Annotated in this window: 123 protein-coding genes, 4 tRNA genes, 1 other RNA gene and 1 pseudogene (1 of these 129 running past the window's edge); 103 read left to right on the forward strand and 26 right to left on the reverse strand. The window is 35.8% G+C overall.

Annotated features, from left to right (window positions below; genetic code table 11):
* Positions 1 to 786: 786 nt before the first annotated feature.
* The 36 genes and pseudogenes from KKC17_03010 to KKC17_03185 all read left to right on the forward strand — a co-directional run bounded on the left by KKC17_03010 (position 787) and on the right by KKC17_03185 (position 36,714).
* Positions 787 to 945, forward strand: a pseudogene (locus tag KKC17_03010) (calcium-binding protein).
* Between the two features lie 419 nt (positions 946 to 1,364).
* A complete protein-coding gene (locus tag KKC17_03015) occupies positions 1,365 to 2,180 on the forward strand; it encodes a sortase (GenBank protein MBU1039164.1) in 816 nt (271 codons plus the stop codon).
* Positions 2,181 to 2,377: 197 nt separating this feature from the next.
* Positions 2,378 to 3,589 (forward strand): T9SS type A sorting domain-containing protein, encoded by a 1,212-nt coding sequence (locus tag KKC17_03020; protein MBU1039165.1) that lies wholly within the window; start codon positions 2,378 to 2,380, stop codon positions 3,587 to 3,589.
* Between the two features lie 250 nt (positions 3,590 to 3,839).
* A complete protein-coding gene (gene mnmA / locus KKC17_03025) occupies positions 3,840 to 4,964 on the forward strand; it encodes a tRNA 2-thiouridine(34) synthase MnmA (protein ID MBU1039166.1) in 1,125 nt (374 codons plus the stop codon).
* A 23-nt stretch (positions 4,965 to 4,987) separates the two neighbouring features.
* Entirely contained in the window at positions 4,988 to 5,698 is a 711-nt protein-coding gene (locus tag KKC17_03030) for a hypothetical protein (protein ID MBU1039167.1), read from the forward strand.
* Between the two features lie 108 nt (positions 5,699 to 5,806).
* Positions 5,807 to 6,055 (forward strand): translation initiation factor IF-1, encoded by a 249-nt coding sequence (infA, locus tag KKC17_03035; GenBank protein ID MBU1039168.1) that lies wholly within the window; start codon positions 5,807 to 5,809, stop codon positions 6,053 to 6,055.
* 3 nt (positions 6,056 to 6,058) lie between these two features.
* Positions 6,059 to 6,172 (forward strand): 50S ribosomal protein L36, encoded by a 114-nt coding sequence (rpmJ, locus tag KKC17_03040; protein ID MBU1039169.1) that lies wholly within the window; start codon positions 6,059 to 6,061, stop codon positions 6,170 to 6,172.
* 12 nt (positions 6,173 to 6,184) lie between these two features.
* Positions 6,185 to 6,574, forward strand: a complete 390-nt coding sequence (gene rpsM, locus KKC17_03045) for a 30S ribosomal protein S13 (GenBank protein ID MBU1039170.1) — start codon at positions 6,185 to 6,187, stop codon at positions 6,572 to 6,574.
* Between the two features lie 9 nt (positions 6,575 to 6,583).
* Positions 6,584 to 7,042 carry a 30S ribosomal protein S11 gene (rpsK, locus tag KKC17_03050; protein ID MBU1039171.1) on the forward strand — a complete coding sequence of 153 codons (459 nt, stop codon included), beginning with the start codon at positions 6,584 to 6,586 and terminating at the stop codon, positions 7,040 to 7,042.
* An 11-nt stretch (positions 7,043 to 7,053) separates the two neighbouring features.
* Positions 7,054 to 7,668 carry a 30S ribosomal protein S4 gene (gene rpsD, locus KKC17_03055; protein ID MBU1039172.1) on the forward strand — a complete coding sequence of 205 codons (615 nt, stop codon included), beginning with the start codon at positions 7,054 to 7,056 and terminating at the stop codon, positions 7,666 to 7,668.
* Positions 7,669 to 7,685: 17 nt separating this feature from the next.
* Entirely contained in the window at positions 7,686 to 8,483 is a 798-nt protein-coding gene (gene rpoA / locus KKC17_03060; protein MBU1039173.1) for a DNA-directed RNA polymerase subunit alpha, read from the forward strand.
* Positions 8,484 to 8,489: 6 nt separating this feature from the next.
* Positions 8,490 to 8,843, forward strand: a complete 354-nt coding sequence (gene rplQ / locus KKC17_03065) for a 50S ribosomal protein L17 (protein MBU1039174.1) — start codon at positions 8,490 to 8,492, stop codon at positions 8,841 to 8,843.
* Positions 8,844 to 8,850: 7 nt separating this feature from the next.
* On the forward strand, positions 8,851 to 9,231 hold the full coding sequence (gene rplM / locus KKC17_03070; protein ID MBU1039175.1) for a 50S ribosomal protein L13: 381 nt from the start codon (positions 8,851 to 8,853) through the stop codon (positions 9,229 to 9,231).
* Positions 9,232 to 9,235: 4 nt separating this feature from the next.
* Positions 9,236 to 9,781: a 30S ribosomal protein S9 gene (gene rpsI / locus KKC17_03075; GenBank protein ID MBU1039176.1), complete on the forward strand. Its 546-nt coding sequence runs from the start codon at positions 9,236 to 9,238 to the stop codon at positions 9,779 to 9,781.
* Positions 9,782 to 9,968: 187 nt separating this feature from the next.
* Positions 9,969 to 11,420, forward strand: coding sequence for an oligosaccharide flippase family protein (locus KKC17_03080; protein MBU1039177.1), 1,452 nt, complete (start codon positions 9,969 to 9,971; stop codon positions 11,418 to 11,420).
* 5 nt (positions 11,421 to 11,425) lie between these two features.
* Positions 11,426 to 12,514, forward strand: coding sequence for a glycosyltransferase family 4 protein (locus tag KKC17_03085; GenBank protein MBU1039178.1), 1,089 nt, complete (start codon positions 11,426 to 11,428; stop codon positions 12,512 to 12,514).
* Positions 12,511 to 13,755, forward strand: a complete 1,245-nt coding sequence (locus KKC17_03090; GenBank protein MBU1039179.1) for a glycosyltransferase — start codon at positions 12,511 to 12,513, stop codon at positions 13,753 to 13,755. Before KKC17_03085 ends, KKC17_03090 begins: the two co-directional genes overlap by 4 nt.
* A 10-nt stretch (positions 13,756 to 13,765) precedes the next feature.
* Entirely contained in the window at positions 13,766 to 14,614 is an 849-nt protein-coding gene (locus KKC17_03095; GenBank protein MBU1039180.1) for a glycosyltransferase family 2 protein, read from the forward strand.
* Positions 14,583 to 16,094, forward strand: coding sequence for a hypothetical protein (locus KKC17_03100; protein MBU1039181.1), 1,512 nt, complete (start codon positions 14,583 to 14,585; stop codon positions 16,092 to 16,094). The genes KKC17_03095 and KKC17_03100 overlap by 32 nt, the downstream gene beginning before the upstream one ends.
* Complete coding sequence (locus tag KKC17_03105; GenBank protein MBU1039182.1) at positions 16,087 to 17,148, forward strand: glycosyltransferase family 2 protein; 1,062 nt, start codon at positions 16,087 to 16,089, stop codon at positions 17,146 to 17,148. The genes KKC17_03100 and KKC17_03105 overlap by 8 nt, the downstream gene beginning before the upstream one ends.
* 4 nt (positions 17,149 to 17,152) lie before the next feature.
* Positions 17,153 to 17,962: a glycosyltransferase family 2 protein gene (locus KKC17_03110; GenBank protein MBU1039183.1), complete on the forward strand. Its 810-nt coding sequence runs from the start codon at positions 17,153 to 17,155 to the stop codon at positions 17,960 to 17,962.
* A 63-nt stretch (positions 17,963 to 18,025) separates the two neighbouring features.
* Positions 18,026 to 19,033 carry a rod shape-determining protein gene (locus KKC17_03115; GenBank protein ID MBU1039184.1) on the forward strand — a complete coding sequence of 336 codons (1,008 nt, stop codon included), beginning with the start codon at positions 18,026 to 18,028 and terminating at the stop codon, positions 19,031 to 19,033.
* A 74-nt stretch (positions 19,034 to 19,107) separates the two neighbouring features.
* Entirely contained in the window at positions 19,108 to 20,391 is a 1,284-nt protein-coding gene (locus KKC17_03120) for an O-antigen ligase family protein (GenBank protein MBU1039185.1), read from the forward strand.
* Positions 20,392 to 20,394: 3 nt separating this feature from the next.
* Positions 20,395 to 21,390 (forward strand): hypothetical protein, encoded by a 996-nt coding sequence (locus tag KKC17_03125; protein MBU1039186.1) that lies wholly within the window; start codon positions 20,395 to 20,397, stop codon positions 21,388 to 21,390.
* 6 nt (positions 21,391 to 21,396) lie between these two features.
* Positions 21,397 to 22,443, forward strand: coding sequence for a hypothetical protein (locus tag KKC17_03130; protein ID MBU1039187.1), 1,047 nt, complete (start codon positions 21,397 to 21,399; stop codon positions 22,441 to 22,443).
* Positions 22,444 to 22,453: 10 nt separating this feature from the next.
* Positions 22,454 to 23,008, forward strand: coding sequence for a ribosome recycling factor (gene frr / locus KKC17_03135; protein MBU1039188.1), 555 nt, complete (start codon positions 22,454 to 22,456; stop codon positions 23,006 to 23,008).
* A 40-nt stretch (positions 23,009 to 23,048) separates the two neighbouring features.
* Entirely contained in the window at positions 23,049 to 24,167 is a 1,119-nt protein-coding gene (rseP, locus tag KKC17_03140; protein MBU1039189.1) for an RIP metalloprotease RseP, read from the forward strand.
* Positions 24,168 to 24,179: 12 nt separating this feature from the next.
* The gene (locus KKC17_03145; GenBank protein MBU1039190.1) at positions 24,180 to 25,697 is read left to right on the forward strand and encodes a hypothetical protein; all 1,518 of its coding nucleotides are present in this window, start codon (positions 24,180 to 24,182) and stop codon (positions 25,695 to 25,697) included.
* A gap of 2 nt (positions 25,698 to 25,699) precedes the next feature.
* Positions 25,700 to 27,247, forward strand: a complete 1,548-nt coding sequence (locus KKC17_03150) for a hypothetical protein (GenBank protein MBU1039191.1) — start codon at positions 25,700 to 25,702, stop codon at positions 27,245 to 27,247.
* A 250-nt stretch (positions 27,248 to 27,497) separates the two neighbouring features.
* On the forward strand, positions 27,498 to 28,778 hold the full coding sequence (locus tag KKC17_03155) for a hypothetical protein (GenBank protein ID MBU1039192.1): 1,281 nt from the start codon (positions 27,498 to 27,500) through the stop codon (positions 28,776 to 28,778).
* A complete protein-coding gene (locus KKC17_03160; GenBank protein MBU1039193.1) occupies positions 28,729 to 29,994 on the forward strand; it encodes a hypothetical protein in 1,266 nt (421 codons plus the stop codon). Before KKC17_03155 ends, KKC17_03160 begins: the two co-directional genes overlap by 50 nt.
* A 433-nt stretch (positions 29,995 to 30,427) precedes the next feature.
* Positions 30,428 to 31,525 (forward strand): hypothetical protein, encoded by a 1,098-nt coding sequence (locus tag KKC17_03165; protein ID MBU1039194.1) that lies wholly within the window; start codon positions 30,428 to 30,430, stop codon positions 31,523 to 31,525.
* A 532-nt stretch (positions 31,526 to 32,057) separates the two neighbouring features.
* The gene (locus KKC17_03170) at positions 32,058 to 33,083 is read left to right on the forward strand and encodes a hypothetical protein (GenBank protein MBU1039195.1); all 1,026 of its coding nucleotides are present in this window, start codon (positions 32,058 to 32,060) and stop codon (positions 33,081 to 33,083) included.
* Positions 33,084 to 34,113: 1,030 nt separating this feature from the next.
* Positions 34,114 to 34,620, forward strand: a complete 507-nt coding sequence (locus tag KKC17_03175) for a hypothetical protein (protein MBU1039196.1) — start codon at positions 34,114 to 34,116, stop codon at positions 34,618 to 34,620.
* A gap of 2 nt (positions 34,621 to 34,622) precedes the next feature.
* Positions 34,623 to 35,228: an HAD hydrolase-like protein gene (locus KKC17_03180; protein ID MBU1039197.1), complete on the forward strand. Its 606-nt coding sequence runs from the start codon at positions 34,623 to 34,625 to the stop codon at positions 35,226 to 35,228.
* On the forward strand, positions 35,218 to 36,714 hold the full coding sequence (locus tag KKC17_03185; protein ID MBU1039198.1) for a hypothetical protein: 1,497 nt from the start codon (positions 35,218 to 35,220) through the stop codon (positions 36,712 to 36,714). The genes KKC17_03180 and KKC17_03185 overlap by 11 nt, the downstream gene beginning before the upstream one ends.
* A gap of 42 nt (positions 36,715 to 36,756) precedes the next feature.
* Here the strand turns inward: KKC17_03185 and KKC17_03190 are convergent, their stop codons facing one another.
* Both KKC17_03190 and KKC17_03195 read right to left on the reverse strand, forming a co-directional pair.
* The gene (locus tag KKC17_03190; protein ID MBU1039199.1) at positions 36,757 to 37,620 is read right to left on the reverse strand and encodes a hypothetical protein; all 864 of its coding nucleotides are present in this window, start codon (positions 37,618 to 37,620) and stop codon (positions 36,757 to 36,759) included.
* Between the two features lie 110 nt (positions 37,621 to 37,730).
* Entirely contained in the window at positions 37,731 to 38,444 is a 714-nt protein-coding gene (locus tag KKC17_03195) for a histidine phosphatase family protein (protein ID MBU1039200.1), read from the reverse strand.
* A 215-nt stretch (positions 38,445 to 38,659) separates the two neighbouring features.
* On the opposite strand from KKC17_03195, the gene KKC17_03200 reads away from it, so the two are divergent.
* The 8 genes from KKC17_03200 (at position 38,660) to KKC17_03235 (ending at position 45,167) form a co-directional block, all read left to right on the forward strand.
* The gene (locus KKC17_03200) at positions 38,660 to 39,607 is read left to right on the forward strand and encodes a hypothetical protein (GenBank protein MBU1039201.1); all 948 of its coding nucleotides are present in this window, start codon (positions 38,660 to 38,662) and stop codon (positions 39,605 to 39,607) included.
* Positions 39,608 to 39,702: 95 nt separating this feature from the next.
* Positions 39,703 to 40,107: an Rrf2 family transcriptional regulator gene (locus tag KKC17_03205; protein MBU1039202.1), complete on the forward strand. Its 405-nt coding sequence runs from the start codon at positions 39,703 to 39,705 to the stop codon at positions 40,105 to 40,107.
* Positions 40,108 to 40,118: 11 nt separating this feature from the next.
* Positions 40,119 to 40,718: a superoxide dismutase gene (locus KKC17_03210; protein MBU1039203.1), complete on the forward strand. Its 600-nt coding sequence runs from the start codon at positions 40,119 to 40,121 to the stop codon at positions 40,716 to 40,718.
* Between the two features lie 7 nt (positions 40,719 to 40,725).
* Entirely contained in the window at positions 40,726 to 41,469 is a 744-nt protein-coding gene (gene sufC / locus KKC17_03215) for a Fe-S cluster assembly ATPase SufC (GenBank protein ID MBU1039204.1), read from the forward strand.
* 5 nt (positions 41,470 to 41,474) lie between these two features.
* Positions 41,475 to 42,872, forward strand: coding sequence for a Fe-S cluster assembly protein SufB (gene sufB, locus KKC17_03220; protein ID MBU1039205.1), 1,398 nt, complete (start codon positions 41,475 to 41,477; stop codon positions 42,870 to 42,872).
* Between the two features lie 21 nt (positions 42,873 to 42,893).
* Entirely contained in the window at positions 42,894 to 43,550 is a 657-nt protein-coding gene (locus KKC17_03225; GenBank protein MBU1039206.1) for a SufD family Fe-S cluster assembly protein, read from the forward strand.
* A gap of 42 nt (positions 43,551 to 43,592) precedes the next feature.
* Positions 43,593 to 44,807 carry a SufS family cysteine desulfurase gene (locus KKC17_03230; protein MBU1039207.1) on the forward strand — a complete coding sequence of 405 codons (1,215 nt, stop codon included), beginning with the start codon at positions 43,593 to 43,595 and terminating at the stop codon, positions 44,805 to 44,807.
* A gap of 3 nt (positions 44,808 to 44,810) precedes the next feature.
* Positions 44,811 to 45,167 (forward strand): iron-sulfur cluster assembly scaffold protein, encoded by a 357-nt coding sequence (locus tag KKC17_03235; protein MBU1039208.1) that lies wholly within the window; start codon positions 44,811 to 44,813, stop codon positions 45,165 to 45,167.
* On the opposite strand, the gene KKC17_03240 is transcribed toward KKC17_03235, so the two are convergent.
* Positions 45,151 to 45,504, reverse strand: coding sequence for a hypothetical protein (locus tag KKC17_03240; protein MBU1039209.1), 354 nt, complete (start codon positions 45,502 to 45,504; stop codon positions 45,151 to 45,153). The genes KKC17_03235 and KKC17_03240 overlap by 17 nt on opposite strands.
* A gap of 61 nt (positions 45,505 to 45,565) precedes the next feature.
* Between KKC17_03240 and KKC17_03245 the strand changes: the two genes are divergently transcribed.
* The 3 genes from KKC17_03245 to KKC17_03255 are packed head-to-tail and all read left to right on the forward strand — an operon-like array spanning position 45,566 to position 48,144.
* Positions 45,566 to 46,510: a carbohydrate kinase family protein gene (locus KKC17_03245; GenBank protein MBU1039210.1), complete on the forward strand. Its 945-nt coding sequence runs from the start codon at positions 45,566 to 45,568 to the stop codon at positions 46,508 to 46,510.
* Positions 46,511 to 46,520: 10 nt separating this feature from the next.
* Positions 46,521 to 47,351, forward strand: coding sequence for a phosphotransferase (locus KKC17_03250; GenBank protein ID MBU1039211.1), 831 nt, complete (start codon positions 46,521 to 46,523; stop codon positions 47,349 to 47,351).
* Between the two features lie 4 nt (positions 47,352 to 47,355).
* The gene (locus KKC17_03255; protein MBU1039212.1) at positions 47,356 to 48,144 is read left to right on the forward strand and encodes a hypothetical protein; all 789 of its coding nucleotides are present in this window, start codon (positions 47,356 to 47,358) and stop codon (positions 48,142 to 48,144) included.
* A 64-nt stretch (positions 48,145 to 48,208) separates the two neighbouring features.
* Here KKC17_03255 and KKC17_03260 read toward each other — a convergent pair whose 3' ends face one another.
* On the reverse strand, positions 48,209 to 48,715 hold the full coding sequence (locus tag KKC17_03260; GenBank protein MBU1039213.1) for a hypothetical protein: 507 nt from the start codon (positions 48,713 to 48,715) through the stop codon (positions 48,209 to 48,211).
* A 160-nt stretch (positions 48,716 to 48,875) separates the two neighbouring features.
* Here KKC17_03260 and KKC17_03265 point away from each other — a divergent pair, with 160 nt between their 5' ends.
* The 5 genes from KKC17_03265 to KKC17_03285 are packed head-to-tail and all read left to right on the forward strand — an operon-like array spanning position 48,876 to position 52,636.
* Complete coding sequence (locus tag KKC17_03265) at positions 48,876 to 49,556, forward strand: hypothetical protein (protein MBU1039214.1); 681 nt, start codon at positions 48,876 to 48,878, stop codon at positions 49,554 to 49,556.
* A 3-nt stretch (positions 49,557 to 49,559) separates the two neighbouring features.
* The gene (locus tag KKC17_03270; GenBank protein ID MBU1039215.1) at positions 49,560 to 50,183 is read left to right on the forward strand and encodes an LOG family protein; all 624 of its coding nucleotides are present in this window, start codon (positions 49,560 to 49,562) and stop codon (positions 50,181 to 50,183) included.
* 24 nt (positions 50,184 to 50,207) lie between these two features.
* Positions 50,208 to 50,480, forward strand: coding sequence for a hypothetical protein (locus tag KKC17_03275; protein MBU1039216.1), 273 nt, complete (start codon positions 50,208 to 50,210; stop codon positions 50,478 to 50,480).
* A 19-nt stretch (positions 50,481 to 50,499) separates the two neighbouring features.
* Positions 50,500 to 52,227 (forward strand): single-stranded-DNA-specific exonuclease RecJ, encoded by a 1,728-nt coding sequence (recJ, locus tag KKC17_03280; protein ID MBU1039217.1) that lies wholly within the window; start codon positions 50,500 to 50,502, stop codon positions 52,225 to 52,227.
* Entirely contained in the window at positions 52,214 to 52,636 is a 423-nt protein-coding gene (locus tag KKC17_03285) for a ribonuclease HI family protein (protein ID MBU1039218.1), read from the forward strand. Before recJ ends, KKC17_03285 begins: the two co-directional genes overlap by 14 nt.
* A 50-nt stretch (positions 52,637 to 52,686) precedes the next feature.
* Here the strand turns inward: KKC17_03285 and rnpB are convergent.
* Positions 52,687 to 53,078, reverse strand: an RNA gene (rnpB, locus tag KKC17_03290) — RNase P RNA component class A.
* Positions 53,079 to 53,180: 102 nt separating this feature from the next.
* On the opposite strand from rnpB, the gene KKC17_03295 reads away from it, so the two are divergent.
* The 7 genes from KKC17_03295 to lepA all read left to right on the forward strand — a co-directional run bounded on the left by KKC17_03295 (position 53,181) and on the right by lepA (position 64,125).
* A complete protein-coding gene (locus tag KKC17_03295; protein ID MBU1039219.1) occupies positions 53,181 to 54,557 on the forward strand; it encodes a sugar transferase in 1,377 nt (458 codons plus the stop codon).
* Between the two features lie 54 nt (positions 54,558 to 54,611).
* The gene (locus KKC17_03300) at positions 54,612 to 55,709 is read left to right on the forward strand and encodes a glycosyltransferase (GenBank protein ID MBU1039220.1); all 1,098 of its coding nucleotides are present in this window, start codon (positions 54,612 to 54,614) and stop codon (positions 55,707 to 55,709) included.
* On the forward strand, positions 55,706 to 56,857 hold the full coding sequence (locus KKC17_03305; GenBank protein ID MBU1039221.1) for a glycosyltransferase family 4 protein: 1,152 nt from the start codon (positions 55,706 to 55,708) through the stop codon (positions 56,855 to 56,857). The genes KKC17_03300 and KKC17_03305 overlap by 4 nt, the downstream gene beginning before the upstream one ends.
* 3 nt (positions 56,858 to 56,860) lie before the next feature.
* A complete protein-coding gene (locus KKC17_03310; protein MBU1039222.1) occupies positions 56,861 to 57,967 on the forward strand; it encodes a glycosyltransferase family 4 protein in 1,107 nt (368 codons plus the stop codon).
* Between the two features lie 30 nt (positions 57,968 to 57,997).
* Positions 57,998 to 60,553, forward strand: coding sequence for a DUF4012 domain-containing protein (locus KKC17_03315; protein ID MBU1039223.1), 2,556 nt, complete (start codon positions 57,998 to 58,000; stop codon positions 60,551 to 60,553).
* A gap of 207 nt (positions 60,554 to 60,760) precedes the next feature.
* Entirely contained in the window at positions 60,761 to 62,350 is a 1,590-nt protein-coding gene (murJ, locus tag KKC17_03320) for a murein biosynthesis integral membrane protein MurJ (GenBank protein MBU1039224.1), read from the forward strand.
* On the forward strand, positions 62,335 to 64,125 hold the full coding sequence (gene lepA, locus KKC17_03325; protein ID MBU1039225.1) for a translation elongation factor 4: 1,791 nt from the start codon (positions 62,335 to 62,337) through the stop codon (positions 64,123 to 64,125). Before murJ ends, lepA begins: the two co-directional genes overlap by 16 nt.
* A gap of 224 nt (positions 64,126 to 64,349) precedes the next feature.
* Here lepA and KKC17_03330 read toward each other — a convergent pair whose 3' ends face one another.
* Positions 64,350 to 64,787: an NUDIX domain-containing protein gene (locus tag KKC17_03330; GenBank protein ID MBU1039226.1), complete on the reverse strand. Its 438-nt coding sequence runs from the start codon at positions 64,785 to 64,787 to the stop codon at positions 64,350 to 64,352.
* A 43-nt stretch (positions 64,788 to 64,830) separates the two neighbouring features.
* On the opposite strand from KKC17_03330, the gene KKC17_03335 reads away from it, so the two are divergent.
* The gene (locus KKC17_03335; GenBank protein MBU1039227.1) at positions 64,831 to 65,316 is read left to right on the forward strand and encodes a hypothetical protein; all 486 of its coding nucleotides are present in this window, start codon (positions 64,831 to 64,833) and stop codon (positions 65,314 to 65,316) included.
* Between the two features lie 37 nt (positions 65,317 to 65,353).
* Positions 65,354 to 65,743: a septum formation initiator family protein gene (locus tag KKC17_03340; GenBank protein ID MBU1039228.1), complete on the forward strand. Its 390-nt coding sequence runs from the start codon at positions 65,354 to 65,356 to the stop codon at positions 65,741 to 65,743.
* A gap of 32 nt (positions 65,744 to 65,775) precedes the next feature.
* On the opposite strand, the gene KKC17_03345 is transcribed toward KKC17_03340, so the two are convergent.
* From KKC17_03345 to KKC17_03355, 3 genes are all read right to left on the reverse strand, one after another.
* Positions 65,776 to 66,294, reverse strand: coding sequence for a GrpB family protein (locus KKC17_03345; GenBank protein MBU1039229.1), 519 nt, complete (start codon positions 66,292 to 66,294; stop codon positions 65,776 to 65,778).
* 31 nt (positions 66,295 to 66,325) lie between these two features.
* A tRNA-Thr gene (locus KKC17_03350) sits at positions 66,326 to 66,399 on the reverse strand.
* A gap of 80 nt (positions 66,400 to 66,479) precedes the next feature.
* Positions 66,480 to 66,553 (reverse strand) — tRNA-Gly (locus KKC17_03355).
* Between the two features lie 225 nt (positions 66,554 to 66,778).
* Between KKC17_03355 and ftsE the strand changes: the two genes are divergently transcribed.
* The 39 genes from ftsE to KKC17_03550 all read left to right on the forward strand — a co-directional run bounded on the left by ftsE (position 66,779) and on the right by KKC17_03550 (position 94,677).
* Positions 66,779 to 67,468 carry a cell division ATP-binding protein FtsE gene (ftsE, locus tag KKC17_03360; protein MBU1039230.1) on the forward strand — a complete coding sequence of 230 codons (690 nt, stop codon included), beginning with the start codon at positions 66,779 to 66,781 and terminating at the stop codon, positions 67,466 to 67,468.
* Positions 67,469 to 67,530: 62 nt separating this feature from the next.
* Positions 67,531 to 68,445 (forward strand): ABC transporter permease, encoded by a 915-nt coding sequence (locus KKC17_03365; protein MBU1039231.1) that lies wholly within the window; start codon positions 67,531 to 67,533, stop codon positions 68,443 to 68,445.
* 114 nt (positions 68,446 to 68,559) lie between these two features.
* The gene (locus KKC17_03370; protein ID MBU1039232.1) at positions 68,560 to 68,895 is read left to right on the forward strand and encodes a 4a-hydroxytetrahydrobiopterin dehydratase; all 336 of its coding nucleotides are present in this window, start codon (positions 68,560 to 68,562) and stop codon (positions 68,893 to 68,895) included.
* A 166-nt stretch (positions 68,896 to 69,061) separates the two neighbouring features.
* The gene (locus KKC17_03375) at positions 69,062 to 69,331 is read left to right on the forward strand and encodes a phosphatidylglycerophosphatase A (protein MBU1039233.1); all 270 of its coding nucleotides are present in this window, start codon (positions 69,062 to 69,064) and stop codon (positions 69,329 to 69,331) included.
* The gene (locus tag KKC17_03380; protein MBU1039234.1) at positions 69,301 to 69,570 is read left to right on the forward strand and encodes a phosphatidylglycerophosphatase A; all 270 of its coding nucleotides are present in this window, start codon (positions 69,301 to 69,303) and stop codon (positions 69,568 to 69,570) included. Before KKC17_03375 ends, KKC17_03380 begins: the two co-directional genes overlap by 31 nt.
* Before the next feature lie 152 nt (positions 69,571 to 69,722).
* A tRNA-Gln gene (locus KKC17_03385) sits at positions 69,723 to 69,793 on the forward strand.
* A gap of 313 nt (positions 69,794 to 70,106) precedes the next feature.
* On the forward strand, positions 70,107 to 71,564 hold the full coding sequence (locus tag KKC17_03390) for a hypothetical protein (GenBank protein MBU1039235.1): 1,458 nt from the start codon (positions 70,107 to 70,109) through the stop codon (positions 71,562 to 71,564).
* Between the two features lie 195 nt (positions 71,565 to 71,759).
* Positions 71,760 to 73,007 carry an AAA family ATPase gene (locus tag KKC17_03395; GenBank protein MBU1039236.1) on the forward strand — a complete coding sequence of 416 codons (1,248 nt, stop codon included), beginning with the start codon at positions 71,760 to 71,762 and terminating at the stop codon, positions 73,005 to 73,007.
* Positions 73,008 to 73,024: 17 nt separating this feature from the next.
* Positions 73,025 to 73,417, forward strand: a complete 393-nt coding sequence (locus tag KKC17_03400) for a hypothetical protein (protein MBU1039237.1) — start codon at positions 73,025 to 73,027, stop codon at positions 73,415 to 73,417.
* 4 nt (positions 73,418 to 73,421) lie between these two features.
* A complete protein-coding gene (locus KKC17_03405) occupies positions 73,422 to 74,195 on the forward strand; it encodes an endonuclease/exonuclease/phosphatase family protein (protein MBU1039238.1) in 774 nt (257 codons plus the stop codon).
* A gap of 5 nt (positions 74,196 to 74,200) precedes the next feature.
* Positions 74,201 to 74,683, forward strand: a complete 483-nt coding sequence (locus KKC17_03410; protein MBU1039239.1) for an NUDIX hydrolase — start codon at positions 74,201 to 74,203, stop codon at positions 74,681 to 74,683.
* Between the two features lie 2 nt (positions 74,684 to 74,685).
* On the forward strand, positions 74,686 to 75,195 hold the full coding sequence (locus KKC17_03415) for an NUDIX domain-containing protein (GenBank protein MBU1039240.1): 510 nt from the start codon (positions 74,686 to 74,688) through the stop codon (positions 75,193 to 75,195).
* Positions 75,188 to 75,874 (forward strand): hypothetical protein, encoded by a 687-nt coding sequence (locus KKC17_03420; protein ID MBU1039241.1) that lies wholly within the window; start codon positions 75,188 to 75,190, stop codon positions 75,872 to 75,874. Before KKC17_03415 ends, KKC17_03420 begins: the two co-directional genes overlap by 8 nt.
* A 5-nt stretch (positions 75,875 to 75,879) precedes the next feature.
* Entirely contained in the window at positions 75,880 to 76,428 is a 549-nt protein-coding gene (locus KKC17_03425; GenBank protein ID MBU1039242.1) for a 3'-5' exonuclease, read from the forward strand.
* A gap of 4 nt (positions 76,429 to 76,432) precedes the next feature.
* The gene (locus KKC17_03430; protein ID MBU1039243.1) at positions 76,433 to 76,693 is read left to right on the forward strand and encodes a hypothetical protein; all 261 of its coding nucleotides are present in this window, start codon (positions 76,433 to 76,435) and stop codon (positions 76,691 to 76,693) included.
* Positions 76,686 to 77,087 carry an NUDIX hydrolase gene (locus tag KKC17_03435; GenBank protein MBU1039244.1) on the forward strand — a complete coding sequence of 134 codons (402 nt, stop codon included), beginning with the start codon at positions 76,686 to 76,688 and terminating at the stop codon, positions 77,085 to 77,087. The genes KKC17_03430 and KKC17_03435 overlap by 8 nt, the downstream gene beginning before the upstream one ends.
* Entirely contained in the window at positions 77,088 to 77,678 is a 591-nt protein-coding gene (locus KKC17_03440; protein MBU1039245.1) for an HAD-IA family hydrolase, read from the forward strand.
* 45 nt (positions 77,679 to 77,723) lie between these two features.
* Positions 77,724 to 78,314, forward strand: coding sequence for a hypothetical protein (locus tag KKC17_03445; GenBank protein ID MBU1039246.1), 591 nt, complete (start codon positions 77,724 to 77,726; stop codon positions 78,312 to 78,314).
* A 112-nt stretch (positions 78,315 to 78,426) separates the two neighbouring features.
* Positions 78,427 to 79,185: a PD-(D/E)XK nuclease family protein gene (locus KKC17_03450; protein ID MBU1039247.1), complete on the forward strand. Its 759-nt coding sequence runs from the start codon at positions 78,427 to 78,429 to the stop codon at positions 79,183 to 79,185.
* A 2-nt stretch (positions 79,186 to 79,187) separates the two neighbouring features.
* The gene (locus KKC17_03455) at positions 79,188 to 79,739 is read left to right on the forward strand and encodes a hypothetical protein (protein MBU1039248.1); all 552 of its coding nucleotides are present in this window, start codon (positions 79,188 to 79,190) and stop codon (positions 79,737 to 79,739) included.
* Positions 79,740 to 79,911: 172 nt separating this feature from the next.
* Positions 79,912 to 80,442, forward strand: coding sequence for an NUDIX hydrolase (locus KKC17_03460; GenBank protein ID MBU1039249.1), 531 nt, complete (start codon positions 79,912 to 79,914; stop codon positions 80,440 to 80,442).
* Positions 80,443 to 80,570: 128 nt separating this feature from the next.
* A complete protein-coding gene (locus KKC17_03465; protein ID MBU1039250.1) occupies positions 80,571 to 80,972 on the forward strand; it encodes a cupin domain-containing protein in 402 nt (133 codons plus the stop codon).
* Positions 80,972 to 81,379 carry a hypothetical protein gene (locus KKC17_03470; protein MBU1039251.1) on the forward strand — a complete coding sequence of 136 codons (408 nt, stop codon included), beginning with the start codon at positions 80,972 to 80,974 and terminating at the stop codon, positions 81,377 to 81,379. Before KKC17_03465 ends, KKC17_03470 begins: the two co-directional genes overlap by 1 nt.
* Before the next feature lie 73 nt (positions 81,380 to 81,452).
* The gene (locus tag KKC17_03475; GenBank protein ID MBU1039252.1) at positions 81,453 to 82,229 is read left to right on the forward strand and encodes a DsbA family protein; all 777 of its coding nucleotides are present in this window, start codon (positions 81,453 to 81,455) and stop codon (positions 82,227 to 82,229) included.
* Entirely contained in the window at positions 82,230 to 82,742 is a 513-nt protein-coding gene (locus KKC17_03480; protein ID MBU1039253.1) for a hypothetical protein, read from the forward strand. It abuts the gene before it with no gap.
* Positions 82,743 to 82,770: 28 nt separating this feature from the next.
* On the forward strand, positions 82,771 to 83,007 hold the full coding sequence (locus KKC17_03485) for an SHOCT domain-containing protein (protein ID MBU1039254.1): 237 nt from the start codon (positions 82,771 to 82,773) through the stop codon (positions 83,005 to 83,007).
* Between the two features lie 20 nt (positions 83,008 to 83,027).
* A complete protein-coding gene (locus tag KKC17_03490) occupies positions 83,028 to 83,279 on the forward strand; it encodes a hypothetical protein (GenBank protein ID MBU1039255.1) in 252 nt (83 codons plus the stop codon).
* A 180-nt stretch (positions 83,280 to 83,459) separates the two neighbouring features.
* Positions 83,460 to 83,534: transfer RNA gene (locus tag KKC17_03495), tRNA-Asn, on the forward strand.
* Between the two features lie 108 nt (positions 83,535 to 83,642).
* Positions 83,643 to 83,912 (forward strand): GIY-YIG nuclease family protein, encoded by a 270-nt coding sequence (locus KKC17_03500; GenBank protein ID MBU1039256.1) that lies wholly within the window; start codon positions 83,643 to 83,645, stop codon positions 83,910 to 83,912.
* 304 nt (positions 83,913 to 84,216) lie between these two features.
* Positions 84,217 to 84,438 carry a hypothetical protein gene (locus tag KKC17_03505; GenBank protein MBU1039257.1) on the forward strand — a complete coding sequence of 74 codons (222 nt, stop codon included), beginning with the start codon at positions 84,217 to 84,219 and terminating at the stop codon, positions 84,436 to 84,438.
* A gap of 179 nt (positions 84,439 to 84,617) precedes the next feature.
* A complete protein-coding gene (locus KKC17_03510) occupies positions 84,618 to 85,868 on the forward strand; it encodes a hypothetical protein (protein MBU1039258.1) in 1,251 nt (416 codons plus the stop codon).
* A 62-nt stretch (positions 85,869 to 85,930) separates the two neighbouring features.
* Entirely contained in the window at positions 85,931 to 86,782 is an 852-nt protein-coding gene (locus tag KKC17_03515; GenBank protein ID MBU1039259.1) for a mechanosensitive ion channel family protein, read from the forward strand.
* Between the two features lie 40 nt (positions 86,783 to 86,822).
* Positions 86,823 to 87,518, forward strand: coding sequence for a DUF389 domain-containing protein (locus KKC17_03520; protein MBU1039260.1), 696 nt, complete (start codon positions 86,823 to 86,825; stop codon positions 87,516 to 87,518).
* 70 nt (positions 87,519 to 87,588) lie between these two features.
* Complete coding sequence (locus KKC17_03525; protein MBU1039261.1) at positions 87,589 to 89,004, forward strand: MBL fold metallo-hydrolase; 1,416 nt, start codon at positions 87,589 to 87,591, stop codon at positions 89,002 to 89,004.
* A 47-nt stretch (positions 89,005 to 89,051) separates the two neighbouring features.
* A complete protein-coding gene (locus KKC17_03530; protein ID MBU1039262.1) occupies positions 89,052 to 90,308 on the forward strand; it encodes a transglycosylase SLT domain-containing protein in 1,257 nt (418 codons plus the stop codon).
* 127 nt (positions 90,309 to 90,435) lie between these two features.
* Positions 90,436 to 92,037 carry a hypothetical protein gene (locus KKC17_03535; GenBank protein MBU1039263.1) on the forward strand — a complete coding sequence of 534 codons (1,602 nt, stop codon included), beginning with the start codon at positions 90,436 to 90,438 and terminating at the stop codon, positions 92,035 to 92,037.
* A gap of 160 nt (positions 92,038 to 92,197) precedes the next feature.
* Positions 92,198 to 92,704, forward strand: coding sequence for a peptidylprolyl isomerase (locus KKC17_03540; protein MBU1039264.1), 507 nt, complete (start codon positions 92,198 to 92,200; stop codon positions 92,702 to 92,704).
* 20 nt (positions 92,705 to 92,724) lie between these two features.
* Positions 92,725 to 93,165: a hypothetical protein gene (locus KKC17_03545; protein MBU1039265.1), complete on the forward strand. Its 441-nt coding sequence runs from the start codon at positions 92,725 to 92,727 to the stop codon at positions 93,163 to 93,165.
* A gap of 3 nt (positions 93,166 to 93,168) precedes the next feature.
* The gene (locus KKC17_03550; GenBank protein ID MBU1039266.1) at positions 93,169 to 94,677 is read left to right on the forward strand and encodes a glycosyltransferase family 2 protein; all 1,509 of its coding nucleotides are present in this window, start codon (positions 93,169 to 93,171) and stop codon (positions 94,675 to 94,677) included.
* A 10-nt stretch (positions 94,678 to 94,687) separates the two neighbouring features.
* Here the strand turns inward: KKC17_03550 and KKC17_03555 are convergent, their stop codons facing one another.
* Genes KKC17_03555 through KKC17_03580 form a run of 6 tightly spaced genes read right to left on the reverse strand, consistent with a single transcriptional unit; the run spans position 94,688 to position 101,244 of the window.
* Positions 94,688 to 95,779 carry a CapA family protein gene (locus KKC17_03555; GenBank protein ID MBU1039267.1) on the reverse strand — a complete coding sequence of 364 codons (1,092 nt, stop codon included), beginning with the start codon at positions 95,777 to 95,779 and terminating at the stop codon, positions 94,688 to 94,690.
* Positions 95,780 to 95,781: 2 nt separating this feature from the next.
* On the reverse strand, positions 95,782 to 96,714 hold the full coding sequence (gene fmt / locus KKC17_03560; protein MBU1039268.1) for a methionyl-tRNA formyltransferase: 933 nt from the start codon (positions 96,712 to 96,714) through the stop codon (positions 95,782 to 95,784).
* Positions 96,707 to 97,189 (reverse strand): peptide deformylase, encoded by a 483-nt coding sequence (gene def, locus KKC17_03565; protein MBU1039269.1) that lies wholly within the window; start codon positions 97,187 to 97,189, stop codon positions 96,707 to 96,709. The genes fmt and def overlap by 8 nt, the downstream gene beginning before the upstream one ends.
* Positions 97,190 to 97,203: 14 nt before the next feature.
* Positions 97,204 to 99,054, reverse strand: coding sequence for a primosomal protein N' (gene priA / locus KKC17_03570; protein ID MBU1039270.1), 1,851 nt, complete (start codon positions 99,052 to 99,054; stop codon positions 97,204 to 97,206).
* 6 nt (positions 99,055 to 99,060) lie between these two features.
* Entirely contained in the window at positions 99,061 to 99,846 is a 786-nt protein-coding gene (locus tag KKC17_03575) for a hypothetical protein (protein ID MBU1039271.1), read from the reverse strand.
* 24 nt (positions 99,847 to 99,870) lie between these two features.
* On the reverse strand, positions 99,871 to 101,244 hold the full coding sequence (locus KKC17_03580; GenBank protein ID MBU1039272.1) for a hypothetical protein: 1,374 nt from the start codon (positions 101,242 to 101,244) through the stop codon (positions 99,871 to 99,873).
* Between the two features lie 100 nt (positions 101,245 to 101,344).
* Here KKC17_03580 and KKC17_03585 point away from each other — a divergent pair, with 100 nt between their 5' ends.
* From KKC17_03585 to KKC17_03595, 3 genes are read left to right on the forward strand one after another with little or no spacing between them, the layout of a single operon-like run.
* Positions 101,345 to 102,349: an NUDIX domain-containing protein gene (locus tag KKC17_03585; GenBank protein MBU1039273.1), complete on the forward strand. Its 1,005-nt coding sequence runs from the start codon at positions 101,345 to 101,347 to the stop codon at positions 102,347 to 102,349.
* Positions 102,350 to 102,382: 33 nt separating this feature from the next.
* The gene (locus KKC17_03590; protein MBU1039274.1) at positions 102,383 to 103,828 is read left to right on the forward strand and encodes a glutamate--tRNA ligase; all 1,446 of its coding nucleotides are present in this window, start codon (positions 102,383 to 102,385) and stop codon (positions 103,826 to 103,828) included.
* 5 nt (positions 103,829 to 103,833) lie between these two features.
* Positions 103,834 to 105,042 carry a peptidoglycan DD-metalloendopeptidase family protein gene (locus KKC17_03595; protein MBU1039275.1) on the forward strand — a complete coding sequence of 403 codons (1,209 nt, stop codon included), beginning with the start codon at positions 103,834 to 103,836 and terminating at the stop codon, positions 105,040 to 105,042.
* A gap of 52 nt (positions 105,043 to 105,094) precedes the next feature.
* On the opposite strand, the gene KKC17_03600 is transcribed toward KKC17_03595, so the two are convergent.
* The 11 genes from KKC17_03600 to lysS form a co-directional block, all read right to left on the reverse strand.
* Complete coding sequence (locus tag KKC17_03600; protein MBU1039276.1) at positions 105,095 to 105,628, reverse strand: hypothetical protein; 534 nt, start codon at positions 105,626 to 105,628, stop codon at positions 105,095 to 105,097.
* Positions 105,629 to 105,689: 61 nt separating this feature from the next.
* Positions 105,690 to 106,673, reverse strand: coding sequence for a tyrosine-type recombinase/integrase (locus KKC17_03605; protein MBU1039277.1), 984 nt, complete (start codon positions 106,671 to 106,673; stop codon positions 105,690 to 105,692).
* A gap of 402 nt (positions 106,674 to 107,075) precedes the next feature.
* Positions 107,076 to 107,744 (reverse strand): HAD family phosphatase, encoded by a 669-nt coding sequence (locus tag KKC17_03610; GenBank protein ID MBU1039278.1) that lies wholly within the window; start codon positions 107,742 to 107,744, stop codon positions 107,076 to 107,078.
* Positions 107,745 to 107,747: 3 nt separating this feature from the next.
* The gene (locus tag KKC17_03615) at positions 107,748 to 108,638 is read right to left on the reverse strand and encodes a hypothetical protein (GenBank protein MBU1039279.1); all 891 of its coding nucleotides are present in this window, start codon (positions 108,636 to 108,638) and stop codon (positions 107,748 to 107,750) included.
* Positions 108,626 to 109,750, reverse strand: coding sequence for a D-alanine--D-alanine ligase (locus KKC17_03620; protein ID MBU1039280.1), 1,125 nt, complete (start codon positions 109,748 to 109,750; stop codon positions 108,626 to 108,628). Before KKC17_03620 ends, KKC17_03615 begins: the two co-directional genes overlap by 13 nt.
* A gap of 5 nt (positions 109,751 to 109,755) precedes the next feature.
* A complete protein-coding gene (gene alr, locus KKC17_03625) occupies positions 109,756 to 110,913 on the reverse strand; it encodes an alanine racemase (protein MBU1039281.1) in 1,158 nt (385 codons plus the stop codon).
* 12 nt (positions 110,914 to 110,925) lie between these two features.
* Positions 110,926 to 112,161, reverse strand: a complete 1,236-nt coding sequence (gene serS / locus KKC17_03630; GenBank protein ID MBU1039282.1) for a serine--tRNA ligase — start codon at positions 112,159 to 112,161, stop codon at positions 110,926 to 110,928.
* The gene (locus KKC17_03635; GenBank protein MBU1039283.1) at positions 112,158 to 112,772 is read right to left on the reverse strand and encodes a non-canonical purine NTP pyrophosphatase; all 615 of its coding nucleotides are present in this window, start codon (positions 112,770 to 112,772) and stop codon (positions 112,158 to 112,160) included. Before KKC17_03635 ends, serS begins: the two co-directional genes overlap by 4 nt.
* A 2-nt stretch (positions 112,773 to 112,774) precedes the next feature.
* The gene (locus KKC17_03640) at positions 112,775 to 113,260 is read right to left on the reverse strand and encodes an NUDIX hydrolase (GenBank protein MBU1039284.1); all 486 of its coding nucleotides are present in this window, start codon (positions 113,258 to 113,260) and stop codon (positions 112,775 to 112,777) included.
* Between the two features lie 6 nt (positions 113,261 to 113,266).
* Positions 113,267 to 113,959: a hypothetical protein gene (locus KKC17_03645; GenBank protein ID MBU1039285.1), complete on the reverse strand. Its 693-nt coding sequence runs from the start codon at positions 113,957 to 113,959 to the stop codon at positions 113,267 to 113,269.
* 14 nt (positions 113,960 to 113,973) lie between these two features.
* Positions 113,974 to 115,343, reverse strand: partial view of a lysine--tRNA ligase gene (gene lysS, locus KKC17_03650; GenBank protein MBU1039286.1) — the 3' portion only. Its footprint extends 115 nt past the window's final position; 1,370 of the gene's 1,485 nt are visible here — the last part of the coding sequence; its start codon lies beyond the right edge, outside the window — the gene reads right to left on this strand; it ends in the stop codon at positions 113,974 to 113,976.

Raw genomic sequence — 115,343 nt, forward strand, 5'->3', positions numbered from 1 at the left:
AATTTAACTTATTCTATTAATTGGGGCGACGGTACAGCCAACAGTACTTTTACTGCCACTGGCACTTTAGGTAATATTATATCTAATGATTTTTCTCATACCTATTCTGCTAACAACACTTACACCATCACTGCCAGCGTATCCGATGGTACTAATCCAGCAGTTACCACCACAGCCACTACTACTATGTCGGGGTGTGGCGGAGGCGGAGGCGGAGGTGGAGGCGGTGGAGGCGGTGGAGGTGGTGGAGTAACTTGTAATTCCACCAATACACCAGATTCTGGCCAAGTTAGTTTGGCCATAGCCGAGGGCAATGTAGTTTATTCTCCTTTAGTAACATTGAATTTTACTAGCGACGCTTTAACTAAGTCTATTGTTTTGAGCGAAGAAGCTTCTTTTGCTAATCAAATTTCTGTACCAATTACTAATGGACATTCTTTTCAGTTAAGTTCTGGTAATGGTAATAAAACAGTTTATGCCAGATTCCATGGTTCGAGCAGTTCTTGTTATGTAACTAAATCAGTCAGCACTGTTTTGCAATCAACTGGCCAGGTGTTGGGTGAGCAATGTATTAATTTAACCAACGAGGCTAAGTTAGTAACCAAACCCAATCAGGCTTTAATGTCTAGGCTTAAGGGTCGGTTAATGGTTCAAGTTCAATCAGCCAACGAACTTTGGTATATGGATTATAAAACTGGTCAGCGGTACTTTTTACCAGCTGGTGCTAGTACCTATAACATAGTTAAATTTATGGCTACGGGTATAAGCAATAAGGATTTAAATAAAATGTCGGTTGGTTTAGTAGATTATTATGGTTTGGATCAGGATAGCGATGGCTTGCCCGATGTTATGGAAGATTCTTTAGCTTTAGACAGACTTAATATCGATACAGATAAGGACGGTTATACTGACAAAGAAGAATTAGTTTCTGGTTATAATCCTTTAAAATATCGCGAAACCGCTATTTATGATTCGTCTTTTACTACTAAACAGGCTGGTCGGTTTTTTACTCAAGTAGAATCAGTTGGTGAGGTTTGGTATGTGAATCCAGTAGATAATAAACGTTATTTTGTTCCCCAAGGTGACGGCGCTTATTTAACTTTAGCTCAATTAGCTACTGGTATTAGTCAAACGGATATTAACCAGATTACCGTAGCTACACGTTTTAATGGTAAAAGTTTGTTTGAGGCTTCTGTTTGTTATCCTAAGGGAGAAGTATTAGGTGTAACTAAAGAAAAGTTACCTCGTACCGGTATGCTGGCTAATGGCCTGTTGGCTTTACCAGCTTTAGTGGGTTACCCTTGGCTTAGGCGTCGGTATAATTCATCTTTAAAGAAGTTTTATAGCAAATTAAGTTAATAGTTATGACAGTTTCTAGGAATTTAAAAATAATCATATCTTTAAGTATTTGGATTGTCGCTGTGGTGTCGGTACAGCGTGGTTTGGCTTGGTCAGCAGTTAAGGAAACTAAAAATAGATTAAATACAGTTAATAAAGTGATAGGGCAGCCTGTTAATAATATTATTCCAGAAATAGCAGACAATTATATTAATGATGATGATAAAGACGGTTTAACGAATGATTTGGAAAGAGTTTATGGTACCGACCCTAAAAATCCCGATACGGACAGCGATGGTTATCCCGACGGTTTAGAAATAAAAAATCATTATAATCCTTTGGGCCCCGGCCGGTTAGCTACTTTTAAAATAGCTGTTCAAGATGAAATTAAGCCAGTTCAACAGGAATTGGCGTCTAATATGTTATTTATACCTAGTTTAAATATTAAAGTACCAATAAATTTTCCTGAATCGGCTAATGAAAAAGCTTATCAGCAAGCCTTGTTAAATGGTGTGGCTTTACATCCTAATACAGCCAAGATAGGGGAATTAGGTAATCCGTTTATTTTTGGCCATTCATCGGACTATTCTTGGTCCAAAGGCAAATACAAAACTATTTTTGTTAAATTATCTAATATTAAAGATGGTACGGATATTTTTGCTAGCAATAGTGGTGGCCAGGTATATAATTATCGGGTGGTTAACCAATTTATAGCTGAGTCTACCGATATTCATTTATTGGATCAGTATGGTTATAGTAAAAAATTATTAACCTTACAAACCTCTTATCCAGTTGGCACAGCTAAACAGCGCTATATAGTAATAGCGGAAATGGTTGAGTAAATTATTTTTAATAAATGTCATTCTGAACTTGTTTCAGAATATAAAACAAAAATAGGACTTACCGGTTTGGTTTAAAGGAATGTCATTGCGAGCGAAGCGTGGCAATCGAGTTTTAACCCAGTCTGGTGAGTCTTAAATAAAAAAGTTACTTAAAAAGTAAATAATAAATAATCAATCACAAACAATAGGAGTCAATCATGAAAAAGTTATACAGCTTTTTCGTAGTTATTTTGGTATTAACAATACCGGCGGCTGTATACAGCCAGACAATCCATTCTGTAACTGTGTCGAAAGATACCGTTAATATGAATGAGAAGCTAGAAACCAATGTAATTTGGAGTTCTACCAATTCAAATCCAGTTATCACAAAAGTTAGTTATCGTGATGGAAAAATTGATTCTGTCTTAACTAATCCAACAGCGGGTACGCAATATCTTTCCAAGTTTTTTCATTATTATAGTACCCCTGGCACCTTTAACATACTGGTAAATGTTGGAACGACTAGTACAACTAAAATTGTGGTAGTAAGGGGATTACCAAACCAACCACCAACAGCAAGTTCTGTACATATAGAGGGTTCGGTGATAGTAGGACAAACATTAGTCGGTTATTATGCGTATGCTGATGGGGATGGTGATTTGGAAGGCGCTAGTATATTTAAATGGTACCGTAATGGGATGTTTGTAGCAGGTGGTAGTCATTATATTTTACAAGCTGCTGATCTCGGTGCCATGATTAGTTATGAAGTCACACCAGTGGCTCAAACAGGCGCTTTAACGGGTTTACCAGTTCAATCATCAGCAGTCGGTCCAGTTCTTAATCCTAATTTACCACCGAGATTTGTGTTAGTTGAATATAAAGCTAATGCAAGAGTAGGTGAGGATGTTGGTATTAAAATTAAAATTGTTGATCCGGATGATAATATTGTTAATTTTGATGCGACTTATGGCGATGGTACGAGTTATAATGCTGATTTATCAATTTATCCTAATTTGGAAGTAGGATATAATCCGTCGCATGTATATTCAACAAAAGGTGTATATACTGTAAATTTGAAATTATATGATTATCATAATTTACCAGTTAATACCAATTTTACGGTTACAATAGAAGATAATGTTACGAGTATTGAAACATCTTTACCAACTGAATTTCAGCTATACCAAAATTATCCAAATCCGTTTAATCCAACAACGAATATTCAATATAGTTTACCTGAGCCAGCTGAAGTTAGCTTAATAATTTATGACATGCTTGGGCGAGAAGTAGTAACTATGGTAAATGAATACAAAAATGCCGGGGTTCACAATGTTAAATTTGACGCCAGCAGCTTATCTACCGGCGTTTATATATACAGAATTGTTGCCGGTAAATTTGTGGAAACAAAAAAAATGACACTTATGAAATAATCTGCACGGTGTCATCCTGATGACCCAAAGGGTGGGAAGGATATTAAAATAATTTAATTTGAGGTGTTGCTTTTTACAAGTAACACCTCTATTTATTTACAGAGTATCTATAGCAATTTTATAGTTTCCTACTTGCGGGGAAAAGTGTCCACGTGGACACTTTTCCCCGCAACATAAAGTTTAGTTATTTTTTCGTAAAGCCAGTAAATATATTGATTAAAGCTTTAAAATGAATTATATTGGTTGGGTTATGAATAAAAAAATCGGTCAAGGAAAAAAAGTTTTTGTTGGTTTGTCTGGTGGTGTAGATTCAGCTGTATCAGCTTATTTGTTGCTGGAACAAGGTTATGATGTGCACGGTGTGTTTATGAAGAATTGGACAGGGACGACGGAGAATTTAGCCGGGGAATGCAATTGGACTAAAGAGCGTGATGATGCCAAAGCTGTAGCTAAAAAATTAGGCATACCTTTTACCATTTGGGATTTTGAAAGGCAATATCGTCAATTAGTGGTAGATTATTTTTTTAAGGAGTACCAAAGAGGTCGAACACCCAACCCCGATATTAGGTGTAATCAATTTGTTAAAATACCTTTATTTTTAAAACAAGCTCTTAAAGCCGGCGCTGATTATATTGCCACAGGTCATTATGCTAGGGTTGGTCAGCAATTAACGGCTAATGGTCGGTTACAATATTATTTAATGAACGGAGTAGATAAAGATAAAGATCAATCTTATTTTTTGTATACCCTTAATCAACAACAATTAAAGCATTTGCTTTTTCCAATTGGGGAATTAAGTAAGAAAGAAGTTAGATTAATTGCTAAAAAAATTGGCTTGTCTGTAGCTAGTAAACCCGATAGTGTGGGTATCTGTTTTATTGGCCAGGTAAAAATAGATGAATTTTTAAAAACCAGATTGAAGGAGAAGTCGGGTTTAATTATGGATGTTAAGGGTAAAATTTTAGGGCAACATATAGGCTTGTCTTTTTATACGGTTGGTCAACGGCACGGGTTAGGCCTGTCGGGTGGGCCGTGGTACGTGGTTGGTCGCAGATGGTTAAAAAATATTTTGATAGTTGGTAACTTAAAGGAACAGAAATATTTATTGGCCGACACTTGTAGTTTGGAACAAGTTAAATTAGCCAGCCAGTTTAAAGTTCCGGCCACTTATTGGATTAGACATCGTTATAGGCACCCGGTAGTTAAGGCTAATCTTTTTAAAAGTGCTGGTAAATTTAAAATTAAATTTTTAAAAAAACAACGAGCTATTACTCCTGGTCAGTCAGCTGTTTTTTATACCATTAATCGGCAAGGTTTAAGGGTAGTTGGCGGTGGAGTTATAAAAAACGTTGAAAATCGCTTGTTGCAATGGTAAGATAGGGAAGTTATTAGCAATTTATGGTTAAAAATGAACCTATTATTGGTTGGTCACCGCAGATAAATCGTTGGTCAAAAAGATTATTGATTTTTTTTTGGTTGGGTTTTTTGTTGTTGGCTAGTGGTTTATTTTTTATTCTTTTACCAATTGTAACTATTTCTATTGAACCGCAGATTGATCAGTTGGAATTGCCAGTTACGGTGCAAGTGGATTTAAAATTACCATCGGTATTGGAAAAAGTTGGTGTAGTTCCGGGTTATGAAATTTTTTCTAATGAGGAAGAGCAGATTTGGTTAACTAAAAATTATAAAATTTTTACAGTTGATAATAAAAAAATTGCTGTTTCTCAGAATCATTTAATAAATAGTGTAAAAACTTTATCAGCCAGGTCTTTAGCGCCAGATTTAGCCCTGGTACCAGAAGAACCGGAAGTAGTTTGGGGGCAATTAAAAAGTGGTTTTGCAGAAAATATTTATAATTTACCAACTACAGTAAAAGTTAATACTTATCATGATTTTCCTTTGGCTGATTGGGCTCAATATATTACTGGTCTGCCGCTTGAAAAAACCCAAGATTGGCTATCTAAACAACTGTGGGTAAAATCAATTTCTATAGATGTTTACCCTAGATTTTTGGCTAAGATTAGGCAAAATATGCCCATGAATAAATCTTTAATTAGGTTTAGACTTGACAACAACGGAAAAACTTCTATACTACAGTGGCGTTCTTGATAATCTGAATTAAGCTAACATTTAAATATTTTATCAGTCTTAGGCTTATAAAAGTAGCTTAAGGCTAGGATCAATTTTGTAGTTTTTAGATTTTAAATAATGAATTTAATGGATTCTACAGCCGGTTCCGCTAATGTTGGCGCTAATGCAAAAGGTTTTTTAGAAGTTGAAGGAGAGGTAGAAGAACTTTTACCAGCCGCGACTTTTAAAGTAAGGCTTGATAATGGACATGAGATTTTAGCCCATTTATCAGGTAAGATGCGCATGTTTAAGATAAGATTATTACCCGGCGATAAGGTTAAGGTCGAAATGACTCCTTATGATTTAACCAAGGGTCGGATTGTTTATCGATATTAATTTATGAAGGTTAGAGCATCAGTTAAACCAATTTGTAAAAAATGTCAGGTAATCCGCCGTCATAAAAGATTGGTGTGTATTTGTGACAACCCTAAGCATAAACAGCGTCAAGGTTAATTTTATTTATTTATGGCTCGTATTGCAGGTATAAATTTACCCAATAACAAAAGAATAGAAATAGCTTTAACTTATGTTTTTGGTATCGGTTTGCCACTAGCTCAAAAGATACTGTCTTTAACTCAAGTGGATTCTAATACCAGAACTAAGGATTTAACAGAAGAACAAGGGGCTCGTTTGAGAGAGGTTATCGAAAAGACTTATCGAGTGGAGGGTGATTTAAGGCGGGTAACCATGATGAATATTAAAAGACTTAAAGAAATTGGTGCTTACCGAGGTACTAGGCATAGTCGTCATTTACCGGTTCGCGGACAAAGATCTAAAACAAATTCACGCACCGTACGGGGTAATGTTCGTAGGACTATGGGTAGTGGCCGAAAACCAACAGCTCAGAAGACTTAATCTTTTTATATGACTGAAGAAATTAAAAAAAATATTTCCGAAAATAAAGAAACTGCTACTGGAGACGTTACAGTTGCTAAAGAAGTTGTTGTAAAAAAGCGTCGTTCCAAAAAGAAGCGCTTGGTATCTCGTGGCCAGGCGCATATTTTGGCTACTTATAATAATACGATTGTCACTTTAACCGATCCAACTGGTGGCGTTTTGGTTATTTGTTCAGCTGGTCAGGTAGGTTTTAAGGGTGCTAAAAAAGCTACCCCTTATGCCGCTGGTATTATAGTTAAAACCGCTGTGGAAAAAGTTAAGGATTATGGCCTTAAAGATGTGGATGTTTTTGTAAAAGGTGTTGGTATGGGCCGAGATTCTTCCATTAGGGCTTTATATGCTAATGGTTTAAATGTTTCTTCAATTAAAGATGTTACGCCGGTGCCGCATAACGGTTGTCGCCCGCGTCGCCCGCGTCGGGTGTAATTATTTTATATATGGCAAGATATTTAGGACCAAAACATCATATGTGTCGCCGAGTCGGCGAACGATTGTGTACTTCAGATAAGTGCCCAATAACCAAAAGGAATTATCCGCCGGGAGTTCATGGCGTGAAGGGTCGTTCCAAATTGACTGGTTATGGTTTGCAATTAAGAGAAAAACAAAAAGCCAGATGGATTTATGGTATTTTGGAAAGGCAGTTTAGCCGTTATTATCGAGAAGCTATTAGACAAAAGGGTGCTACGGACTTGGTTTTATTGCAGTTGTTGGAAGGCCGGTTAGATAATATAGTTTATCGCATGGGTTTATCTAAAACTAGACAAGGGGCTCGGCAGTTGATAAACCATGGCCATATTGAAGTTAATGCCAAAAAAGTTGATATCGCTTCTTACAATCTTAAACCTAATGATGTTATTACGGTCAAAAAAATCAGCTTAGATAAACTTTATTTTAAAAATTTGCAAAAAAGTTGGGGACAAAATCCCATAGCCCATGAATGGTTGGTGGTGGATGATAAAGAATTTACGGCTAAGCTTTTGGCTTTGCCAATGCCCGAACAAGCTGCTCAACCTTTTGATATTAAATTAATTGTCGAATACTATTCACGTTAAATTTTAACTAATTGCTTATGGAGCCTCTTTTATTACCACAATCAATTACCAGCCAGGTTATTTCCACTAATCGAGCCAATGTAATTATTGAGCCTTGTTACCCTGGTTATGGTACCACCTTAGGTAACGCCTTGAGGCGAGTTTTATTGTCTTCTTTGCCCGGCGCGGCTGTGGTAGCTGTAAAAATAACCGGAGTGGATCATGAATTTTCCACTTTAGCCGGAGTAAAAGAAGATGTGGTGGATATATTATTAAATATTAAACAACTTAGATTAAAACTTCATGGCAATGCCGAAGTTACTTTTAAGTTGAATGTTACTGGGGAAAAAATCGTTACGGCTGCTGATATAGAAGAAAATAGTGATGTGGAGGTTTTAAATAAGGATTTAGTAATAGCTAGTTTAACTGACAAAAAGGCTAATTTGGAAATTGAATTTATTGCTAAACAAGGCCGAGGTTATGATCCAGTTGAAAATCGAGACGGAGAAAAGTATGATATTGGGGTAATTGCTATTGATGCCAATTACACCTCAGTTCAACGAGTGGGTTATACTGTGGAAAATGTTCGTGTTGGCCAAATGACTAACTTTGATAAATTAACTTTAGATATTCAAACAGATGGTGGCCTGTTACCCGAGCAGGCTGTTCAGGAAGCTAGCAAGATTTTAATTAATCATTTTGAAGTAATTGCTGGCAATAAACCTACGGAAGTTGAAACAGAAGAAGAGGTAGCAGTTAATAAGGTGGAAGAAGAAGTTGTAGCTGAGGTAGAAAAAACCACTAAAAAAAGAGGGCGACCTAAGAAAGAGGCATAGTTATTTATGAGACATCGAAAAAATAAGAAAATATTAGATCGTAAACCAGACGCTCGAAAGGCTTTAATTAAAAATTTAGCCGCCAGTTTGATTCTTTACGAAAAAATTAAGACAACCGACGCTAAGGCTAAAGTAGTCCGTTCTTATGTGGAACGTTTAGTTACCTTGGCTAAAGTAGCTTCTTTGGCTAATCGTCGTTTATTATTACGTCGTTTACCGACCGAGGGCAGTGTTAAAAAATTATTAGAAGTTTTAGGACCGCGTTATCAAACCCGGCCGGGTGGTTATTTGCGAATAACGAAATTGGGTAAAAGGCAGGGGGACGCTGCGGCGATTGTTCAAATTGAGTTTGTAAATTAAATTTATTATGGCCAAGATTAAATTAACTGATAAATCAATAGTGATGGATGCTACTAATATGACTTTAGGTAGGCTATGCAGCCAAGTAGCCTCCAAGTTAAGAGGTAAGCATTTGGTTGATTGGCAACCTAATAAATTACCTAATGTTCAGGTAGCTATTATCAATATAGATAAATTGCGTTTTACTGGGCGTAAATTGACTGGTAAATTGTATCATAAATTTAGTGGTTATCCAGGCGGTTTAAAAACTACTACTTTAGAGCAGGAATTAAAAAAAGATTCGGTTCGTGTAGTCAGGCAGGCGGTGGCTCATATGTTGCCTAAAAATAGATTAAATAGTCGTTTTTTGAAAAATCTTAAAATTTATAAACAAGATATAACTAAGTAAAGTTATGACGACAGATAGTAAAGTTAAAAAAACCATTAAAAAAACTACCGCTAAAACATTAGTTAAAAAAACGGTTGTTAAAGATAAGGTGAAAAAAGTTTCAGTTACCTCGGCCAAGCCGGTTGTTAAAGTAGTGGCCAAAAAGACTAAACAAACTAGTGCTTATTTAAGTTCAGTTGGCCGTCGAAAAGCGGCTATTGCTCGAGTTAGATTGTATCGCCAGGGTACTGGGCAGATAACTATTAACGGCCTGTCTTTGGCTAAATATTTTCCAGCTGTTTATGAGCAGGAATATGTTTTAAGCCCGTTAGTTTTAGTTGGTTTAGCGGATAAGGTAGATATAACTGTTAAAGTTGTAGGTGGTGGAAAAAAAGGTCAAAGAGAAGCTGTTCGGCACGGTGTAGCTCGGTCTTTGATTATTTTAAGTGATGAAGACTATCGTAAGCCTTTACGGACGGCTGGTTTTTTGACTCGTGATTCCAGGGTTAAAGAAAGAAAAAAATACGGTTTAAAGAAAGCTCGTCGAGCGCCCCAGTGGCAAAAACGCTAAGGGAGTTTACTATAATCAGGAAATTAACGGCTCAATGGTATTTACTGTTGAGCCGTTTGACTGTTTAGGTATAATAAATGGGCTCTTTAAGGGTTTAGGCTATTTAATCATTTGGAGTTGATTAGGTAGTAAATTTCAATAAAGTCATCAGGTTCAGTTTTAAGCTAGCTTGCGTTATAATGTTGATATGATAGAAAAGGGCCATTCTGGAGCATTAGCCAGAAATACCAGTATTTTTATAACAGCTTTAGTGGGACAAAAGATAGTCTCTTTTTTATATTTTACTTTTTTAGCTCGTTTATTAGGACCGTCGGATATAGGTAAATATGTTTTAGCCTTGTCTTTGACTACTATTTTTTCTGTTTTATTGGATTTAGGTTTAGCTCAATTATTGACTCGCCAAGTGGCTCGTGATCAGGCCTGCGCTGGCGATTATTTAAAATCAATTATTGGTTTTAAATTAAGTATCAGTTTGGTGGTTATTGCTTTAGTCGTGGGTACAGCTCATTTACTTGGTTATCCGGTAGTTACTTTGCAACTGGTTTATTTAGCCAGTTTATTGATGGTTTTAGATTCTTTTACCTTAACGGCTTATTCTTTATTAAGAGGGCTTCATGTTTTAACCTGGGAAAGTATAGGTACCGTGGCTATGCAGTTACTGGTGGCTATTTTAGGTTTGGCCGTATCTTTGGTTAGTCAGGATTTAAGGTTGTTTATGGTCGCTTTATTAGCGGCTTCGTTGTTTAATATGGTTTTTGCCTTATATCAAATTAGAAAGCGATTTAATTTAAGTCTTAAGCCTAACTTTGCCAAAAAAGATTGGTGGCAGTTGGCCAATTTGGTTTGGCCTTTTACCTTAGCCGCCGTTTTAACTAGATTGTATGGTTCAATTGACACTGTTTTATTGTCGGTGTTGTCAGATGATCGGGCTGTTGGGCTTTACAGCGTACCTTATAAAGTAACTTATGCCTTTCAATTTATACCCAGTGCTTTTGCGGCCACTCTTTTTCCAGGCTTTAGTACTTTTTTTAAAACAGCTAAGGATAAATTAGGCGATATATTCGTTCGAGGAGTGGTTTATTTAACAGCCTTGGGTTGGCCTATTTCTTTAGGCATTGCCGTTTTGGCACCTAAAATAATTGACAGTCTTTATCCTGATTATCATGAGTCAATTTTACCTTTACAGATTTTAATAATGAGTTTAGCTTTTTTGTTTGTGACTTTTCCGGTTGGTTCGCTTTTACCGGCTTGTGACCGGCAGAAAAGACATACTTTTAATATTGCTTTAGCTACCGTTTTTAATATTATTTTGAATTTATTTTTAATACCTCTTTATGGAGCGGTCGGAGCCGCTGTAGCCGCTTGGTTATCTACTTTGTTGTTATTAGTGGCTGGCTGGTTAGTAGTTGGGCAAGTGATAGATTATGATAAGAAATTTTTATATAGTCGATTAATTAAAATAGGCCTGGCTGGTTTATTAATGGCTGCTGTAGTTTTATTATTAATAAACAGTTTTAATTTTGTAGTGGTTATTTTAATTGGGGCTATTTGTTATGGTATATTACTTGTGCTTTGGGGTGGTATAACTTTAGCGGAAATTCGGCAGCTCTGGTCTCTTATTAAGCGTAAAGCGGTTTAAGTATTATGGCGGATATTATTTTATTTACTACAGACTTTTATCCTAATTTAGGTGGGGTAGCTCGTTATTATGAGGGATTACGGAAATATTGTGATAATTTTCAGGTAGTCAGTCATTTAGTGGGCGCGGAAAAAATAAATAAAGTTAGGCGGTTAAAGTTTTTTTGGCCGTGGTGGCCGCATTGGTTGCCTTTGGTTTGGCAAATTTTTAAAGTCGGTCGTCAGAATCCGTTAGCGATTTTAGCGGCTGGTCAGATTTTACCCGTGGGCACAGCTTTATGGTTATGGCATTTTTTTACTAGGCGCCGTTATTTTGTTTTTCTGCATGGCTTAGATGTTAATTTACTTTTAGTTAATCCCTATAAAAAATGGTTGGGTAGGAAAATTTTAAAAGCAGCTTCTTTTGCGGTAGTTAATAGCCAGTATACCTCTAGTTTGCTTAAAAATTTAATCAGTGATCAATCGAAAATTTTAATTATTTATCCTTGTCCGGATTTGCCATTAGATGTTCCTTCTGGGGCGGCTGCGCAAAGATTGGTTAAATATAATTTAACAGACAAAAAAGTTATTTTAACTGTTGGGCGCTTGGTTAAACGTAAAGGTATTGCCGAGACTTTGGATAGTTTAGCTCCTTGGCTTAAGTCAGATGAAAGTTTGGTTTATGTAATTGTGGGCGATGGACCAGAAAAATCATCTTTGCTTAAAAGGATTGCTGTTGACAATTTGCCGGTTATTTTAACAGGCGCGGTTGATTCTTTGACTAAAATTGCTTGGTATAACCGGGCGGATATTTTTGTTATGCTACCTTTGGCTGATAGTTTAGATGTGGAGGGGTTTGGTATTGTTTATTTGGAAGCTCAGGCGGCTGGTTGTTTAGTTATTGGTAATAAACAAGGTGGTGTACCCGAAGCTGTTGGTCAAGCTGGTTTAATCTTAGATAAGCAGACTGAATTAGTGGGGCTATGCCAAAGGTTATTAGCCGATGAATTTTTGGCTGAAAAATTAAGACAGGCTGGCCGGCAAAGATTAGTCCAGTGTTTTAATTGGCCTGAGCAAGTTTCTAAGTTAAAAATTTTTTTGAAAAATAATTTATGAAAAATGACAGAATAGATGTAGTCATGTTTAATATGTCCAGATATGCTGATTGGCAGACTGGTGTGGAGAATCGAAATTTTCATGTTTTGCATACCTTATTGACTGATGCTCGGGTAAGAAAAATAGTGGCTATTGATTATTTACCTTTTACTTTTAAAAGGGCCGTGAAACAGTGGTGGCAGGATATTATGTTTGGGTCTTTAGGGGGTAAAGTTTTGTCTCGAGGTTTGTGGCACAAATTAACAGCTCTTGATAATAAATCAATCACCACTACTGGCTATGGTTCAGCGGAGGCCGAACAATCAGAAGTGTCTTATAAGTTATTTGTTTACAGCGATGTTAGTTCTTTTTGGTCAGAGAAATTTTTTTTAAAAAGGTTACATAAACAATTAGAACGTTTAGATTTAAAAAATGTTGTTTTGTGGTCTTATTTGCCGACTATGGTGGGTATGTATGGTACCAGTTCAGAAATTTGTTCGGTTTTTGACGCTGTAGATAATTGGTTGGAGCATTCTGCTTATCAAGGTTATTTGGACAGACTCAAGATAAATTATCAGATTATTAGATATAAAGCGGACTTAATTTTTACTACCTCTCCCTTATTAGTAGATTTTTTTGACCGAGCTAAGGGTTGTTTATTTGTACCTAATGGAGTTAATGTCGACAGAATAAACAAACCACTTAAATTAGTCGGTCGTGATATATTGGATTTACCTAGGCCGATAATTGGTTATGTCGGTGTTATTCAACAAGATAGGATAGATATTGATTTGATAGAATATGTGGCTAAACAACATCCTAGCAAGTCTTTGGTTTTTATTGGTCCGGTTTGGGCTAGTCTGAAATCAATTATTAAAGCCAGGTTATTACCTCTGCCTAATGTATATTTTTTTGGTTATAAATCAAGTTTAGAAATGCCGGCTTATTTGCGGGAATTTGATGTGGCTATTATGCCTCATTTGGTTAATGATTTTATTCGTTCGACTAATCCGATGAAAATTTACGAATATTTGGCAGCTGGTAAACCTATCGTGGCTACGCCGGCTGAAGGTTTGAATAATTTTAAGGAATATATTTATTCAGCCCCCACGCCTTTAGAATTCAGTCAGGCTATTAATCAAGCTATTAAAGAAAATAATCCTGAGTTAGTTGAAAAAAGGCGGGCGGTGGCGGCAATGAATACTTGGCAGAATCGTGTGGATAGCATGATGGAAAAAATAATTAATTGTTTGCCTGAGTAATTTGGTATTTATGAACAATTCTTATACCGTAATTATAATCTCTTGGAATGTTCGGGAGTTACTGAGGCGCTGTTTAGTTTCTTTACAACCTTGGTCTAAACAAGTGCAGGTAATAGTGGTTGATAATAATTCCCAAGATAATAGTGTTTCTATGGTTAGCCGGGAGTTTTCTTGGGTGGAATTAATATCCTTACAAGAGAATAAAGGCTTTGCGGTAGCTAATAATTTAGCGGTTCTAAAGGCTCGGGGAGATTATTTGGTTTTGCTTAATCCTGATACTTATATTGCTCAGGATTTTTTTAATCGTTTAGATGATTTTTGGCAAGTTTACCCACTAGCAGCTGTAGTTGGTGGACAAATAAGGAACGAAGATGGTTCTATACAGCCTTCGGTTAGAAAATTTCCCACTGTTTGGTCCCAGTTAGTTGTTTTATTAAAATTAAGTCGTTGGTTGCCTGGTTTATTGTCGGATTATTTATGTGCCAATTTTGATTATAATAAGCCGTCGGTGGTCGACCAGGTTATGGGTGCTTGTTTTATTTGTTCTAAACAAACTTGGCAAGTTACCGGTGGTTTCGATGTTAATTTTTTTGTTTGGTTTGAAGAAGTGGATTTTTGTCGACGTTTAAAAGAAGTAAACCATCTTACACGTTACGAGCCAACCATTAAGGTTTGGCATAGTCAAAAAGCCAGTTTCAGTCAGCTTGATTTTTTAACTAGACATAAAATGTTTAGTCGTAGTTTGCTTTATTATTCACGTAAGTATTTTAATTTTTGGTCTAACTGGTTACTTGTGGTAGCTTCTTTTTTGGGTTATCTTTTAGCTTATGCTGGAAAATTTTTTTACCGACAAAAATAAACCTGATTTTTTATTCAAATATCGTTATTGGTTAGTCGGTTTGGTGGTTTTTTTTGCTTTGGATATTGTCTCCTGGCTGGGGTGGCAATATAAAGGTTGGGGAAGCTTATTGGCCATAGGATTAGCCTTAGGGTGGTTATGGTTAGCTAGTCGAAAAATATCTTGGGGATTAATTTGGTTAGTAGCTGAACTTATTGTGGGTTCTTTTGGGCGTTTATTCATCGTGGAATGGGCCGGTTGGTGGTTACCTTGGCGCTATTTAATTTTTATATTTGCTAGCGGTTTGTTAATAGTTAAAATTTGGTCCCATAAAGAATATTTTTTAAAACAGCCAAAGGAAATTGGTTGGTGGTTAGTTAGTTTGTTTGTTTTGTTGAGTTCTCTGGTGGTGGCCATAGTTAAAGGTAATAGTTTTTATAATATTTTTTTGGATATGAACGGATATTTGTATCTTTTGCTTTGGCCCATGTTTTTGTTGGCTAAAAAAGAATCAGCTGATTTATGGTTACAAGCTAAGGAGATTTTATCAGCGGCTGTGATATGGTTAGGTTTAAAAACTTTATTCATGTTTTTTCTTTTTGGTCACTATCCGGCCTATGAGTTATCTTTGGTTTATAGTTGGTGGCGCGATACTGGTTTGGGAGAAATAACCAGTTTAGGTACTGGTTATTATCGTATTTTTTCCCAGAGTCATCTTTGGTCAACTTTGGCAGCTATTAGTGGTTTAGCTTATTTAGCTGTAACAAAAGTAAAAAATAATAAAAATTTTGTAGTAGAACCTATTTTAGGATTATTTATTTGGTTTAATTTAATGGTGGTGCTGGTTAGTATGTCGCGTAGTTTGTGGTTGGGTTTACTGGTTGGTTGGTTTATTTTGTTGGTAGTCATAATGATTAAAGCTGGCAGTAGATCGTTTTTTGTTTATGGTTTGGTTAGTTTTATTTTGTTGTTGTCCGCTTGGGGTGGTCTTAAGGTCTTGTCTAATTTGACTACTTTGGGTCAGCCCACCATTAGTTCGATTGATTTAAGTGGGCGTTTTAGTAGCAACGAAGCCGCCGGGCAAAGCCGTTTGCAATTATTAGGGCCTTTAGTTAAGGCGACGGTTGATAATTTATGGTTAGGAGCTGGTTTTGGGGCAACGGTTGAGTATCAGACCAGTGATCCCAGAGTCGTTAAAGCCACAGCCGGCGGTACTGGCTGGGTAACAACTTATGCTTTTGAGTGGGGTTATTTAGATTTATTGTATAAATTGGGTTTAATTGGTGCTATTATTTATTTGTGGTTTTTTTTACGTTGGTTAGATTATACTATTTTAAAATCTGGCCAGCTAATTACTTTTTATAAATTAGCGGCTGTGGGTACTTGGGGGGTTTTGTTGGTAACTAATTTGACCACACCTTATTTAAATCATCCTTTGGGTATTGGAGCGGCTATGGCTATAATGATATTTTTGGTGAATAAAAAAACAATTTATGTTTAATAAACAAGCAGCACCTGCTTTAACAATTAGTTTAGTAACTCATAATGGGCAGCGTTGGTTACCTTATTGCTTAGCGGCCGTAGCTAATCAGATTTATCAAGATTTCTTTTTTTTAATTATTGATAATGGCTCTTTGGATAATACTGTAGCTATAATTAAAGATTTTTTAATAAAGAATCCCGAATTTAAAAACCGATCTCGTTTGATACAACACAAAAATAATATTGGTTTTGCTCGAGCTCATAACCAAGCCATTGCTTGGACCGACAGTAAATATATTTTGCTTTTGAATCAGGATGTTAAATTATCTAAATTTTATTTAGCCACTCTTATTAAACAAATGGCTAAACAGCCGACTGTGGCGGCGGCCAGTGGCAAGTTGATTCGTTGGGTTTTATCAGCCGCTGAAGGTGGTTTGGAAGCTTCAACCACTTTAGGGGCTGAATATTTGGATTCAGCTGGTTTGGTAATTAAAAAAACCAGGCGGGTTATGGAGCGGGGCGGTGGCCAGCCAGACACAGGTCAGTATGATAAGGCTAGTTTAGTTTTTGGTATTAGCGGGGCAGCGCCTATTTATAAACGGTCGGCTTTATTGGCGGTGGCCAGTGATTGGGAAATTTTGGATGAAGATTTTTTTTCTTATAAAGAAGATGTTGATTTGGCTTGGCGTTTACAACGAGCTGGTTATGAGGCTTTTTATTTGCCCGAGGCCGTGGCTTACCATGATCGTTCTTTGGTGTTAAGTGATTCTTGGCGTAATTATCGTTTAACTAGGCGACAGCGCGCTCCGGTTTGGCGTATTTATTCTTGGTCTAATCATTTGTTTGTTTTGTTAAAGAATGATGGTTGGTTTAATCTTTTAAGAGATTTACCTTGGTGGTTGGGCTATGAATTAGCTAAATTTTTTTATATGTTGCTGTTTGAGCCTATTTTATTAAAAAAAGCTGTCAGTAGATTTTTTTATTTATTGCCAACCATACTTAGAAAAAGAAAAATTTTACGCCAGAGTTGGCAAAGACCTTCTGGCCAGTTGAGACGTTGGTGGTTAAAATAATATTATGGATCTTTCAATAATTATTTTAAATTACAAAACTGGTGGCTTGGTTCGTCAGTGTTTAAGGGGTGTAATTGAGGCGGAGCTAAAATTAGATTATGAAATTTTATTAGTGGATAATCACTCTCAAGATGATAGTTTGTCTTGGGTACAGGATAATTATCCAACGGTTAGAACAATAAGTTTACCTGTTAATCGGGGATATTCAGCTGGTAATAATGAGGGTATTAGGCGAGCCAAAGGAAAATATTTGCTCATTTTAAATCCAGATGTCACTATTTTTGCCGGCAGTTTAGAAAGGTTGGTAGCTTTTATGGAAAATAATCCAACAGTCGGTTTAGCTGGGCCAAGATTAAACAATCCCGATGGTAGTTTGCAGTATTCCGCTTATAGTTTTCCTAATTTTTGGTTACCTTTAATCAGACGAACCTGGTTGCGGCATTTGGGTTGGTTTAAACCCTTATTAAGGAAATATCAGTTAATGGATTGGTCTCATCAGGATAATCAGCCGGTTGATTGGTTATTAGGGGCTTGTTTAATTGCTCGAGCAGCCGCTGTGGAGCAAGTGGGTCTGCTTGATGAAAGATTTTTTCTTTATGTGGAAGACACGGATTGGTGCCGACGTTTTTGGCAAAAAGGTTGGCAGGTTTATTATGCAGCTGATGTGGAGTTAGTTCATTTTCATGAACGTTTATCAGCGCAGGCTAATTTTGGCGCTCTTTTTAAAAAAATAACTTGGATTCATATAGCTTCCTGGTTTAAGTATTTTTTTAAATGGAGGATGAGATATCAAGACAAATTAGACAGATTTTAAGGTTCCAATTTTTAAGCTTTTTTGAATTGACAAATAAGCTTTTTTTTGTTAGATTTTGTTCATATGTTTGTTAAAAAAATTGGTATAGATTTGGGTACAGCTTATTGTTTGGTGCACGTGCCAGCCAGAGGCATAGTTATTAATGAACCATCGGTGGTGGCTATTGCTACGGCCGATCGGAGTGTTTTGGCAGTTGGCGAAGAAGCTAAAGAAATGCTTGGTCGAACACCAGATACTATTGTGGCTTTACGTCCTTTAAAAGATGGGGTGATTGCCGATTATCATACAACCGAAGCCATGTTAAGGTATTTTATAAATAAAGCTTTAGGTGGTATACGGTTTTTTAAACCCGAAGTTATGATTGCGGTACCAGCCGGTATAACTTCAACTGAACGTCGGGCGGTTATCGACGCTACTATGGCCGCTGGAGCTAAGGCTGCTTATATTATAAAAGAACCGATTGCGGCGGCTATTGGAGCTAATATTCCCATTGGCTCGGCTTCTGGGCACATGATAGTGGATATGGGTGGAGGAACCAGTGAAGTGGCGGTAATTTCTTTGGGTGGTATTGTGGCTAATACTTCGGTTAGGATTGGCGGTAATAAATTGGATTCGGCTATAGCTGATTTTATTCGTAAAAAATATGGTTTAGCTGTAGGTGAACAAACAGCAGAAGATGTTAAAATTCGTATTGGTTCGGCTTTATATTTGGAAGATAAATTAACTATGGACGTACGTGGTCGGGATATGGTTTCTGGGTTGCCACGAACTGTGGCTATAACTTCGGATGATGTTACTGAGGCTATTCAGAATGAATTAGAAGGTATAATTCACGCTCTTAAATCAGTTTTGCAAATAACGCCACCGGAGTTGTCGGCTGACGTTATAGATAAAGGTATGGTTTTGTCTGGTGGTACAGCCTTATTAAGGAATATTGATAAACTTTTTGCCCAAGCCACTGGCGTTTCAGCCTATGTGGCAGATGAGCCTTTGTTATGCGTAGCTAAGGGTACAGGTGTAGCTTTGGATAATTTGGAATCTTATAAGAGGAGTATCTTGTCGACTAAATAAAGTTTAGCTACTTATTTAATTAGGCAATTAAATCATTAAGGTCAGTGGGTGTTTGGGATTTATAAACTTACTTAATGTCTTTAGAAATTTTATCATTTTTATTATTAATTCCTCTAGCCGGTCTAACTTGGTTTAACTGGCCAAAGGCGGTGGCCGGATTGTTATTTTTTTTGCCAGCCTATCTTATTAAGGTTGAAATATTTTCTTTGCCAATTAACTGGTTAGAGGCGGCTGTGATAATACTTTTTGCTATAGCCTTGTTTAAGGGGTATGGTTTATCTTTGGTAAAATTTTTAATAGATAAAAAATATCGTTCCTGGTTAGTAATTATTTTGCTGTGGTTGCTGGCGGCGGTTTTAGGAGTTTGGTTGGCTAAGGATTCAAGGCTAGCTTTGGGTATTCTTAAGGGTTGGTTTATAGTGCCTTTTATGTGGCTGTGGTTGGCTGGTTTTACTGTTAAGTCGGGCCAAAAATTAGGTTGGGGGCGTTTAGCAGCTAAAGCCTTGGTAGCCAACGGTTTTATTACGGCTTTGATTAGTTTATTGTTGTGTTTGTGGTTAGGCGGCCGGTCTGGTGGCTGGTATAATTCACCCAATGTTTTGGCTATGTATCTTTTGCCGATTTTTTGGTTGAGTGTTTGGCAATTATTTTATGGTAAAGATTTTTACTGGTCGGGTCGGTGGAATAATTTGGTGGGGGCTATGGTTGGAGTAGTAATTTTGGTAGCTATAATATTAACCGGTTCATACAGTGCTTTAGCTAGTTTAGTTATAACAGCTGCCTTGTGGGGTATTGTTAAAAAATATTCTCAGAGTAGAATTAAAGTAATACTGGTAGCTTTAGTTTTTTTATTGGGTTTAGTTGTGCCGGTTTTTGTAACAGTTAATAATAATTGGCCTTGGTTTAGTCATTCTAATAATCTTTATGGTTTAACTTCCGGTCAAATTAGACAAGTTTTTTGGCGCGAAGCCTTAGTGGTAATAAAACAGCGGCCTTTATGGGGAATTGGTTTGGGCGGCTGGCAACCATTATTCAAACAAGACATTCAACCTGGTTTACCCGAGAATAAACAACCTGGTTATAGTATAGAGTTTCATTATGCCAGTTTATTTCCTCATAATTTATATTTAACGGTTTGGTTGTTTCAGGGAATTTTTGGTTTAGGGTTGTTACTGTGGTTGTTTTTAAAAATTGCTGACAGTCAATCCAATTTAGCTTGGCTGATGTTGTTTCCTTGGCTTTTGTATTCAATAGTAGATACACCTCTTTATAAAAATGATTATGCTTTTTTATTTGTTTTTATATTATTAATTGCTTGGGCTTGGGAGGCTGATGAATTAACAGCAACTTATTCATAATTTATGGCTACTTTAATTGGGCATTTAGAAATATATGATTATTTAATTAAAGCTATTAACCAAGCGGCTGGGCATGCTTTTTGTTTGGTGGGTCCCAAGCATGTTGGTAAAACCACTTTAGTTGAACTAATGATTAATAAAATTTTTTGTGAGAGGCTACAGCAAAAATGGCCGGATAATTCTTGTTTTAGTTGTCGCCAGAATATTAATCGTCAGCATAGTGAAGTGTTGTGGCTGACTAAATCGGCTGATAAAAAAAATATAGGTATTGATGAAATTAGAGCTTTAAAGAATTTTGCTCAGTTGTCTAGCGGTTCGTCCATTCGTCGAGTAGCTGTTATTGAAGGGGTAGAGGATTTAAATGATCAGTCGGCTAATGCTTTAATTAAAATATTAGAAGAACCGCCTAAAGGATTTTTATTTTTTTTATTAGCCGACAGCACCTTAGACACTCCGGCGACTATTTTATCACGTTGTCAGTTGGTTAAGGTTGGTTTAGTTAAGCCCGCTTTGATTAGCCAGGCTTTACAGGACCGAGGATATAATACAGAACAAAGCGAGCAGTTAGCGGATTTTTCTAAAGGCCGACCCGGTTGGGCTTTATTATACGGTCAGGATGAAGTCGCTTGGCAGGAGGTTTATCAAAAAGCTGATAGTTTATTAACCATTTTAAATAGTTCAAATATTTGGCAAGCAGCTCAGGATTTTTATGAGCAGGAATTTAAAAAGACAGCTACTAAAGGATTAGATGTAACTAAGGCAGAAGAATTGCTTAGTATTTGGGGTGAAGTAGTTAGGGATTTATTATTGTTTAAATTAGGCTTAATTACTTATTTGCGTTATCAAAACTTAAAAAATAAGCTAGAATTAATAGCAGGGAAGTATCCGCTTAGTAAAATGTTGGGTTGGCTTTATGCTATTTTATTGGCTGGTCGTCAATTGCGCCAAAATGTTCAAGTTAAATTGGTTTTAGATGCTTTAATCAGTCGATTAATTTAAAGAAGTATGTTTAATTATCCAAGAAATTTTTTTTATCTGTTTTTATTTATATGTTTGTTGTTAGGTGGCGCTTCCTGCGGTTTAAAGGTTACTAGTAAGGTGTCGGGGGGTGTTTATGTTTCTGATAATCAAGGGACTAGTTGGCAGGTAAAATCTTATATTGGTAAACAAAAAAATAAGGATATAACTTTACAAAATAATAGTATTAAACAAATAATTTTTAACCAGTCGGATACTAAAATTATTTATGCTATTAGTGAGGGCAAATTAGCTGGTTTGTTTAAAACTTCTGACCAGGGAGTTAATTGGCAGGTGGTAGTAACTGGTCAATTGAACGGTTTGGCCCTGCAACCTAAAAATGACCAAGTTATTTATGCTATTTCGGATAGTAAGGTGGCTCGCAGTAAGGATGGGGGGGAGGCTTGGGTGGAGGTTTATTTAGAAACAACTAAAGACGTTAAACTTAATCAAATAGCCGTTGATAGTTTTAATCCAGAGGTAGTTTATGTAGGAAACGACAAAGGAGTAATTTTGCTTAGCCAAGATCAAGGGACTAGTTGGCAGCAGGTTCATTATTTAACTGGTGGTTTAGCCCACTTGATTGTAAAAAATAATATTATTTATGCTTCTCAGCCATCGGGCAAGTTGTGGCGTTCTTATGACCGGGGAAAGAATTGGGAAGATTTAACAACTAATCTGCGCCGAGAAATAAAAGGTAATTTAGGTTCAGCTCGGGCTTTAGTTTTTTTACCCGAGTCTGATAAAGCTTTACTTTATGCTACTAACTATGGTTTAAGTCGTAGTTTAGATGGTGGGCAAAATTGGGACAACCTTAAATTGGTTACTTCGTCTGGTAGTATTGCTATAACTGCTTTGGCCGTTGGGCCTTTGAACGGCCGACAGATATATTACACCAGTGATCAGGCTTTTTATCGCTCCAGTGATGCTGGTGTAACTTGGGAAACTTTAGCTTTGCCCATTAGCGCCCGACCTTTGAATTTAGCAGTTTCGCCCCAGAATAATAATTTAATATTTATGGGTTTTAATCGTTAATTATTTATTTATGTCGTTATCAGTTAGTAATTATTTGATAGATTTTGATAAGGTAGTAGAACATTTTAAACAGGAATTAAAATTAATAAGATCGGGCCGAGCTATGCCGACTTTGGTAGAAAATATTAAAGTGGAAGCTTATGGAACTTTGACCCCTTTAATAGAATTAGCTTCTATTTCCGCGCCGGAACCTAAATTAATAGTTATACAACCTTGGGATAAAAGTATTATAAAAGAAGTTGAGAGAAGTTTGCAGTCGGCTAATTTGGGAGCCTCGCCGGTAATTGATGGAGCAATAATTAGACTTAATTTTCCACCACTTAATGAAGAAAGGCGCCGGGAAATTGTTAAGTTATTAAATGGTAAATTAGAAGAGGCTAAGGTTGGTGTACGCAATACTCGGGAACAGGTTTTAAAAGATTTTAAAGCAGCCAAGACTGAAGGTACAGCCACGGAGGATGATTGGTTCCTCGCCCAAAAAGAATTACAAAAAACTGTTGATGATTATAATGATAAATTAAAAAATTTATCAGCCGACAAAGAAAAGGAAGTAATGACTATTTAAAAAATATTAAAAATTTTAATCGTTAATTATTGTTTATTTCATGTTGATTACAATTATCGCCGTTATTGGTTTGTTTGCTTTATTGGTTTTGGCACATGAGTGGGGGCATTATATAGCGGCTCGGCGCTTAGGTGTTAAAGTTACCGAGTTTGGTTTTGGTTTTCCGCCTCGTCTGTGGGCTTACCGGGACAAGGCTCGGCAAATGGACTGGTCTATAAATTTATTGCCTTTGGGTGGTTTTGTACGCATCAAAGGGGAAGGTGGTGATTTTCGCGAAGAAGTTGATAGTTTTTCTAATCAACCAGCTTGGCGGAGGATAATTATTTTGGTGGCTGGTGTGGCAATGAATATAATTTTAGCTTATGGGTTGTTAACAGCCGGTTTGATGATTGGCTTACCAACTGCTTTAGAACAAACAGATTTAACCAGTGCTCGGGATATTAAAGTACAAATTGTTTCCGTAGAGCCCAATTCAGCGGCTGCTCAAGCTGGTTTACGGCCTGGTGACGCCATTTTACGTGTAGGAGATACTTTGGTAACCCAAACAGCCCAGGTGACGGATTACGTGGCTTCTCATAGCAATAGTTCTTTTGAGATTTTTTATCAAAGAGGCGATCAGGAAAAATTAGTATCCATCCAGCCCCAGGTTTTGGATCAAGCGGTTGGTCGGCCGGTTTTGGGCGTTAGCTTGCTGACGACTGGTACGGTGGCTTATCCGTGGTACCAGGCTTTGTGGCGGGGCGGACAGGCTACTTATTATTTAACTAGGGAAATAGTTTTTGGTTTTGGGCGATTATTACACGATTTGTTTTTGGGTGGTCGGGTGCCAGCCGATATTGCTGGACCAGTCGGCATAGCGGTTTTAACCGGTCAGGTAGTGGATTTGGGTTGGATTTATTTACTACAATTTGCTGCTTTGTTATCTATCAACCTGGCTATTATTAATATATTTCCTTTTCCAGCTTTGGATGGCGGTCGTTTGTTGTTTGTTTTAATAGAAAAAATTCGTCGTAAAGCTAATGACCAAAAAATAGAAATGATCGTACATAACTTAGGTTTTATGTTACTAATGTTGTTGGTGATAGTTATTACTTATCGTGATGTAATGAAATTTGGCGGTGGTATTTTAAAATCTTTAGGTAGTTTTTGGGGGGCTTAGCAGGTATAAATTATGAAAAATGATAAGTTTATTATCGCTCGGGAATACGTAGTAAGCTTATTCCCGATTTTTCAGTTAGCGGATAGTTTTGGTGATTCTATTAAAAAAATAATTGGTACTTCTATTGGTGAATTTGCTGGTCGTCTAGAAGGGCATTCTATATGGTGGATAGCCAGGGAAAAGGGTTGGTTTCTTGGTCATCAGGCAGTTGTTAGTAGAATAAAAAACAATCCCCAATGGTTTAATAACATTTTGCAGCAAATAGAACAACAAGGTGGAGCTTTAGGTAGGTTATCTAAGAATTTAGCTAAGGGTCGCCTGGATAAAATTTCTAATCGGGAATTAGCTAATCGTTACTTGAATTTTTCTCAAAAGAATACTCATTTATACGACTTAGGTTTGGTTTGTTCTTTGTTGGATTATCAGAATAATACTTATTTAAGTGATTCGGTTAATGGTATTTTATCTAAGAAATTATTAATTAAAAATATAAGCGAAGTTTTTACTCTGCTGACCACTTCTAGCCGGTTATGGCCCGATAAAGAACAGGAATTAAAATTGGTTGGAATCTATAAAAAAATTATAACTCGTAAAATTTTAAAAGAACTTTTATTAGCCAAGAGTAGTTCAGATTTTTTATTAGATCTTTGGAAGATTGATAAGGATATTTATCATCTTTTGGTTAAACATGGTGATCGCTATGCTTATTTGACCTATGTTTATGAGGGGCCAGCTGTTGGTTTGGATTTTTATATTGATATTATGAAGAACTGGTTACTTAATAAATTAAAACCAGTTGATCTAAAGAAAAAGCAAACTAAGGATAAAAATAAATTAATTAAGGAACAAAAAAAATTATTAAGTAAGTTAAAATTATCAGCCGAAGAATTAGTTTTGATTAAATTTGCTCAGAAGGTTTCTTTTGTTAAGCCTTATCGTCGATTATTACAAAGCCAAGCTTATTATTATTTTGAACCTGTTTTGGCAGAAGTAGCTCGTCGATTGAATTTAACTTTAAGGCAAGTTCGTTATTTATTACCTCAGGAGGTCCAGAAAGGTTTATTAGTAGGTCGAGTATCGGTTGATTTAGTTAATACTAGAATTAAATCATGTGTCTATATTAACTTTAATGGTCAGAAGAGATTATTAATTGGTCGGTCAGCAATTAATTTTTGGAAAACTGTTAAAAAAGAGCAAGAATTTATTAATCTTAAAAAAATTAAAGGTTCAACCGCTTATCCAGGAAAAATAAGCGGCCGGGTAGTTTTAGTTAATATGCCGGCTGATATGGTTAATATGAAATTAGGTGATATTTTAGTATCTTCAGCCACTAGCCCTAATCTTATGCCAGCTATTAGAAAGGCTGGTGCCATAGTGACTGATGAAGGTGGTATAACCTGTCATGCAGCGATAGTCAGCCGAGAATTAAAAATACCTTGTTTGATTGGCACTAAAATAGCCACCAAAGTTTTAAAAACAGGTGACAAGGTTTTAGTTAATGCTACTGCAGGCGTGGTTTATAAAAAATAATTATGGCTATTATTTGGTGTAAAAATTTTGAAATACCTAGAGTGGATTTAAATATCTGTAGTGAATCGGCTATAGGTTTTCATACCTTACAATCCAAAACAGTCGGCCGGAATATAATTAACGAATCAATTTGGGTTTTTAAAAATTTGGACAATATTGGAACATATTTTTTCAAAAGACAATTAAGAAAAATAATAGAAAAAACCTTAAGTATTATTATAAATCAACCTGGCAAAATTGATATTCTTCACCAAAAAACTATTCTTTATAATAAAAAATATTATATTTTTGCGGAAAAAATAAGAAAATTATCCTTAAAAAAGTTAACTACTAAACAACTTTTGTCTTGGCATAAAAAGCTTTTCTATTGGCAATATTTAAGCCATGGTTATAGTTTACCTACTACCTGGTTTGTGGATTCTGATGGTGAGGATCTTACCAAACATCTTACAAGATTAATAAAAATGCGGATTGAGGAATTAGGTTTAACTTTATCATCGGCCGTAGTTTTTAGTAAATTAACAACTCCCACCAAACAGTCTTTGGCTCAGAAGGAGGAGTTAGAATCTTTAGCTATTTTAAAGTTAATAAAGAAACATAAATCTTTGGCTAAGAAATTATCTTATTTAAAAAAAACTACGAGCCTGTTAAGTTGGCTGGAGAGCTGCCCGAAAGCGTTAAATAAAGTTATTATAAAACATTATAAAAAATGGTGTTGGTTTCCTTATACTTATTTAGGGCCCGCTTACTCCTTAGATTATTATTTGCAGGTTTGGCAGGGATTATTAAGAGAAAGGGTAAATTCAGATAGAGAGATTGCTAAAATAATAAGCCAATCAAAAAAGGCTCAAACAAAAAGAAGCCAGTTATTAAAAATTTTGAAGCCAGGTAACCACTTAAAACACCTGTTAATCATAGCTTCTGATATTGTTTGGCTTAAGGGTTATCGTAAGGATTGTTATTATCATGGTTTTTATGTTTTGGATATCTTATTAGCGGAGATTGCCCGGCGAACTAATTTATCTTTGTTACAAGTAAAATATTTATTACCAGAAGAGTTGCCACTTTTATTGTTAGATAATAATAAAGATTGGGCGGATCTAGCCAATCAGCGGATGAAATTTTCTGTTTTATATCATAAAGATAGCCAGGTTAAAATTTTAGTAGGTAAAAAGGCTAAACAGTTTTTAAGTAAACGAAAATTTGAAAAAATATCAATTAAAAAAACTAAAGAAATATTGGGTACCTGCGCTTGTCCGGGTCAAGTTAGTGGTCGAGTTTGCTTAGTTAATATTCCAGCTGATATGGTAAAAATGAAAAAAGGGGACATTATGGTGTCTCACACTACTTACCCTGCTTTGATACCAGCCATGAAACTAGCGGCTGGTTTAATTACAGAAGATGGTGGGGTAACTTGCCATGCGGCTATAGTAGCCAGAGAGCTACAAATTCCTTGTGTAGTTGGTACCAAAATAGCAGCTCAAGTTTTAAAAGATGGTGATAGAGTTGAAGTTCAAGCGGAGCAGGGGATAATTAAAGTCATTAAATAAAGATATGGCTAAATCTAAAATAAATTGGTTTTTGATAAATGAAAATTATGGGGCTAATTTATGTCCTTATATTTTTCATTTTGATGCTGATTATCACTTATTCAAAAAAATATTGGGTCGGGGTATGAATTATCAAGGAGTAGGCACGGCCAAAGGTTTTTTGCGTCAAACTTATGATTTAACAGATTATAATAATTTTGCTGCTTTTGTATTTTTAAAATTAAAAAATGACAAAAAGTTTGCCCGAAAAATGCTTAAGAATATTTTTAAGGTCACTGGAAGTTTTCTTAAATTTAACAGGGAACTTTTGTCTCAAGATTTAAAAGATCTTACCGCCAGACAGTTAGTTGGTTTATTTAGAAAATTTTATGATAAGTTTGGCTTAATGAGTGCTTGGAGCGTGCCATTTGCTTTTACTGAGTACGGTACACCTTTATGGTCTAACAGTTTGTTAGAATATATTAACAGTAAAAAATTGTCGGTTGGAATGAGCGTTCAAGAAGTTTATCAATTATTAGTAGATACCAATAAAAAAACCTTTACAGCTTTAGAAAAAGAAAGTCTGTTAAGGTTAGCGACTATGGTAGTTAAGTCAAAAGGACTTAAAAAAGTTTTTAATCAGCCCATAAGCCAGATGAAGAAAATTTTGCAATCTGATTATCCATTATTTTATAAATACTTACACACCCATTATGTTAGTTTTAAATGGATAAATTTTGGCTTCGAAGGGCCAGTTTTAGATGAATTTTATTTTTTATCAGTTATTAAGGACTGGGTTTTTAATAAGAAGCCAGTTGAAGAGACAGTCAAGCGCAAAAAATACTTAGCTAGCTTAAAAAGTCGGCAGAATCAATTAATCAAAAAATTAAATATAGACAAAGAACATCAGTGGATGCTTTGGGTGGTTAGGGAATTTAGTTATCAGAAGGCTTATCGTAAAGATGTAGAATATCACAGCTATTATACTTATGATTTTTTATTAGCCGAATTAGCCAGACGTTTTGGTATGGCGGTTGATCAGGCACATTATTTATTAATGCCAGAAATAAAGGATATCTTATTGGGTAAGAAAAAAGTTAACATTAATGAACTTAATAAAAGGATGGAAAATAATTTTTATGTAGTTGTAAAAGGTAAGCCTAAATTGTTAGTTGGTCAGTCGGCGGCTAGGTTTGTTAAATTAATAAAAAAAAGAGATAAATCTAATAATACTAACAATTTATCTGGGCAATGTGCTTGTCCGGGTAAATATAAGGGAAGAATAAAAGTTATAAAAAATAAATCGGATTATACTAAGTTTAAAAAAGGTGATATTTTGGTAAGTTATGCCACTAATCCTAACATGGTGTCTTTAATGAAAATGGCTGGAGCTATAATAACGGACGAAGGTGGTGTCACCTGCCACGCCGCCATTGTTTCCAGAGAGTTGGGAGTTCCTTGTGTAATAGGCACCAGATTTGCCACCCAGGTTTTTAAGGATAATGATTTGGTGGAGGTGGATGCCGTTAAGGGTACTGTTAAGAAAATTTAATATGCCTAAATACATAAAGCAATTAACCAGAGAGAATACTTTATTGGATAGGGCTTTTAGGACTATAGCTTATGCCAAAAGCCTTCCGGAAATAGGTCGGGCTAAAATAAAAAAAAGCCCCATAGTTGGTTTTGGTCGGGTGACTTCTTTGTATTATGATCCAGTGGATTACAAAAAACAACAATCTATAATAATGAAAGAATTTTCTGGACAGAATATTAAGGTAATGTCCTATGAAATCATTAAGTATTTAGAGAAGGGTTATATTTGGGCCAAAAAAGTAAGTAACAACAGATTAACTAAAGCTGATTTGATTGATTTGATAAAAGATTTTAATTATTGCCACGCTCATGCCAGGGGAGCTATTGTTTATGGTTATTGGGGAGAACCAGTTATAACAAAATTATTAAAAAACAGTCTTAAAGTTAAAAAAGATAAATTAGATGAGATAGTGTCTGTTTTATCAACTCCCCATAAAATAGCCGGCCCTTTAAACAAACTACATAAAACTTCTTCGTTTTTGTATCAAAAAAGAAACGAATTGATTAAATCTTTAAAGTTGACAGGTAGACAAAATGAATTAGTTGAGATTTTATCTTGGTTTACTTTATTTTATGAAATGGGCGAGAGGGTGTCTGGTTCTATATATAGTTTGCTTTTGAAAAAAATTAACCAAATTTTAAAAAAAGATAAAATATATAAGGATATTGATTGGTACGATCCTCAATCTTTAATTACATATTTATCTAAAGGGAAAGCATTATCAAAGAAGGAATTAAGTAGCAGAAAAGTTTGTTATATATTATTTGTTAAAAAGGATGGGCTAAGAGTTATCAGCGGGCAGTCCGCTTTAAGACAATATAATAAAATTTTCAAAGAAAAATTTAATACTAACGTTAGTTTGTTAAAAGGCACAGTGGCTTGCGCTGGCAATGCTAAAGGAAAAATTAAAATAGTGATAACCAAACAAGATCAAGCGAAATTTAAACCAGGTGATATTTTAATTTCTACTATGACCACACCTAATTTAATGGGTGCCGTTAAAAAGGCTGCGGCTATAGTAACCGATGAGGGTGGTATGACTGCTCACGCTGCCATAATTAGCCGAGAATTAAATATTCCTTGTTTGGTAGGTACTAAAGTAGCTACCAAAGTGTTTAAAGATGGAGATTTGGTGGAAGTAGATGCTAATAATGGTATAATTAAGAAAATTTAGTCTTATGTCTAAAAAATCATTAAACAATAAAGATGTTTGGATGTTGGCCGAAGATATTCCGGATATAGATTTATTTTTTGCTCAAATTTGGTTGTCGGCTTTTGTTAATGATATGTCTAAGTCAGTCGGGACTAATTATCAAGAAGTGATGTGTGTGTTTAAGGGTACCAACATCAAGTTTTATTATAAACAAAAAGACTCAGAAAGGTTTTCTAATCATGTTTTTAATTTAATTAAAAAAAGTCCGGCCTTTGGAGAAAAAATTAACAAACAAATCAAATTACATACGGATGGGTTGGTGGCTTTGGCGGAAGAAGTCAGGAAAATTAATCTTAAAAAATTAACTAATAAAGAATTGTGGCAGATTTGGCAAAAACATGATGATATCCATACAGAACTTTATATTTGGGGTTGGTTACCTAATGTTACAGATATGTTTCATAGTAACTTCACTCATTATCTGCAATCTTATTTAAACAGTTGTGGGGTTGAAGAAGATTTAATTAATGAATATTTGGTAGTATTAACTAATCCTTCGGCCAAAAGCGTTATAAATCAGGAAAGGGAGGAATTCTTAAAATTAGTTGAAGAAATAAAAAAGGTTAAGGCTTTTAAAAAACTTCTTAAATTATCGCCAAGCCAGTTTATAAAAAAATTACCACTTAGTCGCCGGGTGTTGCTACAGCGCCATTGGGAAAAGTGGCATCATTTAAAATATAATTTTATTGGACCTAAAGTAACAACCTTGGAAGAATATGCTGAAGAGATACAAAAATTATTATTAAGCGGGATTAATCCTTATAATTTATTAAAGCAAGAAGTAGAAAAAAGAGTTTTGTCTGTTAAAGAAAAAAATAAATTATTGGCTAAAATTAAACCAGATAAAAAGCATCTGGCCTTGTTTGAATTATGGGGCCATTTTATGTTGACTAAATTTTATAGGCGAAATGGTCAAATAAGAGCTGTAGCCATATTTAATAATTTATTAAAAGAAACAGCTAGAAGATTGGGTATTTCTTTATTACAAGTTAGGTTGATGTTGAATAGTCAGGTTAAACAAGGATTGCTTAATAAGAAGGTTAATAAAAAAACGCTTAAAAAACAGAGTCAGTTGGCTGTTTATTGGAGTGCTAAAAACCGGGAATATTTATATATTGGAAATAAAGCACAAAAATTTATTAAGACTATACCGCAGGATGGTAATCATGAGGTCGCCGAGCTTAAAGGGCAGTGTGGTAGTTTAGGTAAAGCTAGTGGTACAGTTAAGTTAATTTTTAGACCGCGTGATATTCCTAAAATGTCTAAAGGCGACATATTGGTTTCGGCGGCTACTGATCCTGATATTGTGCCGGCTATGAAATTGGCGGGGGCTATTGTAACGGATCAAGGTGGTGTTACAGCTCATGCCGCCATTGTGGCGCGGGAATTAGGTATTCCGTGTTTAATTGGTACCAAAATAGCCACTAAAGTTTTTAAAGATGGAGATAGGGTAGAGGTAGACGCTACCAAAGGGGTGGTTAAAAAGTTATAATTTATTTATGAAAAAGCAGCAAAATATTTATACTTTTAGTAATATTAAAAAAGTTAGGTGGGGGGTGCTGGAAGAAAATCAACCCATTCATCTTTTTCCAGTAATGTATCCTTGTTGGTGTGGTATTGTTAAGGATGTGGGGAAGATTTTAGGTAAACCACAAACTAACATCATCAACTTCAATCATTATGATAAAAGTACAATATTCATTGATCATGATGAGTGGAATAAATTAGGCCTTTTTACTTTGCGTAAAATTTTACGAGATCCTAAGTGGGGATTTTACATAAGTAAAAAAATTATCAAACTTTCTGATATTTTGACTAAGTTTACTAGTCAAAAAATACATAAAGTAGATTTAACCAAAAAAACTAATCAGCAATTATATCATTTGTACAAGGAGTATCTAGATAAAGATGTTGTTGCATATAATTATGCCGCCATACCTGTGTATTTGGATTTATATAAACCTCATTTAACAACATATTTATTAAAATATTTAGATAAGCTTATATCTAAATTAGATTATAAAATGACAGCTCGGGAGTGTTTTGTTGGTTTAACTATGCCAGTTGGGTTATCTAAGGTACAAAACGAAGAACTTGATTTATATAAATTAACCATCAAAATAAAATCATTTATCAAGAACAATAAATTACCAAAGCTTTCTCAATTATCTGGGAGGAGTTTAAATTTATTCAAAAAGCACACGGATAAATATAGATACTTGGGTTATAATTGGGAAGGGCCGGCCTTTTCTGATTATTATTTTTGGAAAAGATTAGAAAATTTATTTAAAGATAAAGTCACTCCACAAACAAAAATTAAGGATTTTTTTGCCAATAAGAAAAAAGGTATAAGGCTAGCTGAAAAAATAAAGAAGGACTTACATATTGATAATAAACATAATAAGTTGTTGGAGCTGACTAAACATATAATTTATTCAAAAGAGTATCGAAAAATGGCTTTTGTACAGTCGTATTATGAGGTGGAGAAATTATTAAAGGAGATAGCTGATAGATTGTCATTAAGTTTGGATGAAGTTAGGGTGAGCTTATTAACTGAAGTCAGATTAATGTTAACCAGCAAGCTAACCAGACCAAAAGAACTATCAGATAGAATAGAGGGGCATTTATTTGTGGTTTTGAGCCAAAAATTACCTGGTCGGGTTTTTACGGATAATCTTTATTTAAAGACCAAGGAATATTTATTAAAGCGACAGGATTTACACGAAATTAATTATTTCCACGGGCAGACAGCTTGTTTAGGTAAAGCTGAGGGTCTAGTTAAAATAATTAATTCAGTTAAGGATATTGGAAAAATGAGAAAAGGGGATATTTTAGTTTCTACTCAGACAAATCCTGATTTAGTACCAGCCATGCGTAAAGCAGCCGCTATAGTGACTGATTTAGGTGGTATAACCTGCCACGCAGCTATTGTTTCCAGAGAATTAGGAATACCTTGTGTTATTGGTACTAAAGTGGCTACCAAAGTGCTTAAAGACGATGATAGGGTAGTGGTGGATGCTAGTAGAGGCGAGATTAAAAAGATTAATTAAATATATGAAGTATCAGTTATTACATCAAGAAACTTCTGTTACACCTCTAACTTTGGGTATGAATCACCGGGGATTTCATCATCGCCTGCATACGAAATATACTAGACCTTTTTATTTTAAAGATAGCGTAATTGTTTATAAAAATTATAAGGTTGATTGGTATGGTGATATAGATAATTTTTGTGAACTGGGTCAAAAAGTTATTGATAATGTTAAAAAAGACAAAACATTTAGCAAGCGTTTGTTATTAGATGTGGTTAAGATTGGACAAGAGTTAGATGAATTGGATAGCATAATAATTAGTGAAAATTTTGCACGATTGACAAAACTAAATTTGCTAAATCAATTTAAAAAATTATTTAAATTGTCTTATGATATTTGTGATTTGGGTGCAGTAGCAGTTTATCCTGATTTAAGACATTATAAATTATCAACATTACTTAAGAATATTATTAAGGAAAAAATAGTTAAATACAATTTACCTAGAAAAACTAATGACTACTTTTCAATATTAATTACACCTACAATTACTGGTTTGGTGCAGCGGGAAAAGAATGTCATACAAGAATTAGCAATTGAAATTCAGAGAGATAAAGCGCTAAAAAATGATTGGCTTAGGTTGAAAGCTAAAGACGTTTTAAAGAAACAAGCAGGCCACCTGCACAAAACTATTGATAGTTTATATAAATTATATAGTAATTATCGATGGTCAGCTTTTGGGCAATTAGGGCCAAGTAAAACATTGGATGATTATATCGTTGACATAAAAAGCGAAATAAAAAATCCAATTTTAAAAAAACAAATATTAGAAGCTAAAAAACATTTAAATCAGATATTTAAACTTCAAAATTTATATTATAAAGAACTTCGTTTGACTAAAGTAGAAATTAACCTGTTTAAAGCGGCTCGAGATTTTAGTGAAAACAAGGTTTATAGATTTGATATTTTACTTAAAACTTGGTTAGCACTTGATTTGCTTTTGAGAGAAATTGCCAACAGAACAAAATATACGGTTAATGATTTAAGATTTATGTCTCCAGAGGAGATTGTTAGTTTATTAACTGGTCGGAAAATAATTCCAATTAGTATAATTAAAAATAGGCAAAAATTTTGTTTGACACTTATTAAGAATAATTCAATTATCCATTTAACAGGGGAGCAAGCCAAATCATACCTACGCCATAATATAGAAGCGGAAAATATTCAAAATAACATTAAGACATTGCATGGTAGTGTGGCTTATATGGGTCGGGTTAGCGGACGAGTAAAAATAGTTAATAGTCCTAAGGATATTAGTAAGGTTAAAAAAGGAGATATTTTAGTTTCTACTCAGACAAATCCAGATTTATTGCCGGCCATGCGAAAAGCTGGAGCTTTTGTAACTGATGTAGGTGGTATAACCTCCCATGCTGCTATTGTGGCTAGGGAATTAAAGAAACCTTGTATAATAGGTACAAAGATTGCTAGTAAAATATTTAAAGATGGTGATAGAGTAGATGTAGATGCTATTAAAGGTAATGTAACATTAATTAAATAAATATGATTAAGCTTATTATTTTTGATTTGTATGGTCTTATATTAAGTTCGGGTTATCCAGATACTTCCAAATATCTGGCTAAGAAGTTTGGTGGAGATTGGCGGGATTATCAGGCCATAATATATAAAAAGTATTTTAACCAGGCGGCGGTACGACAAATAACTCAAAAACAGGCTTGGGTTTTGGCGGCTAAAGAATTAAAGTTACCGATTTCTTGGCAGGAGTTAAGAAAAATACATTATAAACTAATGACCTTGGATAAGCGGTTGGTTAAGTTAGATAAGGAATTAAACAAAAAAGGTTATATTACTTTAGTGCTTTCCAAGAATACCCGTAGTCAATTGGCCGATAACTGTAAGCGTTTTGGAATTAAAAAAATATTTAAAAATGTGATTAATACTTGGGAACTTAATTTACCTAAAGCCAGTAAAAAAACATTGGCCTTGGTTTTAAAGCGTTTTAAGGTTAAGCCGGAAGAGGTTATTTATGCGGATGATCAAAAGGCTAATTTAGTAGACGCTAAAGAAATGGGCATTAAAACAATTTTTGTTAAGAATTATCAGCAGTTTAAAAAAGAATTGGATGGTTATCTTTCTTATGATAAATAAATTTAAAGAAAAAGGTTGGCGTTTAATGTCTCAACGACAAAGGTTAAGCCCTTTCCCTAACTATATGTCTATGGAAGCTATGACGGGTTTAGTTAAGGAGTATGTTGGTGAAAATATAGATTGGCTGGTTTTATTTTTTGAAGACAGGATAATGAATGGGTTTAGTCCGTCTAAATCTTTTTTTGCTTCAGCTAATGATATTGTGAATAGGCTGGAGAATAATCCTGGTATTTATGCTGATTTAATTAAAAAGCAGAATTATTGGGGAAAAAAATTGGTTAAACACGCTAAATTGAGTTTTAATAAAGTAGATAGTACAAGTACGGCTCGAGATTTGTATAATTTTTGGATGAATTTTGAACGTATTTATAAACAGGTTTATGCTACTTATGGATCAGTTTGGATGATAGAGGATGTTTTTAATAATCGTTTATTACAGATAGTTAAAGAAAGGATTAGTAATGAAGTAAAATCTGTGGAGTTGCTTAATCTTTTGACATTACAACCAAAAGCTATGGTAGCGAGATTGGAAAAACAGGCTTTGTTAGAAGTGGCTGTTAAAATAGGTATTCGTTCTGGTTGGCGGCAGCAAGTTTTAAAAGGCAATTTTAAATCATTTGATAAAGGTTTAGTTGCTTTGATAGTTAAACACGAACGTGATTATTTTTGGGTAACTAGGGATTATGAGGATCCTATTTTGGACAAAGAAAGGATTATCAGCAAACTAAAAGACGTTTTACGAGAGAATTATAAAACTAACTTATTAGCCATGAAAAAAGAGTTGGTTAAATGGCGACAGCAGCAAGATTTTTTGACAAAGAAATTGCAATTGACTAATAAGGAAAAAAAGTTATTCTCGGCTATGCAGGATGTAGCTTACTTGAAGGAATTACGTAAGCATTATGTTTCAGAATCTTTATATTATTTTGATAGGGTCTTATTGGAAATCGGCCGCCGTAGTTGTTTAAGTATTAAACAAGTTAGATTTTTAAAAACAGAAGACTTAAGCAGTGTTTTATTTAGTAAAAAAGATTTTAGTAAAACAATTAATGATAGAATAAAATTATCTGTTTGGATAAGTCATCAAGGTAAAACAAAAGTAATAACTGGTAAAAAGGCTGAAATTTTAAAGAAAAAATTTATTCAAAAACCAAAAAATCTTTTGGAATTTATAGGTACCCCGGTGAGTCCTGGCAAAGCCCGTGGTCCAGTTAAAATAGTATTGAATCCAGATGAGTGTTCTAAGGTTAAAAAAGGGGATATTATCGTTAGTATTCAAGTCGTGCCTAGTTTTTCAGCAGCCATTCAACGAGCGGCTGGTTTAATTTGCGATGGTGGACATGGCATTACTACTCATCCTGCTATTTTAGCTAGAGAAGCTAAAATTCCAGCAATTATTCAAACTAGGTTTGCTCGAGAAGTTTTAAAAGATGGTGATATAGTGGAGGTTGATGGTTATAAAGGTATGGCAAGAAAAATAAAATAAACCCTCTTTAAGAGGGTTTATTTTATTAATAGCAGTTGTTAACTAAATTTCAGTTGCTATTTTTTCTATATTTTTACCTACGGGCTTAGCTTTTTTCTTATTTTGTCCATAAAAATCCAGCCTCACCCCTTCGGCATTTTCCACTTCGCCAACTTTTTCTAAAGGAATATTTAATTCATCAGCTACTATTAAGGAAGTCATTGAAGCGTGGCTATTGGCAATGTAAACTATTCTTTTTTCTTGACCTTTGTTAGACAACCAATCAGCTATTTTTTCCACTTTAGCCATATCAATATTTTTTCTTTTTAACATTTGGCTTTTAGTTTCAACTGCTGTAGGAATTTCATCATCTGGTGTTAAAGCCCAAGCCACAATTTCATCTTTGGCTCCTAATTTTTCTTGGTAAGAAGTATCTCCCAATTTTTTTCTAAAATCTGGCTCATGTTCAATACCTTGAATACCTTTTAATCTTTTTTCTACACCCGGCCCAGCTTCGGTTGGTATATTTTCTCCTTTCCATTCATAGGCGCTCTTTGGTAAGTCTATTTGGTCAGGCCTAGCGCCCAGTTCAATTAAAGTATCATTCATTACCCAGTCTTGCTCGCAAGTGCGATCAGTTTTTGAATCACGAATAAATAACTTTATTTTATCTAAGGATTTTTGTAAAACTTCGGCATAGGCTTGTTTGTTGTTCCAATCTTTAAAATCCGATTGTTCGTCGCTTATAATCTGTTTGGCAATATTAGTAATGGTTTCTTTTACTTGTTCACGACCCTTATCAGTTAAACCTCGTTTGGGATTAGTTTTATCTTTACCAGATTCGCCGTGACGGATAAGATAAACAGTTATATTTGGTTGTTCTTTTAATACTTCTTTGGATTCTGTAAATAATTGTTTTTCATTCATATAGTTTGATGAGTATTAACTAAGTACTTAAATATTAGCACATTTTAGTAAAAAAATAGAAGGTTCCAATGTTTTGGAACCTTCGAAGGATTGTTTGTAAATTTAGTTATTTATTTTGTAAATATTTTTTCCAGATGTTTTACTTCATCCGGTAGACGAAATTCTTCAACAGATACCGGAACAGCAATTCCATTATTAACGTCGAAAGTGTATATAAGGCCTTCGCAAGTTGATAAGGGACCGCCAATTGAACCAACAGATATGTTTTGCGGATAAACTTCTTTTACATCGTATGTTAGAGCTTTAATTAAAGAGCCAACAGCTTCTACAGCTACTCCGTGGCGGCAGCAAAGTATATTTGTGTTTTCTGTGCATCCTGCGGCATAAGCTAACATAGCTTGTACCTGTTCTGAGGCTCGTTTAAACACATAATCGCGTATTTCGCCGGGTTGGGTTAGGAAAACATGTTCCACTGTCATAGAGTTTTCTTTTTCCAATTGTTTGGCAATTTTAATTAAATTTTTGGCGTTGGGGTCTGAACCGATGTCGTCAAAAATAAGATCGGTTTTTACATCAAAGCTATGTCCAAGAGTGTCAAGGATAATTCGGGCTAGTTTCCAAGCGCGGGGTTGAGGACTAGTAATAGCTTTTTGAAACTTCACGCCAGAAAATTTTAGAATAGAAGCAACTATGTAGCTCGTCATCAAGCCGTATAAAGTAGGATTTTGATCCTTCTTTATTTTGTCTTGAAGGGTAGCATTTTGATCTTCAGCTGCTTTTTGTCTTTCGTAGTGACGGAAATCATAAATTTTTACAGTTGCCATTAGTGCACCTTTTGTTTTTTTGTGGGTTTTTGTTTATTAAGTTTAAGATTCGTCTGACGACGCATTTTTTACACGCTTTCAGATGAATCTTAAACTTGTTTGTTAAGGTACTATAAAACAGTCTATAATAGCGCATTTTTGGGTTTTTGTCAATGGTAGCTTTTATTTTATGGCTAGGTTAAAATAAAAATAGATTAATATTTAAAAAGATTTTTATGAAAATAACTTTTAGTTTACCTTTTTCCAAAATTAGCAAAAAAGACGTTAGCTTAGCTGGTGGTAAGGGTGCTAGTTTAGGCGAAATGGCCAAGGCCGGCATTCCGGTGCCGCCGGGTTTTGTGGTACTGGCCACAGCTTTTAATAGGTTTTTACAGGAAACGGATTTAGAGCAAGATATTCAAGCCCAGCTTAATAAAGTTAATTATCACGATGTCAATTCGGTTGATAGATATTCTAATGTTATAAGGGCAATGATTACCAAAGCTAAAATGCCTAAAGATTTGCAAGAAGAAATAGTAAAAGAGTTTAAAAAATTAAAAGTTAAATATGTGGCAGTTCGTTCTTCAGCCACAGCCGAAGATTCTAGTTCAGCTTCGTGGGCGGGGGAGTTAGAAACTTATTTAAATACCACTGACAAGGATTTGTTAAAGAGAGTTAAGGACTGCTGGTCTTCGCTGTTTACACCACGGGCTATTTTTTATCGGCATGAAAAAAAATTGCATAAAGTTAAAGTGGCGGTGGCGGTGGTTGTGCAGGCCATGGTGCAGTCGGAAATTTCTGGCATTGCTTTTACAGTTCATCCTGTTACCAAAGATAAAAAACAAATGATTATTGAAGCTGGTTATGGTTTGGGGGAATCTATTGTTTCTGGACAAATAACTCCCGATGCTTATGTAGTCAGTAAAAAGGATTTATCTTTAATAGATATAAATATTGCTGAACAAACTAAAAAATTAATAGGTTTACCTGGTGGAGGAAATAAGTGGATGGGTTTGAATAAAAAAGACGGTAGTAAGCAAAAATTAACTGGCAAACAAATAATAGAATTATCTAAAATTTGTTTGCATATAGAAAAGCATTATAAATTTCCCTGTGATATAGAATGGGCTTTGGTAAAAAATAAATTTTATATAACCCAATCTAGACCTATTACCACTTTATAAATTCATATTACCATTCCACCCATTCGCGCGAATGGGGGATAGGTTAAAGTAATATATACCAATTTGGTAGGATTTATGCTATAATTGTAAAACCTATGTTTTTTCAACTATCTGCCAAGGCCGAATACGGCTTAATGATGCTGAAACATTTAGCCGCTCTTAAACCTAAGGAATTAGGTTGTTTAAGGTCTATTGCTAAGGAACAGAATTTACCTATTAAATTTTTGGAAAGGATTGCTTCGGATTTATTAAAAGCTGGTTTAGTAATTAGTCAGCCTGGTAGTGCCGGTGGTTATCGTCTTAAAAAATCGGCTAACCAAATAAAACTGTCTGAGATTCTAAGCGCTTTAGGTGAGGATGTTACCCCGACGGTGTGTAAACACGACGGCAATTGTTGTAAGCGTCAATCAGCTTGCCCTAATAAAACCGGTTGGTTAAAAGTACAAAAAGATTTAGCTAAAATAATCAATGCTTATAGATTAAGCGATCTAATTAATTAATTTTTTATTTTATGTTTACTTTACCCAATTTACCTTACAGTTATGATGCTCTAGGGCCCCATTTAGACAAACAAACTATGGAATTGCATCATACTAAGCATCATGCTACTTACGTGAACAAATTGAACGAAGCTTTGGCTAAAGCACCACAGTTGAAGGAAAAATCCATTGAGTGGTTACTAACTAATTTAAGTGAAGTGCCCGAAGATATTAGAACTGCGGTAGTTAATCACGGTGGCGGGCATTATAACCATAGTTTATTTTGGCAAATGATGTCACCGGATAAAGTAGAGCCACCTGTTGAATTAGTTTCTGTTATTAATAATAATTTTGGTTCTGTAGAAAAATTTCAAGAACAATTTAATCAAGCGGCTGTTAGTTTATTTGGTAGCGGTTGGGTTTGGTTGGTAAAAAAAGCCGATAATAATTTGGCGATAACAACCACCTTTAATCAAGGCAGCCCGCTTAGTCAGGGTTTGCAGCCGTTATTGGGTTTGGATGTTTGGGAGCATGCTTATTATTTGAAGTGGCAAAATAAACGGGCTGATTATGTGGCCACTTGGTGGCAGGTAGTTAATTGGCCAGTGGTGGCTAAGAATTTGCTTAGTTAAATAGGCAATGTCCTTGTTAAGAATTAGCCGTTTAAGTTTAACGGTTGAGACTAAGCCGATATTAAAAGATTTTAATTTAACTATTAACAAAGGTCAGGTACAAGCTTTGGTTGGGCCTAACGGTTCTGGTAAAAGCAGTTTGGCTGCTTTGTTAATGGGTCAGCCGGCTTATCAGTTAACTTACGGCCAACTATTTTTTAATGGAAAAAATTTATTAAACTTAAAACCAGCCGAACGCTCTAAGGCTGGTTTGTTTGTGGCTTGGCAAAATCCCATTAGAGTGTCTGGTTTAAACGTGGAGGAATTTTTAATAAAACTTTTTAGGATGCATTCGTCAGCTAGTCAAAGAAGTTGGCCGATAATTAAAGTTAGGCAGCAGATTATTAAACAAGCGCGCCGGTTTAAAGCTGTGGATTTGTTGGCCCGTGATTTAAACGACGGTTTGTCTGGTGGCGAACAGAAACGTTTAGAAGCTTTACAAATGGCTGTTATTAAGCCGAAGTTGGCGATTCTTGATGAAATAGACTCAGGTTTAGATATGGCTAGTCTTGGGGCTGTTAGCCGTTTAATTAGGGAGTTAAATAAGCAAGGCACGGCTTTTTTGATTATTTCCCATCATTGGCGCTTATTAAAAGAGGTTAAAGCCCAATCAATTAATGTTTTATTAAAGGGTAGTGTTGTGGCCAGTGGTGGCTTAGAGTTAATAAACACCTTAAACCGTCGGGGTTTTAAAGATTGGTTAAAGGAATAAATTATATGCCGGTTGTTGATAGGGATTTTGTAATTAAGCGCGGACAGTGGGTAGATAAAATAAAACCGTTAGAAAAAATAGGCCTTGGTTTGTCGGATAATATAATTAGGCAGATTTCTGGTTTTAAGCAGGAGCCTGATTGGATGCTCAAAAGGCGTTTGCAGGCTTTTAGAATTTTTAAACAAAAAAAATATCCTCAGTGGGGGCCGGATTTGTCTAAACTTAATTTTAATAAAATTTGTTATTATTCTCGAATTAATTACAGCAGCCAATCAACTTGGGCTAATATTCCCTCGCCAGTTAAAAAAACTTTTGAACGTTTGGGTGTGCCTAAATTAGAAGCGGCTGTTTTGGCTGGTAGCGGTTTGCAATATGATTCGGAAATAGTTTACCAAGCTTTGCAAGCTGATTTAAAAAAAATAGGCGTGATTTTTTTAAGTATGGAGCAAGGTTTAAGGCAATATCCTAAACTAGTAAAAAAGTATTTTGGGCAGGTGGTGCCGGCCAGGGATAATAAATTAGCCGCCTTAAACAGCGCTGTTTGGTCGGGCGGCAGTTTTATTTATGTGCCACCCGGTCTAAAAGTGTCTAAGCCGCTGCAGGCTTATTTTCGTTTAAATGCTCGTAATTTAGGCCAATTTGAGCGGACTTTAATAATCGCTGATAAAAATAGTGAATTGGAATATATTGAAGGATGCACGGCGCCTTATTTTAACGTGGATTCTTTACACGCCGCTGTGGTGGAGATTGTTGTGGAAGCGGGCGCTAAGGTTCGTTATACTACGGTTCAAAATTGGTCCACTAGTGTTTATAATTTGGTTACTAAACGCGCCTTGGTAAAAAGGAATGCTTATATGGAATGGTTAGATGGTAATTTTGGCAGTCGGGTAACTATGAAATATCCGTCTATAATTTTAAGTCAACCTGGTGCCAAGGGTAAAATTGTTTCTTTGGCTGTGGCTGGCAAGGGGCAGGTGATCGAAACCGGCGCTAAAGCTATTCATTTGGCGCCCTTAACCAGTTCACAAATTATTTCTAAATCTATTGCTTTGGCCAAGGGTCGTACTAATTATCGTGGTTTGTTAAAAATAACGCCAGCCGCCAACAATAGCCGGAGCAGTGTGTGCTGTGACGCTTTATTATTATCGCCCCAGGCGCGATCGGATTCTTACCCCAAGGTAGATGTTAAAAATCAAAAAGTTCACCTAGAGCACGAAGCTAGTGTAGCCCGTTTAAGTCAAGAGCAGTTGATTTATTTGCAAAGCCGAGGATTTTCCAAAAGTGAAGCTGTTAACTTGATTGTTAATGGTTTTGTGGCTCCGGTTCGTCAGGCTTTGCCAGCCGAATTCGCTATTGAGCTGGAAAAGCTTTTGGATTTGGAAATGGAAGAAGCGGTGGGTTAATTATTTTTTTTAGTTTATTTAATGGGTACTGTAAAACAAATAATCATTAATAAAAAGCAGATTAGGCATTTTGATTTGTCTAACTTTTTGCCAGATAAAATAGAATTTAAATTAGCGGCCGAAGCTGTGCTACGGTTAAATAATAGTTCGGCTTTTAGCTTTAAACATTTGCATTTTATTATTGGTTTAAGGGCCAGAGTAGATTTTGATTGTTTGTTTAAACAATTGGTTGGTAAAAGACAATATTATGTAACAGCTGATTTAATGGGCGCTTATAGTCAATTAAACGTTAATTTATTGCATAATGGCCAAGACCAATCAGAAGCTGATTATTTTTTAACAATAAATCATCAGGCGGCTAATAGTTTTTCCAAAATTACAATTCGTCGTTTATTGCAAGGTCGGGCCCGTTCAAATCTTTATGGTTTGGTAAAGGTTTGGCCACAAGCTAAAGCGGTGGATTCATTTTTATTAGATAAAACTTTGTTAATGGGTCGTAGGGCGCAGGTTGTATCCAAACCGGATTTAAAAATATTAAATAACCAAGCTGCTGTTTATCATGGAGTGACTGTTAGCCGTCCCGACCATAAAGAAATTGACTATTTGACCAGTCGAGGTTTTACCAACCGGCAGGCTCTTAATTTAGTCGTTCAAGGATTTATTAAAGGAAAAAATTAAAGCGTTTGCCTAAAAATATTTATCCTTATAGAATAACTAGGTATGGATTTACATAATATTCGTCAGCAGTTTCCTTTGTTTAATCAGCCAGCCAATAAGGATTTGGCTTATTTTGATAATGCCGCTTCAACACAAAAGCCAGAAGTTGTTTTAAAGGCTATGGATGAATTTTATCGTACAACTTACGCTAATGTTCATCGGGGTGTTTATAAAATAGCCGAACAAGCCACGGCTAAGTTTGAAGGTGTTCGGGCAGCTACGGCTGATTATTTAGGCGCTGCTTCAGCTAATAATATAGTTTTTACCCGTAATGCTACGTCAGCTTTGAATCTTTTAGCACAAAGTTATAGCCGTACTTTAAAACCAGGAGATGAGGTTGTATTAACCGAAATGGAGCACCATGCCAATTTAGTGCCTTGGCAACAGGCGGCCAAGCATAATGATTTAGTTCTTAAATTTTTACCAGTTAATCAAAACGGCCGTCTGGAATTAGATAAATTATCTGTTTTGATAAATAAAAAAACTAAAGTTGTTAGTTTAACAGCTATGTCCAATGTCTTGGGTACTATGCCGGAGCTTAAAGAAATAATTTCTTTAGCTAAGTCTGTGGGGGCGCGAGTAATAGTGGATGCTGCTCAGGCTTTACCGCATAAATATTTAAACGTTAAAGAATTGGATTGTGATGCTTTGGTTTTTACAGCCCATAAGTTTTTTGGACCTTCTGGTTTGGGTATTTTGTACGCCAGTCAGGAATTATTGGAGATTATGCCGCCGATTGAATACGGCGGGCATATGATAGCGGAAGTTAATTGGTATGATTCTACTTGGGCCGAGCCACCAACTAAATTTGAAGCTGGTACGCCACCGATTGCCGAAGTAATTGGTTGGGGCGAGGCTTTAAATTTTATTAAGCAGTTGGATTGGGTGGCTGTGGAAGCTTATGAAAAAAATTTAACAGAGTATGGTTTAAAATTATTAACTGCTTTACCAGGTTTAACAATTGTTGGACCAGAAGATAGTTTGGCGCGTGGTCCAGTATTTGCTTTTAGTTTAGATAAAGTTCACCCCCATGATTTAGGTAGTTGGTTGGATTCTTTAAATATTGCCGTGCGGTCCGGACATCATTGTACCCAGCCTTTGCATCGTAAATTCGGTTTATTAGCTACGACTCGAGCCAGTTTATCTATTTATAATACTCCAGCCGAGTTAGACAGATTGGCTGACGGTATTAAACAAGCTCAAAAAATGTTTACTTAATTTATGGATTTATATCAAGCGACTATTTTAGAACATTATAAAAACCCTCATAATCAGGGTGATTTACCTAAGGCTACCAATCGGGGTAGTGTTTCTAATCCGTTATGTGGTGATGCCATTTCTATGGCTTTTAAAATTGTTGATGATCAAGTGGAGGAAGTGGCTTGGCAGGGTGAGGGCTGTGTGTTAACTCAGGCCACAGCCTCAATATTATCCGAAAGCATTAAAGGCCAAAAAATAGCTGATTTAAAAAATATTAATCAGGAAGCTATTGTGAAAATGTTGGGTATTACTCCAGGTCCTAATAGGTTGGAATGCGCGCTGTTGCCCTTACGGGCTTTGCTTAAAGCTTTGGACTAGGTTTTTTATTAGCCAGTAAAAAACCGGCTAAGCCTAGGATTAAATGCCAAACATTTTCAGCCGGTTCTAAATGAAAAATGTCTCTAAAGTTGGGCCAGCTTAAGCCTAGTAAAAATAAAGCCCAGCCCATAAAGCCTAATATTTTAAGATAAGACGGTAAAGTTACTGAAGAGTTTTTACTATAGCTTAATTTAAGACCAACAGCGCCTAAAATTAAATAAATTAATCCTGGGAACATATCTAAATAAACCAGTTGCCCCAAAGAAGGATGTAAAAAGGCTGTTAGACCCAATAACAATAAAGCGGCGGCTAATAATTTAGTTAGGTGATGTCTCATATTAATAATTATAACCTTAGCTGTTCCTTTGCTCAAGTTTTTTTGCTAAACTGTTTAGTATATGAATAATAAAATTTGTGTTATTGGGGGAGCTACTTGGGATGTTTTTTTTACTACACCCCAGGCTAGTTTGGGGCGTTGTAACAATGATGATTATTTAATGTTTCCTTATGGCGGAAAAATAGACGCTCTTGATGTTAAATATGGTTTTGGCGGCGGAGCGGCTAATGTGGCCATAAGTTTGAGCCGTTTGGGTTTGTCTGTTAGTTTATTGAGCCGTTTAGGTAAAGATTGGCGAGGTAAGGAGGTTGTAAAAAATTTAAATTATCATCAAGTTAAAACTAATTTGATTCAATACGATAGTCAGCAAGTTACGCCTCTGTCTTTTATAGCCACTAGTGGCGGTTCGCGTGACCATGTGGCTTTTGTAGATAGAGGGGCAGCTAAGCATTTAAAAATGCCAGCCAAATTGGCTAAGGATTTTGATTGGTTTTATGTGACTAGTTTAGCTAATAAAGCTTGGCCAGTTTTTTTAACTAAGTTGTTTACAACGGCAGTTAAACAAGGACAAAAAAATTTTTGGAATCCAGGAGCCAGACAATTGGCTGACAAAAAATCTCTTATTAAGCTTTTGCCTTTAGTGGATATTTTAGATGTTAATAAGGAAGAAGCGGAAACCTTAACCAATCTTAATAATGTTGCCGTACCTGTTTTGTTGGTAAAATTAAAAGCTTTAGGTTCTAAAGCAGTGTTAATAACCGATGGATCTAACGGCGCTTATTATTTTGACGGCCAAAGTTTAGTTCATCAACCTTCTTTTAAAGTAAAACCCGTTAATACTACCGGCGCTGGAGATAGTTTTGGTTCAGCTTGGTTAGCTGGTTATACATATTCTAAGGGTAATGTTAAGCAGGCTATGCTGTGGGGTATGCGTAACGCTTCGTCGGTTATTAAAACTGTTGGCGCCCAAAACGGCTTGTTGAGTTTAAAGCAGATAAAAAAATAATTTTAGTTTTGTGATAAAACCGGCTGTTAAATTATTAAAGGAAGCAAATGTTATAGATTATTTGCGCAGCAAGTCCAGATATTTACCGTTTTCGGTTAGTCAAATTAAATCTGTTAAAATAGTTGATAAGTATAGCAATAGTAATTTTTTGTATAGAATAGTTGTTAGTCAAGGTAAAAAAGTTCAAATTTATTTTTTAAAACAGGCCTGGCAGTATAACAAACGAAGTTATTTAGCAGGTCAGCCAATAGCCGTAGATAGTAGCCGGATTATCGGTGAGGTTTATTTAATTCGTTATTTAAATAAATTGTGGCCAGCTGGTACTGTGCCCAAAGTGTATTTTTTTGACAAACAGGCTAAGGTTTTTTTAATGTCAGATGTTTCTAAAAAAGGTAAATTATTGGCTGATGAGTTTGATAAAAATAAAATTCACCCAGAAATTGCCCCAGTTTTGGCCAAGCATTTATCTTTGCTTCATATCAAGTCGTATAAAAGGAGGCTAAAAACCGGTAGCAATGAATCTTATGAAAAAATGATGAAAGATTTTTTATTTGGTAAAAAGTGGTGGGGTTATGCTTTAGATAAATTTTTTAACAAAAAAGAAATAAATGATTTTTATAAAGAAGTGAAAAAAAACTCCAATTGTTTAATTTGGGGTGATCCGATTAATAGGAATATTTTTGTTAGACCTAATGGCAGGGTTGGTTTAGTTGATTTTGATTTTACTATGAATTATGACCCTATGCTGGATGTGGGTGTTTTGTTGGCACATTGGTTATGGATGAAAGAAAAAGGTAATTCCAAATTAAGCCGTGATTGCCAGAAGTTTTTGGGTGAATAATTTTATGGTGGGTGATTATTTAATGTCGGATGAAAAAGGTAAAAGAATAATATGCCAAGCGTTATTAGATAGCCAAGCTTTGGTGTTTGGTAAAATTATTCCAGCCATTTGCGCTACACCTTATTATATAGAAACCAGAAATCTTTTTAGCAAAAAATCAACTTTTGATATAATTGTTAAAGAGATGACTAAGTTGATAAAACAGTTAAACGTTGATTTAATTGCTGGTTGTGAATTTGCTGGTGTACCTTTGGCGGCAGCATTATGTTTGGAAACAGGTTTGCCTACTGTTTACCTTAGAAAAAAACCAAAAGAATATGGCAGTAAAACAGCCGTAGTTGGACAAATTATTGGTAAAAAAGCTGTTTTGATAGACGATGCATCCGGCAGAGGTGCGGGTAAAGAAAAATTTGCTACTTATTTACAAGAAAAAGATGTTAAGGTGACTGACATGTTAGTTATATATTGGACAAACCATCCCTTAATACCCTGGTATAAAAATAATGGAATTAGGCATCATCAATTAATTATGGCCGAAGATTTTATAAACTACGCCAAAGATGTTGGTTATATTTCCGATGATTTGCACGCTCTAATATGGGATTGGTGGAAAGATTATAATATAGAAAAAAGATCACTAGATTGGAAACGTTGGGATAAGGTATTTGCACAAGCTAAAAAAGAAGGTTTTGTTATATCCAATGAAAAGCAGTCTTATGAAGAAATGTTGGCTGAATCAAAAAGATTGGGTAAATGGGTAGAACCATTAGACGGAAAATACGAATATATATAATTCTAAAAATTTGCGCTTAAAAAATTCAAGCCCTCTTTGTAAATTATTTAAAGAGGGCTTGGGTTTAGGATATTAGGAAATCAGTTATTTTTTGTGCTTGGTTAATTTCAAAGTGAGCAAACCAATTTGAGTCGCGTGAAATATTGAACTGTTTCATAATTGCTGCCACTTCTTCAGGTGGCCAGCCAACTAATGCTACCGGGCGGGGGGTATTGTTTTTAACCCAACCTTTAGTGGCATGGGCCAGCACAGGAAACAAATGAGCCAGGGTACCCTCACGTCCGTGAAAAAATAAGAAAGCGTTAGAAGTCGCGATGAATAATCCAATGCGTATTCCCCAGGCTATCTCCTTAAGCATTGATGGTATAAAACTTTCATCTCGTCCGAATAATTCATTGGCTATTTTTACACAATCAACAGCTTCAATTTCCTCATAGGTTACCTGGCGGTTAACATCCATTTCGTGGGGATGGATTGTTATACCTGATTCTTGGAATAGTTTTACAAAGCCGCCGTAAGCGCCAACGTTGGCTTCATAACCGGCTTGGTGTAAAAGCTTACCTATTTCCAAAGCGGTTTCGCGAATCTGACCTTGAGGATCACGGTCGCCTTAAACAAATATTCTTTTTTTCAATTTTAACCTCCGCGGTTTTTATTTTTGTATTTTGTTATTTAAATGATTTATTTTTAACTATATAGTATAATCCATTTATAAGCTTTTGTCAATGATTATGAAGAATATTGCATTGTTAAACGCCTATGCTGAAATGAGGCAATACTTTAAAGGCCCAGTATATCGCGGTGATGGCGCAATCGTGCCTTTTGCTATAGATTCCCGGCCTTTGCAGTGGCGGCCTAAGTTAGCCATGGTAGCGGTTAAAGCTTTAGCTAAGGAAGCTAAAAAATTTAAGCCCCAGGCAATTGCCGGCGGTTTGACTGGCGGGGCTTTATGGGGCGTGCAAGTAGCGGCGGAATTAAAATTACCTTTTATTTTGGTGCGTAAGGAGCCTAGAGGAAGAAGTATTGACCGGGGTTTATTGGAAGGGGAAATTGTAAAAGATCGACAGGTAGTTATGATAGACGATTCTTTAATATCAGGACGCAGCGCTGACAAATTTATTAAGGCTCTTAAAAAAGGTAAATTAAAAATAGTCGGCTATGTGGCTATACAAGTTATGAATTTATCTTATGTAAAAAAATGGTCCAGCCGGCATAAAATACCAGTTAAATATTTACTTACTTATAAGGAGCAGGCAGATAATTTTTATAAAAGAGGATTAATTGATAAAGAGCTTTTGTATTTATTGCACAAATTTATAATTAAGCCTTATACTTGGCACAAAAACAAAGCGGATTATAAAATTTTTAAACATAGATTAATTAAACAAAAAATTTGGCGGGTAAAAAAATAATTTATGTCTCATCGATTAGGAACGATACCGGGCATTGTTATTAAAGAAGCTAGCCTAGCTAATGGTTCAAGCTTGGTTTCCATAATGAAGGCAGTGGCGGAAGGTGAAGTGGAAGTAAGAACTAAAGGTTTAGTAGTGGCTATTTGCGGTGGAAGTAGTTTGGCTCAGGATGATATTAATTGTTATAAAGCTCAGCAATTAGCCGCTGGTGTAGCTGCTCGAGGCGGGGTAATTGTCAACGGTGGAGAAAATAGCGGCCTTATGTTGGCGGTAGCCAGTGTGATTAGGGATAGTGTTTTGGGAGTGGCTTGTCCTTATCATCAAACTATTCCTTATATAAACAAAACTATAGTGAATTCTTACCAAACTAGAAAAATGATAATAACAGTTATGCCAACCGTGGTATTTTTTACCGGCCAGGTCGGCACTTTGGACGAGCTTATGACGACCATTGGTTGGGTTAAATCTTTGCTTAAACAAAATGCTTTACCGCCTAATATATGGGTAGATGATTATTGGTGGGATGTGTTAGACTTACTAAACAATAAAAATGCCATTCAGGATAACGTTTGGCAGTATATTCATAAATTTACAGAAGTTGATGAAATATTAAAGTCTTTTGTTTAAATTATTAGTAATTATTTATAAGTTATGAGTCAAAAATCTTTACGTTTGGAAATATTAGAAAAAGTTTCCCAGTTAGCCACAGCTGGTTTTGGTTTAGTGGCGGCTTTAGCTTGGAACGACGCCATTCAAACCTTATTCAAGGAATTATTCGGTACTCAATCGGCGGTCTGGGCCAAATTCGGTTATGCTATATTAATAACTGTTTTAGTAGTACTGGTAACTTATAAATTGGGAAATTTAATAAATAAATTAAAAGAGCAGTTAGGTCTAAACGACCAAGAGGATAAGAAAAATTAATTGTAAACAGTACTTAATAATGGTTTTAGAAAAAAATTGGGTCGTAGCCGAGCCTGTCCAGGAAGAAATAATTGCTCGTTTTCCTAAAATAGGAAAACTGCTTTTACAATTATTGTGGAACAGGGGGATTAAACAAGCCGAGCAAATAGAAGAATATTTAAAGCCAGATTGGTTTAAAAACGTTTTGGATCCTTATTTGTTTAAACACATGACCAAAGCGGTTAAACGAATTTATGAAGCTATTGGCAATAAAGAAGTTATTGCGGTTTATGGCGATTACGACGCCGACGGCGTTTGCGCGGCTACTATTTTGTTAGATACTTTAAATAAATTAGGCGCCCAAACCGAATATTATATACCGCATCGAGAAAAAGAAGGTTATGGTTTAAAAAAGGAAGCTATTAATTATTTACAAACCAAAAAAGTTAGTTTAATAATAACTTGTGATTGTGGAATTGCTAATTTAACTGAAGTGGCTTTTGCTAACAGTCAGGGCATAAATGTTATTATAACCGACCATCACCAAGCGCAAGACGCTTTGCCCGAAGCTTATGCTATTTTACATGCTGGTTTAGCAGAGGAAAAATATCCTTTTAAAAAACTTTCCGGTGGTGGTACAGCTTTTAAATTAGTTCAAGGTTTGTTGCGTTACGATGGTTGCCCCATGCCAGCTAAAGCCGGGGAAGCTTGGGAAAAATGGTTATTAGATTTAGTAGCTATTTCTACTATTGCCGATATGGTTCCAGTGCAAGGAGAAAATAGAGTTTTAGTTAATTATGGTTTAACCGTGCTTAAAAAAACTCAACGTTTGGGTTTACAAAAATTAATGCAAGTAGCTAATATAAATGTTGATAAAATTAGTGCTCAAACTGTTTCTTTTCAAATTGCTCCGCGTTTAAACGCAGCTGGTCGCCTAGACCATGCCAATACGGCTTTGGCCTTATTAATGGCTAATAATGAGCAGGAAGCGACGGAATTAGCTAAATCAATTTCTTTAACCAATAGCCGCCGCCAAAAAATAACCGAAGAAATGTTTGAAGCGGCCAAAAAACAAATAGGCGAGCTGGCGGTGGATAAATATTTAGTCCAGGCCTATCAGGCTGATTGGCAATTGGGTATGGTTGGTTTAGTGGCTGGCAAGCTGGTTCAGTATTATAATCGTCCGGCTTTGGTTTTATGTGATAATAATGGGCAAATTATGGGTTCGGGCCGCAGTGGTATAGGTGATTTTGATTTAGCCGCCACTTTTACTGATTTAAAAGAATATTTAACTAATTATGGCGGGCATAAAGAAGCGGCTGGTTTAAGTTTGCCTAAAGCCAATTTAGAAATATTTTTACAAGCCATGGATAAAGCCGCGGCTCTTAAATTAAATAAACAAAATTTATCAGCCGAGCTTAAGATTGACGCCGAACTTAAATTAGCGGAAATAAATTGGGATCTTTTACAAACAGTGTCTAAGGTTGAGCCGGTGGGCCAAACTAATCCCGGTGTATTGTTGGTTAGTCGGGGCTTGCGTTTAGAGGAAATAAATCCGGTTGGCTCGGATGGCCAGCATATTAGATTAATTATTTCTCAAGCCGGAACTAGCCAAAAGTTTATTTTTTTTAACGGAGCAACCAAAGTAATTAATTTAACCAAGGGTGCTATAATAGATGTGGTTTATCAAGTGGGGATAAACGAATGGAATGGTAATCAAGAATTGCAATTAAAAATTATTGATATTAAAAGCCATGACCAGTCATAATAATTTAATTATTCGAACCGACGGTGGTGCTCGAGGCAACCCAGGGCCGGCGGCTATTGGCGTGGTGATAGAAACCTGCGCCGGCCAGGTGGTTAAAAAATTTGGACGTTATATAGGCAAGGCCACCAATAATCAGGCAGAATACCAAGCTTTATTAGCGGCCTTACAAGAAGTTCAAAAATTAAAAGCCGAGATGGTAACTTGTTATTTGGACAGTGAATTAGTTGTTAAACAATTAAATAGAGAATATCGGGTTAAAGATCAGGCTTTAGCAGTTTTGTTTATTAAGATTTGGAATCTTTCCCAGGGTTTTAAAAAAATCTCTTTTCATCATGTGTTAAGAGAACATAATAAAGCAGCTGATGCTTTAGTGAATGAGGCTTTGGATAAGCAGGAATTAGAAGTTTAAATTTAGTCTAAACGCCTCAACCTAAATATAGGTTGAGGCGTTTAAGTATTTGCCAAACATATTCTATAAGCCGAATTCTGTATCCCGCGAACGCGGGACGATAGTTATCTATCTAGATCGCTTTTCGCAAAGCGACTCAAGCTACCAACCCGCTCCCGCCAAGGCGGGAGCCTATTTGGTATTGCACCGAGTAGAGTTTGCCTAGCCTTTATTGTCGCCAATAAAGCTGGTGAGCTTTTACCTCACCGTTTCACCCATCACTCCCGCCAAAAGGCGGGGGCTGGTTTGTTTTCTGTTGCACTTGTCCTGCTAATCAGGTTAAAAACTGATTAACGGTTCCTGTTAGGAATTACTCTTCCCTAAAGACGGGAACGCTATGGTGTTCGGACTTTCCTCTCCTTACCCTTATAAAGAGTAAAGGAGCAACTATCCGAATAAGCTTGGCCTAAAAAAACTAACATAAGGGTAGTAATTGTCAAGTGTTTTAAGGACCAGCTTAAGCATAGACTAAGTAGTGGTTTTTTTGCTAAAATAAAATAAGTTTATGCCTAAATTACGTCTTTTTTTAGCTACTTTGGCCTTACCACTGGATTATGTACTGGTTTTTTTAGCCGGTCTAACAGCTTATCGACTTCGTTTTGAAGGTTTTATAACAGAGTTAAGGCCGGTTTTATTTGATATTGCCTGGTCTAATTTTGTTTTGACTATGGTAGTGGCGGCCGGGGTCGTAGTTGTTTTGTTTTCTTTAAACGGTTTGTATCAGTTAAATAGGCACTTAAAATTTGTTCAGGAGATAAGTCGAATAATCGCAGCCAGCACTTTAGGCCTGGCTATAATAATGGGTTGGTTCTTTTTTAACCCCACCTTGTTTGGTTCTCGTTTTATTGTTTTAGCCGCTTGGCTTTTGGTTATAATTTTTGTTAGTTTAGGCCGAGTTTTTTTAAGATGGTTGCGTTACTATTTTTATAAAGTAGGTTATGGTGTTAGTCGTTTAGCTTTAATTGGTCAGGATACAGCTAGTCAGGAATTAATTAATTTATTTATTAAAAATAAATCTTTGGGTTTCCAAGTCGTTGTTCAGTTAGGTATTGACCAAATAAGTAATTTAGCGGCTTGGCAAAATAAAATAGATGAAGTAATAGTTGGTGACCCTAAAAATAGCCATGATAATAATTTAAAATTATTAGAATTTTGTTCAGCTAATCATTTGGGTTTTCGTTACGCCGCCGATATGTTTGAGGCCCAAACCCATAATGTGGTAGTGCAAACTTTAGCCGGCGTGCCTTTAATTGAAATTAAAAGAACGCCCTTAGATGGTTGGGGCCGGGTGGTTAAAAGAATTTTTGATATAGTTTTTTCTTTAAGTGGTTTAATTATTTTAAGTCCGGTATTTTTGGTGTTGGCCTTGTTGGTGCTTATAGATTCTGGCCGACCGATTTGGGTGGTGTTGGATAGGGTAGCCGAAAGCAATAAATTGTTTAAACTTTATAAATTTCGTTCCATGATAAAACAGGCGGCAGCTCTAAAATCTGATTTAATAAAGTATAATGAACGATCGGATGGACCTTTGTTTAAAATGAGCAACGACCCCAGGGTAACTTCTTTGGGCAAGCATTTGCGACGCTGGTCCTTAGACGAATTACCTCAGTTATGGAATGTTTTAAAGGGGGATATGTCTTTGGTTGGCCCTAGGCCGCATGAACCGGCCGAAGTAGCTAATTATTCTATTTATCAAAAAAAACTTTTAAATATTAAACCAGGTATTACCGGTTTAGCTCAAATATCCGGCCGGTCTAATTTAAGTTTTAATGAAGAAGTTAAGTTAGATTTATTTTATATAGAAAATTGGTCTCTAACTCAGGATTTGTTTATATTATTCAAAACCATTTTTGTTGTTTTGGGTCGGCGTAACGCGGTTTAAAACTTTTTTATTTTCTATTGTTTTTAAGTACTGGTTAAGTTATTGTTACCAAATATGAAAATAGCTTTAGCTCATGATCATTTGAATCAAATTGGTGGCGCCGAAAACGTTTTAGCTGAATTTCATCGCTTTTATCCCGAAGCGCCGATTTTTACGTTATTACATGATCAGGAAGCCATGGCTAATTTTACTAAAGATTGGGATGTACGAACTTCTTTTATACAAGATTTACCCGGGGGTTTAAGATTTTTTAAATGGTTTTTGTCTCTTATGCCGGCGGCCGTGGAGCATTTTGATTTAAGAGATTATGATTTGGTTATTACTTCGGCTTCAGCTTTAATAAAAGGTGTTCTAGTTCAACCGGAAGCAGTAAATATTTGTTATTGCCATACGCCGACTCGCTATTTATGGAGCGATACACATAGTTATACTTCCGATTTGCCTCAACCAAGAATTATTAAAAAGGTTTTACCTTTGGTTCTTAGTAAATTAAGGCAGTGGGATTTTGTGGCTGCTCAAAGAGTAGACCATTATGTGGCCAATTCTAATTTTGTGGCGGCTCGCATTGCTAAATATTATCGGCGCCAGGCTAAAGTTATTTATCCGCCGGTTAATACTGATTTGTGGGGCGAACCTCAAGAGCCAGAAGATTTCTTTTTGTTGGTCTCGCGCTTACGGCCTTATAAAAAAGTGGATTTAGCCATTAAAGCCTTTAATAAACTGGGCATTCCCTTAAAAATAATCGGCAGCGGTGAGCAAACAGAAGAATTAAAAGCTTTGGCTGGAAAAAATATAGAATTTTTAGGTCAGGTAACCGATCAGGTTAAGGCGGATTATTTGGCCCGTTGTCGCGCTTTAATTCATCCCCAAGAAGAAGATTTTGGTTTAACAGTCATTGAAGCTATGGCGGCTGGCCGGCCGGTTATCGCTTACGCGGCTGGCGGTGCTTTAGAAACCATTAACCCTGGTCAAAATGGGGTATTTTTTAAAGAACAAAGTTGGGAAGCTTTAGCCGACGCGGTTATACGTTTTCGTTATCAAGATTTTGATCAGTTGGCTATTCAACAAACCGCTACTCGTTTTTCTCGCCAGCAATTCGCTCAAAATTGGCAAGCTTATGTAGACGGTTTAAAAATAAAAAATAATTTATGATTATCGGCCTAGATTTAAGATGTTTGCAGGATAATTGGCGAACCGGCGTGGGGGAATATGCCTGGCAAACCATTAAGCATTTAGCAGAACCTAATTTTAAATTAAATTTAATTGGTTACGCCAATGCGGCCGGTTCTATAAAGTTGCCGGAGGATTTACCTGCTAACTTAAAATTAATCAGACAAAGAATTCCTAATCGTCTTAAGAATTTATCCTTTTATTTGGGCTTAGAAAATATTGAATCCGCTTTAACCATTAATAAGCAGGCGCCAGATGTTTTGTGGTTACCTAATCCCATGTTTGTTAATTGGTCAGCCAGCCAGCCAGCTGTTTTAACCGTGCATGATTTATCTTTTATTCATTATAAAAAATTTTTCCCTGGGCGTGGCCGTTTATGGTATTTTCCTATGGTTAAAAAACTTTTGCGACAATTACCCAAAACTACTAAAATTGCGGCGGTTTCTAATTATACAGCCGATGATTTGTTGGAGCAGTATCCTAATTTAACCGGTCAGGTGGAAGTTGTTTACCCAGGGGTGGAAGAAAAATATTTTCCACAAATAGCAATCGATAAACTCACGCCCGTATTGGCTAAATATAATTTGTCGCGGCCCTATTTTTTAACCTTGGGAACTATTGAGCCTAGGAAAAATCATTTATTGCTACTTAATTTATACAGCCGTTTAGTACAAAAAAATCCAGCTTATCCCTATGATTTAGTAATAGCTGGCGCTTGGGGTTGGCGGACTAAAAAAATTTCTGCTTTATTAAAAAAATTAAAATTAGGTGATCGGGTAAAAGTTTTAGGTTATCTACCGGCTGAGGATAAACCGTTTCTTTATCAAGGCGCTAAATTATTTCTTTATCCGTCCTTTTACGAAGGCTTTGGTATGCCGGTTTTAGAAGCTATGGCTTCGGGCTTACCAGTCTTAGCCAGTCAAACTTCCTCTTTACCCGAAGTGGTGGGTGAGAGCGGTTTATTACTTAATCCTTATGATTTAAAGCCCTGGCTTAAAGCTGTGGAGCAATTAATTAGTGATGATTCTTTAGCCAGTCAATTTAGCCAAGCTGGAAGAATTAGAGCTAAAGATTTTACTTGGTCCAAAACAGCTGCCAGTTACGTGGCTTTGTTTGTAAATAGTCAATAAATTATGCGCTTAGCTATTGATGCCAGATTATTCGGTCCCAGGCAACATCGCGGTTTAGGCCGTTATCTTAGTAATTTGATTAATCAATTAGCTAAACAGGATAAGCTGAATGATTATTTTTTATTGATTAATCCCAAAAATAGCGAACAGCCTGAAAATTTGCCCAGTAATTTTCATTTAGTAAAGGCTCCTTGGCCAGTTTATGGTTTAGCTGAGCAATTTTTTTTACCCAGGTTAATTGTCAAATTAAAAGTTGATTTAGTCCACTATCCTCATTTTAATGTACCCTGGTTAACACCGCGGCCTTATTTGGTTACAGTACATGATCTTATTATTCATCATTTTCCTTTTAGTCGAACCAGTTCTTTGCCTAAGTTTTTATATTTTATAAAATTGTCGGTTTATTATGCCGTAATTAAACGGGCAGTTAGTCGGGCCGCCCAAGTTTTAACAGTCAGCCACAGCACGGCTCAAGACTTAATAAGTCACTATCCAAAAATTAAAAGTAAAATAGCGGTTATTTATTTGGCCCCGACCCCTAGCCAGCCAACGGATTTGCAAGTTGGTTATGATTATTTTTTGGTGGTTGGAGCAGCTTATCCGCACAAAAATTTAGAGCGTTTAATTTTAGCTTATGCGGCTGGTAATTTTGCCAATAAAAATATTAAATTGCTAGTGGTTGGTCGGGAAGATTTTTTTACTAATCGTTTAAAAAAATTAATTAAAGATAAAAATTTAGACTCGGCTGTTATTTTTTGGGGCCCAGCCAGCGAAGGGGATTTAGCCGCCCTTTATAGCCAGGCCACAGCTTATGTTTTACCTTCTTTGTGGGAGGGGTTTGGTTTTGGTCCCTTAGAAGCCCTGGCTTACCATAAGCCGGTGGTAGTATCGGCTTTGCCAGTTCTTAAAGAAATACTCGGCCAAGCGCCAATTTATTTTAATCCGCAACAGGTGGAGGATATAAAAAATAAATTACAAGAAGCACTGGACAAGCCAATTGCCAAAGTTTTTTCACCAGCCACCTTGCCACGGATTTATGATTGGTCTATTACTGGACAGCAAGTTTTAGCCATTTATCAATCATTTAAAACACGACTACAGGTTGAATAATTGCTCAGCTTCTCCTACAATTAACTTGTTATGACTGCTAAAAATAATTTAAGTAAACAAAAATCCGATAATGGTTGGCAATGGTGGAGTTTAAACTTGTCCACCTCAGCCAATCAGCTTAAAAAAAGTAAAATTAGTTTATCGCGTCACGTACTTAATTTAAGGGCTGATTTAAAGCCAATTATTGAAGAGGCGCCAATTAAACAGGTGCCCAACGTAGTTTTACCAAAAGTCTGGCCTAAAAAAAATAATGACTTTAAATTAAAAAAATCTGTCAAAGGATTAAATCATTATTTTAATCAGGTATTAAAAAGGGGGAGTGGTCGTTATTATAACCAAGCGCGCGATGTTAGTTTAATAGTTTTAGTCGAAACGGTTTTGTGGTTAAGCGAAGCTGTTTGGTACTTATTGTTATCAGCTTTTTTAAATGTTTATCAAGAATCCGGCCCTTTAATAAAGGATATTAAGGCGGATATTAAAGAGTTTAAACGTCTACTTGGTTTGGCTATGTTTTCTCCGTGGCGTTTAATAACTGTTAGTCAAAGTTCTAACTCTAAATCTTCGGCTGGTCAGCGGGTGGATTTAACTTTGCCGGTTGATAAAAAAAAGATAGTTTGGTTGCAAGCGGCCGGCTTTATGATTTTGTCGTTGGTTATAGTGGTGCCCTTTAAAGTAGTGGCCACTTGGCAATCTTTGCAGGAGCGTCAGTCCACGGTTATGTCTTTATCACATCAAGCTATTGAGATGATTAAAAATGGCACAGTTAATTTGAGTAATGGTGATATTGATATGGCTGGTGATAATTTCAATCAGGCCGCCGCTACTTTTGACCAAGCGGCTAAACAATTACAGCTCTGGCCAGAAAGAGTTATGGTTCTGTTATCCCGTTTGCCGGGCAAACCGCAACAGTATGTGGCCGGTAGTTATTTACTTCAAGCTAGTCGGGAGGTTTCTCAGGCAGCTGTTTTGGCTGTGGAATCTTGGCGCAGTATTATTGGCGCCACACCAGAGCAATTAGGTAACCACTTAGGGGATACCTTATCTGTTTTAGAAAATACTTTACAAGAAATTCAACCTCATTTGGATAAAGCCGCTGATAATTTAAGCAAAGTGGATCCAGATTCTCTACCCCAAGAACTTAAAGAACGTTTTGTTTTACTGCGTCAGGAACTTAATCAGTTAAATGGTTTGCTCCATAATTTAATGGCTTTACCGGTTTTTTTACAGCGAGTTGTTGGCCAAACCGAAAGCAAAACTTATGTAGTAGTTTTTCAAAATTCTAGTGAACTTAGGCCCACTGGCGGTTTTATGGGTAGTTTAGCTTTTTTGGATATAAGTCAGGGTGCGGTACAAAAAGTTAATATTCCTGGGGGCGGACCTTATGATTTTCAAGGTTCTTTAAGTCGTTTAATCAGCCCACCACCGCCTTTACGTTTGGTGCGGGGTACTTGGCAATTGCAAGATGCTAATTGGTGGTTTGATTGGCCAACCTCGGCTAAAAAAATTCAATGGTTTATTACTGAATCAGGCGGTCCCAGTACCAACGGCGTAATTGCTATAACACCGGACTTGGTACTGGATTTGCTTAAATTAACCGGCCCGCTGGATTTTCCAACTTACAACAAAGTTTTAACGGCTGATAATTTTTTGCGGGAAACCCAACTGGCTGTGGAAGTGGATTATGATAGACAGGCTAATAGACCTAAACAATTCATTGCCGATTTAGCACCTTTGTTAGTGGAAAAAGTTATGCAGTTGTCGCCGGCTAAAAAAGGCCAGGCCTTATTGTTGTTGGAAAAAGCTTTAGCTAGTCGCAGTTTGCAATTTTATTTAAGCGATCCTAATTTACAAGCGGAAATTTTAACTTATGGTTGGGCCGGCCAAGTAAAAAGCGTGCCCATGGATTATTTAGCCGTGGTGCGCACTAATATCGGTGGCGGTAAAACCGATTTAGTTACCCAAGATACTTTGCGCCACAGTGTAGAAATAACCCCGACTGGCGAAATGATTGCCAAAATTAGTTATCAGCGCCAACATCAAGGGCGAGCTGAGGATATTTTTGAAAAAAGACGAAATGTTGATTATGTTAGATTTTATTTACCTTTAGGTTCTACTCTTTTATTGGCTCGTGGTTTTACACCGCCGCCAGATAATTATTTTAGAGCCGTGCCCGAGGAAGCGGAATTGGACGAAGATTTAAGATTGCACGAAGAATATATAGCTACAGATAAAGAGTCGGGCACCAGAATTAGCGAAGAATCTGGTAAAACGGTTTTTGCTAACTGGCTTAGCGTAGCTCCTGGGGAAACGCAAGAAGTAAACTTGGTTTATAAATTACCTTTTGTTTTGCCCTCCACCGCTGGTTGGCAAGATTTACGGCGTTATCAAATATATTTCCAAAGGCAGGCTGGTGTTCAGCCAATTGATTTTTTGTCTACAGTCACTTGGCCTAAAGATTGGTCGGTCCGTTGGCAAAACTCTTCCGATAGTTTGCGCAAACAAGACAATCAACTAATTTTTACCAGTGATTTATCCAAAGACGCTTATTATGGTTTGATTTTAGAAAATTTATCAGCAGCTAATTAGTATTGACTTTATCTTTAATATGTGGTATCATTAGTAATATAAGATCCTGACTGGTTGGAGGACATTAGAGAATGACTATAGAGGACTGTACGGGTAAGCCATTAGATGGTTTAAGCTGTGCACCTTCGTTTGCTTGGATACCAACATTTGGTCACTCTAAGCCTTCTCACCTCCAGCCAATCGGGATTTTTTTTGGCCAAAATTATTATGAAGCCAACTACTAGCAGTCTTAGTTTAATTAGTCGCGGCGCTATTATTATAGCCGCTTTTTCAATTTTATCGCGCTTGTTAGGCCTGGTCAGAGATCGTTTATTAGCCTCAACCTTTGGTGCTACCGCTACCCTGGACGCTTACTACGCCGCTTTTAAATTGCCGGACTTTATTTTTAATACCTTTGTTTTAGGGGCTTTAGCCGTGGCTTTTATTCCTTCTTACATTCGTTTAAAAAACGAGGCCGGCCCTAACCAAGCTTGGTTATTGGTTAGTCGACTGTTAAATTGGTTAGTAATTTTTTTATTAGCCGCCGCTATTGTAGGCATAATTTTTGCTAATCACTTGGTGCCCATTATTGCACCGGGTTTTTCTTTGGAGACCTTGGCCTTGTCTGTTAGATTAACCAGGTTAATGCTCTTGTCTATAGTGGTTTTTGGCGCTTCTAATTTATTAGGTTCGGTTTTACAAGCCGAGCGTAGGTTTACCGCTTATGCTTTGGCTCCAGTTTTATACAACCTGGGTTTAATTTTTGGCATTGTTTTATTAGTGCCGTATGTGGGTATTATTGGTTTGGCTTGGGGAGTTTTAATCGGTAGCTTCGGCCACTTACTGGTTCAATTACCAGCTGTTTTAAAGTTAGGTTTTAAATGGCAAGCCAGTTTTGATTGGCGAGATAAATATTTTAAGCAAGTTTTTAAATTATTATTACCTCGAACCTTCGGTTTAGCGGCCAGTTCTTTAAACGATATTATTACAGCCGCTTTTATTTCTCATTTAGCCGCTGGTAGTTTGGCGGCTTTTGCTTTAGCTGTTAATTTACACAGTTTTCCCATAAATGTTTTTGGCGTTTCTTTAGCCATAGCGGTTTTTCCTTTGTTTAGCCAAGCTTTTAGTTTAAGCCGGCCCGATGATTTTAGGCAGCAATTTGTAGCTAGTGTACGGCGTATTTTATTTTATATTTTGCCAGTGGCGGTCATGCTCCTTGTTTTACGAGCCCAAATTGTTCGAGTGGTTTTAGGTAGCGGTTCCTTTGATTGGTTAGCTACTATTCGCACCGCTCAAATGTTGGGCTTTTTGGCTTTAGCTTTGGTATCAGACAGTTTAATACCTTTAGTGGCGCGGGCTTTTTACGCTTTACCCGACACCAAAACTCCGGTGATTGCCTCACTAGCAAGTTTGCTGGTCAATGTATCTTTATTAATAACACTGCGGCCCTTAGGTTTAACCGGCATTGGCTTAGCTTATGTGGCAGCCAGTTTAACCAATTTATGTTTACTGCTGTGGTTATTAAGCCGGCGTTTAGGTTCTTTGGGTAGCCAAGAAATTATTGCTGGCCTTAAACCAATGATGGCGGCTGCTTTTTTAGCCGGCAGCGTGGCTTATCTAGTTTTGCGCTTAATGGCGCCTGTGGTAGATATGCGCACTTTTGTCGGTATTTTTAGCCAAGGCTTGGTGGCCGGCTTATCAGGTGTAGCGGTTTATGTTACTTTAGTTTATATTTGGCGCTTGGCTGAAGTTAAATTTATAAAACAAATCTGGTTAAGCGGCCAAACTTTTGTAAAAAGATTATGGATCAGAAATTAATAAGAAATTTTTGCATTATCGCGCACATTGATCACGGTAAATCTACCTTGGCCGATCGTTTTTTGGAAATTACCAAAACTGTTAACAGTCGGGAAATGAAAAATCAACTGCTGGACCAAATGGATTTAGAAAGAGAGCGGGGAATAACCATTAAACTTCAGCCGGTCAGTATGCAATGGCAAGGCCATTATTTGAATTTAATTGATACACCCGGCCACGTGGATTTTAGTTATGAAGTTTCTCGGTCTTTGCAGGCGGTGGAAGGCGCTATTTTGTTGGTGGATGCCACTCAGGGTATTCAAGCGCAAACTTTAGCTAATTTTGAATTGGCTAAAGAACAAGGTTTAACTATAATACCGGTTATTAATAAATTAGATTTGCCAGCGGCCGATCCCGACAAGGTGGCCGCCGAATTAGCTGATTTATTACAAATTGAACCTTCGGAGGTGCTGCGAGTTTCGGCCAAAGAGGGTAGTGGGGTAGCCGAGGTGCTTAATGAGGTAATAAAAAAAGTTCCCTCACCTAAATTTAATTTACAAACTACTGGTCGAGCTTTAATTTTTGATTCACGTTACGATGATTTTCGCGGAGTGGTGGCTTCGGTCCGTTTAACTGACGGACAAATTAAAACCGGTGATAAATATTGGTTATTAGGCAGTCAGGATAATGGTGAAATTTTAGAAACCGGAGTTTACTCACCCAAGTATAACAAAACTAAAGATTTAGTAGCTGGCCAAATTGGTTACATAGTTACTGGTCTAAAAGATATTAGGCAGGTCCGGGTGGGGGATACTTTAGCTGTTAGTAAACAAGCCCAGCCCTTGCCTGGTTATGTGGAAGTAAAACCTATGGTCTATGCTGGTTTATACCCGGGAGCTGGGGAAAATCCTTCTAAATTACGGGAAGCTTTAGAAAAATTAAAATTAAACGATGCTAGTTTAATGTATGAAGGTGAACATTCACCAGCCTTAGGCTATGGCTTTCGTTGTGGCTTTTTAGGTTTATTACATTTAGATGTAACTCGCGAGAGATTACAACGGGAATATGATTTAGCGGTTATTATTACCACGCCGTCTGTGGCCTATGAAGTTGTTACTAATAAAAATGAAACTTTTATTGTACGAGGTGCTTTGGATTTACCAGCTAGGGAAAACATAAAATCCATTAAAGAGCCGATGGTGCGGGTGGATATGGTAACACCTTCAGAATACATTGGTAATTTAATGGGCGTGGCCCAGGATTTTCGTGGACTTTATTTAACCACTGATTATTTAGGTGGCCAACACAATCAGGCGCGAGCTGTTTTGCGTTATGAAATGCCTTTAAGCGCGATTTTGGTGGATTTTTATGATCAAATTAAAGGAGTAAGCGCTGGTTATGCTTCTTTGAATTATGAATTTTTAGAATATCGGGATTGTGATATAAAACGTTTGGATATTTTAGTGGCCGATGAAGTGGTGGAAGCTTTAGCCACTATAGTTTACACAGACGAAGCTTATCGCCGAGCCAGAACCATTGTTGGCAAATTAAAAGATTTATTGCCTCGCCAAATGTTTGAAGTAAAAATTCAAGCCGCTTTTGGTGCCAAGGTTTTAGCTTCGGAGCGAATTCCCGCTATGCGCAAGGATGTTACGGCTAAATTATACGGCGGTGATGTTACTCGAAAAAGAAAATTATTAGAAAAACAAAAAGCCGGTAAAAAGCGTATGCGTTTGCAGGGTAAGGTGGCTATACCAAGCAAAGCCTATTTAGCTTTAATCAGCCGGCAAGAGTAGAAAAATTAAAAGTTAGAATTTAGAATAATTAAAAATCTTAATTCATACTTCATAATTCGTAATTCTTATTCTAAAGAAAGGCTGGGCTAACAGTTAGCAAAACCATCATTACAGCCACGATAATGCTTACTACCAACCAAACTTTATTGCGCCAAGAATGTTTTTTCGACATAATAAATTAACAGAATAAAAAAGTTAGGCTTAAGAATTTAACAAAATTCAAATTAATTAAAACTATTAAAGTTTTTTAATTTATTTATAACTTCCGGATATTCTTTAAACAAATTAATTACAGGTAGCATTAATGGTTTGGGTAAATTATTTAAAGAATACCAACCAATTTCCTTAATTTTATCCGGTTCTCCTATAATCGGTTTTCCAGAAACACCCTTAGCTATAAAATCAACATTTACATAATGTTTTTTTGGAGAAAAAATATTATTTACTACACCAATTATTTCAATATCTGTTAAATTTAAACCTACTTCTTCTTTTACTTCTTTTTTACAGCAATCTAAAAAACTTTCGTTCATTTCTAGGTGTCCACCAGGCGGGCACCATGTACCAGGTTCATGAGCGCTGGTCCGCAATGTTAACAAAAGATTACCTTTGCCGTCGGATATGTATATACCAATACCTACCTTAGGCCTGATTATATCCATAATTTTAAATTAAAAGTATAATGCACTTAAGTAATTAACTTATATGATTAACCTTAGCAAATACTTGGAACCTGGTGAAGTGGTTACAGCAACTTATCAGCCAATCTTACTAAGCCAAGGCTGGACTATTTTTTGGGGCAGTTTAGCGTGGGCCTTGGCTTTATTTTTAGTTTGGCCCTTAATTAACCAAGGCCAGTGGGGATTAATTGGTTTAGGCTTATTAATTATTGTCGGTAGTTATTGGTTACTGAGGGCACGGTTATTGTGGCGCGGTACTTTATTATTACTCACCGAAAAACGTTTAATTGATATTAATCGCTTAGGTTTATTTAAAGAAGTTGTTTCTCAGGTGGCCTATGTAAATTTGGAAGATGTTAATTGGACTAAGCCTGGTTTAGCAGCTCAATTATTAAATTACGGCACCGTGGCGGTAAGTTATAGCCACGGCACTATAAAATTAAATTTTAGTCACATAAAAAATCCTAAGGAATTGGCCACTAAAATTATTAGCCAGCAAAATTCTGTTTAATTTTTGTGATTAAGGGTTTAAGTTATATAATGTAAATATGAGCAAACGTTATGATTTTTGGAGCATAGTAACTTCGCGAATTTTTTTGTTAGTGGCTTTGGTAGCTATAGTTATTATTGGTGTTGGAATAACCAAAAGTTTATTAAGGCGGGCTGAACTGCAAAAAGAAATAAACCAATTGGAAAGCGACACCGCTGTTTTGGAAAATAAAAACAGTGAGTTGGGGAAATTAATAGATTATTTAGCTACTGAGGAATTTAAAGAAAGAGAAGCTAGATTACGTTTAGGTTTGCAAAAGCCTGGTGAAACCGTGGTCGTTATACCTAGTTTAACTAATACTAACAGCCAAACCAATTTAACAAATCAACAATCTACTGCAGAATTAAGTAATTGGCAACGCTGGTTAAATTATTTTTTTAAGAAATAATAAAAAGAATTCAGAATTAAGAGGGCTTGTTTTTAGACTATAGACAACACTCTGTTAATAAATTCTATTTTTTTACGATAGTATTCTTGTACGCTAAGGCCGTTACTTTTTTCTTTTAATTGTTGATAATCTTTAAGGCTTTTGGGATTATTTCGTAAATATGTTTCAAATTTAACAGCTTTTTTCCAATCAGCATGTTTTTTGTTAATTAAAAAAATATCAATATGCTTTCCTTGATACTTTGTTACAAATCTAATCCTTTCCAAGGGGTATAAACTTTTTGGCTCCCCGTACATTTTTTTTAAAGGTTTAATTAAAGAATTGAATTCAGTAGCTAAAACCGGAAGGTAAATATCAATTTCATCTTGTCCAGATATTCCCAAACTTGTTGCTCCATGATGTTCTACTTTTATTTTTTGACCTAGTACATTTTGAATTTTTTGCTTAACCTTTAAAAATTTTTCTTCAGCTGTTTGGTCAAAAGGAATAATTTTGATTTTATCAATAGTAGATAGGTGTTTAAGCCATTTTTCTTGTTTAAAGGTTATCATATTTACGGTTGATTATGGCTTTAGCAAAAACTGGAGCCCTCTGCCAGAATCGAACTGGCGTATGCGGTTTACGATACCGCTGTTCTACCACTGAACTAAGAGGGCTTGTTTGTTTATAAAACTGTACTAGGCTAAATTATTGCTTTTAAAATGTGGCGTAAGTCAGCTGAAGCTTTAGCGAAAGCTGGAGCGGGTAACGGGACTCGAACCCGTCTCTCAACCTTGGGAAGGTCGCATAATACCCCTATACTATACCCGCTTAATTTTGGGGAAGTTTACCTTGTAGCCAAGCAATAGCTTGTGCTGCAGGGCTGACGTACTACCATTATACTAATTCCGCTAAGGACTCTTAATTTAACCAAGACTTTTTATAGTATATCGTAATTTAGCTTAACAAGTATAGTAATCAAACAATCAAAAATCAAGGTTGGTTAAGATAAAAATTACCTAGCCTAGATAAATTTATGCTATAGTATAAAATATTATGGCTTTAATTGAATTTCGCAACATTAGCAAAATATACCCTGGCAATATTACAGCCTTAAAAGAGGTTAACTGGTCTATTGAAGAAGGGGAATTTGTTTCTTTGGTGGGCCAAAGCGGTACTGGTAAAACCACTTTGGTACGTTTGTTAATTGCCGAAGAAAAGCCAACAGCTGGTCGTATTTTGATTAGTGGTTGGGATATTACCAATGTCTCGGACAAAGAAATTCCTTTATTGCGTAAACAAATCGGTGTAGTTTTTCAAGATTTTAAGTTATTACCCCGTAAAACTGTTTACGAAAATATAGCTTTTGCTTTGGAAGTTTCTGGTTTAACTAAAGAAAAAATTGCCGGTATTGTCCCGCAGTTGTTAAAAATAGTGGGTCTAGATGAAAAGGCTAACCGTTTTCCTAAAGAAATTTCCGGTGGCGAGCAACAACGAGTGGTAATTGCCCGAGCCTTGGCTCATCGGCCAAAAATTTTGGTAGCCGACGAACCAACTGGCAACTTGGATTCCATTAACACCAAAGAAATAATCGAACTGCTTAAAAAAATAAATGAATTTGGCACCACGGTTATTTTGGTTACTCATAACAAAGAAGTAGTTAACGATCTTAAACGTCGCGTGGTTATGATAGACAATGGACAAATATTATCCGACCATGCCAAAGGCCGTTACATACTTAAATAATTTAAACTTTGCTATTAATTTGAAATTTAGAATTTGTTATTAGAAATTAGGATTTAAACTTTATGTTTGTTTCTTTTTATCGCGCTTTACGCTTTGCCGGCCAAAACTTTTGGCGAAACATTTGGCTGTCGGTAGTTACCGTAACTATTTTAACTTTAAGTATTTTTTCCGTGTCTATTTTAGGCGTTATTAACACTTTGTCTAACGTGGCTTTAAATAAGTTGGAAGAAAAAATAGACATTTCGGTTTATTTAAAGCCGGAATTAAAAACCGACGACATTCAATTAGTTAAAACTAATTTAGAAAGCATTCCGGGCGTAAAAAGCGTGGCTATTGTGCCAGCTGAAGAAGCTTTAAAAATTTTTAAAGAAAAATATCAAAATAATCCTTTAATTGCTGAAGCGCTTTTGGAATTAGGCACCAATCCTTTGGGTTCCAGTTTAACTGTTAAAGCTTTAACCGAAGAAGGTTACACCACTATTTTAAACGAACTGGAAGGGGACACTTATGAAAAATATATTCAAGAAACCAGGTTCGAAGATTATCGCACGGTTATTCAATCATTTGCCAAAATAACCGATCGGGTTAAAAAAGGTGGCCTGGCAGTTAGCTTACTTTTTATAATTATTTCTCTGTTGGTGGTGTTTAATACCATTAGGATGAATATTTACACTCATCGCGAGGAATTGGGCATTATGCGCTTGGTTGGCGCTACCAGCTGGTTTATACGGGCTCCCTTGCTTATAGAAAGCCTTATTTACGCCTTTTTAGCTACCGCTGTGACTTCTATACTGTTTTACCCACTTTTAACCGCCCTACAGCCTTATATAAGCTCGTTTTTCAACGGTTACGACTTTAATATCGTACAGTACTTTACCGAACGTTGGTTTGTCTTCTTTGGCAGCCTATTCCTAGGTTCGGCTGTTTTAAGTATGTTGGCTTCTACAGTGGCTATGCGAAGATACCTTAAGGTATAAAATTCCAAATCCTAATATCTAAATCCTAAATAAATTACAATACCCTAAATTGGAAATTAAAATATTGGGTATTATTTAGACATTAGGATTTAAGATTTAGAATTTATTAAATTTATGTCTACTGATCTCTTATCTAAAAAGTGTGTGCCTTGCGAAGGCGGGGTAGAGCCTTTAACTGAATCCCAAGCTTTAGATTATTTAAAATTGGTACCGGGTTGGGTTTTGGCTACCAATATTAAGTCTATTAGTCAAGATTTATCTTTTAAAGATTTTAAACAAACTATTGCTTTTATAAATCAATTGGCTGAACTTGCCGAAAGCGAAGGACATCATCCGGATTTTACTTTACACAATTGGAACAAACTTAATATCACTTTATCTACCCACGCTATTAATGGTTTATCTATCAACGACTTTATTTTAGCCGCCAAAATAAACCAGTTATTATAACTTGTTATTCTGGACAGTGTTTATCATTCCACCCATTCGCGCGAATTGGGGGTGATGTAGTAATTATTCATAATTCTAACTTCTATATTCTATTAGTTGTCTTGACTAGTCTTATTAGTACAATTAAGCTACAGGGCAAATAATTAAAACAAAAAGAGAGGGTACTTTGAAAACTAAAATATCAGTTTTTATAGCTTCCGGCTTGGGTGTGGGTTTTATTCCTTTGGCTCCAGGAACTTTTGGCAGTATTTTAGCTTTACCAATCTGCCATTACGCTTTGCAAATATCCCAAAACAACTGGTTTTACTATCCTTTAATAATCATTGCTATTTATATACTTGGTTATTTAAGTATAGAGCCAGCCAGAATTTTCCTAGGCACTAGAAAAATTCTTACGGGGAGGAAGTGGAGTATGACCAAAAAGAGATTATTATAGATGAAATTTTGGGTATGCTGGTTGCTTTTGCCCCTTTATTAAAAGTAAAACCGCATAACTATCTTTTGTCAGCTATTATACTGCTTATTCTGTTCCGTATTTTTGATATATTAAAACCCTGGGGAATAAACAGAATTGATGCCGGTAAAACACCGCACCATATTTTGCTGGATGATTACGTAGCCGGCTTATATAGCGCCGGTTGCTATATCCTAATAAACTTAATGTTTCCAATATAACCAAAAGCCCCGCTTATATTAAATAAAGCGGGGCTGAATTATTATATAGCAATATCTTGACCTTTAAGCTAACAAAATCTAGAATAATACAGCCAGTATTAATATTGGGTAGCCAGTTTAATTTACAATTTATAGAGTTTCGTATTTCCAGCTGGGGGATCGTCTAATGGTAGGACTCAGGCCTTTGAAGCCTGCTATGATGGTTCGAATCCATCTCCCCCAGCTGGAAATAGGAGATATAATACTTAGGACTTCCCGCCTTGGCGGGACTAATGATGGTTCGAATCCATCTCCCCCAGAGATAAAAAAGTAATGGACTTATCCGTTGCTTTTTTATCTTTTTATGGTATATGATAGATTCTAAGGGCGCGAGAAAAAGCGAACAGATGTAGTTTTGATACACACCGCCCAGGTGTCCGATTCGCCAACTGGCGAAGGAGTGAAGGAGAATCCATCTCCTCCAGCCAGTCTGGACACCGTACCTATGACCAGGACGGGTCTTCAGGTGCTCTTTGAATTATTAAGAGGTCTATAACATGGCAAAGATTAGTGACATATATCATTTAAATAAAACACAGCGCGAGTTGGATTTTGTAAACATAAATATAGACAGAGACTTTCCTGTATATCTAAATCCATTCATTTTTTCCGCGCGTCCTGATCCATTTTCCATTGATGCAATTCGAACAATTAGCGGATTTTTTCAATTTAATCTTGAGCTGATTAGGAATGGACAGATTGACCAAGCACGCGCCAACTTCCAACATTTAAATGAACCAAACGAGACATGTCTTGGAATGTCTAGAAGGAGTCCTCGAGGGCGTGGTGTCGGAGAAGAAAATGCAGATGATTTATTCGATAGCATCTCCACAAGTAGAGCAGTGGCGTCAGGGCTAGTTGAGCACCTCGAAGACACGGCAATATTTATTGAGGGCATTGGCAAGGACAAGGTTTCAGATATGACTACCAATATTATTCGTGCAAACCTCATTGCGTACACTCAGGCGCAATGCGCATTGCATGGGATTCCTATGACCACCGATGTTCCTTCGGGTTTTTTCTGGGACGCCACTAACCGCAGATGGGAGCAAGTACACACAGAAATGTTGGTAGTAAATTATAAGAAAATTTTGCTGGTACCCAAAGCGGTAGTTTCTTATGTAAAGGAATTTAATCATGGAAAATATCATCAGCACTACGCTCTTGAATTTCTCCAGGATGACCACTTGAGGAGAAATACGCCACTTGTTCAGACTACCCATAATAAAGACGGTTCCGTTAGACGTCGTTTCGTGACAAAGAAAGACCTTATTCAGCGCGAGTTAACTTCCAATAAAGAAGAACTAATCGACTTCACTAGGCGTCATCCAGAAGTTTTTAATAATTTTCGAACCGGTGCAGCATCACAGGTATTTCCAATGAATGATTCGGAGCTTGAATCTATTGATGTTAATCAGCTCATAAATCATCTCATTGCAAGACTGGGGACGATTAAGAGTGGAGATGCCACAGCATCTGCTTACCACACCCTGATGGTAGGTATTCTCGAATTTATATTCTATCCAAATCTCATTAACCCCGTTAAAGAATTAGAGATTAATCAGGGAAGAAAAAGGATAGACATTGCTTTTGATAACGGCGCTCCTTCTGACGGGTTTTTCTACAGACTGCAACATGCGTTTAGTATACCTTGTCCATATATCTTTATTGAGTGCAAGAATTACTCAAAAGATATACGTAATCCTGAGCTAGATCAAATGGTCGGTAGATTTTCCCCAAATAGGGGCAGGTTTGGAATTATTGTCTGTCGAGACATTGACGATGAAGATGTTTTTCTTAAACGATGTGCTGATTCGTATAAGGATCAACACGGATTGATTATTCCACTCACTGATGCAGACTTGATCAATATCTTGAACCAGAAGAAAGCGGGCATTGAACATCCAGAAGATGAAATTTTGTCACAGAAAGCTAGGAGAGTAATGAACTCATAATAGTGTCGCATTTGTCGCTTTTGGGCTCATTCCGAGGAGCGTCAAAATGATAGAATAAAAGTAGTCAGAAAAGCCTTGTGGGGCTTGATGGGTAAATTTACGAGACCGAGTCAGTCAGAGATAAAAAAGTAATAGACTTATCCGTTGCTCTCTTATTTTTTAAGGTATATTATAAACTAAAGAGGTAGAAATTATATGATAAAAGTAAATCCATTTACACCTAACAGTCCTGTACACAAAGATATGTTTGCTGGGCGTAAATCTGAAATTGATGCTATAGATAAGGCCTTATTACAAACTGCTCATGGAAACCCGACTCATTTATTACTTCTTGGAGAAAGAGGAATAGGTAAAACTTCATTACTAAACGCTGCTGATTTTTTTGCTAGAGGTGATGTGCTATGGGAAGCGGAAAGAAAACATAATTTTTTAGTATCTAGAGTTAGTTTGAATGAAAATATAACACTAGTAGACCTAGCTATTAGTTTAAAAAACTCTATAGAAAGGGAACTCGACAAAGAATACCCCCAAATAGCACTAATTAAAAAGGCTTGGAACTTTTTAAGTCGTTTTGAGGCGGTTGGAATTTCTTATAAAAAAGACGAGTCCAATAAAAACAACGCTCAAATTATCCAAGATTTTATATATTCTTTGTCTGATACACTAAAATTAATACAAAATAAAAGTCTATCTGTAAAAGACAAAAAAGATGGATTAGTGATACTGATAGACGAAGCAGATAAGGCTTCAAAAGAACTATTTATAGGATCTTTTTTAAAAAATTTAACAGAAACACTAGTTAGGGAAAGTAATAATAATATACTTTTTATTGTAAGTGGTTTACCAAACACAAGAAATATACTATCTGACAGCCATGAATCTTCTTTACGCTTATTTCAGGAATTTGATCTTGGTCCACTTTCTTCAGAAGAAACATCTCAAGTTATTAATAACGGCTTAAAAGAATCAAAAAAAACATCCAATATAGATACCGTTATTAATAAAGACGCCTTAATTAGTATATATGCCTATTCAGAAGGATATCCTCATTTTGTTCAACAAATAGGCTATTCTGTTTTTGAGGCAGATACAGATAATATTATATCAATAGAAGATGTCAAAAAAGGTGTTTTTATGAACCACGGGGCGTTAGAACTTATAGGAGATAGATATTATGTTAAGCCTTTTTACAAAGATATAAACGTAGAATCACAAAGAGAAATTTTAACGATAATGGCAGAAAAATGGAATGATTGGATTAAAAAAACAGATATACAAAAAAATTTTTCAGGTAAAAAAACAGCTTTAAATAACGGTTTAAGAGCGCTAAAAGAAAAAGGGATAATTATTCCAAGAGAAGGTTATAATGGGCAGTACAGGCTACAATGGGCAAGCTTTGCTTTTTGGATAAAAAACCATAAAAAAACAGAGAGAAGAAATTAATATAAAAAATAATTTTTATGAAAACAATATTAGTAGACGCTGTAGATGCGTTTGTGGTAGAGGAGCGGGGGAGTTTTAAGGTTTTTCAAGATATGCATAATCTTTTGGAAACCTATCCCAATCCCAAAATCATTCTAACTGGCGCCAATGATGAACAATATTTAAAATTCGGCCTGGATAAAATGCCTTATCCGGTTTTTACCTTAAAGCACAATCCCGAGAAAACCGACCCCAAATACTTTGAAACTTTACTGCAAAGGTTTAATCTTAATAAAGACGAAGTTGTTTATTTTGAGCATAACCCCCAGGCGGTTAAAAGCGCTGAATCTGTTGGTCTAAAATCCTACTTTTACGACAGTGCCAAACAAGACCTTGTAGCGCTTAAGGAGTTTTTGGATAATAATATTTAATTAGATGAAACTAATTACCTTAAACACTTGGGGTGGGATTGTTTTTCAGCCTTTAATGGATTTTATTAAAAAACACTCGGTTAATACCGATATTTTTTGTTTTCAGGAAATGTTGTTTGGCCCTAAGCCCCAATTTACACCAGTAAACAAAGCTAGGGAAAATCTGTTTACAGAAATATCAGCCATTTTGCCCGATTTTGTTGCTTATAAACATATACCAGCCTCGGATCATTTTGCTGGTGAAATAGTTAATTTTGGCACTGGCCAAGCTATTTTTGTTAAAAATACAATTAAAGTAATTAATAATGGGGCTTTTAAATGCTATGATAAAATGTTTTCTGAAATCGAAACACTGCAAAGGGATAGTGGTCGGGTTACAGGCAATGTTCAGCATATTGATTTGGAAATAGGTAATCAAATTTTTTCTATTTTAAATTTTCATGGTCTATGGCAAAAGAATACGCATAAAGCCGATACAGCAGAAAGATTAAGGCAATCCGAAATAATAAAAACTTTTCTAAATAGTAAAAATAATAAAAAAATTCTCTGTGGGGATTTTAATTTAAAAGCCGACGGACAAAGTATAAAAATTTTAGAACAAGGCTTGGTTAATTTAGTAAAAAAGTATAATGTCTTATCTACTCGCAGTAAATTTTATACTAAAGAAGAAAAAATGGCTGATTATATAATTGTTTCACCAGATATAGAGGTAAACAAATTTAAGGTTTTTTCCGACGACATTTCCGACCATTTACCTTTGTTAGTGGAATTTAAATAATAATTATGAGTAATAATATTTATTTAAAAAAGATTTTAAAATTATATTATTTTTTTAAAAATCCTCTCTATAAGGTTTATTGTTTTATTTTTCGACCAAAATCCTTAGGAGTAAAAATAATAGTCGAAAACAATGGTAAACTATTAATGACTAAATTAGGTTATGCCCATAAAAAATGGGTTTTTCCTGGTGGCGCGGTTAATAAAAAAGAAAATGCCGAACAAACAGCTGTTAGAGAATTAGAAGAGGAAACCGGAATTAAAACCAATAAACTAATCGAAATAGGCGAATACACATCCGAAAGAAATTATAAGAAAAATATTGTAAAATGTTTTTATTTGCTTGCGGATTCTTCTTTTGTAAAAATAGACAATTTTGAGGTTATAGATTCAGGTTGGTATAACCCCCAAGAACTTCCCAAAGACTGCTCTGTATCTATTCCACAAATAATAAAAATATATCAACAATATAAACTTAAGCAAAATTAATTATGCTGGAATTTGGTATAAAACGGGAAAACGAAGAACGGCGGGACGGTGGTTGTGGTGTGGTGTTTAATCCAGCCAGCCAAAAATACGCCGTAGGGCAAGATTATGACGGCGGATTATTTAGGCTTTTTTCCGGCGGTGTTAGCGAGGGTGAAGGTATTGAGCAGGGTATTTTAAGAGAAGTTACCGAGGAAAGCGGCCTACATGATTTTTTATACATAGAAAAAATTTCCCAAGCCTTGGTGCGTTATCGTAACAGTCTTAAACAAGTAAACCGAGTCGGCTTGGCTACTTGTTTTTTAGTTGTTTTAAAATCAGCTGATTTATTAGACACTAAATTAGAAGAGCACGAAAAATTTAGTTTAACTTGGGCAACCGCCAATGAAATTATAAAAAACTGGGAACAAAGGAACCAAAATAAAGATTATGACCACTGGATTTATTTTTTAAAAAAGGCTGTAAACCGTTGTATAGAATTGGAGTATGATAAAGTAAATAAATATTATGAATAAAACCAAACATCTTATAATTTATTCCCATGGCTTTGGCGTACAAAAAGATGAACGGGGAATGTTTACAGAACTAGCCCAAGTTTTGCCTGAAGCGGAACATATAATGTTTGATTATAATCTGGTAAACAAAGCCCAAAATACGCTTACCTTAAGCCCTTTGGATAAACAGGTAGAAATACTAGCCAAGACCCTAAAACAAGCCCTAAACAGCCATTTAGGGGCTAATATAAGCCTGATAGCGCATTCCCAAGGCTGTTTAGTGGCGGCTATGCTTAAACCTATGGGTCTAAGCCAGGCTATTTTTTTAAATCCACCTTTTACTCTGGATGATCAAAGAACTATTAGTAATTTTAAAAACCGCCCGGGCTGTGTAATTGATATGGAAGGTGTATCTAAATTTCCCAGGCTAGACGGTACCACTACTTTGGTACCTAAGGAGTATTGGCAAAGTCGGCAGGGTATAAACCCGGTTAATTTGTATAATGACTTTGTCAAACTAACGGACTTAGCAATTATTACCGCTAAAGATGATAAACCTGCTTCGGCCGTGCCGCCCAAAGAACTGGATTCAAAAATAAAAGTGCTAACTCTGCCCGGCGGGCATAATTTTGACGGGGAGTACCGAGCTGAACTGTTAAAGACTGTTAAAAGTATATTTCTTTCTCATAATGAAAAATAAATCCTATGAAAAATTTATTAAAAGATATTATAATAGTGGATTTTGAAACTACCGGTTTTAATTTAGAAAAAGACGAAGCTGTGCAAATTGGTTTTATTGTTTTAGATAAAAATAATTTATCAGAAAAAGCCAGTTTTGTTTCCTGGATAAAACCCCAACAACCAATTAATCCAGATATGCCGGGTTTTAAATGGGCAACATTAAGCCGAAACGATTTAGAAGAAATAAACAAGGCGCCTAGCCTTAAAGAAGTTGCTCAACAAATAACTAAAATAATACCGGACAAATATACTCTATGCGCCTGGAATGCTAATTTTGATTGGCATTTTTGGAAAAACTTACTTAAAACCGTCAACATAGATATTAAACCAGGGGGCTTGCTAGATTTATGGGGTTCAGCTTATTTAAAATTATTAAACGATCCAAATTATCAAGGCGACTATAAATCGGAATCTGTTTTTCAATACTTTGGAGCTAAGCCCAGATTAAAACACGACGCTTTAGAAGACTGTCGTTTAGAAGCCATGGTTTTACAAAAACTATTAGACAAATAGAGTTATGCTTAAAAAAATTATTGGTCTTAATGTAATTGTTTTACTGTCAGCTATTGGTTATTATTTTTGGCATTTAAAAGAACTAACCAAATGGACTGGCATATTTTCTAAAACCGGCGGCGGGCCAGCTGAAGTGCAAGGTTTAAGTCTTCTGCTATACCAATATGAAGATGTTATAATAGCTGTACCAAATTTTATTATTTATTTTTTGGTAGTCGGACTTATTGTAAATATAATTATGTTAATTAAACTAAAGTATGAATAAATTTTCTGCCGGCATACACGTTTTAGTTAATTGTAAAAATAAATATTTATTACTAAAAAGAGGAAAAAAGGCCCGAGACGAACAAGGTTGTTGGGATTTTCCCGGCGGTGGAATTGAATTTGGTGAACAACCCTTAAAAACAGCTACCAGAGAAACCAAAGAAGAAACCGGTTTAAAAATAACCAACTTAAAACTAATAAATGTTTGGGCGGCTAAATGGCCGGGTAACTACTGGTCAGTTGAACTTTTAGCCAGCGCTAAAACTCACAGTCAAAAAGTCCGACTAAGCCCAGAACATAGTGAATTTAAATGGCTAACTATCTCTGAGTTAAAAAAAATCAACCCTCGTAGCGCCCATTTATTAAACTTTATTAAATATTTAAAAAGTAAATAAATGTTACAAGCAGTTATTTTTGATTTAAACGGTGTTTTTATAATTAGCCCTAAGTTAAGCGATCGGGTACATAAAGATTTTGGCCTGACTACTCAAGAATTTTTACCAGCCTTATTCAGCATAATGGACCAAGTACGTAAACCTAAGGCTGGTCCGGCTTTTACCTATTGGCAACCTTATTTACAAAAATGGGGGATTAATTTAAACGAACCAGAGTTTTGGGATTACTGGTTTAAGGGTGAAGTACCTAACCAAGCTATGATTAATCTGGCCAAAAAATTTAGGCAGCAAGGTCTAAAAATTATTATTTTATCCAATAATTTTAAAGAACGGGCTGAATTTTACCAATCTTACCCTTGGCTTAATGAAATAGCGGACAAAATTTATTTTTCCTGGCAAACTGGTTTAGTAAAGCCAGATATAAAAGCTTGGCAACTGGTTTTAACCGATAATAATCTTAAAGCCGAAAACTGCCTGTATTTTGACGACCAGGCTAAAAACTTAGCTGCGGCTGAGTCTTTAAATATACCTAATTTTGCTTTTACTAACGCCACCAATACCAATAGCCTTATCCAGCAGTATTTAAAATAAATGCTATAATAAAAAGGTTAATAAACTAAAACTTAGTAAATAATCATGTCTAAATTGTTTAACATTACCAACATCATAATTCTTTTAGTAGTTTTAGGTGGGGGCTATGGGTTGTTTAAAGCTCTTACTTATACATCTATTAACGAGATTCAAACAGCTACTCTAGACTTATCTAAACCTAGTGAGCCAGAAGCAACTGTAGAAGTAATGCCCGAATTCAACAATCCGTCAGACACGGCAACCATACAACCTCAACCGCAACAAACTCCGCCACCTATACCGCAAATCGGCGCTGACCAGCAACCAGCTAATCAACCACCAATAGATAATAAAGCTCCCACTAATACCGGGTCTTTAATAAGCCGGTGGCAAAACAACAGTGATGATAAATATCAAATTAATTACCGAGCTGATAACACAGTAGAAGAATTTTATAATAATGAGTCAAAAGGTACTGGCACTTGGGAATATGTTAAACCCGAAGCAGGCCAAGCCGGGCCCAGTACGCAAATTCTGCGAGTAACTTTAAATGGCCAAATTTCTGATTATCAAATTATCAACCTATCTGCCAGCAACCTTTCCTATGTTAACAGCGCTAAAGGAGAAATTGTAAGCTTTAAACGCCTGCCAGAATAGAATTAATAAATCTTAAATTCTAAATCCTAAATCTCAAATAATACCCAAATCGCAATTGTTTTAAATTTTTAGGATTTAAGTTTTAGGATTTGAAAATTTATTTTACTAATCTATGTCCAAATATTACAACCCTAACCGCTCCAGTAAATACTGTTATAACCCTAAATCAGGCGAACCCTTTCGCTTAAGCCGCAGTAAGATTGATTTATTTTTAAATTGCCCGAGGTGCTTTTATTTAGACAGGCGCTTAGGCGTGGCTCAACCGCCTGGTTATCCCTTTGCTTTAAACTCGGCTGTGGATACTTTATTAAAAAAAGAATTCGACACTCACCGCCAAGCCCAAACTCCACATCCTTTAATGGTAGAAAACGGTATTAAAGCTGTACCATTTAACCACCCACAAATTGATACCTGGCGCGATAGTCTGCGCAGCGGCATAACTTTTTTACACCCGCCAACCAATTTACTAGTAACTGGCGGAGTAGACGATGTTTGGCTTAACGAGCAAGAAGAATTAATCATTGTAGATTATAAAAGTACCAGCAAAGAACAAGAAGTAACCTTAGAAGCTGATTGGCAAATTGGTTACAAACGACAAATGGAAATATATCAATGGCTTTTTAGGCAAAACAATTTTAAGGTAAACCCCACTGGCTATTTTGTTTATTGTAATGGCTTAACTGACCGCCCAGGTTTTAATGCCCGCCTGGATTTTGACATTAAAGTTTTGCCTTACCAGGGCGACGATTCTTGGGTAGAACAGGCTATTATCGATGCACACGAATGTTTAAATGCTAACAATCTGCCAGGTGCAGCCTTTGATTGTGATTATTGCCGCTACCGGGAAGCAGTTGGGCCTCACGAAGTTTAATTATGGCCAACAATATTATTTTTGTACCCGGAACTTTAACCCAAGGCCATTTATACGGCCCTTGGCCAGCAGTGGATATTTGGCTTAAACACAACCAAGCCACTTTAACCAACCCGCCTGACATAGTAATTGCTTACAGTTTAGGCGCCACTTGGGCAGTAACCAATCTTAAAATCACTCCGGCTACCAAATTTATTTTAATTAATCCTTTATTAATAAAAAAACCTTGGCCTATTATTTTATTTAATTGGTTTAAGTATTTAAATCAAGAAGGTTTTAAAGAAAGTCAGTTTATTAAACAAGAGCATTGGTGGTCTAGTTTAAAGTTAGTTTTTAAATTAATTAAAATAGATTTATTACCCGAACTTATAAAAATTCCTAAAAGTAATTTACTTATTATAAAAGGGGAGGACGACAGCTTTTTTTGCGACCAAACAGTTAAAACTCTAGCTGAACGTTATAATTTACCCCTTAAACTGGTTAAGGCTGGCCATAATTGGAATGCTAATATTTTTGAACAAGTGCAGGCGGCTATAAACAAACCATTTAACTAATTTTCTACCACCACAATTCAATAACCACCAATTAATTAAACCTTCTAACATTCTCAAGAATGTTAGAAGGTTTATAAGGATGAATTAGATTATTATTTATCTTTGACGTTTAAGTTTAAAAATAGTAAGTTTAATTACCAGACTATTAATTTTTTGCAATTATTTTAGAGCTATGACCAAAATAAAATATAAATTCTGTCCCGTGTGTGGCGGTTTATTTAAAAATATTTTAATACCTAAAGAAAATCGTAAAAGATTAACCTGCCAACAATGCAATTTTGTTTTTTATCAAAACCCTAAAACCACCGCTGGTGTAATTATTGTTAAAAACGGCCGAGTCCTGCTGGGTAAAAAAGCCAGTGGCCCTAAAAAAGGCCTTTGGAATATACCGGGTGGTTTTTTGGAAGCTGGGGAGCATCCTCTGCAAGGTGCTAAACGGGAAATTAAAGAAGAAACTAACCTTAATATTAGAATTATCAAACTGTTAGGTATTTTTAAAAGCCGTTATTTTACTGGTGATCATTGTGTGAATATTTTTTATTTAGCCGAAATTATAAGTGGTCCAGCCAAAGCTGGCGATGATTTAAGCCAACTTAAATGGTTTAAACCCAGTGAACTACCTAAAAAAATGGCTTTTAAGGATAATGTACAAGCGCTTCAGGCTTGGCTTAAGGAGGCCAAAAACCACCTGGCACTTAATTAAGGCTAAGTACAGCTAATTAATTTTAGTCTAACTAAAATTTTTTTGTATTATCTTTGATAATTTAATATAATTAAATAAAGGTCTGCAATTTTAACCAAGTACCACTTATTATTAATTTAAAAAAACATATGAACGGCTACATTTCTAACATAGAAAAAATAACCAAAGAAAATAAAAACTTTAGGCAGGTGCTTTACACGGGTAAACACAGCCAATTAGTGGTTATGCGGCTTAAACCCGGGGAAGATATAGGAGAAGAAATTCACACCCTAGACCAATTTATTAGAATAGAACAGGGTAGTGGACAAGTTATCTTAAACGGCGTGGAATCGGAAATAAAAGAAGATTACGCTATTGTTATACCGGCCGGCGTTAAGCATAACGTGGTTAACAGCTCTTTAAGCGATGATATGAAGCTATACACGGTTTATTCGCCGCCAGAACATAAAGACGGCATTGTTCACCTAACCAAAAACCAGGCTCTAAACGATCTGGATGATCATTTTGACGGCAAAACCACAGAAAAATAATGAAAATAAACCATAGTTTAAAGCTAGCTACAATTTCATTAATAGGCGCAGCTTTAATACTTTTAAGCTTCTGCTCTGTTTTAATAGAGCCCAAAGAATCTGCAACGACTGGATTTATTAATTTGTCCAATAATTCAGAAAAATGTTGCGGAATATTGACGCAAACTCATTTTTTGCACGAACAAAACAGAGACTTAATTTTACCAATTGTTAAAAATAACAAGGCTTGGTTATTGCTGCAATTTTTATTAGCCGGTAGTTTAATATTTTTATTAAAATCTTTTTGGTTAAAAGACAAAAATTATAAATGCTCTCTGTTTTTAAAAAGGTATTATTCAGATTTGCCTTTTTATTGTTACTTAAAAATATTTCTTTCTCGGGGTTTATTGCATCCTAAAATTTTTTAACTTAAAATATTTTAAAAAATTCCCTAGATAAAAATAGGGCGTCTTTTAATTTTATTATTTTATTTTTTAAAACATGCATTTATTAAAAACTACCGAACAAACTAAAAATAATTTGTTCGAAAACATGCCACCTAAACTAAGTTTTATTTTCGGCTTAGTTAGTGGTTTAGCTGTTGTAGGTCTGCTGGGTTTATTATTAACCACCACCTATTTATTGACTAATAAAAACAAAACCGAAAAAATTACCAACTCTCCCAACCAACCAACTGCTAATAATACCGATACCGTTGGTTTAAACCCGCCCCTACAACCAGTTAATATCACTGCTAAAGATACCGACTATATTCGAGGAAATAAAAATGCGGCTATTACATTAATAGAATATTCAGATTTAGAATGCCCTTTTTGCCAACGGTTTCACCCTTCTATGCTCCAATTGTTACAAGAATACCCCGAACAAGTCCGTTGGATTTATCGACACTTTCCTTTATCTTTCCACGCCAATGCCCAAAAAGAAGCTGAGGCAGTTGAATGCGCGGGCAAACTTGGTGGCAATGACAAATTTTGGCTTTACCTTGATACCATATTCAACAGAACAACCTCCAACGGTACTGGTTTTGCTTTAGATAAACTCACCCCCTTAGCCGTAGAAATAGGCTTACCTAAAGACAAGTTTGAAACTTGTTTGGAAAGCGGAGAATTTGCTGGTAAAGTCCAAAACGATTTGCAAGAAGGCTCTAGTTTTGGCGTTTCTGGTACACCCACTACTTTTGTTAATGGACAACCAGTGGAAGGGGCTGTTCCTTATGCTCAATTAAAACAAATAGTAGATTCTTTACTAGAACAATAAATGACTAAATATAATTCAACTAAACAACTTAATCAAAAAATAAAAAATAGAAAAAAATTCGTCAAAAAAATTTCATTTCTTATTTTGTTTTTGTTGATAACCGGATTTATAACCTGGTTAATTCTACGATCATCGTACAATAAACCAAAAATTGATAATGGTTTAATATCTAAAAATGGACTTCATTGGCACGCTCAGTTAAGCATTAAAATAAACGGCCAGTTAGAAAAAATTCCGGCAGATGTGGGTTTAAAAACAATACATTTACCTATTCATACTCACGAAACCGACGGCACCATTCATCTGGAATTTTCCGGCTTAACAACTAAACAAGACACTCAATTGGGACAATTCTTTAACAATTGGGGAAAAGTTTTTAATAGCAACTGTATTTTTGATTATTGTACTGACAACAACAAAAAACTCAGTCTATATGTTAACGGGCAACCTAATTGGGAATTTGACAAATATGAAATGAAAGACAATGATACACTAGAGATAGTGTTTGAATAATTAATTCTTTATCTACTAATAAAATTTTATGTGGAATTCCTATTGTGGTAATATTTTTGGCTGGGGGATGGCTGGTCCGGTTATTATGATAGTTTTTTGGCTGGCAGCTATTTTACTGTTTATTTGGCTGGTTAAACACTTTACCAAAAGTAACCACCAAGACAACAGTTCTACTAAAGCTGCGGCTATCTTAAAAGAGCGTTATGCCAAGGGCGAAATAAGCCAGCAAGAATTTGAAGAAAAATTAAAAAACTTACAATCCTAAATTAATAAATAATCAAACTTATGAAATTATCAATTAAAAAATCTACAAAAAATAAAATTAAATCAAATACTAACAAAGTTAAAGATGAAATTACCGAAGAGCTTCGCAAACTTGGCGATAAAATTATGATTATGACCAAAGAGGCCAAAGTTAAGTATGATCAGTCCGACGAGCAGACTAAGAAAAAAATTCTAACCGGCGTAATCGGCGCGGCTACTATTCTTTCCGGTATTATTGGTTATAAAGTAATTAAGGGCAAAAAAAGTAAATAATTATAAGCTTTACTTATTAAATAGATTTGCTATATTCACTAATACTATGTTGGCCAAGTGTTTAAATAACGACAATAACGATAATAACCAGCCCTAAGGACTTGGCCTGTTAGCTTGTATTCAAAAAAAACGCCAGTCCTTACCCAGGGCTGGTGGTTTTTTATAACTTAATAATATTATTCTGGGGTAGTTCAAAGGTAGAACGCTGCGCTGTTAACGCAGATGTTGAAGGTTCGAGTCCTTCCCCCAGAGCCACGCTCAGCGTGGCTATACCCGCGCTTAGCGCGGGAGCCATATAGATACGTTGAGCAAAAAAAATCACCCGGTGTACGCTAGGTGATTTTTTTATGCTAAAATTAATTTATGTATTACACTTATGTTCTCCATTCTATCAAAGATGGACAACTATATACAGGCTATACTCCCAATCTAAAAAGTCGGATTAAATCCCACCAAGATGGCTATGTCACAGCAACAAAAAGTCGGCGTCCTCTAATATTAATATATTATGAATCATTTATAGTCGAATCTGACGCTAAACGAAGAGAACTTTTTCTAAAAGGTGGCAATGGTAAAAAAGAATTAGAAAAAATCTTAAAAGATTATTTCAAAAATAATCTCTGGCATAAATAAAATGAACATCCCAAAAACAAAACCTTAAAAACTATCTTATTTAATTTTTAACTAATATCTATATCTATTTACGGAAAAAAACACGGTGACGGCATTGTCGGCGGCATATACGGCCTAGGGCTAATTGGTGCAGCAGTTTATTATATCCAGCAGGCTGACAGCTTTGTTGTAGGCCTTTTAGGCGTACTTAAGGCTATTATTTGGCCAGCCATGCTAATTTACAAATTAATGCACTTTTTAGGCATGTAATTTTATAGGCTTATTCGTACGAATAAGCCTATGATATCCACAGGGTATATAAATTATGTTTTTTCAAAAAAAGTTATCCTTATCTTATTTAAGCAAAAATTTGTCTGTAGTGGTGGGTTTGGTTTTGGTCTGGCGGGGGATTTGGTACATACTGGACTGGTTGGACTATGAATTATGGGGTGGTTACCACGGCTGGACAGCTTTGGGCGGAGTGGTGCTGGGTTTGTTGATTTTATATCTACCCGACAAAGACTTAAAAGAGATCCAAAAACTCTAATTTAGACATCAATTATAGATTTATTAAAAACACCTCCTTAATTATAACTAGGGAGGTGTTGTGTTAGGCAATTAAAAGGCTAAATTAACTATCAGTCAAAAAATTTTAACACCCTAAAAAACAATAAATAAACCATAATTCTTTGATAAATTTCACACAATATTGTATTTTTATACTGTATGTCAAAAACAATTTCTGCTATTTTTCTTTTTTTAGCTTTAAGTTTGTTGCCTAATTTAGCCCAGGCCCAAACTAATCAAAACTGTTCCCAGGTAAAAGCTTATTTTTTCTGGCAAGAGGGTTGCCCTCATTGTACTAAGGCCAAGCCCTTTTTACTATCTCTACAAAAGCAGTACCCCCAACTAATAGTCGATAGTCACGAAATCAGCAAAAACTTTGATAATTACCGCCTAATGAAACGCCTAACCGATAATTTGGCTATAGAAGTTAATGGCGTACCTTTTACAGTAATTGGCCAAAATTATTTAATCGGTTGGTATGATGAATCTTCTAGCGGCGGACAATTAGACTGGTTTGTTAAATCAGCTTTAAATAAACCATGCTTTGATGCCGCTTTAACTTCGGTTAATCAACAACCGACTGATGCTAAAACTAAAGACCAATTTTTTGAACAAAAAACAGTAAGCAACACCGAGGTCTTGCCAAATGATGATAACAAATCTTTTAATATCAACTTGCCACTACTAGGTGTAACTAACTTAGCCAAATTTTCTTTACCAGTTTTAACTGTTATTATAGGCGCCTTGGATGGTTTTAATCCCTGCGCTATGTGGGTGTTAGTATTTTTAATCGGCCTACTACTTAATATGCCTAACCATAAAAGAATGTGGTTATTAGGCAGCACTTTTATTGTTTCTTCAGCTGCGGTTTATTTTATTTTTATGGCCGCTTGGCTTAATTTATTATTATTTGTCGGTTTTCTATTTTGGGTGCGTTTTATAATCGGCTTAATCGCCTTGGGCGGGGGAGCTTATAACCTAAAAGAATACTTTTCTAACAAAGAAGGTGCTTGCAAAGTAGTTGGTACAGAAAAAAGAAATAAATATTTTACCAGACTAAAAAATATTACCCAGCAAAGTAGTTTATTGTGGGCCCTAGCGGGCATAATAATTTTAGCCGCTTCAGTTAATTTGGTAGAACTTGTTTGTTCAGCCGGACTACCGGCTGTTTACAGCCAAATATTAGCACTTAGTCATTTGGCAACCTGGCAATATTATTTATATTTGCTTCTTTATGTTTTTGTTTTTATGTTGGACGATTTGTTAATTTTTATAATTGCCATGATAACTCTCAGATTAACCGGCTTAACTACCAAATATACACGTTGGTCACATTTAATCGGCGGGGTATTAATGCTAATTATCGGCTTATTATTAATCTTCAAACCAGCCTGGCTGATGTTTGGTTAATCTTGTAAAAAATAAATTACCCAGCTTAACCACTCTTTTTTATTTTCTAGATAAAAAAACTTATGACAAAAATTATAGAATTTTACAATACTTATCTTTTTTCCTGGCTAATAAACCATGGCTTTAAAATAATAATTATTTTATTAGTCGCCTGGCTAATAAATAAATTTAGCCGACAAATTATAAAACGTTTGGTAACGACCGCTGTTCGTGAAAATAAATATCCCAATAAAAAGGAGGAAAAACAAAGGGAGGAAACTTTAATAGGCCTACTAACTAGCACCAGTCGAATTGCTGTAATTACTTTAACTGGATTAATGGTTTTATCTGAAGCTGGACTGGCTATTGCGCCTTTACTAGCGGCCGCTGGTATAGCTGGTCTGTCCTTTGGTTTTGGTGGACAATATTTAATTCGGGACGTTATTACCGGCTTATTCTTAATTTTAGAAAATCAGTACCGGGTGGGGGATGTAATTTGTTTAGGTGACAAATGTGGCCTAGTGGAAAATATGTCCTTAAGAATTACGGTTATGCGCGATTTAGACGGCACGGTCCACCACGTACCTCACGGCGAAATAAAAATCGTCTCTAATCTTTCTAAAAGCTATGCTCGAATAAATTTAAATATAGCCGTCTCTTATGAGACCGATCTAGATGTAGCAGAAAAAATAATCAACCAAGTAGGCCAAGATTTGGCTAAAGATCCAATTTGGCAAGATAAAATAATAACCGCCCCGGCTTTTGTTAGATTGGATGATTTTGCCGATTCGGCCATGATTATAAAAGTACTAGGCGACACTAAACCACTGGAACAATGGTCAGTTACCGGCGAATTTAGAAAAAGATTAAAAAAATCCTTTGATCAAGCGGGTATTATTATACCCTTCCCCCAAATGGTCATAAGGAAGGGCTAAAACTCTTGTCCATAATTATTATTAACTGTATAATTTACCTGTGACTAACGGAAATAATTTAAAAAAAGGAGAGAATATACTCCAAGTAACTAAAGCTGAGCAATATCGCACGGTAGCTGAATTGTTTCAAAAAAGCCAACCGGATTCAGTTTTTTATACCTTGCTGACTTTGGCTGTTATTATTGTGTCTTCTGGTTTATTAATAAATAACAGCTTTATTGTAATTGGCGGTATGTTAGTAGCCCCAGTCTTAACTCCAGTCATGCTGGCGGCTTTAGGCTTGGCTGTCGGACAAACCAAACCAGTTAAAGATGGTGCTTTACTTATTATCAGATCATCTTTGTTAATTGTCGTTGGCGGGCTGGTTATGTCCTTTGTCTTTGGCTCCAATCAGCATAATTTATTTTTTGAAAACACCATGCGCACGGCTATTCTTTACTTTATTGTGGCCATTGCTTCAGGTGTAGCCGCTACTTTAGCCTGGACCCGGAAAGAAATAATTGACGCTGTAACTGGTACAGCCATTGCTTTATCTTTGGTGCCACCACTGGTTTTAATAGGTATACGTTTAGGCAATTTAGATTTTGAATTAGCCCGTTATTATTTTTTGGTCTTTCTTTTTAACTTATTAGGCACTTTGGTTGGTAGTTTGGTAACTTTTACCATGTTAAAATTCTATAAAAGCGAACAAAAAGTGGTTCAAGAGGTAAAAGAGCATACTAACCAAGCTGAATAAATCTTTAAAAAAACCTCCTTGCTTTAAGGAGGTTTTTTTAATATATAACCAACTATGATAAACTTTAACTATGCAAGTTACTTTTTATGGTGCCGCTCAAGAAGTCACCGGCTCTAAACATTTACTATCTGTCGGTCAATATAAAATCTTATTAGATTGCGGTTCTTTTCAAGGACGCCGCCAAGAAACTTATCTCTTAAACAAAACCTTACCTTTTGATGCCAAACAGATAAATGCGGTTATTTTATCCCATGGTCATTTGGATCACAGTGGTTTATTGCCTTTACTAATTAAAAAAGGTTTTAAGGGTAAAATTTACGCTACCTCGGCAACCATTGATATCGTACGTTGGTTATTATTAGATTCAGCCAAAATTCAAGAGCAAGATGCCAAATACATGGGCCGACATAAAATTAAAGGCGCCAAAAGAGCTCAACCTCTTTACAATAAAACCGACGTAGATAAAACAATGAAACGTTTTATTATTGTGCCTTTTGTTTCGGCTACAGAACAATCTTGGCAAGAAATTCTACCCGGCCTAAAAATAAAAATGTATCAAGCCGGACACATTTTAGGTTCAGCCGTTACAGTCATTCAAAGCCAACTAGCGGGCCAAACAACAACTCTAGCTTATAGCGGCGATTTAGGACGAGCTAATACACCTTTAATCGACGACCCTGAATATATTAAAGAATCAGTGGACGCCTTAATTTTAGAAAGCACCTATGGTAACCGCCGGCACGATCCTTTTAGTTTAGCTGTGGAAAAAATTAAAGAGGTTATCAACAGCACAGCCGCTAAACAAGGAAAAATAATCATACCGGCTTTTGCTTTGGGCCGCACCCAAGAAATAATCTACTTAATCCATAAATTAATGGACCAAGGCCAAGTACCTAATTTACCTATTTATGTAGATAGTCCTTTAGCTACTCATTTAACTGAGGTTTTTAAAACTCACCGCGAACTTTATGATACTGAAGCTTGGCAGGATTTTTTACAAAGCGGTCGTTATCCTTTAGCTTTTAAAAACCTAACCTACGTCAGTAAAGCAGAGGACTCTAAAAAACTTAATACTAAAAAAGGCAGTTTTATAGTAATTGCCGGCTCAGGCATGTGTGAAGCTGGCCGCGTCTTACATCATTTAATAAACGGCTTAGGGGATAATAATAATACTGTTTTAATAACGGGCTTTCAGGCGGCTAATACTTTAGGACGGCGTCTAGTAGAAGGCGCCAATAAAGCCAAATTATTTGGCCATGACTATCCGGTACGAGCCCGTATAGAAGTTTTGAACGAACTAAGCGCCCACGCTGACAGTCAAGATTTAGTTGATTATGCTACCAATACTCCAAACCTTAAAAAAATTTTCTTGGTTCATGGTGAATTTAATCAAGCTCAATCTTTACAAAATAAATTACGTTTAACTAAACATAATTGGCAAGTTACTATACCGGCTCGCGGCGATACTTTTAAAATAAACTCTTAACTTCGTACAGTGGGCAGAAAAAATTCGATATGTTATAATAACAAAAGATGAAAAAAAATAACTATCGTTTATTTGGTTGGGGATTAACCATAGCTCTACTATTGCAACCATCCATCAGCTTGGCCCAAAACCTCCCTCCAAACGAAACAAATGATAATTCACCAGCGCCAGTTTTAACTAACCTAAGCAACAATCAATCATTAATTAAATCATCAACCGCCGTAACCGACGGCTCTTTAATGTTGTCTAACTTACGAACAGCCCGACAAGAATTGCAAGATAGATTAATTAAAAATAATAAACAACCCACCAAACCAACTTTTGTTACCAGTTATTCAGCACCAGTGGAAATTACCTTAGCCTTGTGGCAAGAGGAAAATAATCAATTAATTTATTTATCAGCTTATAAAGCTGGCAATAAAATACAATTAAAAGAAAAATCCGATTATCAACTGGAAGTTACTTATAATAACGGAGTAAATTCTCAATACCGCGTTACCGGCCAGCCAACAGCTTATGTTTTAGCTGTTATTCATCCAATTTATCATTCTCAGGGCACAACCCAACGACCGTTTTACCGGTTGGAAAATGTAGTGTATGCGCCCTTTCACGATTATTTACTTAAACCAGCTTTAATAACGGCTGGCCAAGAATATTTTGCCAATAAAATAGCAGCCGTTTATGAAGAGTTAAGAGTTACTGGCGTTAGGTCTTATGCTTATCCTAAAGAATTACTAGCTGATGTTTTAGATCCAGCTTTAGTTAAAGTAATTATTGCTATTGAACATGTTAGTGCCCATCAACTTTTAAATAACAATCATTATGATTATTTAAGCCAATTTTACGTAACTTTAGCTGGTAATGAACAGGCGGCTTATGCCTATGCTAAAAGTTCAGCTTCGGCCCGTGGTTTAGTCCAATTTATACCAACAACTTATCAAAGTTTAAGAAAATTGCAACCAGGCTTAACCTTACCAACTGACTTTGTACAGGGGATGACCGATCCTTATAATGCTATTAAAGCAGCCATTGGCTTAATGGATTATAATTTAATTTTTATCCCAAGCAACCTTAGAACCAAAGAAAAATTAAAGGAAAAAAATATCGGCGCTCTTTTAGCCGCCATTTATAATGGGGGACCTAGCCGTTTAAGAAAGGCCTTGGCTGTCTGGGGAGAAAATTGGGACAAACTTCATTCCAAAAACAGTTTAAAATTGGAAACCGTAAACTACGTGGCTAAATATGAACTGGTCTACGACCATTTTGCTAGCGGTGAACAAATGTTCTTAGCCTTAAAACCTTAGTCCTAAACAATTTAAATACTAACCAAGCCTTGCCTTAGGCTTAAAAAAAGAGTACAATCCTGTCGTACTTTTTTTAATAACCTAATTTGATATTTTAGCTAATCTTAGGCAAATATATTAACCGGCTATGTCCTATACACCCCTAACTCCCCTGAGCAGTGAACTAATACAACGATTAAGCGAATCTACTCCAACTGAAACAAACGATCAGCCAAAAATCCATGTTTCCGAAATTGCCAGTTTGCCAATTTTTATATATGAAAAAATAAGAAATTTCATTGATTATAAAGATGAATATTTGCTCCGCAAGAACGCTGTTAAAAGATTTTTAAGACGTTCTTTCTTATTGCCTAATTTTAAGAATTATAAATCAGAACAACTGGCTTTATCTTTAATTCGCGAATTAATCTTATCGCGTTATTTAAAAAATGATTCAGTACTACAATCAAAGATAAAAGAGCTTTCGCCAGTTTTAGAAAAATATTATCTTTTATTACAACAAACCGACAATAATCAAGTTAAATATCCTAAATGGCGAGAAGCTGTCTTAGGATTAGCAGCTGTAGAATGTGATTCTTATTTAGTCTCGCCCCAAAAACGACATGCCTACATAGCCTTTGCTTTTAACCAGATAAAAGACTTAATAAAATTACCAGCTGGTGAAGCAGATACTGAAACTATTAATGTTCAAATACTCTTAAACACCCAAAGAATATTAGAAAGAGCTGATCAGGATATTTTGGGTTATTATCTGTTAGTACATTATTATCCTAATTGGTTTAACTTAAAAACTACTGAAGCCGCCAACTGGTTGTCACCACAGCTTAACAGTGTTTTACACAATCTAAAATTTATAAGTGAACAATCCTTGGGTAAAAGAGTAATGCCAACAGTGCGTAAATTACTAATACCCATAGTCGTTCTGCAACAAATGCTCCACGAAACCGACAAACCCTTAAGAGATTTATTGAGTGATCCCACTAAACTCAACGAACAAATTAAAAAAACTTATCACGACTTTTGGAATAAAACAAGAAAAAAAATACGCAACAAAGGTTTCCATGCTATCTTTTACATATTTATAACTAAAATGGTTCTAGCGCTTTTGGTAGAATTCCCTTATGAAAAAATTTTTTTAGGACAAGTTCATTATTTATCCCTAGGCATAAATTTACTTTTTCCTCCTTTATTAATGGGGTTAATTACCATTTTAATAAAATCACCAGGTAAACAAAATGAAACCAGGGTAGCCGAAGCGGTTAGTGAGCTTATCTACGGTCGTGATACCGGTTTTTACAAGATTAAAGAACTTAAACCACTCAAAAATAATTTCTGGGGTAAATTCTTTTACGCCTTACTTTATTTAATTACTATAATCAGCTCCTTTGGCTTGGTCATAACTTTCTTAATTAACCTAAATTTTAATATATTATCTGGTGGATTTTTTATATTATTCATAAGCCTTGTTAGTTTTTTTGGTTTATCTTTGCGCCAACAAGCAAGGCAGTTACGTTTGATTAACGAAAAAGATACTATGTTGGCTTTTGCTTTGGACTTTTTTAGTCTACCAGTGGTAACTTTTGGTAAATGGCTATCCACAACTTTCGATAAATTAAATGTTTTCGTCTTTATTCTTGATTTTTTATTTGAACTACCGTTCAAAACTCTGCTAAAATTAATTGAGCAATGGTTCCAATTTTTACGAGAAAAAAGAGATCAAATGTATTAATTCAAAAATGAAAAAACTTACTTTATTTTATTTTTTATTTATCGGTTTAATTTTAGCTGGCTGTTCTCTTAAAGGGCCAGACTGGCAAGCTAATAAACAAGACTATCAACAAGTCGGACTAACTAATCCCAATAACTATCCAACTAGTAACGCTACTAATATGACTAAACCTCAAACTCCACCTGACCTAAACTATACCTCGGCCACCTTAGTTACCAATTTAGGGGAGATGACTATTACTTTTTATCCTGAACCTAAGCAAACAGTGGCTAATTTTCTAAAATTAGCGGCGGAGGGGTTTTACGACGGGGTTAAATTCCATCGTGTTATAAAAGACTTCATGGCCCAAACAGGGGACCCTAATTCTAAAGACGATGATTGGTCTAACGATGGGCGGGGCGGACCAGGTTATACCTTTGCTGACGAAATAAATGAACACCCTTTAGTACGCGGTTCCGTAGCTATGGCTAATGCTGGGCCCAACACTAACGGCAGTCAATTTTTTATTGTAACTGCCGAAGCCACGCCCTGGCTAGACGGCAAACACACTAATTTTGGCTATATTAGCGAAGGTTATGCCCTTTTAAATAAGATTGAAGATATACCCAGAAATGCTGACGATCATCCCTTAACCGATATTACTATAAAGAGCATAAAACTTAAATAATATATCTGGAATTCAATAATATGAACAAAATTTTAAAAAGTATTTCTTGTTTATCCTGCTTGGGCACTTTATTCGCTTTAACCGTTACTCTTAGGCAATATATTGCACCAGCTAATGAACCAGGTATATTTTCTTGTGTGGGTTTAAAGATATTCGGTTTATCTCCTTGCCCTTTTGGTTTAGGTTTTTTTGCTTTGCTACTTTTAAGTAGTTTGCTGGCCTTACGCCAAAAATCTAATTGGTTCAGTTCTCCTAAAACGATTAGATTTTTTGCTTGGGCAGGCACTTTATTTTCTGGTTGGGTAGCTTGGCGAGAAATTGGCCTACCAATTTTAATCAGGGGTTTGTCGAATTACTGGCAAACTTTTTCCCTAGCCCAAGTGCCAGCTTGCGTTTGGGGGTTCTTTGTCTTTTTGGCGGTCGCCATTCTTAGTCTTTATTATAAAAACGAAAAAAAATAATTCATGTTGGCTTGGCTGCTTAATAAATTTAAAAAAGAAACAGTTTACCGGATATTTGAAATAATACCCGGCCTATTAGTCTGGTCTACTTTAATCGGAGCAGTTATTTTGTCTTTTATAAAACCGCTGTGGGCCATTTATATAATTATTGTTTTTGACCTTTATTGGTTACTGCGAGTAGCTTATTTGTTAATTTACATGATTGGTTCCTGGAAAACTTATAAACAAACTGTTAGTCAAAATTGGCGACTAAAACTAACTGCTTTACCGGCTAGCCAAAATATTCATCACTTAATCTTTTTACCAACCTATCAAGAATCTTTAGAAGTTTTACGAGCTTCTTTAACATCGTTAGTTAATGTGGACTATCCTTTAGATAAATTTATTGTCGTTTTAGCTGGTGAAGCTAGAGATAAAGATAATTTTTTAGAATCAGCCAATTTAATAAAACAAGAATACGGTCACCGTTTTGGACATTTTTTGATAACTCTTCATCCTAGTGACATAGTGGGGGAAATAGCCGGTAAGGGTTCTAATATTCACTGGGCTGGTCACCAAGCTAAAAAATTAATCGACCAATTAGGGCTAGATTATCCTAATATAATAGTGTCCACTTTTGATATTGATTCTTGCGCCCACCCGCAATATTTTTCTTATTTAACTTATGTTTATTTAACTCACCCCGATCCTTTACATTCCAGCTACCAGCCAGTAGCCATTTATAACAACAATATCTGGCAATCACCGGCTGTTAGCCGAATTGTAGCTAATTCCACAACTTTTTGGTTATTAACCGATTTGGCCAGACCAGAACGTTTGTTTACTTTTTCTTCGCATTCCATGCCTTTTAAGGCTTTGGTAGATGTTGGTTTTTGGCAAAATGACATAGTTACCGAAGATTCTAGAATATTCTTACAATGTTTTGTCCGTTACAATGGCAACTATCAAGTAACGCCCTTGTATATGCCTATTTCTATGGATACGGTCTATGCCGGTTCCTTGTGGCGTAGTTTGGTTAATCAATATAAACAACAAAGACGTTGGGCCTATGGTGTAGAAAATTTTCCTTATATGGCTTGGCATTTTTGGCGCTCCAAAACAATCCCTTTTAACAAAAAAACTCGTTATTTATGGAATCAATTAGAGGGAGTTTATTCTTGGGCCACCGCTCCTTTAATTATTTTTATACTTGGCCGCTTACCTTTAATGATGGCTGATAATGAAGTTAAAACCACTATTTTAGCTCATAACGCCCCAGTAGTCCTAGGTTGGCTAATGACTTTAGCTATGATTGGTTTAATATTCAGTGCCGCTTTATCCACCATGCTTTTACCAGCCCGACCCAAGGATAAATCCATCTTCATGTACATACCAATGATTTTGCAATGGATACTCTTTCCAATTATTATGATTATTTTTGGCGCTATACCAGCCACCGACGCTCAAACCAGATTAATGCTGGGTAAATATTTAGGTTTTTGGGTAACAGAAAAAAAACGAGCCACAACTTAACCAATTTAAATTAATTAACGGGCATATTAATAATTTCCACAGCCCCGTTTAATTTAGGTATAGCATAGTCTTCTATAAGAATAGGGTATTCTTCAAATTTAACAAAAGCGAACTTTACTTGACCGTTCGGCTCTTCTTTTTTTTGAGCTGTTATTCTAACAACTAAACCCTGTTTGGTTGGTTGACTCCACATTTGATCAAAAATAAAATTACCCAAAGAATAATAAATCATTTTTTTCTTGTAAATTTCTCTAGGCTGCACCCAATGAGGATGATGCCCAATCACTAAATCAGCACCTTGATCAATGGCTGTATGGGCAAATTTTATCTGACTCAAGGAAGCTTTATCTGTATATTCCACTCCACCATGCATACTAACCACAATTAAATCAACTTGCTGTCTAAGATTATCAATTGAGGCGCTTAATTTTTTCCAATCATCCCACCTGGCTATGTAAGGACTGCTAGCTACGCCATTATCATTAAAAGAACTATAAGAAACGGCCAAAAAACCTATTTTAATGCCTTTGTTTTCTAAAATAGCCGGTTGCCAAGCTTCTGCACTATCTTGCCCAACACCGGTAACCTGTAGCCCTTGGTTTAACAACAAAGAACGACTATGCTTTATGGCCTTAAGACCATAATCTAAAGCATGATTATTGGCTAGGCTTAAGACTTTAAAATTATTTTCTACTAAACCTAAAAGACTGTCCGGCCAGGCATTAAACAATAAACTATTAACCGGTGGTATAAAATTAGAACCAGTAAAAAGTGATTCCAAATTGGCAAAATTAAAATCATTACTTTTAAGCCATTCGCCCATACCAATAAAAGGCAACAGGGGATTATTATGTTTTTTCATTTGATCAGCTACCTGACGGGACAGCATTATATCTCCCACCACCCCAAAAACTACGTATTGGTCTTTTGGTTGATCTTTTTTTAATTGACTAACCGCCTGGTCAGAAAAATTTAGGGATTCCTTAGACGTGGTACTTTTGGTGATTACTCCGTACTTAAAATAAAAAAAAGCCGCGAAGAACGCGGCCATAATTAACAAAGCTGAAACAACAAAAGAAAAATATTTATCAATTTTATTCATATTTACTGTAAAACAGTTCCCACAAAAGAAGCCTGGCCACGAATAAAATCTCCAGCCAGCATTGGTTTTCTTCCTGCTAACTGAATTTCTTTAACTAATATACTGCCAGACTGACAATCAATAGATAACCCTTGGTTTTGATATTCTTTAACCAAACCTGGTTTGGTTAATTCAACATCTAAAACCTCTGTTTGTAATAATTTAACAACTTGACCTCGCCAAGTAGTCCACAAACCAGGCCAAGGGTAAAAAGCCCGCCTTAAATTATTTAACTGCTCAGCAGTTAAATTAAAATTAGCTCGCCCATCCGAACGGCTAATTAACTTAGTATAAGTAGCCAAAGAATGGTCTTGGGCAACTGGTTTAATCTTACCTGATAGATAATCAATTAAAACATTGGGTAATATTTCGCCGGCTAAACCAGCCAAAGCTTGGCTTAAAGTTAAGGCATTGTCTTTTTCTTTAATAAGGTACTCAACCTGCTTTAATAATGGTCCGTGATCCATCAGATCATCCAAAAGCATTAAACTAACCCCAGTTTTAAACTGACCAGCCAATAAGGCACTAGCGATAGGAGAGGCCCCTCGATACAAAGGCAACAAAGAAGGATGCACATTAACTATACCTTTAGGGTATAAAACCAAAACTGAAGCTGGCACAATCTGTCCAAAAGCCGCTAAAACAGCAAAATCTGTTTTAAATTTAGCTAATTGTTTCTTGATATCTACATTTTTTAAACTAGGGGATTCTAATAATTCTAACTGATTAGCTACAGCTCTTAGACCAACTGGCGAAGAAGTTTTTTTAAGTCCCCGGCCTTTAGCCTGCGGTAAGGTAGTCACCACCAAAACCGGCCTTAAACCAGCTTTAAGCAAACCGGTTAAAATAATATCGGCAAAATCAGAAGTCCCAAAATAAACAAATGACTTATTCATTTTTATATTTAGCCAACAATTCCTGACCAGCGATTATTTCCTTAGTTAAATCTATAAACAAAATACCATTTAAATGATCAACCTCATGCTGATAAACTCTAGCTGTCAAACCGTCTAACCATTCTTGGTGTTTGAGACCATCACTACCCAAATAATTAGCTAATACTCGAATTGGCCTCTTAACTAACCCATAAACCCCAGGCAAAGATAAACAACCTTCTTCCATAACAACTTTGCGCCAAGAAGATTTTACTATCTCCGGATTAAAATAAGCTTGCGGTTTCTCTCCAGTGCTAATAACTATTAATCGGCGGGAAAAATTAACCTGTGGAGCAGCCAAACCAATACCATTATAATGAACCACGGCCGCTTCCATGGCTTGAGCCAATAATAAATCTGACTTGCTTAAGGGTAGGGGTAAGCTTTCAGCTTTGGCTCTTAAAATATCCTGGGGAGCGATAATTAAAGGTAACATATTATAAAAAGTATTTAACTTAAAATATTTTCCGGATCTATATCAATAATAACATCATCACCAACTAATGGCCAAATTAAACGGCCAACTGAACTAGTGGTAAATTTAACAAGTAAATGAAAACGATATTTGCCCCTAAGCTGGTGATAATAGTCAGCATAAGGACCAATTATTACTTCTTGATTCAGTAAATTGGTTTGTAGTTTCTTTTTTAAAACTCTACAACTAGCCAAAGCAGCTGCCTGGCTAGTTAAAGCAACTGTTAAGCGGAGTAAATTACTAACAGGTGGATAACCGTATTTAATTCTTTCTTTAAGTTCAGTTTCATAAAAATAGGTTAGACCTTCTTTCTTAATAAAAGATTGCCAAACATAATGTTCTGGCTGATAAGTCTGAATTAATACCCGCGTAGCACCGCTAGATAAAAATCCAGCCACCCGGTGTCTTAATCTTTCAGTAGCGCGAAATTCTGGCACCGACATTTCATTATCGGGATTAACTAAAATAATCAAACCAAATTTAGTTTTTTGATTATTTAACCAAGCCGTTTGACCACCCACCAACACAACAGGTCCCACTGGCGCCTTGTCAGATAGACTATCTTTAAAAACAATACTGGCCGGGTATAACTTCTTAACAAATTGATAAAGTCTATCTAAACCAACTCCCCGCATTGCCACATTATTACCAGAACAATCGGGACAAGGTAGGGGATAAACTTCCTCTAAGGAACAATGATAACAATAAAGATTGTTTTTGTCTGACCGGCTGACTAAAGTTCTTTGGCATTTAGAACACTTAGCAACATAACCACAATCGGTACAAACCGCCGAAGTAGCTTCACCTAAACGATTAAGATAAACAAAAACAGACTGCCCAGTCTTAAGACTTTTTTCTAAGAGTTTTAAAGAAGTCAAAGATAATAAATTTTTATTACCAGCCTGATGTTCAGCTATCATATCAATTAAAGTCAATTCCGCTGGCTGACCCTTTAAATCCAACCATTTTTCTTGACCAGCCTGAGCTTTATACCATCTTTCTAAACGAGGAGCAGTTGATAAAAGCAAACAAGAAACCGACAAATTCTTGGCCAATTCAATAGCTAAACTCACTGGATCATAACGTGGGTTTTGATCACTTTGCTTATAGTAGTCACTAGCTGATTCATCAACCACCAGGCCACCCAAATTTAAAAATGGTAAAAACAAAGCCAATCTAGTGCCGACCACAACCACTTTATCTCCCCGCCGTAATTTTAACCAAACCGCCCGACGATCGGCTAAACTAATTTCCGAAGAAAAAACAACCAAAGAAAATTTATCTTTTAGCTTTTCTTGCCAAAATTCTAAACGACTGTTAGTTGGGACCAAAAACAATACCTGTTCTTGCCGAAGCATAATCCGATTAAGCAAATTAAAAACAACTTCATCTAATTTGCTAGGAGAAGAATATACCAAGTTAGTTAAAAAAGAATTCGTTTTCTTAATAAGTGGCCGAGTGCGCTTAGTGCTTATGGGCTCAATTTTAAAATTACGATTAGGTTGCAATAAAATAAACAACTTAATAGCCGCCGACATGGTTAAGCCATAATTATGAGATAACCACTTAACCAAATGCAGCTGCCAAGAAAAAAGATAATTAGCAACCACTAAGTCCTTAACCTCTTTGAGAGTTTTGTTTTTAGGTAACGAAGATTTGATTATTTTTTTTACTACTACCGCCTTTATCAGGCTAGATCGAAAAGGTAAGTTAACTAAATCTCCAGGATTCAACTGTAAAGGACCGGCGCTATAATCAAAAACCGTTAATCGGCGCGGCAATCTTTTTAAAGGTACCACTTGAACAATCGGAAACAAGTTAACCATAAATATCTAATAAATAAATTCCGCCGTCAGCCAACCCGCCTCATAAGGCGCTTCGAAAGATATCAAATTTAAATTAATTTTTTTATTAGCTAAAAAAGATTTAAGCAAAACCGCTGGCGACCAAATTGATTGACCGCTTAACTCCAACAACTCCGTTGGAAAATTATAAATAGACGACCAATCATCTTGGCGACTAAAATTTACGAATTGTTGATTAAAAAGTTTAGCTTCCACCTGGTTAGTACCAATAACTCGCCCTAATTCACCAGCGGCCAAAATAACCACCCGTTCTGAGCTTGATTGCAATTGTTCATATAAGTGCTGACTTACTAAATTTAAATTTTCTAAATCTATTTTCTGCGGAACCTGTAAATATACTAACGGTTTATCAACCAAAGACTGGCCAAAAATTAAAAGTGGTACTCCAGCCGTATATGGTAAATTACTTACACTAACCAAAGGAATGGGGAATAAAGATTCCAAAGTTTCTTTTAAACGATGGGTAAAACCAACGGCCATCTTTATTGATTGCTGGCTTATAAAATCTCCCAAAAATGAATAATCCAAAGTAACTGACTGGTTTTGTAAAAAAGCCCAATCAGATTTAGTAAGTTTGGTGTCTGAACTAACACTAGATATTACAAAAATAATATCAGGAGAACGTAAAGATAATTCCGAGCCAAGTTGGTTTAAAGCGGTAGTAGTTTTAACAACAGCCTTTCGCACCTGGCTTTTTAAGCCAGGTAATAAAAGAGGGGAATTGGGTACTAAAGCCGCGCCGACAATAGGCATAAAAATTAATATTGTTTAATTAATTTAAAAACTAACACCAATAGGGTCACCTAAAACGTGTATACTGATAGCTTCGTCACTAGTGGCAATAACTTTAGAAAAATCAAAACCTAAATCCAAAAAGGCTTCAGCTGATAAAAAGGGGCGCCTAGTCTGATTAGAAATTAAGTAAACGGTCGCTTGCGACCAAGATCGCACCAATTGACCATCACGAAAAACTATCGGCAAACCAGTTAAATATTGTTCCAATTGTTTGGTAGTGGCTCGACTTATTTTACGATTTTTAAAATTATTCTGCAGTATCTCTCGCGACCAAATAGGATGTTTAACTCCTTCCTGCACCCAAAAAATTCCTCCTGATTTTGTATCCTGTAACAAAACCCCCAAAGGATAAATTGATTTATCGGTTATCGGTTCACCCTCACCGTAAGAAATAATATCTTCACTACTGACATTAACTATTTCTTCAGGATTTATTCCTAAACGACGTAAAACTTCAGCCGAAGCTATACCTCGCAACATATCATCAGCTAACAAATAAACCGTACCTTTAGGAATACGTAAAAAACTGTAATTAGAAAATTTTATCGGACTGCCTTCAAGATATTTTGATAATTCGGTTTTATTAACCGTTAAAACAGAAGAAAAATCATCATAATACGATAAAAAAACTGAACGATTAGCAAATTGCCTCCTTAAACCATTTTGAATATAATAAACCTCTGTTTGACCATCAACATTAAGTAGGGTGCCATCGGGGTAATAACGACTAAAATATCTATTCCAAACAGTCCATAATAATCGATTACCAGCTAAATGGGGAGTATAAGTATAAGCTATAGCCGTGGCTTTATTGGCTGGTATGACTACCTGACCATCAACTAATTTGGGTAAACCGGGCCCAAACCCAGAAATAGTACGGTTTTGACTGTCTAAATCCACTAAATAACTTAAACGAATTCTTTTGGCGGCGCTATAAATTTGATTATAAAAACCTTTAAATTTTTGTAACAAAGGATCATCTAAACTACAACTGTCGCAAACGGCATAACCCATGGCCCAATCAAAATTTTTATTACTCGGCCTCGGATTTTCTATTAAACTTTGTTCTTTTTGTAAAAGAGCTAACAAAAATTTCGGGCTTATTTTAAATTCTTGAGCCGATAAATAAATAATCTGACTAGCTGCTAAAGAAGTTATTGGATCAACATAATTAGCCAAAGCACTGCCTTTATCTTTTAAAAAAGAATTTATTTGTACCAAATCCATGGAAACATAATCAAACATATCATCGTCCGATAATATGTAATTATAGTCGAAATTTTCTTGAGCTAGTCCAACCTTAGGACTAAACAAAAAAAATGCAATAAAAAACCAAGCTACCAGTCGTAATTTCATGTTATATATTATAACAAATATTGACCCTTATTTCAATTATTAAACTCTGCTTAACCAACTGTTTTTTATAAACTAAAAATGCTATAATTAAACTATAAATATGAAGTTATGGTTGTCTTTAAATTTGGACCAAAATACTTGGCGCCAAACAGGCTCCTATTTGTCTTGTTTAAAAAATCAATTAAAACACAACGATCTTAAAAGTTATTTAACTCCTGTAAAAAAAGATCAACTAACTACCACTTTTCTAAATGAAGTAACTTTAGCCAAACTACCAGCTTTAACCCTTAAACTTAAAAAAATAGCGGACCAAACAACTGTTTTTGATTTAAAATTCAGTTCCTCGGCCTGGCTTAAACAAAATCAGCCAGAAATTTTGCTTAAAACTACTACCAATTCTGCTTATCGTTTGTTACAAAAAACTATTGCTTTAGAATTAAAAGAAATAGAATTAACAACTAGTAGTTACCAACCAGGTTTAATTATAGCCAAACTAAACAAAACAAAAGGCGTCCTACCCAAAATAAACTGTCCACCCTTTACTGTCCAACCTAATGGTCTTAATTTAATAACCAGCCAATTAACTCCCCAGGGACTAATTCATAAAAAACTTAATACCTGGCTGTTTAAAACAGAAAAATTTCGACGTAATGTGGTAATTTGTTTACTTAATGCTAATGATGAAATATTACTTACTCAACACCAAGATCGGCCACTCAGCTGGCAACTACCCCAAGGTGGAGTAGAATCAACAGAAAATTTAACCCAAGCGGCCCTAAGAGAAATTAAAGAAGAAGTGGGTGTTTCTCAAACCCGTTGTTTATTGGTTAAGCCAGACCTACACCGTTATCGCTGGCCTAAATATCTTTTATTACACGGTCAAGATCCAGAAAAAAAACAATATGTCGGCCAATTACAAAGTCTAGTTGTATTACGAATAGCCAAACAAACAGTTAATTTAACTTTAGATAAAAGGGAAGCCGCTTTAGCCCTATGGATAAAACCAGCTGATTTAATAAAGCAATTGCCTCGTTCCAGAAAACCAATTGGCCGTTTAATAATTAAGGAACTTAAAATAAACAAATTAATCAGTCCTATAACTTGATTTTGCCGGCTTGATAGGGTAATTTAAAATTCTATGGTTAGAGTACGTTTTGCTCCTTCGCCAACTGGCGAACTTCATATCGGCGGCGCCCGCACTGCTTTATATAATTATCTTTACGCCCTTAAACAAAAAGGGAATTTTATAATCAGAATAGAAGATACTGACCGAGAAAGACTAGTTCCTGGCAGCTTAAACAGATTGCTACAAGGTCTTAAGTGGTTGGGTTTAAATTGGCAGGAAGGTCCGGATATCGGCGGACCATATGGACCTTATATTCAATCGGAACGTCTACCAATCTATAAAGAGCAGGCCCAACAGCTACTTAATAATAATCAAGCTTATTATTGTTTTTGTTCTAGCCAAAGGCTAAGCGAACTTAGACAAACACAATTAGAACAAAAATTACCCAGCCGTTATGACCGGACTTGTTTAAAATTAACCAAAGAAATAGTTCAAGATAATTTAAACAATAAACTACCTTTTACTATTCGTTTAAAAGTACCGACTGGCACAACGACTCTTTATGACTTAATCCGCGGCACAGTGGTCTTTAATAACAAAGAAATAGACGATCAGGTTCTGCTTAAATCAGATGGTTATCCAACTTATCACTTAGCCAACGTAGTCGACGATCATTTAATGGCTATTAGCCATGTTATCAGGGGAGAGGAGTGGTTACCTTCGGCACCCAAACATTTATTGCTTTATCAGGCTTTTGCTTGGCAACCGCCGGCCTTTGCCCACCTACCCAATGTTTTAAACAAACAAAAAGCCAAACTGTCCAAAAGAAAAGATGGTGCGACTGTGTGGTTAGAAACCTACCAGACCCAAGGCTATTTACCAGCCGCCCTGGTTAATTTTTTAACTCTATTAGGTTGGCATCCAACAAACGATCAAGAAATATTTAACCTTAAGGAATTAAGTCAGCTTTTTTCTTTAGACCGCGTACAAAAAGGCGGAGCTATTTTTGATTTAGATAAACTAAACTGGTTTAATCATCTATATTTACAAAAATTATCTTCTAGTGAACTAGATGAAAAACTACAAACTCATTACCAAACTCTTAAACAATCCGGCCGGCCAATCACCAGCACTTTAAGACTTACAGAAATAATCAAAGACAGGCTAGTTAAATTAAACGATGTTCAATCAACCAATTGGTTTTTTAGTAATGATCTATCAAGCGCTTTACCAATTATTGTCCCAAATAAAAGCACCCCTGCCACAACCAAAAAATCGTTACAGTTAGCCCAATTATCCTTAAATCAAACAATAGCTTGGACCATTGAAGCAATTAAAACAGCTTGCCAAAAAAATCAAGAGGCTAATAAATTATCCAATATGGAATTTTTATGGCCAGCTCGAGTAGCTGTTACTGGACTTAATAAATCACCGGATTTTTACACAGCTGCTTGGGCCCTAGGTAAAGAAGAGGCTCTTAAAAGACTGGCTTGGGTAGAAGCAAACATGTTATTATAGATGGAATGAATAGATTTATAAAATCATTATTGATTACTGGCGCTTTAATCTTAAGTTTAGCGCCTTTTTTGCCTAAAACCCAAGTAGCCGCCGTGGATGACTTAAACGAGCAAATAAAAAACAAACAAAGTCAATTAACCGAATTAAAAAAACAAATTGATACTTACCGTAATGCTATCGCCGATAAACAAGCCCAATCTTCCTCTTTAAAAAAACAATTAACCGTTCTGGATGACAAAGTTGCCCAAGCTGAACTTAATATTAAAGGAAAAGAATTGGCTTTAGCAACAGTCACCCTACAAATCCAAGCGGTTACTTTAGATGTTGGCCGGCACGAACAATCAATTGCCGACAAAAGTTCTAAAATAGCTGAAATACTACGACAACTTTATCAAAATAACCAAAAAAGTCTGTTGGAAATAATCGCTCTAAATACTTCTTTTGGAAAATATTTTGATCAACTTAGCTATTTAGAAGAATTGGAACGCAATCTGCAACAACAAACCAACCAACTACAAACATCTAAAACAGAATTAGAACACCAACAACAAAACTTAGCTCTATATAAAATTGATTTAACTAAGACTAAAAACGACCTGGAAGAATCCAAGGGTCAATTAAGTAGCGAATTAAATACTAAACAATACATCCTAAAGCAAACCAGAGAATCAGAAAGCCGTTATCAAAATCTTTTAACCCAAGCTATTCAGGAACAACAAAAGGCCAATGCCGACATAAATAACTTGGAACAAGAAGTTAGACGGCGTTTAAAAAATCAAGGTATTCAAAGTCTAAACCAACTGGATACTAATTTTATTTGGCCGGTCAAACCTTATAAAGGCCTATCCACTTATTTTAACGACCCTACTTATATTTTTAGAAAATATTTTGAACATGGGGCCATTGATATTCCCAATCCGCAAGGAACAGCCATTAAAGCGGCGGCGGCCGGCTACGTGGCCCGAGCCAAAGACGCCGGCTTGGGTTACAGTTATATAATGATAGTCCATAACAACGGCCTGGCCACGGTTTATGGGCACACCAGCCGAATTGACGTGGAAGAAAACAGCTTTGTTACCAAAGGACAGGTTATTGGCGCTGTTGGTGGCCTGCCAGGCACTAGGGGAGCCGGCAGTTTAACCACTGGCCCGCATTTACACTTTGAAATTAGACTTAATGGTATACCAGTTGATCCCTTAAATTATTTACCCTAAAATTTTTATATAAATTTAAGCAGGCTATTTTGTAGCCTGCTTTTTTTAATTTTTAAATTATTTCCAGAGTTTTATAACAAAATTCCTGTAAATCGCCCCAAAAAATTTCTACGCCATAATCCGCCTTTAAATCAAAATCCACATACCTAGCACCAGAAAACCCATGTTCCATACCCATAATTACCTTACCTGGCCACTCTTGCGGATTTTCATTTAAACGAGTAAACCATTTACCAACTTCATAACGAGTGGATTGCGCGTATGACCCGTTATAATTAGGCCTCTCTTGGCACTCCATAGGCGGACACCAAAACATTATAACCCCCTTAGCATACCCGCCAGTTAAATCCATATGATACTTTATCCAAGCACACTCCTTATACCATTCAGTCATATGAAATCCGGATAAAACCAATTTTTTAGGTGAAATAATTATCACCTCTGGATCAATATCATGAATAATTTTAATGGCCCGGCTGTGCCAATCTGGAGCGTGTTTAACTGGACCAGCCAAATAAACCACCTTACAATCAACAGGCAGATTTTTAATTTTTTTAGGATAATGTACTACTTTTGATTTTTTCATTTTAATATCCTTGCTTTTGTTATTTTTGGCTTATCTTAAACAAAAAACAAAGATATGTCAATTATTTATTTAAAGGATGAAATTTACGGTGTGTAGTTTCCGCATATTTATCCGAAGCATGAACATAGCGAGTAGTAGTATCAAGTGATTCATGGCCCAGCAATACTTGTATAGCGGCCGGATTAGCCCCGCTTTCCGCCAAATAAGTGGCAAAACCATGCCTTAGAGAGTGGGCTGAAGTTGGCACATTAATGTGCAACTGTTCCCGATACTGTTTTATTTTCATTTGCAAATAATTAGTCGACAGTCTTTTAGTAGTTTTGCCAGAATTTTCACCCCGATAAGGAATAAACAAGGCTGGCCAACTATCGTGGCGCAAAGCTAAATAATAATTTATATGCTTTAAGGCCCGATCAGTTAAATAAACAAAACGCTGTTTGCGACCCTTACCAGTCACAAAAATACGTCCACTTAAATCTATCTGCGATTTGTTTAAACTAATCAACTCAGAAATACGTAAACCAGTGGCAAATAATACCTCCAACATAGCCCGATTACGAGTGGCCACTTGTTTATTTTTTTCTAGTAAAGAAGGTGACTCAATTAATTTCACCAGCTCATTAAGTTCTGCCACTTGCGGATGTTTCTTTTCGGTTTTAACCAGTTTAACAGATTCGGGCGACAAAGGTGTTTGGTAATCCAAATCTATTAAATATCTTAAATAAGCACGTAAACTGGATAACATACGATTTAAAGAATAACTGCGCAAACGTAAGCTTGGTTTATTTTTTTCAGCTGTTAATCGGTCTACTGAGTTTAAATAAGCCTTATAGCGGTCAATAATTCTTTTGTCTACCTTAAGAAAGGGGATTTTATTATCCAACAAGAACTTATCAAAGACTTTAAGATCTCTTTCGTAATTATAAATTGTTTCTGGGGAATAATTATTAGTCTGCAAAGACAATAAAAAATCATCCAAATAATCCAAACTCAAAGAAGCTGTTTTAGTTTTGGGGGACAGGTGTTTTTTTGCTGCTGTAATCATAATATTAATAATTAAGGTTTTAACTGAGTGTAAGAGATATTATACTCAGTTTAGCATAAGCCTTTTATTAAGGCAAACTACTAAAGCTTACTGCTTATTAAGCAGTATTAGCCTATAAATTACGTCCTTAGCCTAGGATTATCAGTCTAAATACTCCTACTCAGCTAATTTAGATGCCTTATTAACTGTTAAATTCGCTTTAAACTAATTAGCCACCAACCAAACTAAGTTGTTAACATTAAAATGGTCTTAAATTAAGGTTTGAATTTAATAAATCCTTAAGGTAGTTAGCTTTAAAATTAATTTAGGTTTACTTTGGAAATGACTGTCCCACTAATAAGTTTTTTTAATACAGTCTTAGTGCTAAAGATAATCGCCTAACTTGAATAATTATTAACTTATTTAAGTGTCGCAAAATATATAATGTTGCAATGCTTTATCAGCTAAACTACTAACCACTATGTCAGCCTGGCTAAAATCTTGACCTAAGGTGTACTGATTAGGTACAGCAACTACCAAACAGCCGGCGGCTTTAGCCGCCTTAACCCCATTTACCGAATCTTCCAATACCAAACAACTTGCCGGGCTTAAATTTAAAGCTTGGACGGCTTTTTGGTATATGGCAGGATGGGGTTTGCCAAATTTTACATCCTCACTAGTGATAACTGTTGGAAAATAACTAGCTAAATCAAATTTATTAAAAATCAATTCCACCCATTTTTTTTCTGAAGCTGTCGCCAAGACTAAATTAATTCGTTGACCCTTGGCTCTAGATAACAAATCAAGTAACCCTGGCAACGGCTGCAACAAATTATCAGTCAGTAAATATTTTTCATAAGCCTGCCTAGCTTCTTTAACCAATACCGGCACTTCATCAGGCAAATTGTAATATTTCTTTATATAAGCCCAAACCTCAGGCAAACGCAAACCCATTATTTGACGTTTCAAATCCAAGGTAAAATTTTTACCCCTGGCCTCTAATACTAATTGACCGGCTTTGGAATAAATTGTTTCCGTGTCAAACATTAAACCATCCATATCAAAAAGCAAAGCAGAAAATCTATTGGCCATAAGCTACTTTAATTTATAGAATAAACGAGCACCAAAACGAACATCCACGTACAGCAAACGGTTAATGTCTCCTTTTATTTTTTCCGCTAATAAACGCTTTAAAGAATTTATTTGCCCTAACGGATCTTCACGTACTGAAAGATAAACATACCAACCATCTGCAGTATAAGCCTGAACAGTTGGCAAACCAGCCAAATCCAATAAAACATAATCCAACTTGATTTTTGAAAGATTCTCTTGCCAAAATTTGTTAAAACTATCCACAAAAGCAATAGCCTGCTCATCAATCACCTGATCACCTAAATTATAGCCCTTATCCCCCACTTCCCTAATTAAAACTAAATTAGTACTTAAAACTGCTTGATCTTTTAATTCTTGAACAATTATCCCCCTTTGGTCAACGGCATATACTTTATTTTTAGTTTGCCAACGAGCGATCATTAAACTTTCCCGAAAATTCAATTTTAAAACATTCGGCCAATGTCTTTTAAAAAATAAATCCTGACTGTAAAATTCCTGACCAACCAACTTGCGAGCCTTAGAAGTATCAAAAAAAATAATATTAGACTGAGGCCACAATAACCAACGTCGTCCAGCTATTTCCTGGTTTAAAATCAATCTTATTTTGTTTCTGGCTTCTTGCGAAGGTACACCATTAATAATAATATTCTTTATGGAAAAAATTGGTAAATGAATAATCACTGCAACTAAAACAATAAATAATCCAGGTAAAATATAATAGAGTCTCTTTCGCCAAGTCGGTTTAGCCTGAGTTTGATAAGCTTTAAACAACCGACGATTAACGTCGGGAATTTCATGTTTAGCTCGAGCATAATCATGCCCGCGCCTTTTTTTTACAGTTGAACGTGCTTTAAATTGCTTTACTGATACCATTGTTTAGTGGGTTTATAAGAAGTCTGTAATTGTTTTTTGTCCTGATAATTAGCCAAAGCCAAAGAGATTAAACGATCTAATAATTCAGAATATCCTAATCCGGAGTGCCCCCATAATTTAGGATACATACTAATACTGGTAAAACCCGGCATAGTATTTGGTTCATTTAAATAAATTTTTCTTGACTTTTGGGACACCAAAAAATCTATCCTGGCTAAACCTTTTAAATCTAAAACTTTAAAACAAGCCACGGCTAAATTTTTTATTTTCCGACTGACAGTTTTAGATAAAGGGGCTGGAATTATCAAATTAGATTTACCATCAACATATTTAGCGTCGTAATCATAAAATTCATTGCTAGGTATAACCTGACCTAAAACAGAAACTTGGGGCTCATTATTACCCAAAACCGAACACTCAATCTCTAAAGGTTGTTTGACCGCTTGCTCAACCAAAATACGCCTGTCATATTTAAAAGCTAAATTAATAGCAATTTTAAGCTGCAACAAATTATTAACCTTACTAATACCCACCGAAGATCCTAAATTAGCTGGTTTAACAAACATAGGATATTTTAAAACTTGGCAATTTTTTATAAAAACCGCTGAACTTTTTTTATAATCAAACTTATTAGTATAAACAAAAGGTAACACTGGTAAACCAGCCTGCTGACAAATTAATTTTTGAATAATTTTATCCATAGCTACGGCCGAACCCAATACTCCAGCGCCCACATAAGGCAAATCTGTCAATTCTAAAAAACCTTGAATAATTCCATCCTCCCCAAAGGTACCATGTAAAACCGGCCAAATAACATCAACAGTTCCTTGTATTTTTTTTATATCAGTTCTTTTATAAAAGCGTCCACCATTCGGTTCGGGTAATAAAACAATTTCTTTTTTAAAGAAACTTGTTTGGGGATTTTTTAAGAATTTTAAAACAGTTGAACCACCCAACCAAATACCCTCTTTAGATAAACCAATTGGCACGACTTGATATTTTTTTTTGTCTAAATGTTTAATTACCGAAGCAGCTGAAACTAAAGAAACTTCATGCTCCGCCGAACGACCACCAAACAAAACACCAATTCGTAATTTATTTTTTTTAACCATAAAAATTATTTAACCAATACTCTAGGTAATAATGGATTAATAGCCGTTATTACCTCATAATTTATAGTACCAGATTTAATGCCTATTTGCTCGGCCGTTATCTGCTTTTTACCTTGGCAGCCCAATAAAACAACTTCGTCATTAACCCTAACCTTAGCTAATTTAGTTACATCTACCATGGTTATATTCATACAAACACGACCAATAACCGGGCAAAGCTGACCTTGGATAATAACCTCCCCTTTGTTAGATAAAGACCGACGATAACCATCCCAATAACCTACTGGCAAAACCGCCATAGTAATGGCTTGTTTGGTAGTATAGGTGCGTCCATAACCAACTGTTGCACCTTTAGGCAATTTTTGCAGTTCAATAATAAAAGTTTTCCAAGTTAAAGCCGGCTGAAGACGAATTTTGGGCTTAAATTTATTAACAACTAATTTATTTTCTGCTGACGGCCACAAACCGTAATAACCTATACCCAAACGTCCCAAATCATAATGAGAGTTTTTAAAACTATTCAAAGCGGCTGTACAAGCTATATGACGATAATATTTATCCGGCAACCAAGCTTGACCTTTTTCCAAAAAAGCTGAAAAATTTCCCAACTGTTCTAATAAAAATCCAGACTGTTTTGATTCGGCAGTAGCCAAATGAGAAGCCACACCTTCCAATTTTAACCAAAGAGAATTCCTTATTTGTTTAAGAAAATCATAAGCTTGTTTATCGCGTAATCCCAAACGAGCCATTCCAGTGTCTATTTTTAAATGAACACGAGCGGGCTTTTTAACTTGCTGCCCCGCTTTACTTAAAGCTAATAAAGCCGACTGCTCGTAAACCACAAAAGAAATTTTTTGTTTAATAGCTTTTTGTAAATCAAATTGACGTAACGGCTGGTAATAACTTAAAACTAAAATTGGCAAATTAATTTTAGCCGCCCGTAAAGAAAAAGCTTCGGCTAAAGAAGCTACACCTAACCAATCTATTTTACCCGAAGACTCCCCGACCTTGGCGGCCAAAACCAAACCATGTCCATAAGCATTACTTTTTACTACTGCCATTAATTTAGCTTGGCCACCTAAAAAAGACCTATGAACACTTATATTGTTCAGTAAGGCTTTACGACTTACTTCTAGCCAAGAATAATTAGGATAATCTTTCATGTTTTTAGCCTGCTAACCTATTTTAGCTAGGCCTCCCATATAAGGCTGCAAAACCTTAGGGATAATAATACTGCCGTCAGCCTGCTGATAGTTTTCTAAAATAGCTATCAAAGTACGACCAATGGCAAAAACTGTTCCGTTAAGCATATGAACAAAATCCATTTTACCCTCGGCTGTTTTATAGCGAATATTCAAACGCCTAGCCTGAAAATCCGTGGTAGTTGAACAAGAATGAGTTTCTCGATATTTACTCTCCGAAGGAATCCAAGTTTCGATATCATACTTACGAGCAGCTGGATCTCCTAAATCCGCTGTACACATCTTAATAACTTGATAAGGTAATTTTAAACCTTGCATCAATTCTTCTTCTATAACCAAGAGTTTATCGTGCTCCTTATCCGAATCCTCTGGTTTAGTAAATACTACCATTTCCAATTTATCAAACTGATGAACGCGTAAAATACCTTTGGTATCCTTACCATAACTACCGGCCTCACTTCTAAAGCAAGAAGAAAAACCAGCATATCTTTTAGGTAAATCTGTAAGTTCTAAAACTTCATCCATATGCATAGGCCCGATTGATTGTTCAGAAGTACCTACTAAATAAAGCTGTTGTTCTTTTAAATGATAAGTTTCTTCTTCCCCACCATTTTCCAAATAACCCATAGCTTGCATGGCTTTTTCACTAATTAAAACCGGCGGCACTACTGGCACAAAACCATTTTTAAGAACCACTGATAAACCATACTGGACTAAAGCAAATTCCAATAAAACCGCTTCATTTTTTAAATAACCAAACCTAGAACCTGACACTTTGGCGGCCCGGGCCATATCTATTAAATCGTGCTGCTCCGCCAAAGTTAGATAATCTTTAACTGTAAAATTAAAATCCGGCTTACTACCTACCTGCCTTAAAACCTCATTATCATTTTCTGTTTTACCAACTTTAACATCGGGCCGAGCCGGATTAGGCAGGCTAAGCAAAATATCATTTAACTGGTCAGTTAACTGTTTTAATTCTTGCTCTTTAGTTTTAAGAACTTCCTTTTTAGCCTTGGCTTCAGCTCGATCCGCCTCGCTTACCAACTTATCCCCTCGACCTTGACGTAAACCATCCACTTCCGCTTGCAAAGCCCTTCTTTGATTATCCAAATCCAAAATAACCTTAATATCTATAGTCCGATTTTTAGCCTGGCTAGCCTTAACTACTAAATCCGGATTGTCTCTTAAATATTTTATATCAATCATATTTGGGAAAGATAAGAATCTAATTGCTTAATAATTTCCGGCCGATGACGAAAACCCGCTTCTGCTAATTCTTGATAAGATAATTCCGCTGACATTTTATTGTATTTTGACACAAAAAACAAAGAACGGAAAGGGTAACCCACTATCCTTTTAGAACAGGTTGCTTCGGCAATATAACCAGTCATCCCTTGAGCAACAGCTATGTGCACTTGATTGGCTTTTATAACTAAAGCGGTAGCTATAGCAAAATGACAAGTTCTTTTATTCCAAGATACTCCCTGTAAACGACGTAAGGTTTCACTTATTAATTCATCATCCGTAGCTTCTTTGTTTGAATTTTCAAAAATCCGACGCGAAGATACGCCCGGCCAACCACCTAAAACATCTATTTCTAAACCGCTATCATCGGCTAAAGTTGGCAAACCAGACAACTGATAATAAAACTTAGCTTTGCTAAGTGCGTTAGCCTCAAACGTTTTACTATCTTCCGGCGCTTTATCAGTTATAGCCATATCTTTAAGAGAAACTAAATCAAAAGAATAATCTTTTAATAATTCAGCAAACTCGTTAAATTTAGCTGGGTTATGAGTGGCAATTAACAGTTTGGGCATAATTATTTTTTTCTAGGACCAGACGGCGATGTTAAATCATCAAACTTTAAACCTAAATTTAATAATTTTTCTGCCTGTTTAATTTCCTCGGCCACGCCCACGTGGTCTAATTCCTTCAAATCTTCCAAACTTACCCATTTATAATCCACAAAATCATGGGCATCAAAATTAACTGCTTGACCATCATCAGCCAAACGACACAAATAAGTAAACACCCTAACTGCTTGGCCATCCGACCTAATAAAAGCCGTATCACGCAATAAAATCTTGCCGGGCAACACATTTAAACCTGCCTCTTCTTTTACCTCTCGCTGTAAAACTGATTCTATATCTTCCAATCCTTCAGTTTTACCCCCAGGAAAACACCATTTGTTAGGATAAGCAATTTCCCGTGGATGGCGCTTTAATAACAAATAGCGGCCGTCTTTATTCCTAATTACGGCCGTGACAGTGACAATATACAATTTATTCTGCTTGTCGTAGGGCATAAATATTTAATGAGAGAAAATCACCTGATTAACCCTATCCCCTAAATGCTTATGCTTAATTGAGCCGCTAAAAGTCAGCCCTTTTATAAAATCTTTATCTTGATGAATATTAATTACTGATTTATAATTTTCCGTTGACTCGTTCAAGGCTTTATAAAATTCTTCTGAAGCATAATCATTAACCACACACCCCACTTCCGGATTTTCTTTAATTTGTATCAGTTGATCAATGCTTTCAAAAACAGTTTTTTCCATTAAAGGTTGGACAACTTGACCCAACCCCTTACTAAAATTAACTAATTTTAATCTCAAACTAATGCCTGATTCTGACATATAATACAAAGAATCTAAAACTGATTTGTTTAATGGTTCTTCTGTGCCACCACCACTTAAAGAGTCTGTAGAAAACTTATATTTCCAAATATTTTGATTGTCTAAAAATTTTTCTATAGAAACTATATACTGTTGACAAAGACTTTCTTTTTGAATGCCCGAGCCAGTTAATTTAGCGTTGTGATTATAGTCTTTTATTAAATTGTTTAAAGAATCTTGAATGTCTTTTAACTTTTTTAAATCATCAACCGAAATTACCTCATTTTTAAAAGGGTATTTACTTATTTCAGAAAATTCTTGTTCTTGTTTATTTTTAAATTGACCAAACGCCTGAGCAAACCCTGAATCTGGCGCAAAACTGTTCATAAAATTAAACTTTATTAATTATCTCTCATTGGCGGGAACAAGACAGTTTCTCGTATTGGTTTATCAACAATAAAACTAAAGAGTCTTTCTGAAAAACCAAAGCCAGCCGCCGGTGGCATACCATACTCTAAAGCTTCAATGAAATCATTATCCAACATCATTGCTTCATTATCGCCACCCTCTCTTAATTTCATTTGCTCGGCAAACCTTTGTCTTTGTTCTTTAGGATCATTAAGTTCGCTAAAACCATTACCTAACTCAGAACCAGCCACAATTATTTGCAATCTTTCCACCCGATCAGGCATAGTCCGATGTGCTTTAGCCAAAGGTGAAACCTCCAACGGATGATTTATCAAAAATAACGGGCCCACTACTTTAGGGCGAACTAATTTTTTCCAAAATAAATCAATCAAACGCCCAGCACCCATACTATCTTCATAGCGAATTTTGTTTTTTTCTAATAATTTACGCAAATCTTCCACCTTGGTTACCCCAGCTAAATCCTCCCCTGTATACTCTTTAATAATTTCAAAATAATCTTTTTTCGGCCAATCGCCAGACCAATCTATTTCTCGGCCATCATAAGTAGTGATTAAACCACCACTAACGGCCTGAACAATAGCCTGATACATTTTTTGCGTAAAAACCAACAAATCCTCATAATCCGCATAAGCCCAATAAAATTCACACATGGTATAATCCTGTAAATGTTCGGTATCTATGCCTTCGTTGCGAAAAACTTTACCAATTTCAAAAACCTTACCAAAACCACCGACCAATAAACGTTTTAGTGGTAATTCCAAAGAAATGCGCAAATAAAAATCTCGATCTAAAGCATCGTGATGAGTAATAAAAGGACTGGCGTCGGCTCCACCGGCAATAGTTTCCAAAGCTGGCGTATCCACCTCCATAAAGTCAGCCGCTTGCAACCAAGTCCGGGCTGTTTGCCAAAATAAAGACTTTTTTTTAAAAATTTCTCTTGTCTCCTCTGACATCATTAAATCTAAATAACGCCGCCTTAATCTTTGTTCTACATCTTTTAAGCCATGCCATTTTTCCGGCAAAATCTGTAAACCTTTAGCCAGAGGAATTAATTCACTAACTAAAACAGTCAATTCACCACGTCGGCTTTTTACTAAAACACCCACGACACCAATTATATCTCCCCGATCTAAATTCTCGGCTAATTGCCAAAATTTTTGATTAACTATTTTTTCCACCAAAGCAATTTGCAAACTACCGGTTTCGTCCTGCAAAGTAGCAAACCACAATGAACCATGCGATCGCAAGGTCATTAAACGACCAGCTGTTGTAAAAATTTGACCCCTAACTGCTTCGCCAGTTAATAAAGGTATTTCCTGTTCAAAAGCTTGGCTACGAATAT

The organism is Patescibacteria group bacterium (genome assembly GCA_018817715.1).
In the GTDB taxonomy this organism is placed as follows: domain Bacteria; phylum Patescibacteriota; class Patescibacteriia; order Veblenbacterales; family UBA10138; genus JAHITT01.

Bases quoted from the DNA above. Each gene is read 5' to 3' on its own strand.
- KKC17_03015 (MBU1039164.1), top strand. From the start codon at position 1,365: ATGACAGTTTCTAGGAATTTAAAAATAATCATATCTTTAAGTATTTGG.
- KKC17_03020 (MBU1039165.1), top strand. From the start codon at position 2,378: ATGAAAAAGTTATACAGCTTTTTCGTAGTTATTTTGGTATTAACAATA.
- mnmA (MBU1039166.1), top strand. From the start codon at position 3,840: ATGAATAAAAAAATCGGTCAAGGAAAAAAAGTTTTTGTTGGTTTGTCT.
- KKC17_03030 (MBU1039167.1), top strand. From the start codon at position 4,988: ATGGTTAAAAATGAACCTATTATTGGTTGGTCACCGCAGATAAATCGT.
- infA (MBU1039168.1), top strand. From the start codon at position 5,807: ATGGATTCTACAGCCGGTTCCGCTAATGTTGGCGCTAATGCAAAAGGT.
- rpmJ (MBU1039169.1), top strand. From the start codon at position 6,059: ATGAAGGTTAGAGCATCAGTTAAACCAATTTGTAAAAAATGTCAGGTA.
- rpsM (MBU1039170.1), top strand. From the start codon at position 6,185: ATGGCTCGTATTGCAGGTATAAATTTACCCAATAACAAAAGAATAGAA.
- rpsK (MBU1039171.1), top strand. From the start codon at position 6,584: ATGACTGAAGAAATTAAAAAAAATATTTCCGAAAATAAAGAAACTGCT.
- rpsD (MBU1039172.1), top strand. From the start codon at position 7,054: ATGGCAAGATATTTAGGACCAAAACATCATATGTGTCGCCGAGTCGGC.
- rpoA (MBU1039173.1), top strand. From the start codon at position 7,686: ATGGAGCCTCTTTTATTACCACAATCAATTACCAGCCAGGTTATTTCC.
- rplQ (MBU1039174.1), top strand. From the start codon at position 8,490: ATGAGACATCGAAAAAATAAGAAAATATTAGATCGTAAACCAGACGCT.
- rplM (MBU1039175.1), top strand. From the start codon at position 8,851: ATGGCCAAGATTAAATTAACTGATAAATCAATAGTGATGGATGCTACT.
- rpsI (MBU1039176.1), top strand. From the start codon at position 9,236: ATGACGACAGATAGTAAAGTTAAAAAAACCATTAAAAAAACTACCGCT.
- KKC17_03080 (MBU1039177.1), top strand. From the start codon at position 9,969: ATGATAGAAAAGGGCCATTCTGGAGCATTAGCCAGAAATACCAGTATT.
- KKC17_03085 (MBU1039178.1), top strand. From the start codon at position 11,426: ATGGCGGATATTATTTTATTTACTACAGACTTTTATCCTAATTTAGGT.
- KKC17_03090 (MBU1039179.1), top strand. From the start codon at position 12,511: ATGAAAAATGACAGAATAGATGTAGTCATGTTTAATATGTCCAGATAT.
- KKC17_03095 (MBU1039180.1), top strand. From the start codon at position 13,766: ATGAACAATTCTTATACCGTAATTATAATCTCTTGGAATGTTCGGGAG.
- KKC17_03100 (MBU1039181.1), top strand. From the start codon at position 14,583: ATGCTGGAAAATTTTTTTACCGACAAAAATAAACCTGATTTTTTATTC.
- KKC17_03105 (MBU1039182.1), top strand. From the start codon at position 16,087: ATGTTTAATAAACAAGCAGCACCTGCTTTAACAATTAGTTTAGTAACT.
- KKC17_03110 (MBU1039183.1), top strand. From the start codon at position 17,153: ATGGATCTTTCAATAATTATTTTAAATTACAAAACTGGTGGCTTGGTT.
- KKC17_03115 (MBU1039184.1), top strand. From the start codon at position 18,026: ATGTTTGTTAAAAAAATTGGTATAGATTTGGGTACAGCTTATTGTTTG.
- KKC17_03120 (MBU1039185.1), top strand. From the start codon at position 19,108: ATGTCTTTAGAAATTTTATCATTTTTATTATTAATTCCTCTAGCCGGT.
- KKC17_03125 (MBU1039186.1), top strand. From the start codon at position 20,395: ATGGCTACTTTAATTGGGCATTTAGAAATATATGATTATTTAATTAAA.
- KKC17_03130 (MBU1039187.1), top strand. From the start codon at position 21,397: ATGTTTAATTATCCAAGAAATTTTTTTTATCTGTTTTTATTTATATGT.
- frr (MBU1039188.1), top strand. From the start codon at position 22,454: ATGTCGTTATCAGTTAGTAATTATTTGATAGATTTTGATAAGGTAGTA.
- rseP (MBU1039189.1), top strand. From the start codon at position 23,049: ATGTTGATTACAATTATCGCCGTTATTGGTTTGTTTGCTTTATTGGTT.
- KKC17_03145 (MBU1039190.1), top strand. From the start codon at position 24,180: ATGAAAAATGATAAGTTTATTATCGCTCGGGAATACGTAGTAAGCTTA.
- KKC17_03150 (MBU1039191.1), top strand. From the start codon at position 25,700: ATGGCTATTATTTGGTGTAAAAATTTTGAAATACCTAGAGTGGATTTA.
- KKC17_03155 (MBU1039192.1), top strand. From the start codon at position 27,498: ATGCTTAAGAATATTTTTAAGGTCACTGGAAGTTTTCTTAAATTTAAC.
- KKC17_03160 (MBU1039193.1), top strand. From the start codon at position 28,729: ATGATTTGGTGGAGGTGGATGCCGTTAAGGGTACTGTTAAGAAAATTT.
- KKC17_03165 (MBU1039194.1), top strand. From the start codon at position 30,428: ATGTTTCATAGTAACTTCACTCATTATCTGCAATCTTATTTAAACAGT.
- KKC17_03170 (MBU1039195.1), top strand. From the start codon at position 32,058: ATGACAGCTCGGGAGTGTTTTGTTGGTTTAACTATGCCAGTTGGGTTA.
- KKC17_03175 (MBU1039196.1), top strand. From the start codon at position 34,114: ATGTCTCCAGAGGAGATTGTTAGTTTATTAACTGGTCGGAAAATAATT.
- KKC17_03180 (MBU1039197.1), top strand. From the start codon at position 34,623: ATGATTAAGCTTATTATTTTTGATTTGTATGGTCTTATATTAAGTTCG.
- KKC17_03185 (MBU1039198.1), top strand. From the start codon at position 35,218: ATGATAAATAAATTTAAAGAAAAAGGTTGGCGTTTAATGTCTCAACGA.
- KKC17_03190 (MBU1039199.1), bottom strand. From the start codon at position 37,620: ATGAATGAAAAACAATTATTTACAGAATCCAAAGAAGTATTAAAAGAA.
- KKC17_03195 (MBU1039200.1), bottom strand. From the start codon at position 38,444: ATGGCAACTGTAAAAATTTATGATTTCCGTCACTACGAAAGACAAAAA.
- KKC17_03200 (MBU1039201.1), top strand. From the start codon at position 38,660: ATGAAAATAACTTTTAGTTTACCTTTTTCCAAAATTAGCAAAAAAGAC.
- KKC17_03205 (MBU1039202.1), top strand. From the start codon at position 39,703: ATGTTTTTTCAACTATCTGCCAAGGCCGAATACGGCTTAATGATGCTG.
- KKC17_03210 (MBU1039203.1), top strand. From the start codon at position 40,119: ATGTTTACTTTACCCAATTTACCTTACAGTTATGATGCTCTAGGGCCC.
- sufC (MBU1039204.1), top strand. From the start codon at position 40,726: ATGTCCTTGTTAAGAATTAGCCGTTTAAGTTTAACGGTTGAGACTAAG.
- sufB (MBU1039205.1), top strand. From the start codon at position 41,475: ATGCCGGTTGTTGATAGGGATTTTGTAATTAAGCGCGGACAGTGGGTA.
- KKC17_03225 (MBU1039206.1), top strand. From the start codon at position 42,894: ATGGGTACTGTAAAACAAATAATCATTAATAAAAAGCAGATTAGGCAT.
- KKC17_03230 (MBU1039207.1), top strand. From the start codon at position 43,593: ATGGATTTACATAATATTCGTCAGCAGTTTCCTTTGTTTAATCAGCCA.
- KKC17_03235 (MBU1039208.1), top strand. From the start codon at position 44,811: ATGGATTTATATCAAGCGACTATTTTAGAACATTATAAAAACCCTCAT.
- KKC17_03240 (MBU1039209.1), bottom strand. From the start codon at position 45,504: ATGAGACATCACCTAACTAAATTATTAGCCGCCGCTTTATTGTTATTG.
- KKC17_03245 (MBU1039210.1), top strand. From the start codon at position 45,566: ATGAATAATAAAATTTGTGTTATTGGGGGAGCTACTTGGGATGTTTTT.
- KKC17_03255 (MBU1039212.1), top strand. From the start codon at position 47,356: ATGGTGGGTGATTATTTAATGTCGGATGAAAAAGGTAAAAGAATAATA.
- KKC17_03265 (MBU1039214.1), top strand. From the start codon at position 48,876: ATGAAGAATATTGCATTGTTAAACGCCTATGCTGAAATGAGGCAATAC.
- KKC17_03270 (MBU1039215.1), top strand. From the start codon at position 49,560: ATGTCTCATCGATTAGGAACGATACCGGGCATTGTTATTAAAGAAGCT.
- KKC17_03275 (MBU1039216.1), top strand. From the start codon at position 50,208: ATGAGTCAAAAATCTTTACGTTTGGAAATATTAGAAAAAGTTTCCCAG.
- recJ (MBU1039217.1), top strand. From the start codon at position 50,500: ATGGTTTTAGAAAAAAATTGGGTCGTAGCCGAGCCTGTCCAGGAAGAA.
- KKC17_03285 (MBU1039218.1), top strand. From the start codon at position 52,214: ATGACCAGTCATAATAATTTAATTATTCGAACCGACGGTGGTGCTCGA.
- KKC17_03295 (MBU1039219.1), top strand. From the start codon at position 53,181: ATGCCTAAATTACGTCTTTTTTTAGCTACTTTGGCCTTACCACTGGAT.
- KKC17_03300 (MBU1039220.1), top strand. From the start codon at position 54,612: ATGAAAATAGCTTTAGCTCATGATCATTTGAATCAAATTGGTGGCGCC.
- KKC17_03305 (MBU1039221.1), top strand. From the start codon at position 55,706: ATGATTATCGGCCTAGATTTAAGATGTTTGCAGGATAATTGGCGAACC.
- KKC17_03310 (MBU1039222.1), top strand. From the start codon at position 56,861: ATGCGCTTAGCTATTGATGCCAGATTATTCGGTCCCAGGCAACATCGC.
- KKC17_03315 (MBU1039223.1), top strand. From the start codon at position 57,998: ATGACTGCTAAAAATAATTTAAGTAAACAAAAATCCGATAATGGTTGG.
- murJ (MBU1039224.1), top strand. From the start codon at position 60,761: ATGAAGCCAACTACTAGCAGTCTTAGTTTAATTAGTCGCGGCGCTATT.
- lepA (MBU1039225.1), top strand. From the start codon at position 62,335: ATGGATCAGAAATTAATAAGAAATTTTTGCATTATCGCGCACATTGAT.
- KKC17_03330 (MBU1039226.1), bottom strand. From the start codon at position 64,787: ATGGATATAATCAGGCCTAAGGTAGGTATTGGTATATACATATCCGAC.
- KKC17_03335 (MBU1039227.1), top strand. From the start codon at position 64,831: ATGATTAACCTTAGCAAATACTTGGAACCTGGTGAAGTGGTTACAGCA.
- KKC17_03340 (MBU1039228.1), top strand. From the start codon at position 65,354: ATGAGCAAACGTTATGATTTTTGGAGCATAGTAACTTCGCGAATTTTT.
- KKC17_03345 (MBU1039229.1), bottom strand. From the start codon at position 66,294: ATGATAACCTTTAAACAAGAAAAATGGCTTAAACACCTATCTACTATT.
- ftsE (MBU1039230.1), top strand. From the start codon at position 66,779: ATGGCTTTAATTGAATTTCGCAACATTAGCAAAATATACCCTGGCAAT.
- KKC17_03365 (MBU1039231.1), top strand. From the start codon at position 67,531: ATGTTTGTTTCTTTTTATCGCGCTTTACGCTTTGCCGGCCAAAACTTT.
- KKC17_03370 (MBU1039232.1), top strand. From the start codon at position 68,560: ATGTCTACTGATCTCTTATCTAAAAAGTGTGTGCCTTGCGAAGGCGGG.
- KKC17_03390 (MBU1039235.1), top strand. From the start codon at position 70,107: ATGGCAAAGATTAGTGACATATATCATTTAAATAAAACACAGCGCGAG.
- KKC17_03395 (MBU1039236.1), top strand. From the start codon at position 71,760: ATGATAAAAGTAAATCCATTTACACCTAACAGTCCTGTACACAAAGAT.
- KKC17_03400 (MBU1039237.1), top strand. From the start codon at position 73,025: ATGAAAACAATATTAGTAGACGCTGTAGATGCGTTTGTGGTAGAGGAG.
- KKC17_03405 (MBU1039238.1), top strand. From the start codon at position 73,422: ATGAAACTAATTACCTTAAACACTTGGGGTGGGATTGTTTTTCAGCCT.
- KKC17_03410 (MBU1039239.1), top strand. From the start codon at position 74,201: ATGAGTAATAATATTTATTTAAAAAAGATTTTAAAATTATATTATTTT.
- KKC17_03415 (MBU1039240.1), top strand. From the start codon at position 74,686: ATGCTGGAATTTGGTATAAAACGGGAAAACGAAGAACGGCGGGACGGT.
- KKC17_03420 (MBU1039241.1), top strand. From the start codon at position 75,188: ATGAATAAAACCAAACATCTTATAATTTATTCCCATGGCTTTGGCGTA.
- KKC17_03425 (MBU1039242.1), top strand. From the start codon at position 75,880: ATGAAAAATTTATTAAAAGATATTATAATAGTGGATTTTGAAACTACC.
- KKC17_03430 (MBU1039243.1), top strand. From the start codon at position 76,433: ATGCTTAAAAAAATTATTGGTCTTAATGTAATTGTTTTACTGTCAGCT.
- KKC17_03435 (MBU1039244.1), top strand. From the start codon at position 76,686: ATGAATAAATTTTCTGCCGGCATACACGTTTTAGTTAATTGTAAAAAT.
- KKC17_03440 (MBU1039245.1), top strand. From the start codon at position 77,088: ATGTTACAAGCAGTTATTTTTGATTTAAACGGTGTTTTTATAATTAGC.
- KKC17_03445 (MBU1039246.1), top strand. From the start codon at position 77,724: ATGTCTAAATTGTTTAACATTACCAACATCATAATTCTTTTAGTAGTT.
- KKC17_03450 (MBU1039247.1), top strand. From the start codon at position 78,427: ATGTCCAAATATTACAACCCTAACCGCTCCAGTAAATACTGTTATAAC.
- KKC17_03455 (MBU1039248.1), top strand. From the start codon at position 79,188: ATGGCCAACAATATTATTTTTGTACCCGGAACTTTAACCCAAGGCCAT.
- KKC17_03460 (MBU1039249.1), top strand. From the start codon at position 79,912: ATGACCAAAATAAAATATAAATTCTGTCCCGTGTGTGGCGGTTTATTT.
- KKC17_03465 (MBU1039250.1), top strand. From the start codon at position 80,571: ATGAACGGCTACATTTCTAACATAGAAAAAATAACCAAAGAAAATAAA.
- KKC17_03470 (MBU1039251.1), top strand. From the start codon at position 80,972: ATGAAAATAAACCATAGTTTAAAGCTAGCTACAATTTCATTAATAGGC.
- KKC17_03475 (MBU1039252.1), top strand. From the start codon at position 81,453: ATGCATTTATTAAAAACTACCGAACAAACTAAAAATAATTTGTTCGAA.
- KKC17_03480 (MBU1039253.1), top strand. From the start codon at position 82,230: ATGACTAAATATAATTCAACTAAACAACTTAATCAAAAAATAAAAAAT.
- KKC17_03485 (MBU1039254.1), top strand. From the start codon at position 82,771: ATGTGGAATTCCTATTGTGGTAATATTTTTGGCTGGGGGATGGCTGGT.
- KKC17_03490 (MBU1039255.1), top strand. From the start codon at position 83,028: ATGAAATTATCAATTAAAAAATCTACAAAAAATAAAATTAAATCAAAT.
- KKC17_03500 (MBU1039256.1), top strand. From the start codon at position 83,643: ATGTATTACACTTATGTTCTCCATTCTATCAAAGATGGACAACTATAT.
- KKC17_03505 (MBU1039257.1), top strand. From the start codon at position 84,217: ATGTTTTTTCAAAAAAAGTTATCCTTATCTTATTTAAGCAAAAATTTG.
- KKC17_03510 (MBU1039258.1), top strand. From the start codon at position 84,618: ATGTCAAAAACAATTTCTGCTATTTTTCTTTTTTTAGCTTTAAGTTTG.
- KKC17_03515 (MBU1039259.1), top strand. From the start codon at position 85,931: ATGACAAAAATTATAGAATTTTACAATACTTATCTTTTTTCCTGGCTA.
- KKC17_03525 (MBU1039261.1), top strand. From the start codon at position 87,589: ATGCAAGTTACTTTTTATGGTGCCGCTCAAGAAGTCACCGGCTCTAAA.
- KKC17_03530 (MBU1039262.1), top strand. From the start codon at position 89,052: ATGAAAAAAAATAACTATCGTTTATTTGGTTGGGGATTAACCATAGCT.
- KKC17_03535 (MBU1039263.1), top strand. From the start codon at position 90,436: ATGTCCTATACACCCCTAACTCCCCTGAGCAGTGAACTAATACAACGA.
- KKC17_03540 (MBU1039264.1), top strand. From the start codon at position 92,198: ATGACTAAACCTCAAACTCCACCTGACCTAAACTATACCTCGGCCACC.
- KKC17_03545 (MBU1039265.1), top strand. From the start codon at position 92,725: ATGAACAAAATTTTAAAAAGTATTTCTTGTTTATCCTGCTTGGGCACT.
- KKC17_03550 (MBU1039266.1), top strand. From the start codon at position 93,169: ATGTTGGCTTGGCTGCTTAATAAATTTAAAAAAGAAACAGTTTACCGG.
- KKC17_03555 (MBU1039267.1), bottom strand. From the start codon at position 95,779: ATGAATAAAATTGATAAATATTTTTCTTTTGTTGTTTCAGCTTTGTTA.
- fmt (MBU1039268.1), bottom strand. From the start codon at position 96,714: ATGAATAAGTCATTTGTTTATTTTGGGACTTCTGATTTTGCCGATATT.
- def (MBU1039269.1), bottom strand. From the start codon at position 97,189: ATGTTACCTTTAATTATCGCTCCCCAGGATATTTTAAGAGCCAAAGCT.
- priA (MBU1039270.1), bottom strand. From the start codon at position 99,054: ATGGTTAACTTGTTTCCGATTGTTCAAGTGGTACCTTTAAAAAGATTG.
- KKC17_03575 (MBU1039271.1), bottom strand. From the start codon at position 99,846: ATGCCTATTGTCGGCGCGGCTTTAGTACCCAATTCCCCTCTTTTATTA.
- KKC17_03580 (MBU1039272.1), bottom strand. From the start codon at position 101,244: ATGAAATTACGACTGGTAGCTTGGTTTTTTATTGCATTTTTTTTGTTT.
- KKC17_03585 (MBU1039273.1), top strand. From the start codon at position 101,345: ATGAAGTTATGGTTGTCTTTAAATTTGGACCAAAATACTTGGCGCCAA.
- KKC17_03590 (MBU1039274.1), top strand. From the start codon at position 102,383: ATGGTTAGAGTACGTTTTGCTCCTTCGCCAACTGGCGAACTTCATATC.
- KKC17_03595 (MBU1039275.1), top strand. From the start codon at position 103,834: ATGAATAGATTTATAAAATCATTATTGATTACTGGCGCTTTAATCTTA.
- KKC17_03600 (MBU1039276.1), bottom strand. From the start codon at position 105,628: ATGAAAAAATCAAAAGTAGTACATTATCCTAAAAAAATTAAAAATCTG.
- KKC17_03605 (MBU1039277.1), bottom strand. From the start codon at position 106,673: ATGATTACAGCAGCAAAAAAACACCTGTCCCCCAAAACTAAAACAGCT.
- KKC17_03610 (MBU1039278.1), bottom strand. From the start codon at position 107,744: ATGGCCAATAGATTTTCTGCTTTGCTTTTTGATATGGATGGTTTAATG.
- KKC17_03615 (MBU1039279.1), bottom strand. From the start codon at position 108,638: ATGGTATCAGTAAAGCAATTTAAAGCACGTTCAACTGTAAAAAAAAGG.
- KKC17_03620 (MBU1039280.1), bottom strand. From the start codon at position 109,750: ATGGTTAAAAAAAATAAATTACGAATTGGTGTTTTGTTTGGTGGTCGT.
- alr (MBU1039281.1), bottom strand. From the start codon at position 110,913: ATGAAAGATTATCCTAATTATTCTTGGCTAGAAGTAAGTCGTAAAGCC.
- serS (MBU1039282.1), bottom strand. From the start codon at position 112,161: ATGATTGATATAAAATATTTAAGAGACAATCCGGATTTAGTAGTTAAG.
- KKC17_03635 (MBU1039283.1), bottom strand. From the start codon at position 112,772: ATGCCCAAACTGTTAATTGCCACTCATAACCCAGCTAAATTTAACGAG.
- KKC17_03640 (MBU1039284.1), bottom strand. From the start codon at position 113,260: ATGCCCTACGACAAGCAGAATAAATTGTATATTGTCACTGTCACGGCC.
- KKC17_03645 (MBU1039285.1), bottom strand. From the start codon at position 113,959: ATGAACAGTTTTGCGCCAGATTCAGGGTTTGCTCAGGCGTTTGGTCAA.